102 protein-coding genes and 1 pseudogene (1 of these 103 running past the window's edge) are annotated in these 115,343 nt (G+C 64.8%); 58 read left to right on the top strand and 45 right to left on the bottom strand.

Going from position 1 to position 115,343, the window contains the following annotated elements; genetic code table 11:
- Window positions 1-106, bottom strand: partial view of a hypothetical protein gene (locus tag KVY23_RS09175; protein WP_206511025.1) — the 5' end (the start) only. The gene continues 521 nt to the left of window position 1, outside the view; 106 of the gene's 627 nt are visible here — the first part of the coding sequence; it begins with the start codon at window positions 104-106; its stop codon lies beyond the left edge, outside the window.
- A 138-nt stretch (window positions 107-244) separates the two neighbouring features.
- On the opposite strand from KVY23_RS09175, the gene KVY23_RS09170 reads away from it, so the two are divergent.
- Entirely contained in the window at window positions 245-1,312 is a 1,068-nt protein-coding gene (locus KVY23_RS09170; protein WP_230556273.1) for an ATP-dependent DNA ligase, read from the top strand.
- Window positions 1,312-2,394 (top strand): DNA polymerase domain-containing protein, encoded by a 1,083-nt coding sequence (locus tag KVY23_RS09165; RefSeq protein ID WP_230556160.1) that lies wholly within the window; start codon window positions 1,312-1,314, stop codon window positions 2,392-2,394. Before KVY23_RS09170 ends, KVY23_RS09165 begins: the two co-directional genes overlap by 1 nt.
- A gap of 1 nt (window position 2,395) precedes the next feature.
- On the opposite strand, the pseudogene KVY23_RS09160 reads toward KVY23_RS09165, so the two are convergent.
- A pseudogene (locus KVY23_RS09160) lies at window positions 2,396-2,764 on the bottom strand (DsbA family protein); the annotation flags it as partial.
- A 274-nt stretch (window positions 2,765-3,038) separates the two neighbouring features.
- On the opposite strand from KVY23_RS09160, the gene KVY23_RS09155 reads away from it, so the two are divergent.
- Together KVY23_RS09155 and KVY23_RS09150 are read left to right on the top strand one after the other, a co-directional pair.
- Entirely contained in the window at window positions 3,039-4,064 is a 1,026-nt protein-coding gene (locus KVY23_RS09155) for a putative zinc-binding metallopeptidase (RefSeq protein ID WP_230556159.1), read from the top strand.
- A gap of 221 nt (window positions 4,065-4,285) precedes the next feature.
- A complete protein-coding gene (locus KVY23_RS09150) occupies window positions 4,286-4,951 on the top strand; it encodes a GAF and ANTAR domain-containing protein (protein WP_206511143.1) in 666 nt (221 codons plus the stop codon).
- Here the strand turns inward: KVY23_RS09150 and KVY23_RS09145 are convergent.
- From KVY23_RS09145 to KVY23_RS09125, 5 genes are read right to left on the bottom strand one after another with little or no spacing between them, the layout of a single operon-like run.
- Window positions 4,948-6,243: an EAL domain-containing protein gene (locus KVY23_RS09145; protein WP_230556158.1), complete on the bottom strand. Its 1,296-nt coding sequence runs from the start codon at window positions 6,241-6,243 to the stop codon at window positions 4,948-4,950. The two genes, KVY23_RS09150 and KVY23_RS09145, sit on opposite strands and share 4 nt — an antisense overlap.
- Entirely contained in the window at window positions 6,240-6,857 is a 618-nt protein-coding gene (locus KVY23_RS09140) for an SAM-dependent methyltransferase (protein ID WP_230556157.1), read from the bottom strand. The genes KVY23_RS09145 and KVY23_RS09140 overlap by 4 nt, the downstream gene beginning before the upstream one ends.
- Before the next feature lie 10 nt (window positions 6,858-6,867).
- On the bottom strand, window positions 6,868-7,644 hold the full coding sequence (locus KVY23_RS09135; RefSeq protein ID WP_230556156.1) for a PIG-L deacetylase family protein: 777 nt from the start codon (window positions 7,642-7,644) through the stop codon (window positions 6,868-6,870).
- Window positions 7,638-8,594 carry an acyl-CoA dehydrogenase family protein gene (locus tag KVY23_RS09130; protein WP_230556272.1) on the bottom strand — a complete coding sequence of 319 codons (957 nt, stop codon included), beginning with the start codon at window positions 8,592-8,594 and terminating at the stop codon, window positions 7,638-7,640. The genes KVY23_RS09135 and KVY23_RS09130 overlap by 7 nt, the downstream gene beginning before the upstream one ends.
- Before the next feature lie 29 nt (window positions 8,595-8,623).
- Window positions 8,624-9,322: a glycosyltransferase family 2 protein gene (locus KVY23_RS09125; protein WP_230556155.1), complete on the bottom strand. Its 699-nt coding sequence runs from the start codon at window positions 9,320-9,322 to the stop codon at window positions 8,624-8,626.
- A 252-nt stretch (window positions 9,323-9,574) separates the two neighbouring features.
- On the opposite strand from KVY23_RS09125, the gene KVY23_RS09120 reads away from it, so the two are divergent.
- The 7 genes from KVY23_RS09120 (at window position 9,575) to KVY23_RS09090 (ending at window position 16,213) form a co-directional block, all read left to right on the top strand.
- Window positions 9,575-10,114, top strand: coding sequence for a DUF6764 family protein (locus tag KVY23_RS09120; RefSeq protein WP_083667317.1), 540 nt, complete (start codon window positions 9,575-9,577; stop codon window positions 10,112-10,114).
- Between the two features lie 30 nt (window positions 10,115-10,144).
- Window positions 10,145-10,735 carry an HdeD family acid-resistance protein gene (locus tag KVY23_RS09115; protein WP_075837827.1) on the top strand — a complete coding sequence of 197 codons (591 nt, stop codon included), beginning with the start codon at window positions 10,145-10,147 and terminating at the stop codon, window positions 10,733-10,735.
- 163 nt (window positions 10,736-10,898) lie between these two features.
- Window positions 10,899-11,822: an Ig-like domain-containing protein gene (locus tag KVY23_RS09110; RefSeq protein WP_075837889.1), complete on the top strand. Its 924-nt coding sequence runs from the start codon at window positions 10,899-10,901 to the stop codon at window positions 11,820-11,822.
- A 138-nt stretch (window positions 11,823-11,960) separates the two neighbouring features.
- Entirely contained in the window at window positions 11,961-12,890 is a 930-nt protein-coding gene (locus KVY23_RS09105; RefSeq protein WP_187346688.1) for a carbohydrate ABC transporter permease, read from the top strand.
- Complete coding sequence (locus KVY23_RS09100; RefSeq protein WP_075837825.1) at window positions 12,887-13,780, top strand: carbohydrate ABC transporter permease; 894 nt, start codon at window positions 12,887-12,889, stop codon at window positions 13,778-13,780. The genes KVY23_RS09105 and KVY23_RS09100 overlap by 4 nt, the downstream gene beginning before the upstream one ends.
- A 25-nt stretch (window positions 13,781-13,805) precedes the next feature.
- Window positions 13,806-15,131 carry an ABC transporter substrate-binding protein gene (locus KVY23_RS09095; protein WP_206511018.1) on the top strand — a complete coding sequence of 442 codons (1,326 nt, stop codon included), beginning with the start codon at window positions 13,806-13,808 and terminating at the stop codon, window positions 15,129-15,131.
- Window positions 15,131-16,213, top strand: coding sequence for an ABC transporter ATP-binding protein (locus KVY23_RS09090; protein WP_206511017.1), 1,083 nt, complete (start codon window positions 15,131-15,133; stop codon window positions 16,211-16,213). The genes KVY23_RS09095 and KVY23_RS09090 overlap by 1 nt, the downstream gene beginning before the upstream one ends.
- Here KVY23_RS09090 and KVY23_RS09085 read toward each other — a convergent pair.
- Both KVY23_RS09085 and KVY23_RS09080 read right to left on the bottom strand, forming a co-directional pair.
- A complete protein-coding gene (locus KVY23_RS09085) occupies window positions 16,194-17,504 on the bottom strand; it encodes a cytochrome P450 (RefSeq protein WP_230556154.1) in 1,311 nt (436 codons plus the stop codon). The two genes, KVY23_RS09090 and KVY23_RS09085, sit on opposite strands and share 20 nt — an antisense overlap.
- A 24-nt stretch (window positions 17,505-17,528) precedes the next feature.
- Window positions 17,529-19,499: a M13 family metallopeptidase gene (locus KVY23_RS09080; protein ID WP_371829848.1), complete on the bottom strand. Its 1,971-nt coding sequence runs from the start codon at window positions 19,497-19,499 to the stop codon at window positions 17,529-17,531.
- 65 nt (window positions 19,500-19,564) lie between these two features.
- Here KVY23_RS09080 and KVY23_RS09075 point away from each other — a divergent pair, with 65 nt between their 5' ends.
- From KVY23_RS09075 to KVY23_RS09060, 4 genes are all read left to right on the top strand, one after another.
- A complete protein-coding gene (locus tag KVY23_RS09075) occupies window positions 19,565-20,194 on the top strand; it encodes a TetR/AcrR family transcriptional regulator (RefSeq protein ID WP_206511014.1) in 630 nt (209 codons plus the stop codon).
- A complete protein-coding gene (locus KVY23_RS09070; protein WP_230556152.1) occupies window positions 20,191-21,069 on the top strand; it encodes an ABC transporter ATP-binding protein in 879 nt (292 codons plus the stop codon). Before KVY23_RS09075 ends, KVY23_RS09070 begins: the two co-directional genes overlap by 4 nt.
- Window positions 21,066-22,652, top strand: coding sequence for an ABC transporter permease (locus KVY23_RS09065; protein WP_230556151.1), 1,587 nt, complete (start codon window positions 21,066-21,068; stop codon window positions 22,650-22,652). The genes KVY23_RS09070 and KVY23_RS09065 overlap by 4 nt, the downstream gene beginning before the upstream one ends.
- Before the next feature lie 95 nt (window positions 22,653-22,747).
- Window positions 22,748-23,806 (top strand): GGDEF domain-containing protein, encoded by a 1,059-nt coding sequence (locus KVY23_RS09060; RefSeq protein WP_230556150.1) that lies wholly within the window; start codon window positions 22,748-22,750, stop codon window positions 23,804-23,806.
- A 20-nt stretch (window positions 23,807-23,826) separates the two neighbouring features.
- Here the strand turns inward: KVY23_RS09060 and KVY23_RS25080 are convergent, their stop codons facing one another.
- Complete coding sequence (locus KVY23_RS25080; RefSeq protein WP_230556149.1) at window positions 23,827-24,462, bottom strand: DUF4190 domain-containing protein; 636 nt, start codon at window positions 24,460-24,462, stop codon at window positions 23,827-23,829.
- 56 nt (window positions 24,463-24,518) lie between these two features.
- Entirely contained in the window at window positions 24,519-25,316 is a 798-nt protein-coding gene (locus KVY23_RS09050; RefSeq protein WP_230556148.1) for a pirin-like bicupin family protein, read from the bottom strand.
- A 189-nt stretch (window positions 25,317-25,505) separates the two neighbouring features.
- Between KVY23_RS09050 and KVY23_RS09045 the strand changes: the two genes are divergently transcribed.
- Complete coding sequence (locus KVY23_RS09045; RefSeq protein WP_230556147.1) at window positions 25,506-26,891, top strand: hypothetical protein; 1,386 nt, start codon at window positions 25,506-25,508, stop codon at window positions 26,889-26,891.
- Between the two features lie 9 nt (window positions 26,892-26,900).
- Here the strand turns inward: KVY23_RS09045 and KVY23_RS09040 are convergent, their stop codons facing one another.
- Both KVY23_RS09040 and KVY23_RS09035 read right to left on the bottom strand, forming a co-directional pair.
- Window positions 26,901-27,848: a pirin family protein gene (locus tag KVY23_RS09040; RefSeq protein WP_230556146.1), complete on the bottom strand. Its 948-nt coding sequence runs from the start codon at window positions 27,846-27,848 to the stop codon at window positions 26,901-26,903.
- 131 nt (window positions 27,849-27,979) lie between these two features.
- The gene (locus tag KVY23_RS09035; protein ID WP_206511008.1) at window positions 27,980-28,789 is read right to left on the bottom strand and encodes a mycofactocin-coupled SDR family oxidoreductase; all 810 of its coding nucleotides are present in this window, start codon (window positions 28,787-28,789) and stop codon (window positions 27,980-27,982) included.
- A gap of 110 nt (window positions 28,790-28,899) precedes the next feature.
- On the opposite strand from KVY23_RS09035, the gene KVY23_RS09030 reads away from it, so the two are divergent.
- From KVY23_RS09030 to KVY23_RS09000, 7 genes are all read left to right on the top strand, one after another.
- Complete coding sequence (locus KVY23_RS09030; protein WP_075837818.1) at window positions 28,900-29,082, top strand: hypothetical protein; 183 nt, start codon at window positions 28,900-28,902, stop codon at window positions 29,080-29,082.
- Window positions 29,083-29,161: 79 nt separating this feature from the next.
- The gene (locus KVY23_RS09025) at window positions 29,162-29,614 is read left to right on the top strand and encodes a GtrA family protein (protein ID WP_075837817.1); all 453 of its coding nucleotides are present in this window, start codon (window positions 29,162-29,164) and stop codon (window positions 29,612-29,614) included.
- Between the two features lie 91 nt (window positions 29,615-29,705).
- The gene (locus KVY23_RS09020; RefSeq protein ID WP_230556145.1) at window positions 29,706-31,904 is read left to right on the top strand and encodes a DUF2254 family protein; all 2,199 of its coding nucleotides are present in this window, start codon (window positions 29,706-29,708) and stop codon (window positions 31,902-31,904) included.
- Window positions 31,905-32,084: 180 nt separating this feature from the next.
- Entirely contained in the window at window positions 32,085-33,005 is a 921-nt protein-coding gene (locus KVY23_RS09015) for an alpha/beta fold hydrolase (protein WP_374108705.1), read from the top strand.
- Between the two features lie 119 nt (window positions 33,006-33,124).
- Complete coding sequence (locus KVY23_RS09010; protein ID WP_230556144.1) at window positions 33,125-34,081, top strand: acyl-ACP desaturase; 957 nt, start codon at window positions 33,125-33,127, stop codon at window positions 34,079-34,081.
- A gap of 41 nt (window positions 34,082-34,122) precedes the next feature.
- Complete coding sequence (locus KVY23_RS09005; RefSeq protein ID WP_230556269.1) at window positions 34,123-35,673, top strand: acyl-CoA carboxylase subunit beta; 1,551 nt, start codon at window positions 34,123-34,125, stop codon at window positions 35,671-35,673.
- Between the two features lie 55 nt (window positions 35,674-35,728).
- On the top strand, window positions 35,729-36,460 hold the full coding sequence (locus KVY23_RS09000; protein ID WP_268994914.1) for a M50 family metallopeptidase: 732 nt from the start codon (window positions 35,729-35,731) through the stop codon (window positions 36,458-36,460).
- Here KVY23_RS09000 and KVY23_RS08995 read toward each other — a convergent pair.
- Window positions 36,405-37,847 (bottom strand): NAD(P)/FAD-dependent oxidoreductase, encoded by a 1,443-nt coding sequence (locus tag KVY23_RS08995; RefSeq protein WP_230556142.1) that lies wholly within the window; start codon window positions 37,845-37,847, stop codon window positions 36,405-36,407. The genes KVY23_RS09000 and KVY23_RS08995 overlap by 56 nt on opposite strands.
- Window positions 37,848-38,029: 182 nt before the next feature.
- Between KVY23_RS08995 and KVY23_RS08990 the strand changes: the two genes are divergently transcribed.
- The 3 genes from KVY23_RS08990 (at window position 38,030) to KVY23_RS08980 (ending at window position 40,541) form a co-directional block, all read left to right on the top strand.
- Window positions 38,030-38,626, top strand: a complete 597-nt coding sequence (locus KVY23_RS08990; protein WP_230556141.1) for a TetR/AcrR family transcriptional regulator — start codon at window positions 38,030-38,032, stop codon at window positions 38,624-38,626.
- A complete protein-coding gene (locus tag KVY23_RS08985; RefSeq protein WP_230556140.1) occupies window positions 38,623-39,798 on the top strand; it encodes an SGNH/GDSL hydrolase family protein in 1,176 nt (391 codons plus the stop codon). The genes KVY23_RS08990 and KVY23_RS08985 overlap by 4 nt, the downstream gene beginning before the upstream one ends.
- Window positions 39,799-40,076: 278 nt before the next feature.
- Window positions 40,077-40,541, top strand: a complete 465-nt coding sequence (locus KVY23_RS08980; RefSeq protein WP_230556139.1) for a nuclear transport factor 2 family protein — start codon at window positions 40,077-40,079, stop codon at window positions 40,539-40,541.
- Here the strand turns inward: KVY23_RS08980 and KVY23_RS24875 are convergent.
- The 3 genes from KVY23_RS24875 to KVY23_RS08970 all read right to left on the bottom strand — a co-directional run bounded on the left by KVY23_RS24875 (window position 40,531) and on the right by KVY23_RS08970 (window position 43,249).
- On the bottom strand, window positions 40,531-40,662 hold the full coding sequence (locus KVY23_RS24875; protein ID WP_268994913.1) for a hypothetical protein: 132 nt from the start codon (window positions 40,660-40,662) through the stop codon (window positions 40,531-40,533). The genes KVY23_RS08980 and KVY23_RS24875 overlap by 11 nt on opposite strands.
- A 135-nt stretch (window positions 40,663-40,797) precedes the next feature.
- Window positions 40,798-42,984: a heavy metal translocating P-type ATPase gene (locus tag KVY23_RS08975; protein ID WP_230556138.1), complete on the bottom strand. Its 2,187-nt coding sequence runs from the start codon at window positions 42,982-42,984 to the stop codon at window positions 40,798-40,800.
- 34 nt (window positions 42,985-43,018) lie between these two features.
- Window positions 43,019-43,249, bottom strand: coding sequence for a heavy-metal-associated domain-containing protein (locus KVY23_RS08970; protein WP_230556137.1), 231 nt, complete (start codon window positions 43,247-43,249; stop codon window positions 43,019-43,021).
- Window positions 43,250-43,522: 273 nt separating this feature from the next.
- Here KVY23_RS08970 and KVY23_RS08965 point away from each other — a divergent pair, with 273 nt between their 5' ends.
- Window positions 43,523-44,482: an ATP-binding cassette domain-containing protein gene (locus tag KVY23_RS08965; RefSeq protein ID WP_230556136.1), complete on the top strand. Its 960-nt coding sequence runs from the start codon at window positions 43,523-43,525 to the stop codon at window positions 44,480-44,482.
- A gap of 11 nt (window positions 44,483-44,493) precedes the next feature.
- Window positions 44,494-45,240 (top strand): ABC transporter permease, encoded by a 747-nt coding sequence (locus KVY23_RS08960; protein ID WP_230556135.1) that lies wholly within the window; start codon window positions 44,494-44,496, stop codon window positions 45,238-45,240.
- Between the two features lie 83 nt (window positions 45,241-45,323).
- Here the strand turns inward: KVY23_RS08960 and KVY23_RS08955 are convergent, their stop codons facing one another.
- Window positions 45,324-46,790, bottom strand: coding sequence for a GntP family permease (locus KVY23_RS08955; RefSeq protein WP_230556134.1), 1,467 nt, complete (start codon window positions 46,788-46,790; stop codon window positions 45,324-45,326).
- 154 nt (window positions 46,791-46,944) lie between these two features.
- On the opposite strand from KVY23_RS08955, the gene KVY23_RS08950 reads away from it, so the two are divergent.
- The 3 genes from KVY23_RS08950 to fabG all read left to right on the top strand — a co-directional run bounded on the left by KVY23_RS08950 (window position 46,945) and on the right by fabG (window position 49,471).
- A complete protein-coding gene (locus KVY23_RS08950) occupies window positions 46,945-47,880 on the top strand; it encodes a lysophospholipid acyltransferase family protein (RefSeq protein ID WP_230556268.1) in 936 nt (311 codons plus the stop codon).
- 24 nt (window positions 47,881-47,904) lie between these two features.
- Window positions 47,905-48,642: a 1-acyl-sn-glycerol-3-phosphate acyltransferase gene (locus tag KVY23_RS08945; protein WP_230556133.1), complete on the top strand. Its 738-nt coding sequence runs from the start codon at window positions 47,905-47,907 to the stop codon at window positions 48,640-48,642.
- 70 nt (window positions 48,643-48,712) lie between these two features.
- On the top strand, window positions 48,713-49,471 hold the full coding sequence (gene fabG / locus KVY23_RS08940) for a 3-oxoacyl-ACP reductase FabG (protein ID WP_230556132.1): 759 nt from the start codon (window positions 48,713-48,715) through the stop codon (window positions 49,469-49,471).
- Window positions 49,472-49,560: 89 nt separating this feature from the next.
- Here the strand turns inward: fabG and KVY23_RS08935 are convergent, their stop codons facing one another.
- The 3 genes from KVY23_RS08935 to KVY23_RS08925 all read right to left on the bottom strand — a co-directional run bounded on the left by KVY23_RS08935 (window position 49,561) and on the right by KVY23_RS08925 (window position 52,428).
- Window positions 49,561-50,409: a 3-hydroxybutyryl-CoA dehydrogenase gene (locus tag KVY23_RS08935; RefSeq protein ID WP_269418162.1), complete on the bottom strand. Its 849-nt coding sequence runs from the start codon at window positions 50,407-50,409 to the stop codon at window positions 49,561-49,563.
- Between the two features lie 5 nt (window positions 50,410-50,414).
- Complete coding sequence (locus KVY23_RS08930) at window positions 50,415-51,572, bottom strand: acyl-CoA dehydrogenase (protein ID WP_230556130.1); 1,158 nt, start codon at window positions 51,570-51,572, stop codon at window positions 50,415-50,417.
- A 205-nt stretch (window positions 51,573-51,777) separates the two neighbouring features.
- Window positions 51,778-52,428, bottom strand: coding sequence for a TetR family transcriptional regulator (locus KVY23_RS08925; RefSeq protein WP_230556129.1), 651 nt, complete (start codon window positions 52,426-52,428; stop codon window positions 51,778-51,780).
- Window positions 52,429-52,549: 121 nt separating this feature from the next.
- Here KVY23_RS08925 and xylB point away from each other — a divergent pair, with 121 nt between their 5' ends.
- Window positions 52,550-53,941, top strand: coding sequence for a xylulokinase (gene xylB, locus KVY23_RS08920; RefSeq protein ID WP_206511037.1), 1,392 nt, complete (start codon window positions 52,550-52,552; stop codon window positions 53,939-53,941).
- Here the strand turns inward: xylB and KVY23_RS08915 are convergent.
- From KVY23_RS08915 to KVY23_RS08890, 6 genes are all read right to left on the bottom strand, one after another.
- The gene (locus KVY23_RS08915; RefSeq protein WP_230556128.1) at window positions 53,938-54,753 is read right to left on the bottom strand and encodes an IclR family transcriptional regulator; all 816 of its coding nucleotides are present in this window, start codon (window positions 54,751-54,753) and stop codon (window positions 53,938-53,940) included. The genes xylB and KVY23_RS08915 overlap by 4 nt on opposite strands.
- Window positions 54,754-54,786: 33 nt before the next feature.
- Entirely contained in the window at window positions 54,787-55,947 is a 1,161-nt protein-coding gene (locus tag KVY23_RS08910; protein ID WP_230556127.1) for an enolase C-terminal domain-like protein, read from the bottom strand.
- A 13-nt stretch (window positions 55,948-55,960) separates the two neighbouring features.
- Window positions 55,961-57,283 carry a sugar ABC transporter substrate-binding protein gene (locus KVY23_RS08905; RefSeq protein ID WP_230556126.1) on the bottom strand — a complete coding sequence of 441 codons (1,323 nt, stop codon included), beginning with the start codon at window positions 57,281-57,283 and terminating at the stop codon, window positions 55,961-55,963.
- A 26-nt stretch (window positions 57,284-57,309) separates the two neighbouring features.
- Window positions 57,310-58,191, bottom strand: coding sequence for a carbohydrate ABC transporter permease (locus tag KVY23_RS08900; protein ID WP_230556125.1), 882 nt, complete (start codon window positions 58,189-58,191; stop codon window positions 57,310-57,312).
- A gap of 4 nt (window positions 58,192-58,195) precedes the next feature.
- Entirely contained in the window at window positions 58,196-59,143 is a 948-nt protein-coding gene (locus tag KVY23_RS08895; RefSeq protein ID WP_206511033.1) for a carbohydrate ABC transporter permease, read from the bottom strand.
- A gap of 274 nt (window positions 59,144-59,417) precedes the next feature.
- Window positions 59,418-60,449: a S9 family peptidase gene (locus KVY23_RS08890; protein WP_230556124.1), complete on the bottom strand. Its 1,032-nt coding sequence runs from the start codon at window positions 60,447-60,449 to the stop codon at window positions 59,418-59,420.
- Between the two features lie 46 nt (window positions 60,450-60,495).
- Here KVY23_RS08890 and KVY23_RS08885 point away from each other — a divergent pair, with 46 nt between their 5' ends.
- Complete coding sequence (locus KVY23_RS08885; protein ID WP_230556123.1) at window positions 60,496-61,677, top strand: hypothetical protein; 1,182 nt, start codon at window positions 60,496-60,498, stop codon at window positions 61,675-61,677.
- Between the two features lie 80 nt (window positions 61,678-61,757).
- On the opposite strand, the gene KVY23_RS08880 is transcribed toward KVY23_RS08885, so the two are convergent.
- Window positions 61,758-62,567 (bottom strand): NAD(P)-dependent oxidoreductase, encoded by an 810-nt coding sequence (locus KVY23_RS08880; RefSeq protein ID WP_230556122.1) that lies wholly within the window; start codon window positions 62,565-62,567, stop codon window positions 61,758-61,760.
- Between the two features lie 148 nt (window positions 62,568-62,715).
- Here KVY23_RS08880 and KVY23_RS08875 point away from each other — a divergent pair, with 148 nt between their 5' ends.
- The 3 genes from KVY23_RS08875 to KVY23_RS08865 are packed head-to-tail and all read left to right on the top strand — an operon-like array spanning window position 62,716 to window position 66,327.
- Window positions 62,716-63,801: an ABC transporter ATP-binding protein gene (locus KVY23_RS08875; RefSeq protein ID WP_230556121.1), complete on the top strand. Its 1,086-nt coding sequence runs from the start codon at window positions 62,716-62,718 to the stop codon at window positions 63,799-63,801.
- Window positions 63,802-63,817: 16 nt separating this feature from the next.
- Window positions 63,818-65,416, top strand: a complete 1,599-nt coding sequence (locus KVY23_RS08870; RefSeq protein WP_230556120.1) for an aldehyde dehydrogenase (NADP(+)) — start codon at window positions 63,818-63,820, stop codon at window positions 65,414-65,416.
- 5 nt (window positions 65,417-65,421) lie between these two features.
- The gene (locus KVY23_RS08865) at window positions 65,422-66,327 is read left to right on the top strand and encodes a 5-dehydro-4-deoxyglucarate dehydratase (RefSeq protein WP_230556119.1); all 906 of its coding nucleotides are present in this window, start codon (window positions 65,422-65,424) and stop codon (window positions 66,325-66,327) included.
- A gap of 37 nt (window positions 66,328-66,364) precedes the next feature.
- Here KVY23_RS08865 and KVY23_RS08860 read toward each other — a convergent pair whose 3' ends face one another.
- Complete coding sequence (locus KVY23_RS08860) at window positions 66,365-67,852, bottom strand: mannitol dehydrogenase family protein (protein ID WP_230556118.1); 1,488 nt, start codon at window positions 67,850-67,852, stop codon at window positions 66,365-66,367.
- Entirely contained in the window at window positions 67,849-68,865 is a 1,017-nt protein-coding gene (locus KVY23_RS08855) for an NAD(P)-dependent alcohol dehydrogenase (RefSeq protein WP_230556267.1), read from the bottom strand. Before KVY23_RS08855 ends, KVY23_RS08860 begins: the two co-directional genes overlap by 4 nt.
- 115 nt (window positions 68,866-68,980) lie before the next feature.
- Between KVY23_RS08855 and KVY23_RS08850 the strand changes: the two genes are divergently transcribed.
- The 6 genes from KVY23_RS08850 to KVY23_RS08825 all read left to right on the top strand — a co-directional run bounded on the left by KVY23_RS08850 (window position 68,981) and on the right by KVY23_RS08825 (window position 76,189).
- A complete protein-coding gene (locus KVY23_RS08850) occupies window positions 68,981-70,087 on the top strand; it encodes a sugar-binding transcriptional regulator (RefSeq protein ID WP_230556266.1) in 1,107 nt (368 codons plus the stop codon).
- Window positions 70,084-71,436: a sugar ABC transporter substrate-binding protein gene (locus tag KVY23_RS08845; protein ID WP_075837803.1), complete on the top strand. Its 1,353-nt coding sequence runs from the start codon at window positions 70,084-70,086 to the stop codon at window positions 71,434-71,436. Before KVY23_RS08850 ends, KVY23_RS08845 begins: the two co-directional genes overlap by 4 nt.
- Entirely contained in the window at window positions 71,433-72,383 is a 951-nt protein-coding gene (locus KVY23_RS08840; protein WP_206510482.1) for a carbohydrate ABC transporter permease, read from the top strand. The genes KVY23_RS08845 and KVY23_RS08840 overlap by 4 nt, the downstream gene beginning before the upstream one ends.
- On the top strand, window positions 72,383-73,222 hold the full coding sequence (locus tag KVY23_RS08835; RefSeq protein ID WP_230556117.1) for a carbohydrate ABC transporter permease: 840 nt from the start codon (window positions 72,383-72,385) through the stop codon (window positions 73,220-73,222). The genes KVY23_RS08840 and KVY23_RS08835 overlap by 1 nt, the downstream gene beginning before the upstream one ends.
- Window positions 73,223-73,236: 14 nt before the next feature.
- Window positions 73,237-74,337, top strand: a complete 1,101-nt coding sequence (locus KVY23_RS08830) for an ABC transporter ATP-binding protein (RefSeq protein ID WP_230556116.1) — start codon at window positions 73,237-73,239, stop codon at window positions 74,335-74,337.
- 163 nt (window positions 74,338-74,500) lie between these two features.
- A complete protein-coding gene (locus KVY23_RS08825) occupies window positions 74,501-76,189 on the top strand; it encodes an AMP-binding protein (RefSeq protein WP_230556115.1) in 1,689 nt (562 codons plus the stop codon).
- Between the two features lie 18 nt (window positions 76,190-76,207).
- Here the strand turns inward: KVY23_RS08825 and KVY23_RS08820 are convergent, their stop codons facing one another.
- From KVY23_RS08820 to KVY23_RS08810, 3 genes are read right to left on the bottom strand one after another with little or no spacing between them, the layout of a single operon-like run.
- Window positions 76,208-77,020, bottom strand: a complete 813-nt coding sequence (locus KVY23_RS08820; RefSeq protein WP_230556114.1) for an alpha/beta fold hydrolase — start codon at window positions 77,018-77,020, stop codon at window positions 76,208-76,210.
- A gap of 40 nt (window positions 77,021-77,060) precedes the next feature.
- Complete coding sequence (locus KVY23_RS08815; protein ID WP_230556113.1) at window positions 77,061-78,755, bottom strand: SulP family inorganic anion transporter; 1,695 nt, start codon at window positions 78,753-78,755, stop codon at window positions 77,061-77,063.
- Between the two features lie 36 nt (window positions 78,756-78,791).
- Complete coding sequence (locus tag KVY23_RS08810; protein ID WP_230556112.1) at window positions 78,792-80,339, bottom strand: ABC-F family ATP-binding cassette domain-containing protein; 1,548 nt, start codon at window positions 80,337-80,339, stop codon at window positions 78,792-78,794.
- Window positions 80,340-80,519: 180 nt separating this feature from the next.
- Between KVY23_RS08810 and KVY23_RS08805 the strand changes: the two genes are divergently transcribed.
- The 3 genes from KVY23_RS08805 (at window position 80,520) to KVY23_RS08795 (ending at window position 84,876) form a co-directional block, all read left to right on the top strand.
- Window positions 80,520-82,343: a penicillin-binding transpeptidase domain-containing protein gene (locus KVY23_RS08805; RefSeq protein WP_206510498.1), complete on the top strand. Its 1,824-nt coding sequence runs from the start codon at window positions 80,520-80,522 to the stop codon at window positions 82,341-82,343.
- Window positions 82,344-82,464: 121 nt separating this feature from the next.
- A complete protein-coding gene (locus tag KVY23_RS08800; RefSeq protein ID WP_230556111.1) occupies window positions 82,465-84,102 on the top strand; it encodes an NTF2-like N-terminal transpeptidase domain-containing protein in 1,638 nt (545 codons plus the stop codon).
- A 36-nt stretch (window positions 84,103-84,138) separates the two neighbouring features.
- A complete protein-coding gene (locus KVY23_RS08795; RefSeq protein ID WP_230556110.1) occupies window positions 84,139-84,876 on the top strand; it encodes a sulfite exporter TauE/SafE family protein in 738 nt (245 codons plus the stop codon).
- Window position 84,877: 1 nt separating this feature from the next.
- On the opposite strand, the gene KVY23_RS08790 is transcribed toward KVY23_RS08795, so the two are convergent.
- From KVY23_RS08790 to KVY23_RS08770, 5 genes are all read right to left on the bottom strand, one after another.
- Window positions 84,878-86,326 (bottom strand): peptide MFS transporter, encoded by a 1,449-nt coding sequence (locus KVY23_RS08790; RefSeq protein ID WP_230556109.1) that lies wholly within the window; start codon window positions 86,324-86,326, stop codon window positions 84,878-84,880.
- Between the two features lie 46 nt (window positions 86,327-86,372).
- On the bottom strand, window positions 86,373-86,750 hold the full coding sequence (locus KVY23_RS08785; RefSeq protein WP_075837880.1) for a DUF3054 domain-containing protein: 378 nt from the start codon (window positions 86,748-86,750) through the stop codon (window positions 86,373-86,375).
- Between the two features lie 73 nt (window positions 86,751-86,823).
- Window positions 86,824-87,375, bottom strand: a complete 552-nt coding sequence (locus KVY23_RS08780; protein WP_230556108.1) for a YceI family protein — start codon at window positions 87,373-87,375, stop codon at window positions 86,824-86,826.
- A gap of 220 nt (window positions 87,376-87,595) precedes the next feature.
- Window positions 87,596-88,741, bottom strand: coding sequence for a YbhN family protein (locus tag KVY23_RS08775; RefSeq protein ID WP_206510503.1), 1,146 nt, complete (start codon window positions 88,739-88,741; stop codon window positions 87,596-87,598).
- Between the two features lie 30 nt (window positions 88,742-88,771).
- Window positions 88,772-90,226, bottom strand: coding sequence for an adenylate/guanylate cyclase domain-containing protein (locus KVY23_RS08770; RefSeq protein WP_230556265.1), 1,455 nt, complete (start codon window positions 90,224-90,226; stop codon window positions 88,772-88,774).
- A gap of 73 nt (window positions 90,227-90,299) precedes the next feature.
- Here KVY23_RS08770 and KVY23_RS08765 point away from each other — a divergent pair, with 73 nt between their 5' ends.
- The 7 genes from KVY23_RS08765 to KVY23_RS08735 all read left to right on the top strand — a co-directional run bounded on the left by KVY23_RS08765 (window position 90,300) and on the right by KVY23_RS08735 (window position 97,792).
- On the top strand, window positions 90,300-91,496 hold the full coding sequence (locus KVY23_RS08765) for an AI-2E family transporter (RefSeq protein ID WP_371829805.1): 1,197 nt from the start codon (window positions 90,300-90,302) through the stop codon (window positions 91,494-91,496).
- On the top strand, window positions 91,489-92,616 hold the full coding sequence (macS, locus tag KVY23_RS08760) for a MacS family sensor histidine kinase (protein ID WP_230556107.1): 1,128 nt from the start codon (window positions 91,489-91,491) through the stop codon (window positions 92,614-92,616). The genes KVY23_RS08765 and macS overlap by 8 nt, the downstream gene beginning before the upstream one ends.
- The gene (locus KVY23_RS08755) at window positions 92,613-93,269 is read left to right on the top strand and encodes a response regulator transcription factor (protein ID WP_230556106.1); all 657 of its coding nucleotides are present in this window, start codon (window positions 92,613-92,615) and stop codon (window positions 93,267-93,269) included. The genes macS and KVY23_RS08755 overlap by 4 nt, the downstream gene beginning before the upstream one ends.
- 27 nt (window positions 93,270-93,296) lie before the next feature.
- On the top strand, window positions 93,297-93,551 hold the full coding sequence (locus tag KVY23_RS08750) for an autophagy-related protein 2 (protein ID WP_230556105.1): 255 nt from the start codon (window positions 93,297-93,299) through the stop codon (window positions 93,549-93,551).
- 342 nt (window positions 93,552-93,893) lie between these two features.
- The gene (locus tag KVY23_RS08745; protein WP_230556104.1) at window positions 93,894-95,012 is read left to right on the top strand and encodes a glycosyltransferase; all 1,119 of its coding nucleotides are present in this window, start codon (window positions 93,894-93,896) and stop codon (window positions 95,010-95,012) included.
- Window positions 95,013-95,047: 35 nt separating this feature from the next.
- Window positions 95,048-95,767: a DUF1707 domain-containing protein gene (locus tag KVY23_RS08740; protein ID WP_230556103.1), complete on the top strand. Its 720-nt coding sequence runs from the start codon at window positions 95,048-95,050 to the stop codon at window positions 95,765-95,767.
- A 129-nt stretch (window positions 95,768-95,896) separates the two neighbouring features.
- A complete protein-coding gene (locus KVY23_RS08735; RefSeq protein WP_230556102.1) occupies window positions 95,897-97,792 on the top strand; it encodes a DUF2339 domain-containing protein in 1,896 nt (631 codons plus the stop codon).
- A gap of 32 nt (window positions 97,793-97,824) precedes the next feature.
- Here the strand turns inward: KVY23_RS08735 and KVY23_RS08730 are convergent, their stop codons facing one another.
- The 3 genes from KVY23_RS08730 to trmB are packed head-to-tail and all read right to left on the bottom strand — an operon-like array spanning window position 97,825 to window position 102,518.
- Entirely contained in the window at window positions 97,825-101,019 is a 3,195-nt protein-coding gene (locus tag KVY23_RS08730; RefSeq protein WP_230556101.1) for an MMPL family transporter, read from the bottom strand.
- Window positions 101,020-101,724: an NYN domain-containing protein gene (locus tag KVY23_RS08725; RefSeq protein WP_230556263.1), complete on the bottom strand. Its 705-nt coding sequence runs from the start codon at window positions 101,722-101,724 to the stop codon at window positions 101,020-101,022.
- Window positions 101,721-102,518: a tRNA (guanosine(46)-N7)-methyltransferase TrmB gene (trmB, locus tag KVY23_RS08720; RefSeq protein ID WP_371829804.1), complete on the bottom strand. Its 798-nt coding sequence runs from the start codon at window positions 102,516-102,518 to the stop codon at window positions 101,721-101,723. Before trmB ends, KVY23_RS08725 begins: the two co-directional genes overlap by 4 nt.
- Before the next feature lie 193 nt (window positions 102,519-102,711).
- Here trmB and KVY23_RS08715 point away from each other — a divergent pair, with 193 nt between their 5' ends.
- From KVY23_RS08715 to KVY23_RS08700, 4 genes are all read left to right on the top strand, one after another.
- A complete protein-coding gene (locus KVY23_RS08715; RefSeq protein ID WP_230556099.1) occupies window positions 102,712-103,728 on the top strand; it encodes a hypothetical protein in 1,017 nt (338 codons plus the stop codon).
- Window positions 103,725-105,236: a hypothetical protein gene (locus tag KVY23_RS08710; protein WP_230556098.1), complete on the top strand. Its 1,512-nt coding sequence runs from the start codon at window positions 103,725-103,727 to the stop codon at window positions 105,234-105,236. The genes KVY23_RS08715 and KVY23_RS08710 overlap by 4 nt, the downstream gene beginning before the upstream one ends.
- A 31-nt stretch (window positions 105,237-105,267) precedes the next feature.
- Window positions 105,268-105,609, top strand: coding sequence for a DUF6802 family protein (locus KVY23_RS08705; protein ID WP_230556097.1), 342 nt, complete (start codon window positions 105,268-105,270; stop codon window positions 105,607-105,609).
- Window positions 105,610-105,926: 317 nt separating this feature from the next.
- Window positions 105,927-107,756 carry a phosphoenolpyruvate carboxykinase (GTP) gene (locus tag KVY23_RS08700; RefSeq protein WP_230556096.1) on the top strand — a complete coding sequence of 610 codons (1,830 nt, stop codon included), beginning with the start codon at window positions 105,927-105,929 and terminating at the stop codon, window positions 107,754-107,756.
- Between the two features lie 69 nt (window positions 107,757-107,825).
- On the opposite strand, the gene KVY23_RS08695 is transcribed toward KVY23_RS08700, so the two are convergent.
- Genes KVY23_RS08695 through KVY23_RS08685 form a run of 3 tightly spaced genes read right to left on the bottom strand, consistent with a single transcriptional unit; the run spans window position 107,826 to window position 111,029 of the window.
- The gene (locus KVY23_RS08695) at window positions 107,826-109,271 is read right to left on the bottom strand and encodes an aldehyde dehydrogenase (RefSeq protein ID WP_230556095.1); all 1,446 of its coding nucleotides are present in this window, start codon (window positions 109,269-109,271) and stop codon (window positions 107,826-107,828) included.
- Between the two features lie 39 nt (window positions 109,272-109,310).
- The gene (locus KVY23_RS08690; protein ID WP_230556094.1) at window positions 109,311-110,195 is read right to left on the bottom strand and encodes an ROK family protein; all 885 of its coding nucleotides are present in this window, start codon (window positions 110,193-110,195) and stop codon (window positions 109,311-109,313) included.
- A gap of 21 nt (window positions 110,196-110,216) precedes the next feature.
- Window positions 110,217-111,029: a class I SAM-dependent methyltransferase gene (locus KVY23_RS08685; RefSeq protein WP_374108704.1), complete on the bottom strand. Its 813-nt coding sequence runs from the start codon at window positions 111,027-111,029 to the stop codon at window positions 110,217-110,219.
- Window positions 111,030-111,106: 77 nt separating this feature from the next.
- Between KVY23_RS08685 and KVY23_RS08680 the strand changes: the two genes are divergently transcribed.
- Entirely contained in the window at window positions 111,107-112,330 is a 1,224-nt protein-coding gene (locus tag KVY23_RS08680; RefSeq protein ID WP_230556092.1) for a glycosyltransferase family 4 protein, read from the top strand.
- Here KVY23_RS08680 and KVY23_RS08675 read toward each other — a convergent pair.
- Entirely contained in the window at window positions 112,265-113,983 is a 1,719-nt protein-coding gene (locus KVY23_RS08675) for a hypothetical protein (protein WP_230556091.1), read from the bottom strand. The genes KVY23_RS08680 and KVY23_RS08675 overlap by 66 nt on opposite strands.
- A gap of 26 nt (window positions 113,984-114,009) precedes the next feature.
- Here KVY23_RS08675 and KVY23_RS08670 point away from each other — a divergent pair, with 26 nt between their 5' ends.
- Complete coding sequence (locus tag KVY23_RS08670) at window positions 114,010-115,191, top strand: polysaccharide biosynthesis protein (RefSeq protein WP_230556090.1); 1,182 nt, start codon at window positions 114,010-114,012, stop codon at window positions 115,189-115,191.
- Window positions 115,192-115,343 lie beyond the last annotated feature (152 nt).

The raw sequence follows: 115,343 nt of genomic DNA, 5'->3' as shown, positions 1-115,343 counted from the left end.
GAATCGCGGTCGGGGTGATGTCCGTTCCGCACCCCGCAACGATCATTGCAGCGCAGGCGATGACGGCCAGCGCTGCCGAGCGCGGCCTTGCGAAATTGGGAGCCATCACGGTTGTTCCTTCGATGTCTGGTCTCGGATCGGAAGAGATTCGAAAATACCCGGTGCGATCGACGGGTGCACGAGCAAGACAGTTTTCCATCCGACCAGCGATGAAACACAGAGCAGATGAGGCACTATGGGTGCTGTGGACCTACCCATCGAGTGGCCAGTCGCGCCGATGCTCGCCAAGGCGGCCAAAACCGTGCCCGAGCAGCCGGGCGACGGCCCGCCGGTGTGGTTGTACGAGCCGAAGTGGGACGGTTTCCGTGCCATCGTCTTCCGCGACGGCGACGAGGTGCGGCTGGGGTCGCGTGGCGGGAAGGACCTCGCGCGGTACTTTCCCGAGTTGGTCGAGGCCATACGTCGCGAGTTACCGGAGCGCGTCGTCGTCGACGGCGAGATCGTCGTTCCGCGCGAGATCGACGGACGCACTCGGCTCGACTGGGATGCGCTGTCCGAGCGCATCCATCCCGCCGATTCACGTGTGCAGATGCTGGCGGAGAAGACTCCGTCGATGTTCGTCGGTTTCGATCTGCTCATGCATTCGGGCACCGATTTCATGAACGAGCCGTTCGCTGCTCGCAGAGCGAAGCTGCTCGAGGTGATGGTCGGCGGTGATCGGTGCCAGATCACCAGTACTACCGACGACACCGCCACCGCCCAGGATTGGTTTCAGCGCTTCGAAGGCGCCGGCCTCGACGGCGTCATCGCCAAGAAGCTGGACAGCGTGTACCTATCGAACAAGCGTGAAATGGTCAAGATCAAACACGCCCGCACGGCCGACTGCGCGCTCATCGGCTATCGAGTGCACAAGTCCGGCAACGGAATCGGTTCGCTCCTCCTCGGCTTGTACGACGGAGATCAGCTCCGAATGATCGGTGGCGCCTCGGCGTTCACGGACAAGCGACGCGTAGAGATCCTCGAGGAACTGCAACCCCTTCGTATCGGCGAGGATGTCGTCTCCGACGCCGAGGCCAACCGATGGACCTCGAACAAAGATCGCAGCTGGGTGCCGCTGCGCGTCGAACGCGTCGTCGAGGTCGCGTACGACCAGATGGAAGGGCAACGGCTTCGGCACGCCGCGCGGTTCCTGCGTTGGCGCCCCGATCGCGACCCGAAGAGCTGTACCTACGATCAGCTGGAGGTCCCGGTCGACTACGACGTCGCCGACGTGCTCGCCGGGGGCCCCGACAGCCCCGCCGGGGAGTCCTGATGGCAACGAAGACTCCGCCCGCATTCGTCGAAGCAGGTGGCCGTGAAGTGCGGGTATCGAGCCCGGACCGCGTCATCTACGAGGCCACCGAGCGCACTCCGCCCATCACGAAGCTGCAGGTGTGCGAGTACTTCGCCGCGGTCGGCGAGCCACTCGTGCGTGCCATCGGAGAGCGTCCGACCGCCATGGAGCGCTGGCCGGACGGCTACCGCGAAGGAATGCGGCTTGCCACCGGACCGCAGGATCGTGAGGGCGACGGCTTCTATCAGAAGAGGCTCCCCAAGGGTGCCCCCGACTGGATCGAAACGGTGAAGATCGCGTTCCCGTCCGGCCGCGGAGCCGACGAACTGTGCCCGAGCGAAGCCGCCGCGCTGGTGTGGGCAGCTCAGATGGGCACGTTGACATTCCATCCGTGGCCCGTGCGGCGACCGGATGTCGACCACCCCGACGAGCTTCGACTCGACCTCGATCCGCAACCCGGCACCACGTTCGCCGATACGCAACGGGTGGCGGACGTGACACGTGAACTGCTCGAGGAACTGGGGCTGCGGGGTTACCCCAAGACGAGCGGCAACCGGGGCATTCACATCTATGTCCGCATCCGTCCCGAGTACACCTTCGAGCAGGTACGACACGCGGCCATCGGACTCGGCCGCGAACTCGAACGCCGCGACGAGGGCGTGACCACCAACTGGTGGAAAGAGGAGCGCGGCGAGCGAATCTTCATCGACTACAACCAGAACAACCGAGACCGAACCATCGCCAGTGCCTGGAGCCTGCGCGCGCGGCCGGGCGCACCGGTGAGTACGCCGATGACATGGGCGCAGCTCGCCGAGGTGACCGACCCGCGGGAGTTCAATCTCGTCACCGTCCTCGACCGACTCGCCGACGGTGATCCCTGGGAGGACATGGACGCGCAGGCGTACTCGCTCGACCCACTCCTCGAGCTGTGGGAATCGTTGCCCGGTGGCGAACTCAACTTTCCGCCCGACTATCCCAAGATGCCCGGCGAGCCGCCCCGTGTGCAACCGTCGAAGAAGGTGGCCGAACACTGGGACGCCCAGGGCAACCGAATCGAGTAGTTCAGGCCTGCTCCAACGCCCGAATCAGCGAGGCGGCGTCGTACGGTCCGGTGTGCCGAACCAAGTTGGTGTCGCCGCGGCCGAGGTAGAAGGTAGGGGTTCCCTCGACGTCACTGCTGTTTGCGTCCAACTCTTCGTCCTCCACTCGGTTGACGTAGTCGCCGGTGCGGAGGTCATCGTCGAACTTGTCGATGTCGAGATCCAATTCGACTGCGTACCTGTCGATATTGTCCGGTTCCAGGGCGTCACTGTGCGCGAACAGTATGTCGGCCATCTCCCAGAACTTGCCCTGAGCAGCTGCAGCCTCGCTGGCCTGCGCAGCGTGACGCGCATGCGGGTGGTAGTCGTCGAGCGGAAGATGCCGAGAAACGCTGCATCGGTGACACCACGGGTGTCATCGCCGGCGTCGATGTCGAGGGGGCCATCACGTGGTTCCTGGGAACGATCGAGCTCCTGGGGACAGCTGCGTGCTCATCGGTGTGAAGATCCCCTCGATCGTGGTCGTGGTGTCGATCATTCGTTTCTGTTAGCTATTCGCTGCTATGGGTACAGAGCTACCGTCATATTCGCAACAGGGCATTTGATGCACGGAGGTCAGCCTCCGAGCCGACGTGCCATCGTCGGAAAAAACGAAAGTCGGGATCATGCGTGACTTGATCTGCCGCAAGTGCGGTCAGAAGTTGTCGTTCGAGAATTCGCTGTGCCTCAGTTGTCACAGCGCCTTGGGCTTTCACCTGCCGTCGCGATCGCTGCTGGTATTGCCCGACCGCGCCGATCACGGAGCAGCCGAGGTCGACATCGACGGCACGACATGGAGGACGTGCGCCAACCTGCATATCGCCCGGTGCAATTGGTTGGTGAACACGACCGATGCCGAAGAGCTCTGCTCCTCGTGCAAGCTCACGCGCATCCGGCCCGCCGACGACGACCTCGACGCGATGGCGGCCTACGCCGAAGCCGAAACCAACAAGCGGCGCGTGGTCCTCGAACTGACCGAGCTCGGCCTGCCGATCGTCGGCCGTGACCAGGACCCGCAAACCGGTCTGGCATTCGACCTGCTCTCGAGCGCCGATGAGCAGGTGTTGACAGGGCATGCCGACGGGCTCATCACGCTCGACCTGGCCGAGGGTGACGACGTCCACCGCGAACAGCTTCGCGTGTCGATGTCCGAGCCGTACCGCACTCTCGTCGGGCATTTCCGTCACGAGATCGGCCACTACTACCAGATGGTGCTGGTCGGTGCCGGTGAACATCGCGCACGGTTCGAGGAACTCTTCGGCGACCCGGACACCGACTACCAGGGCGCGCTCGACCGGCACTACAAGGAGGGCGCACCGGAGAACTGGGAAGACGACTACGTCTCCTCGTACGCGACGATGCATCCTGCGGAGGACTGGGCCGAGACCTTCGCGCACTACCTGCACATTCGCGACACACTCGACACCGCTGCCGCGTTCGGCATGGCACAGGCCGGATCGACGCTGGACAGTCCGCTTCCGGGCGACGTCGGGTTCGACCAGATCATCGAATGGTGGTTGCCTCTGTCCTGGGCGCTCAATCAGATCAATCGATCGATGGGCCATCAGGATCTGTACCCGTTCGTGCTTCCTCCGACAGTGATGGACAAGATGCGATTCGTTCATCGATTGATCGCACCCAGCACGCTCTGATCCTCGAGTCGCCGGTCCGTTCTGGCCACGCTCACAATGGAGGTATTGTCGTGGTTCGAGCTGTCCTTTCGGCACAGCGTGCGGAGGTGGTTCCCATCAGTGACCGAACAGTCGACGATCGAACGCGTGATCAGGCACTCGCTGAACGGAGAATCAGGGCCGAGGCTCCGCCGCCCGTAATCTCGCAGGCCAGGCAACCCGATGCCGACCTGAGTCAGCGGATGGCTGCGGTTGCCCGCGAACTGCGCCGCGCACACAGCGATCTCGATGCCACCCTCGCCGCCATCACCGAGTCCGCCGTATTGAACGTGGCCGCAGCCGAGGACGCCAGCATCACCACGGTGCTGCAGGGCAAGTACGTGCACAGCGCGGCCGCAGCCGGTGACCTCGGTGCCAAGTGCGACGCCATCCAGGGGCAGCTCGGTGAGGGTCCGTGCCTGGAATCGGCGATCGAGCAGCGAACCATTCGCATCGACGACATGGACGCTGACCTGCGGTGGCCGCGCTTCGCGACCGAGGCCTCGGGCCTAGGCGTCAAGAGCATGATCTGCTTCCAGCTCTACGTCGAGGGCTTCAACTTCGGCGCCCTCAACCTGCACTCCACCGGTGTTCGTGCGTTCGGCGAGGACGCCGAGTCCATTGGGGCGCTGTTCGCGGCGCACGCAGCCATCGCGTTCTCCTCGGCGCGAGAGGAGCAGCAGATACGTGCCGCGCTCACCACGCGCGATGTCATCGGGCAGGCCAAGGGCATGCTGATGGAGCGCTACAAGCTGGGCGCGCAGGCGGCCTTCGCGATGCTGGCGAAGCTGTCACAGGAGTCGAACATCAAGCTCGCGGACATCGCCCACCAGGTCGTCGCCGACGCCGAACGTGAGGCGAGCCGCTAGAGCCCGGTCCTTTCCACGGGCAACCTGAGCATCAGGCTGCGCGCGCAGTCGACCGTCAACTGGGGGTCGTGACTGAGCACGTACGAGAAGCGTCGCTGCATCTCCGGCCCGGTGTCCCCCAGGTCCTTCGCTGCCAGAACCGCGGAAAAGTGCGGAGACAGCACCACAACCACCCACTCGTCGCGCACCGGGTCGTTCGGCTCCAGGTTCGCTCCCCGCACCCGGGGCGCGGGCTCGGCATCCATGCCCACGGCCAAAGCTCCGACGAGCGCTGCCCGTGTCGCCATGACCTCCCAGCGGTGCGCGGTGAGCGGGGTGAAATGTTTGCTCTGCTCGAACGAACCGAGGATCACTGCAGTCTGCAAGCTCTGCGCGGCCGTCGATTCGAGACCCTTGCTCACCTCGACCAGCAGGCGCTTCGTCGACGGCTTGGAGTCCCGGCCGGCAACCGCCAGCTGATACGGCGACGTGCGCAGCATCGAACCACGATCGGGTGACGTCCGAAAGTTCAGCGGAGACGTACGTTCCGCGGAGTTCACCGGCGTCGGGTTCTGCTCGGTGAAGTACCGTCCCTGGCCGACTCTGGCGCCGAGTGCGAGCGCGACGCTCACACCCTCCTCGGTGTCGATTCCCTCGGCCATGACGATGGCCCCGGTGCGCTCGGTGTAGGCGGCGACGGCGTTGACCACCCGTGCGGTGAACCGGCCGGGTGATCTGGTGATGAGACTACGGTCGAGTTTGACCACGTCCGGTTCCAGCAGCGGGAGCAGTGCGAGCGACTCCGGGCGCACACCGACATGGTCGACGGCGATCGCCCAGCCGAGTCGGCGAACGTCGGCGACGGCGCGCAGCAGCTGAGCGGGGCGGCGGATCAACGCTGTTTCGTCGAGCTGCAGGACGGCTGTGCCGGTTCCGTTGCCGCTGCCCTGAGCGCCTCGATCGGGCAGATGCGGCAGTGTGTCCGGGTCGATGGCGATGAACAGGGGGAGATCCTGCACCGACTCCATCTTGGCTGCACCGTCGACGGCGCCTGCCCAGCGGACGAGATCGAGATCGACCGTCATTTCCATGGCCCGGGCAGCAGATGCCAACGCGGACGGATCACGAAATGCCGAGTTCTCCGGACCACTGACGTTGGCCTCGTAGCCGATGACCTCGTTGGTCAGCAGGTCGACTATCGGTGCAAAATCGGTGTGCAGGCTGTTCGGGCCGAGGATCGATTCCAGTCCGCCGCCGACCGCACCGTCGCCCGCACCGCTGCCCTGAGCGCGCGTCGATGACTCGCCAGTCATACCAACCCCTCGATTCCCGCTACCGAGTCCACTGCCCCAGTCGAAGCCACGAACACTTCGAGTATCACATCATCATCGGAGTACCCGGCAATTCGGACGAGCCCATCGGTTTCGCCGATCACCGCGTGGACTCGGTCGCCCGTCTGCGGGTAGTCCGCCACTGGATGTCGCCAGTGCACAGCGATCAGCGTGCCACCATCCTCGAGATGCTCGACGATCCCGGTCGACGCCGCGCGCAGGTCGGCCTCGTCCAGGTAGTACCCGACCTCGCTGAGGACTATCAGATCGAAATCACCGCCGGCCGACACCGCAGTCCATTCGTCGGTCAGCGACCATTCGAGGAAGCTCACGTGGGGTGACTCGACGCGGGCGCGCGCAGCGGCGAGCGCCGCCGGGGCGATATCGGTCGAGACGAGCGATTGGCAGCGCGCCGCGAGCTTGTCGGTCAGGATGCCGATCGAGCAACCGGGTTCGAGTGCTCGCCGATACGTCTGCTTCGGTAACGAGGCCAGGGTGAGCGCGTACTTTCGCTCCTCGTACCAGTTGTCGTCGAGACGGAACGGGTCGGCACTCTCGCCGTACACGCTCTCGAAATACTCCCTGCCAAGTGTCATCCGAAGACCGTCACGCGAACACCACCTCGTACGGCCGCAGCAGCCGCTCGAGTACGTGTGGGGGCAGAACAGGACGATCGGCCGGATCGGAGGACAGCGCTGTGGTCTGGGTGACGAACTGCGCGGCGGCGCGTCGTTTCGCCTCGGTTACGTCGGAGCCGAGTTCGACGGCGAACGCGCGGTCCCACGGCACCGAAGAATCACCGGGGCGAGCCCAGTGCCACATCCACACCGGGTACTCGACGGCCGTGATGCCGAGCCGCTCCGACGCAGTCAGGCACGCGCGAGCGGTGGCCTCGTGATCGGGGTGACCGTCACCGCGCCACGGCAACAGGCACCACGTCCCAGGTTCGTTGGAGAGGAATTCGGTCAGGGCATGCGTGAGCTCCTCCTCGTGGGCGGAGACCTCGCCGTCGCCGAATCCGAGGCGGATGGGATCGAGATCGAGTCCGAGTTGGCTCAGTGCGCGGCGCGTCTCTCGTGAACGCTCGGCTACGAGTTGGTCCGGTGTGACGGTGGGAGAACCCGGATGCGATGCGCCACCGTCGGTGACAGCGAGGACGGTGACGGTGATGCCGGTCGCTGCCGCCATGGCCATCAGGCCCCCGACACCGAGAACCTCGTCGTCGGGGTGCGGCGCCACCACGATCATCTCGCGGCACCGGCTGAGGTCCAGCGCGGGATAGACATGGTCCCAGCAAGCCCATTCGGACTCCGGCGTTCCCAGCTCTTCGGTGTCGATCTTGCCGGTGTCGATCGTGCCTGTATCTGTGCTGTTTGCTACCACGGGTGGTCCTCCTTCGAGATGTCCTCACCGAGTGCTGCCAGATCACGCTCGGCGTGACTCTGACGCAGGTACACGGTCAAGTCTGCGACACGACGGGCGTGTTCGCCGTTGGCGCAGAGCGGGGCCGCTCCGAGCGCGCGTCCGACACGATCGACGATCTCGGTCGCAGCGTGTTCGACGGTTGCCCGCACGGTACGCGCCCGGATGCGTCCGTATCCGCAAGAATCGGTCGGGTCGGCGTCGATCTCGGCGGCAGCTGTGGACAGTGCGCTCGACGCGGCGCTCAGCGCTGCCGCAACTGCACCCAGATGCGCCATGGCATGGGCGTCGCGACCCGACCTGGCAGCCGTGTGCAACGTATCCGCGACGGCGCAGGCGCTCCCGAACCACACCGCGGCCACGCCTATCGCCCCGTGCCAGAAACCCGGGCGAGCAACGTACGAACCGGCGTCGCCGACGGGCACGGCACGGGCGCCGTCGAAACGAACCGTCCCCGAGTCGCTTCTGGCCATGCCGACGGCGTGCCAGGTGTCGGGGATTGGCGTGCAGGCGTGCTGGGTCAGATCCACCGCGAACATCTGCCACTGATCTCCCACCCGTGCGGTGACCAATGCGGCGGTGCACAGGCTCGCCCCGGAACACCAAGGTTTGACGCCGGTCAGCGCCCAGCCGTCGTCGCCGAACTCGGCTTCGAGAACCGGTGACGGTGGTTCCGCGGCCCACACGCCCCAGATCCTTCCGGCCGTGGGGACGGGGCCGCCCAGTTCGGCGAGGATCGCCACCGCATCGGCGTGCGCCTCGGCGAGTCGGCCGAGCACCGTGTCCTCGCGGCCGAGCGCCGCCAACGACCTCCAGCGCGACTCGGTACGCCCGGCGCCGGGCAAGGGGAGATCTGCCGCGTCATCGTTGATCCAGCTCAGCAGCCGAGCGGTGAGATTCTCGGCCTGAATGCCCGGTCCTGAAGTCCTCGGTGCCTGAGTCACTGGGCAGCCGCGAGGTGGAGGGAACGAAGATGCCCGGCGAAACCGCTCGGCGCGCGACCGAAGAAACGCGTCGACGTGGTCACCGGGGCATCCGCGGCGTACAGCACCGGAATCGTGGCGTCGGCGAAACGCCGGACGAGGTCGACGTCCTCGTCGCTTGCCACGGCACCGAAGCCGCCCACGCACCAGTACGCGTCGGCGCGCATCCCGAGATTGGCGCCGTGTACGTGACCGTGGCCGGCAACGCTGCGATAGTCGGCCTCGTACGCCACTTTCAGCGCCTGGTTGCCGGGATCGAACTCGGCCACGACCGTCCCGGCGACGACGTGTGCGCCGCGGTGCGCGTGCGCGAGCTGCGATACGAGCCAATTGGGACGAACCACACTGTCGGCATCGGTCGTCGCGAACCATGTTCTGGGCGCGTGTGCCGCGGAACGGAACCCCGCAGCCCGCGCGGCGCCGACATTGCGGCGATTCAGTTCGATGATCGAAGCACCGATCTCCTGCGCCCATCGAGAGGCGATATCGGCGGAGGCATCGGTACACGCGTCGAGCGCAATGATCAGTTCGGTGGGCACAGGAGCCTGCGTCATCGCGTTCGCGATTGCCGACAGACAGCTGCTGAGCAGCGGCTCCTCGTTGTGAACAGGTACCACGACGACTGCGCGTTCGATACCCGACTGCGATTCGTTCACTGCACGTCCAACTTCCGCGGGGCCTGATCAGCTGGCTGCAAAACTCCAGACCGTGGTGTGTCGGCGTCAGGAGTGCATCGTTTTCGCAACCGAATCGGCGAATGTTCCGGCCGCCGGTGGCTCGACGGGATATACAGGGGGTGAACAAGTGGTTGATGAACCCGGCATGTGATGCCCCACAATGGCACAATCCAAACATCGCCATCGTCGAGGTGGCCTGCGACTGCACTGCTCGACTCGGGAGGGCACGGCGTGAGCACATTCGGTACGCGCGGCATCAGGCGCAAGACCCCGCTGGCGATGGCCGCGGCTGCGGTCGGTCTGTGTACGGCGGCGATGTCGCCGGGGACGGCGAGTGCGGCAGAGCTGAACTGTGCGGCGCCCGCAGGAGCCGAATCCATCGCGGTGGACGGTTCCGGCGCGTGCGGCGTCCGCGCCGACGAAGCCTCCCGGGCCATCTCTCGCGCGCTGGACGGTGTTGCGTTCTCGCGGGCGGTCCTCGGTGGAACGGCTGTGAGCCTCGCTCAGGCAGGTGGGGTCGCGGCAGCCGAGACTGAATCCGGCGGGGTCGGAGCAGTATCGCTGGGCGCGGACTCGGTGTCGATCATCTCGGCCGATCCGGGCGCGATCGCGGTGGCGATGTCGATGACTCGTGGACAGACGTTCGTCGGCACCGTCGACGAGGGCGTCCGCTGCGATGCCGGTATGGGAATGGCCGTCAATCTCACTACTGGGCAGGTATGTCTGTCCGATGGAATCAACAGCTGGAGCACACGCATAGCCCTGCCCTGATCACACATCGAAGAAAAGTGGGTACAGGCGATGACCTCACAATTCTCCAGCAGCGAGGATGCGCTGCTGCGCATCGGCAAAGACCTCTGGTGGGCGGTGCTGTTGCGCGGCGTCTTCGCCATTGTGTTCGGCATCGTCGCTTTGGCGTGGCCCTCGGTCACCGTCTGGGCGCTCGTCCTCGTCTTCGGTGCCTATGCCGTCGTCGACGGTATCTCTGCGATCGTTCGATCGATCCAGGCGCGCAAGGTCGACTCCGGTTGGGTGTGGTGGCTACTCGGCGGAATCGTCTCTCTCGGCGCTGGCATCGTCGCCTTCGTCTGGCCCGAGATCACCGCTCTTGCGGCCGTCTTCGTCATCGGAATCTGGGCCGTGTTGGGCGGCCTGCTCGAAATCGTCGGTGCGCTGCGCCTGCGCTCCGTCGGCGGCGCCTCGCACTGGGTGATGCTCCTCGTCGCGGGCCTGCTCGAGCTCGTGTTCGGGCTCGTGCTCGTGTTCTTCCCGGTCAGCGGAATTCTGAGCATCGTCTGGCTCATCGGCGTGTTCGCGTTGCTGTTCGGACTGGTGCTCGTCGTGTCCGCGTTCACGGTACGTTCGGAGGCGAAAAAGGCAGGCGTGCTCTGACCGCGACTTCTGATCGATTCGCTATGTTCAGCAGTGGTGTGTGTTAATGACAGCTGGTTTCGGCTGCACTGATCACAGGGTCCTCAACCTCGTCCGAGGTTGAGGACCGTGCAGCAGGACTATGCAGATGAACTATTGCAGAAGAAGGATGGATCCGATGGTCATGGCACCTCGTTCACCGCGTCGACTGGTAGGGCGACTGACCGCAGCGACGATGATCGCCGCTTTCGGCGCCGCTGTCGTCATTGCTCCGGCTCAGGCCGCGCCGCTGTGGCCAGGCGGCCCCGATGTGCCGGGTCTCGGTTCCTCCGCCCCCGCGGTTCCAACGATCCCTGCCCTGCCCGTTCCGGCACCGGAGCCGCAGATGCAGCGCCTGATGCCCGCGCCGTTCGCCGATCCGTCGATCACACCCAACGGGGGCGAGATCGTCGGCGTCGCGCAGCCCATCAAGATTTCCTTCTCCGACACCATCGGTGATCGTGCGGCTGCCGAAGCAGCGATCGAGATCACCACGACGCCGAAGGTGGACGGTCACTTCTACTGGATCAACGACACCCAGGTGCGTTGGCTGCCGAACGAGTTCTACCCGGCGCACACCCAGGTCACCGTCGCCGCAGGCGGTGCGCGCGCCGATTTCTCCACCGGCGACTCCTTGATCACCACCGCCGACGACGCGACCAAGACCATCACCGTCACCCGCAACGGCGAGGTGGTGCGCACCATGCCGACCTCGTTCGGCAAGCCGGGGTACGAAACCCCCAACGGCACGTACATCGTCGGCGAGCGGGTCCGGGAAATGTACATGGATTCGTCCACGTACGGCGTTCCTGTCGATGCGCCCGAGGGCTACCGCACGTACGTCGAGTACGCGACACGGATGTCCTACAGCGGCATCTTCCTGCACGCCGCGCCGTGGTCCGTCGGCTCGCAGGGCTATGCGAACGTCAGCCACGGTTGCCTCAACGTCAGTACCGAGGACGGCAAGTGGTTCTACGAGAACGCACGCAAGGGCGATCCTGTTGTGGTGGTCAATACCGCAGGCGGAACCCTCAGCGGCGCCGACGGATTGGGTGACTGGAACCGTTAGGCGGCTTCGCCGCATGTGCGCGGAAATGCATAGTGGGGCACGTATTTCCGCTCACATAGCAAGGTTTTGGTTTCAATTTTCTTAGGGGTTGGGGTCTAGTTCACCGCACGTTCGCCGCGGGTGAGCACAGTCCCCGCGGTGACGACATCGACGGAACGAGTGCTGCCCACAGCGGGCCGGAGGAGATTCTTCGGCAGGCCGTGGAGTGACTACGCGCTCTTCCTGATCCTCCTCGGGCCGAACCTGGCTCTGCTGGCGGTGTTCACTTACCGGCCTCTCGTGGAGAATGTCCAGTTCTCGTTCTACGACTGGAATCTCTCTTCGCCTACAGCAACTTTCATCGGGTTCGGGAACTATCGCGAATGGCTCTCTCGCGACGACACGTGGGTCGTCGTATCCAACACGGTCATCTTCACCATCGCCGCCGTCGTCGGCAGCCTTGTGTTGGGGCTCATCCTGGCCATGCTTCTCGACCGAAAGCTACGGGGCCGCAACTTCGTCCGGTCTGCGGTGTTTGCACCCTTCGTCATCTCCGGTGCCGCGATCGGTATCGCGTTCCAGTTCGTGTTCGACCCGAACTTCGGGCTGGTCCAGGATCTGCTGCAGCGCGTCGGGCTGACTTCACCGGACTTCTACCAGGATCCCGACTGGGCGCTGCTGATGATCACGGTGACTTACCTGTGGAAGAACCTCGGGTACACCTTCGTCATCTACCTGGCCGCACTGCAGGGTGTGCGCAAGGAGTTGATGGAAGCAGCCGAGATCGACCGCGCAGGAAAGTGGACCACCTTCCGTAAAGTGCTGCTGCCGCAACTGCGTCCGACCACGTTCTTCCTGTCCATCACCGTGCTGCTCAACTCGTTGCAGGTGTTCGACATCATCAACGTGATGACGCGCGGCGGCCCGCTCGGCTACGGCACCACGACGATGGTCTATCAGGTCTACGAGGAGACGTTCCGCAACTTCCGGGCCGGCTACGGGGCGACGGTGGCGACGATTCTCTTCGTGGTCCTGCTGATCGTCACTCTGGTGCAGGTTCGCATGATGGATCGAGACGATGCGCGATGACACTGACCGAAACTCGTAAACAGAACACTGCCGAGCCCTCGCGCACTCGTCCGAAGGATCCCGGGCGTCAGCGCAGCCTGGCCACCGTGTTCGGCTACATCGCGATGGTGTTGGTGCTGATCATGATCGGTCTGCCGCTGTTCTGGATTCTCATTACGTCCTTCAAGGAGCGCGGCGACATCTACGTCCAGCCGGTCACGTGGTGGCCGGGGGTTTTCCATCCTCAGAACTACTCCGAGGCGACGACGGAGGTTCCGTTCTTCACCTACATGCGCAACTCGATCATCATCACGGGCGTGCTGGCTGTCATCAAGTTCGCTCTCGGTGTGTTCAGCGCCTACGGCCTGGTGTTCCTGCGGTTCCCCGGTAAGAACATCGTCTTTCTGGTTATCATCGCGGCGTTGATGGTGCCCAACCAGATCACCGTCATCTCCAACTACTCGCTCATCTCCGACCTGGGCTGGCGAAATTCTTTCCAGGGGATCATTCTTCCGCTCGCCGGCGTCGCGTTCGGGACGTTCCTGATGCGCAACCACTTCCTGTCGATACCTGCGGAGATCATCGAAGCCGCACGTATGGACGGCGCGGGCCCCTTCCGGTTGCTGTTCCGCGTGGTGCTGCCTTTGTCGGGGCCGACGATGGTGGCGTTCGCGATCATCACCATCGTCAACGAGTGGAACGAATACCTCTGGCCGTTCCTGATGTCCGACGACTCCTCCGTCGCACCGCTCCCCGTCGGTTTGACGCTGCTCCAGAACAGCGAGGGCTACACCAACTGGGGCGCCGTCATGGCGGCGACCGTACTGACCATTCTGCCGATTCTCGTCGTATTTCTTGCCCTGCAACGTCACATGATCAAGGGCCTCACCTCCGGTGCGGTCAAAGGCTGACTCGATTTCTTCTAGGAGAACACTCATGGCACACCTCACTCGTCGCGGCTTCCTCACGCTGACCGGCACAGTCGCTGCCGGTGCGGCGCTGGCCGCCTGCAGCGGTCCGGGTTCGAGCTCGTCGGCATCGGGATCCGAGGCATCGGGCGACGCGAGCACGATCAACTTCTGGTCGAACCACCCGGGCAAGTCTCAGGCGTTCGAGGAAGAGCTCATCGCCCGGTTCCAGGCCGAGAACCCTGGTCTCACAGTAAATCTGATCGACGGTGGTAAGAACTACGAGGAGGTCTCGCAGAAGTTCAATGCGGCACTCTCGGGCAACGATGTGCCCGACGTCGTGGTGCTTTCGGACGTCTGGTGGTTCAACTACGCCCTCACCGGTGCCATCGAGCCCCTCGACGGACACTTCGAGGCCGCTGGTGTCGACTCGGGTGACTACGTCGATTCGCTTCTGGCCGACTACAACTGGAACGGCAACCACTGGGCACTGCCGTACGCTCGCTCGACTCCGCTGTTCTACTACAACAAAGAGGTGTGGGCGCAGGCGGGACTGCCCGATCGCGGACCGGCGACCTGGCAGGAATTCGACGAGTGGGGCCCGCGCATCCAGGCCGTCGTCGGCAACGGAAAGCTGGCGCACGGCTGGGGCAATGCCGTCGACTATCTCGGGTGGACGTTCGAGGGCCCGATCTGGACATTCGGCGGCGCCTACTCCGACGAGTTCACGCTGAAGTTCGACGACCCCAACACGATCGCCGCGGGCGAGTTTCTCAAGAACATGATTCACACCAAGAAGTACGCAGGCGTCTCCCAGGACATCGCCAACGATTTCGGTGCGGGAATTCTGGCCTCGACCATCGCCTCCACCGGCGACCTGTCGACCATCACGCAGAACGCGTCGTTCGAGTTCGGCACCGCGTTCCTGCCTGCAACCGAAGGAAAGCCCGGATGCCCGACGGGCGGCGCCGGTCTCGCCATCCCCGCGAAGATCTCCGAGGAGCGAAAAGTCAACGCACTCAAGTTCATCGACTTCATCACCAACGGCAGCAATACCGCGTACTTCTCGCAGAACACCGGCTACATGCCGGTCCGCAAGTCGGCACAGGAGGATCCGAGCGAGATCGCCTTCCTCGAGGCCAACCCGAACGCGAAGACCGCCGTCGATCAGCTGGCGGTGACACGCTCGCAGGACTACGCCCGTGTGTTCGTTCCCGGTGGGGACAAGATCATCGGCACCGGCCTCGAGCAGATCGCGCTGCAGAACGCAGACGTGGCAACCACATTCGCCGGAGTTGCAGATCAGCTCCAGCAGATCATCGACCGCCAGATCACCCCGAACCTCCCCTCGTAATGGCGGCCGTTCACTATTCGGGTGTCTCGCACCGCTACCCGGGGTCCGATGCGCTCGCCGTCGACACGCTCGATCTCGACATCGCCGACGGCGAGTTCATCGTGCTGGTCGGGCCGTCGGGGTGCGGGAAGTCGACGTCGCTGCGAATGCTCGCGGGCCTCGAAGCCGTGGAGAGCGGACGCATCGATATCGGCGGCGTCGATGTCACCGAACTCGCGCCGCGAGAACGTGACGTGGCAATGGTGTTCCAGAGCTATGCGCTGTACCCCAACATGACCGTCGGGGACAACATGGGTTTTGCATTGCGGAACGCCGGAATGAGCAAGTCCGACACTGCAGCTCGGGTGTTGGATGCAGCGAAGATGCTCGAGCTCGAACCGCTGCTCGATCGCAAGCCGGGCAAGCTGTCCGGTGGACAGCGGCAGCGTGTTGCGATGGGGCGGGCGATCGTGCGCCAACCCAAGGTGTTCTGCATGGACGAGCCGCTGTCCAATCTCGACGCGAAGCTCCGCGTCTCGACGAGAGCGCAGATCGCCGGACTGCAGAAGCGGCTCGGCACGACGACGGTGTATGTAACCCACGACCAGGTCGAGGCCATGACCATGGGAGATCGTGTCGCCGTACTCGAGTCCGGCAAGCTGCAGCAGATCGCGTCGCCGCGCGAGTTGTACGACAACCCGGTCAACACGTTCGTGGCAGGGTTCATCGGGTCGCCGGGGATGAACTTGATCGACGCCCCGGTCATCGACGGTGCAGCTGTCATCGGCGACGTTCGCATCCCGGCCCCCACGTCGGATGCGCGGGTCACCGTCGGTATACGGCCCGAGTCGTGGACCTTGCGGGAACCGGCCGACGATTCAGTCGGCTCGGTTGCCGTCACGGTGGAGCTGATCGAGGAACTCGGTGCCGAGTCCTTCGTTTACGGCACACCCGCCCCGGGCGCCGATTGGACGACCGGATCGGGTCGCCTTGCGGTCCGGGTGGACCGCAAACGTGCACTCGGTCTCGCCCAGACCCTTCGACTGGTCCCCACCCTCGACGAGGTGTTCTTCTTTTCGAGTACTACCGGGGCGCGCCTGTAGCCGCCGGTTGCCCGAGGTCGACGGGCAGCGACGCCCAGCCGTGCAGGACTCGGGTGTCGCGGCGGATTCCCTCACCTGCGGATTGCAGGTGGGGGAATCGGTCGAACAAAGTCTTCAGTCCCACTTCGGTTTCGGCTTTCGCCAGTGCCGCGCCGAGGCAGTAGTGGCGTCCGCCGGAGAACGAAAGGTGCTTGTTTGCGTTCTGGCGGGTGACGTCGAATCGGTACGGGTCCTCGAACACCTCTGGGTCCCGGTTGGCGCCGGCGAGGACGAGGAGTACGAGCTCGCCTTCCTTCAGCGGCACACCCTCGACCGTCATGGCATGTTTGGCCACCCGCGCCGTCAGCTGAACCGGCGACTCCAGGCGGAGCATCTCCTCGACGGCAGTCGGCCAGTGTTCGGGCTCGTTGCGCAGAACCTCCAGCTGATCGGGATGGTCGAGTAGCAGGCGGATACCGCTACCGAGGAGGTTGACGGTGGTCTCGAACCCCGCAGCCAGGACGAGGCCGGCGGTGGCGCGCAGTTCCTCGTCGTTCAGCCCGACACCATCCTCCTTCGCCCGGATGAGTTGGCTCATCAGGTCGTCGCCGGGATTGCGTCGAAGCTCGGCGAGGTGACCGGCGAGCCAGGCGTCGAACTGTTCGAGGCCCTTTTCGACGAGATTGAACTGTTCCCAGGTCAGTCCGATGTCCAGGCTCGGCGCGGCCATCTCGCCGAATTCCAGCACCCGTTGGCGCTCGCTGTCCGGGACCCCGAGGATGGTGCTGATGACGGCGACGGGCAGTTGGGCGCAGTACCTGTCGACGATATCCACCTCACGGCCCCCCACGGTGAGCTCGTCGAGCAGGCTGTCGGCCTTCTCCTGGACCATCTCGCGCATCCGGGCCACCGCCCGGGGGGTGAAGACGGAGGACACGAGCTTGCGGTAGCGAGTGTGTTCGGGTGGTTCCACCGACAGCAGCGACGGCGGCTTGAGCGGGTGCAGCGCCTTGGATCTGGTCTTGCTCTCGATGTAGCGCAGCGGGGCGGGGAGGGCACCACCGAATTGGGTGACGCGGAAGTCGTCGGATCGCAGTAGATCGTGCACCAGCTGGTGGTCGACGGTGATGTTGGAGATGCGTGTCTTCACCAGCGGCCCGGTTGCCCGTATCCGTTCGTAGACCTGGCGCGGGTTGGCGCGCGTCTCCGGGTCCGCGATCAACATTGCCTGCGGGTCACCGGCCTGGGCGGCCTTCTTCGCTCCGTACCGCACCACCGCATGTGCTGCGATCCACCTGATCCGTGCCTTCATTTCCCCACCCCTTGTTTTGTCGAGCTACCAGATCTTGACGCGCTGGTCCGGTTCCAAGTACAACCCATCTCCGGGTCGGACATCGAACGCTTCGTGAAAACTGTCCAGATTGCGCACTACCCCGTTGCAGCGGAATTCTGGCGGCGAGTGCGGGTCCACTGCGAGGCGGCGGATTGCCTCCTCGTCGCGAGCCTTGGTGCGCCATACCTGCGACCAGCCGAAGAACACCCGCTGCAGCCCGGTGAGGCCGTCCAGCACCGGGGCAGGCTCTCCGCCGAGTGCGATCTCGTACGCGGTGACGGCGATGGACAGTCCGCCGAGGTCGCCGATGTTCTCTCCGATGGTGAACTCACCGTTGACGTGATGTCCGGGCAGAGCCATCGGTTCGAACTTGTTGTACTGATCGATCAGCGCGGCGGTGCGCGTGCCGAACTCGGCGCGGTCGGAGTCGGTCCACCAATCCACCATGTTGCCGTCGCCGTCGTACTTGGCGCCCTGATCGTCGAACCCGTGGCCGATCTCGTGGCCGATGACGGCACCGATACCGCCGTAGTTCGCGGCGTCGTCGGCCTCGGCGTCGAAGAACGGTGGCTGCAGAATGGCTGCGGGGAAGACGATTTCGTTCATGCCTGGGTTGTAGTAGGCGTTGACCGTCTGCGGCGTCATGAACCATTCGTCGCGGTCGACGGGACCGCCGAGCTTGTCGAGATCGCGCTGATAGTCGGCGGCGTATCCGCGTCGATAGTTGCCGACGAGGTCGCCTGCGTCGATCTCGACGGCGGAGTAGTCACGCCAGCGGTCCGGGTAGCCGATCTTGGGGGTGAACTTGTCGAGCTTGTCCAGCGCCTTCTGGCGTGTTTGCGGGCTCATCCATTCGAGGGAGGAGATGTTGCGCCGGTATGCCTCTTGCAGATTGGCGACGAGGACCTGCATCCGTGCTTTGGAGTCGGCGGGGAAGTGGCGCTCGACGTAGAGCTTGCCGACCACCTCACCCAACACGTCCTGCACCAGGGTGACCCCGCGCTTCCACCGCTCGCGGTTCTCCTCGGTACCGGTGAGCTTGGCGCCGTAGAACGCGAAGTTCTCGTCCACGAAAGCCGCCGACAGATAGGGGGCGCGGCTGTGCAGCACGCGCCAGGTGAGCCAGGCCTTCCAGTCTGCGATGTCCTCCGAGATCCACAGGTCCGTGAAAGTACTGATGAACGGAGGTTGACGAACCACGATCTCCGCGAATTGCTCGGTGGTGCCGGCCAACCCGGAAATCCATGGTTGCCAATCGAAACCGGATGCGAGCGTGTCGAACTCGGTGAGGTTGTAGCTCTTCTCGGCGTCCCGTCGAGCGACCACGTCCCAATGGCCGGCGGCGAGCTTGCGCTCGAGGTCGAACACGCGCTGCGCGTCGTACGGTAGTTCGGCGAGCGAGAACATCGCGGCGATGTGGGCGATGTAGGCCTCGCGTATCTCCGCGTATCCCTCCTCGCGGTAGTAGGACTCGTCCGGCAGACCGATGCCGGACTGGGAGAAATGCACCAGATAGCGGGAGGAATCCTTGGCGTCGGTGTCTACGTAGTGCGCGATGGCGCCACTGACGCCGGTGCGCTGCAGCGAGCCGAGGACCTCGGCGAGGGTGGCCAGGTCGGCCGCGTCGGCGACGGCAGCCAACTCGCCGGCGATGGGCGTCAAGGCGGCTTCCTCGACGGCGTCGGTGTCGAGGAAGCTCGAGTAGAGGTCACCGATCTTCTGCGCATCGGTGCCGACCGGCGGTTTCGACGCCGCCGCCTCCTGGATTATCTCCCGGACATCTTCCTCGGCCTTGTCGTACAACGTGCGGAAAGCGCCGTCCACGGCGCGGTCGGCGGGGATGGCGTACTCGTCCAACCACTTGCCGTTGACGTGGACGAACAGGTCGTCCTGTGCGCGCGTGCCCTCGTCGCGGTGGCTGAGGTCGATGCCTGATTTCGCCCGTTCCGAGTCCAATGCTGTCATGCATTCCATCTTTACACCCCGGTGCGACATCGGGGTTCTTGTCAGGCATTGAACAACTGTTTAGTATCTTGTTCATGCGTTCGATCAGGGTGGACGATCAAACAACGCGGGCTCGTATACGCGACGCCGCGATCGAAGTGTTCGGCCGGGACGGATTCGCCACCGGAGTGCGCGCCATCGCCACCGCAGCAGGTGTATCGCCAGGGCTGGTCAACCATCACTTCGGTTCCAAGAACGGCCTACGGCAGGTGTGCGACGGATACGTCCTCGACGTGGTGCGCGAGAGCAAATCAGGCGCCATGTCCGCCTCTCCCGCCGGGACCATCGCGCAACTGGCCGAGATCGACGAGTACGCGCCGTACGTCGCCTATATCGCTCAAAGCTTCACCACAGGAGGCACGTTCGCGAAACAGATGTTCGAGAACATGGTCGACGACACCGCCGCCTACCTGGAAGAAGGCGTCGCCAACGGACGCCTGAAGCCCAGCCGTGACCCTCGGGCGCGCGCAAAATTCCTGACGCAGCAGAACGTCGGCGGAATGCTTCTGCACATGCGCATGGCTCCGGGGGGCACCGACTTCAAGAGCGCGCTGCGTGATCTGGCCGAGAGCATCACCCTCCCCGCCCTCGAGCTCTACACCGAAGGACTGTTCACCGACGACGCCACCCTCACCGCCTACCTTCACCACCGGGAGACGACATGAGCGCCATAGAGATCCGGGGACTGACGAAAAAGTTCGGCCAGCTCACCGCCCTCGACAGACTGGACCTGACCGTCGAAGCAGGTGAGATACACGGCTTCCTCGGTCCGAATGGCGCAGGAAAGTCGACGACGCTTCGCATTCTGCTCGGGCTCATCAAAGCCACGTCCGGCCGGATCGAAATGCTCGGTGCAGACCCGTGGAACGATGCCGTCGCACTGCATCGGCGGCTGGCCTACGTACCAGGCGATGTCACCCTGTGGCCGTCGTTGACCGGTGGCGAGGTCATCGATCTCCTCGGACGCATGCGCGGGGGGATCGACACCGGCAGACGCGACGAGTTGATCGAGCGGTTCTCGCTCGACCCGCGCAAGAAGGCCCGCACCTACTCGAAGGGCAATCGTCAGAAAGTCGCGTTGATCTCCGCGCTGTCGTCCAACGCCGAACTGCTTCTGCTCGACGAGCCGACCTCGGGACTCGACCCTCTGAAGGAGCACGTCTTCTCGGCCTGCGTCACCGACGCCGCGGCGCGCGGAACGACCGTGTTGCTGTCCTCGCACATCCTGTCGGAGGTCGATAGGCTCTGCGAGCGGGTCACGGTGGTGCGTGAGGGCCGGGCCGTCGAGTCCGGCGCGATCTCGCAGATGCGACATCTGACGTACACCACAGTCACCGCCGAGGTCGAGCGTGTTTCGGTGGATGTGTCCACGCTGCCTGGGGAGACCACCGTCGTCGGAAACACCATCACCTGCCGCGTCGAGCGGGCCGAGCTGCCGCGACTGATGAACATGCTCGCCGCCGCCGGCATCAACAGTCTCGTCAGCGCGCCGCCGACGCTCGAGGATCTGTTCCTGAAGTATTACGCGAGCCCGACATGACCGGCACACTCGGACTGGTACGCCTTTACCTCCGCAAGGATCGCGTAGTCCTTCCCCTGTGGGTTGTGGTGATCGGCCTGCTTCCGCTGCTGTACGCAGTGAGTTTCGACGGTCTCTACGCCACCGACCAGCAACGTGAGAGCTTCTACGCGGCGACGAGCCAGATCCCGGCCCAACTGGCCATGGTCGGGCCCATCTTCGGCAGCGACCTCGGCGCACTCGTCACCTGGCGTTCGGGCGTCTTGCTGACGATCGTTCCCCTCGCCGTGATCCTGACCGTCATCCGTCACACGCGAGTCGAGGAAGACGCTGGGCGGACCGAGTTGGTGGGCTCGACCGCAGTCGGGCGCAGCGCCGGCCTCGCTGCCGCGCTCGTCGTCGCCGTCGGCGGGACGGTGATCACCTCGGTCCTCGGTGCGGTCACTCTCATGGCCTTCGGGCTGGCGGCGGCGGGGAGCATCGCATTCGGGCTGTCGATCCTTGCCGCTGGGACGGTGTTCGCCGGTATCGCCGCCGTCACTGCCCAGCTGGGGTCGGGAGCACGCAGCGCGCGCGGATACGCGTTGGCTGTTTTGGCGGGTGCCTTCGTGCTCAGGGCAATCGGCGACGCCGTGTCCTCCACCGGGTACTCGATGCTGTCCTGGTTCTCGCCCATCGGGTGGTCGGCGCAGCTGAGGCCGTTCGCCGACGAGCGATGGTGGGTTCTCGTGCTCTCGGCCGCCGCGTCGGCGATGTTCATCTCACTGGCGTTCGCTCTCGCCGCACGACGCGACCTCGGGTCCGGACTCGTCGCGGAACGCCTCGGACCCGCGTACGCCTCGGTGTCGCTCGGTGGAGTGTTCGGTCTCGCCTGGCGTACCCACCGCGGTTCGTTCCTGGCCTGGACCATCGGCCTCGGGGTGACTGCGCTGGTACTCGGGGCGGCGGCCGACAGCGTCGGCGGGCAACTCGGGGGTAGTGAAGCCGTGTCGGACATATTGAGCACATTCGGTGGAACGACGCTGGTCGAGTCCTACCTGGCGAGCTCGATCAGCCTGCTCGGCATCGGGGCTGCCGCGTACTCGATCTCGGCCATCCTGCGAGCTCACGCCGAGGAGGAGGCATCGCTCGCCGAGCCCGTGTTGGCCACGGGCGTGAGCCGCTCCCGGTGGCTGGGGAGCCATCTGCTCTGGGCCACCGCCGGCCCGGCGTCGGCGATGCTGGTGGTGGGTCTTGCGGCCGGTATCCCGTACGGCTTGGCCGTCGGAGACATCGGCTCGGTTCTGCCGGGTGTACTCGGTGGCGCGCTGGTTCAGATTCCTGCAGTGTGGGTGTTCACCGCGACGGGAGTTCTCTTGTTCGGGCTGCTCCCGCAGTATGCGCCGATGGTGTGGGGCGTGCTCGCCGCGTGTGTGATGCTGGGTCAGGTCGGCGCGGTCATGGGTCTGCCTCAGATCTGGCTCGACCTGTCGCCGTTCACGCACCTACCGCACTTGCCGGGCGGATCGCTTGCGCCGACGCCGTTGCTGGTTCTGATGGCCATCGCGGCGCTGGGGTGCGTGGTGGGCGCAGCCGGGTTTCGACGGCGAGACCTTCGAAGCTGACCGCTGTCGGTTAGCATGGCCACGACAACCCGACCGTGAGGTTTGGTCGCGCTTCGGGTTGCCGTGGCAATTCACGCGTAGGAAAGGCGCAGTCGGTGACATTTCTGCGCAGCTGGTGGAATCAGTCGTTCAGCTACGACTGGATGGTTCAGTATCTCCGTACCCACGGTGTGCTGTCTGCGCTTCGCGTCTGTATCGGCGTCTGCTGCATCTGCTTCGGAATGGCCGCCGTCACCACCTACATCACCGCAGTTCCGCCCACGTCGATACTCGCCGATGTTTTCATCGCAGCGGGCACGGTGTCGGCCTTCGTCGTCGGTGCCCGGTGGCTCCGCGGCCCGTGGCCGAGTGAACGGACGTCTCTGCTGTTCATCGTGTACGCAGAGGTCGGCACCACCATGTCCCTGCTGGCCTACGGATCGACGCAGATGTCGTTTCCCGGGTGCGCACTCCTTGCGGTGGTCGGGGTGTACGTCCAGATCCTCCACGGCCCCAGGGTGCTCCTGGCGCACCTCGCGTGGTCGGCGGGCACGGTTGCTCTGATGTTCGGATTGATCATCTTCTCCGCAGAGTCCGACCGCGGACTCGCGGTCTCGCAGCTCGCGGTGCTGCTCCCGGTGATGTTCTCCTTCCCGGTGCTGCTGCAGTCGTTGCTGCTCAGCCTGCGTGTCGATGCCGATGGCGCAAAAATCGACCCGCTGACGGGCCTGCGTAATCGCCGGGGTCTCGACGAGGAGCTTTCGCGCTTTCTGAGGGGCGCCACCGACGTGTCGGTGATGGTCCTCGACGTGGACCGGTTCAAGTCCATCAACGACCGCTTCGGCCATCAGTGCGGCGACGTCGCCCTGCAGCTGATGGCGCGACGCCTGATCGTCGACGATCTCCTCGTGGCCAGGACAGGCGGGGAGGAATTCGCCGTGGTGGCGAAGGTGGGGGTCGAGCGGGCAGAGTCCGTCGCCGAGTGGCTGCGGACGCGGTTGTTCTCAGCGCAGGACATGTGTCCGCTGACTGTCAGCATCGGCCTGGCCCACACCCACGACGTCGACAATGACACCGGCACGGCGCTGACCGGGCTGCTCCGTCGAGCGGACGTGGCGATGTACGAGGCGAAGCGGCGCGGGGGCAACCAGGTGGTGATCGCAGCCGACTGGTGACCGACCTGGTTGCCCCTGCGTCAGTAGCCGCCTGGGGTGACGCCGAATTGGTCGTCGACGTTGCGTTCGAACTGGTCGGCGCACTGCTGCTGCAGTGTTTGGTTGTTGCCGGCGTTGTTCATGCAGTCGATGAAGTCGCTGCCACCGACCTGGTTGAACACGCCGACGCCGATAACGATGACGACGGCGGATATTACGACGGCGATCGCACCCAGAACGATCGACACGATCGCCATCGTGCCGTTCGTGGCCGTGCCCTTCTTGTACTTCGATCGCGCGAGGATTCCGAGGATGATCGCGGCCAGGCCGAGGACGATGCCACCGACCACCGTCCAACTCGACAGGATGCCCGCAATTCCCAGTACGAGCGCGACAATGCCCATCGTGTTGTTCGGGCTCGCCGGCGGATACTGCCCACCCTGCGGGTAGCCGCCCTGTTGGTAACCGCCCGGCTGCCCCTGCGGATACTGTCCGCCCTGGGGATAACCGCCCGGCTGGCTACCTTGTTGGTAGCCGCCCTGTTGGTAACCGCCCGGTGGGGGATAGTTACCCGGAGGTGGGTAGTCGCCACCGGGAGGCGGATTGCCGCCGCCGGGTGGTGGGTAGTCGCCGGACGGATTCTGCGGTGGATTCTGCGGCGGATTCTGATCGGACACTGCTGTTACCCCCGTATTCTGCGTGAACGAAGTGCGTGCGAGTTTAGCGTTGCGGTCTACGGTCCGAGCTTGGTATGCATTTCCCACACCAGGATCTCGGCGGGACTGTCCGAGTGAATGCGTTGCCCGCCCGACGAAGTCAACCGAACTGCATCGCCCTCGTACAGTTCGCCCGCTCCCTCCATCTGCACCGTGCCCTGGGCGACGAACACGTGCACGAACGGTGCTTCCGGAAGGGTGACCGCGACGCCGGGTTGTAGGCGGGCAACGTGCAGGGCCGCGGATTTCTGGGAGATGCGAATAGCGGACTGGCCGTGATGTTTCTTCATGCCCGAGGCGACGGGAACGAGTCCCCCGCGGATCAACTCGTCGTCGATCTCGAGTTGCTCGTAACCGGGGTCCAGCCCGGGCGAGTCGGGCACGACCCACATCTGGACGAATCTGACCGGCTCCTGGTGGCTTTGCCCGTTCAGTCGCCAGGAATCGTTCTTCTCCGAATGCATGATGCCCTTACCGGCGCTCATGCGCTGCGCGAGTCCCGGATAGATCACACCCGAGTTTCCGATCGAATCCTGGTGGACCAGTGACCCCTTCGTCACCCACGTGACGATCTCCATGTCCCTGTGCCCGTGCGTGTCGAAACCTTGACCGGGCGAGACGATGTCGTCGTTGTTGACGAGGAGGACGCCGTGGTGGGTGTTGTCCGGATCGTAATGCTGGCCGAAAGAGAACGAATGCTTCGAGTCCAACCATGCCACACGGGTTTTGAGGCGATCGCCAGCGCGGTGGATGTCGATGTGGGGCATCGGCGTGTACCCCGACGGGTCGTGTGGGAGGGGAGTTGGAGCGGGCATGTGTCCACTGTACGAGTCGGCGGTCGGGGCTGGTGCCCGGTCGGATAACTTTCGCGCGACGAAAGAAAATGTGTGTGGGGGTCGTTGCTCGGGTAACCGCCACACGGTTCGGCTTCGCCGGCGCGGGACCAGGCGCCGGATCGATAGTGTGAGCAGACCGAGCAACAAGCGGAGGCGAGATACTTTCTTATGACCGATTCCACGCGCGTGAGAACGACCGATCTGGAAGCGGCCCTGCTGGCGTGGGTTCCGCAGCAACGATGGTTTGCAGCAAAGGGCTCGCGGGTTGTTTCTCTGGCAGTAGTTGCCCGAGTGCCCCTGGGCTCGCGGCCCGGGGTGTCGGCGGAACATCTGCTGGTAGACATCGGATTGGACTCGCCCGGCGGCAACGGAGTTCGGATGCAGCGATACCAGGTGCCGCTGGGCTTTCGCACGAACGCCGTCGACGATCTCGTGCGCTGGCAACTTCCGCTGGCGTCGGTCGACTCGGTAGTCTCGGTTGTTTTCGATGGCCTGCGGGACCCGGAGATCATCGCTCTGTACGGCGAGGCGCTCGCCGCTGCCGAGTCCGTCGAATCGATCGACTTTCGGAACGTCGTCGCAAACTCCATCGATCACGGGATGCTCGGACGGGTCCTCGGCGCGGAACAGTCGAACACCTCGGTGATTCTGGGCGAAGTGCTGCTGCTCAAGCTCTTTCGCCAGGTCTCACCGGGGGTCAATCCTGATATCGAGCTGCATCGAGCGCTGGCCGAGACAGGCTGCGAGAACGTCGCTCCGCTGCGCGGGTGGCTGGAGACGGAGCAGGACGGTGAGCTGACGATGCTGGGTATGGCGCAGGACTTCGTCGCCGACTCGGCGGAAGGCTGGACCACCGCATTGGCCTCGGTGCGTGACCTGCTTGCCGGCGATCGCGAACCGCAGGACGCGGCGGCGGATTTCGCGAGCGAGGCACACGCGCTCGGCGCTGCGGTTGCGCAGGTCCACGCCGACCTCGCGCGGCAGCTCGGCACGTCCGAACGACCGTCGGCGAAGTCCGTGGACGAGATCCTCGCTCGCGTGGAGGCAGCCGTCGACGTGGTGCCCGCCCTTGCCGATCACCTTCCCGCCGCCCGTGAGCTGATCGCCCGTGCCGAGGCTGCGGGCATCACCACAGTGCAGCGCATCCACGGAGACCTGCATCTGGGCCAGGTGCTCCGCACACCGTCGAAGTGGTTGCTCATCGATTTCGAAGGCGAACCGGCAAAGACTCTGGAGGAACGCAGGCAGCCGGACAGCGCTCTGCGGGACGTCGCCGGGATGCTTCGGTCCTTCGACTACGCCGCCCATCACCTGCTCCTCGGCAGCGCCGACGCCTCGACGCAGACGTACGAGCGCGCTGCACGCTGGGTACAGCGCAACTCGGACGCGTTCTGCGACGGCTACGCCTCGGTGGCGGGAGGGGACCCGCGTTCTGCGGCGGACCTGCTCGCTGCCTACGAGCTGGACAAGGCTGTGTACGAGGCCGTCTACGAGGCCCGAAACCGTCCGACCTGGCTGGAGATCCCGATGCGCGCCATCAGGAGGCTGGCCTAGCCGCACATCTCAGGCGTATTCGGGGGGAATGGATCCGAGTCGGCCGGCCTGGAAGTCCTCGAAAGCCTGCATCACCTCGGACCTGGTGTTCATCACGAACGGTCCGGCCATGGCGATGGGCTCGCGGATCGGCTGGCCGCCGAGCACGAACACCTCCAGTGGTTCGGTCCGCCGTTCCGACGCTGCGAGCTCGATTGTGTCGCCGCGACCGAGCACAACGGTCTGGCCCTTCTCGACGGGTCGACGTTCGGGGCCGACGGTGCCGGAACCAGCGAGGACGTACACGATGGCATTGAAGCTCGGGTTCCACGGCAGCGACAGCGCAGCCCCCGGCGCGACCGTCGTATGGGACAGCGCGATCGGGGTGTACGTCGCGCCCGGTCCCTGGTGTCCCGCGACCTCACCTGCGATGACGCGCACCAGCGCGCCACCGTCGTTGCTCGAGAGCAGCGCGACCTTGCTGCCGGTGATGTCCTGGTAGCGCGGATGCGCCAGCTTGTTCTCACGCGGCAGGTTCACCCACAGTTGCACACCGTGGAACAGCCCACCCGACTGGACGAGGTGCTCCGGCGGAGCCTCGATGTGCAAGATCCCGGCGCCCGCGGTCATCCACTGCGTGTCTCCGCCGCTGATGGTGCCACCGCCGCCGCCCGAATCCTTGTGCTCCATGATCCCGTCGATCATGTAGGTCACCGTCTCGAATCCGCGGTGCGGATGCCACGACGTTCCCTTCGGCTCACCGGGTGCGTATTCGACCTCGCCCATTTGATCCATATGAATGAACGGGTCGAGCAAGGTGAGGTCTATACCGGCGAATGCTCGCCGAACCGGGAAACCCTCACCCTCGAACCCTGCGGGGGCCGTGGTGACCGACCGGACCGGCCGGGCCACCGCGGTGGCGTCGGGAAGGGGTAGGCGGGGAAGGGCAAGGATGTTTTCGACCGTTACAGCGGGCATATCGATCTCCTCGAAGTCTCAAGTTGATTGACTGATCAACTACCTTCGATACAACAGCGTGCCCGATCAGGTATTCCCAGCGACAGCCCTGCTCGCATCGCAGCCCGGCCCAGCGCTATCGGCTCTCGGTGCTACCGGGTCAGCGTCCCGAGGTCCACCGGCAACTGAATCCCCGTGACGTGCCGGGCCTCGTCGGATGCGAGCCATGCCACCGCGGCTGCGATGTCCTCCGGCTGGCTCATCGGGTCGGGCAACGTACCCATGAAGATCGGCCCCAGCGTCGCGCCGTATTCGCCGAGGAGCGCCATCATGTCGTTCGGCTGCATCCCTGTCTCGACGCCGTGCGGATGAATCGAATTGACGCGTATGCCGAACTGGCCGAGCTCGTTCGCCATCGACCTGCACAGTCCGACGATCCCGTGCTTGCTGGCTGCGTAGTGCGCGAGGAACGGCAGTCCACGCAAACCGGCCACCGAGCTGGTCATCACAATTGAGCCACCGGTGCCCTGTTCGAGCAGAATCGGAACTGCGGCCTTGACCGTGAAGAATGTTCCCGTCAGATTGACATCGAGCGTCTCCCGCCACTGCTCGGGCGTGATCTTCCAGGACATCGCCGCCGAGCAGATGCCGGCGTTGGCGATCACCACATCCAACCGGCCCAACTCGGCCACCCCAGCTTCGAGCGCGGACGACAGAGCGTCGAAATCGCGGATGTCGGTCTTCGAGGCGACTATGCGACGGTCGAGTCCCTCGACGGCCGCGACGGTCTCGGCCAGGTCGGCTGCCGTCGCACCGGCGTAGGACGTGGATTCGAACTCCTCGCACACGTCGACGGCGATGATGTCGGCTCCCTCCGAAGCCAGCCTGACCGCCTCGGCGCGGCCCTGGCCGCGAGCTGCACCTGTGATGAACGCGACTTTGCCCTCGAAACGTGACGTCATAGGATGGACGCTACCGTCGCGACACCGTCGTCAACGTCCGTTCCGGGGTGGATTCGACCGGATCTTCGGCAGCCCAGTACGGTAAGGGACGACACGGGAGGTTTGCAGTTATGGAAAGTATCGGCGCGTTCATCGGAATCGTCGTGGTGGTTCTGACCATTGTCGTGGTTGTCATCGGGTGCACGATGCTGTTCCTGGCGTCGATCAAGCCCGACTTGATGAACTTCGACCTCACTCGTCGCTCTCGCAAGAAGGTCGAGAACGACTCGTCGACTCAGAGCGACAGGATTTAGTTCGGGACGATCAGTCCCGATTCCGCAGTAACACGGACCTCGCGGACGACTTCGTCGGCGACGGGCAACTGGAGACATCGTGAGCGGTTCGGTTGATACGCGGCCTCCCCGCTGCGCGGGCCGTGAACCACTCAAGGCACGCCTGCGAGGTGAATCGCTCCCCGCACAGTTCATCCGCTTCGTACTTGTAGGTGGATCGAGCAACGTCCTCTACGGCGGCCTCTTCCTCACCCTCGCCGGTCTCGGCTCCTTCGTCGCCAACATCGTCGGTATCGCTGCCAGCACCGTCCTGGCCAACGAACTGCACCGGCGCGTCACATTTCACGCCGTCGAGCGTGTCGGCTTCCTCCAGACGCAGTGGGAAGCCGGCGGCCTCGCACTCGCGGCCCTCGTGCTCGGTACCACCGCCCTCGCGGTGGTCAACATCGCCCTGCCAGAAGCGTCGTCGCTGATGCAGATATTCGCTGTCGTCGCGGTCAGCGCAGTCACCGGTGCGATGAGATTCCTCGCCCTACGCGGTTGGGTGTTCTGACCCCCACCCGTCTTCGCCCCGCGCATCTCCGCCCGCCCGTGCCGATGCGGCGATAGGCTGGCCTCGCTCGTGAGCAGCGAGGAGGCCTGTGATGGGTAGGTGGTTCACCGAGACCGTCGTCGACAACGGACGTCTGCCACTGTTCTTTCTGCTCGTGTCCTTCCTGCTTGCGTTCTTGTTCATCAGGTTCAGCGTCCGCATGATTCGAGCCGAAGTGTCGTGGTGGCCGGGCAATGTCACGCCCGGCGGCATGCACATTCACCACGTCATGTTCGGCTTGGTGATGGTGCTCATCTCGGGTCTGGCGCTCGTGGCGATCGCCGACTACGACACACCGGTGGCCAATTGCATTCTGGCGAGCATCTTCGGCATCGGAAGTGCACTGATGCTCGACGAGTTCGCTCTGATCCTGCATCTGCGCGACGTCTACTGGGCCGAGGAAGGGCGAGCGTCGATCGACGCGGTCTTCGCCGCGATCGCGATCACCGGGCTGTACCTGCTCGGCGTGCACCCCATCGGCTTCACCGGTGATTTCGACGCCTACCAGCAGGACGGTTCACTGGGAACATTGGCGCTGGTACTCGGCGGTCTGGCGGTCCAACTCGCGCTCGCGGCGATCACCCTGCTCAAAGGAAAACTGTGGACCGGGCTGGTGGGGTTGTTCGTCGTCCCCCTGCTGATCGTCGGGGCAATCAGGCTGGGACGCCCCAACTCCCCGTGGGCACGGTGGAGGTACGCCGACAAGCCTGCGAAGCAGGCCAAAGCCTGGGGACGCGAAGTGCGGCTCCGTGAACCGGTCGTTCGCGCCAAGATCGTCTTGCAGGAGGCGCTGTCCGGACGGTTCGGAGTTCCCGTCGAGATACCCGCGGCAGTCGAACCCGTGGCGCACACAGCGGCGTCGTCGCCGAAACTGCCCAACCGGTTGCTCTCCCGGCTGCGGTGGAACCGCACGCGGCGGCGGTTGCGGCGAACCCCGTTGTGGCGGTTGCCGATGCTCCTGGTCTCGTTGTCGATCGTATCGGCGATCACCGTGGTGATCCTCGACGCCGAGTTCGCAGAGGGAGACGGATCGGTCACGCTCGAGTCCGACCTCGATATCGGTGCGACCGCGACGCTGCTCGCAGTGATTGCCGGCGGCATGATCACCTTGACCGGTTTGGTGTTCACTGCTATCACCCTCGCCATGCAATTCGGTGCCTCGCAGATTTCCGTGCGTGTGGTGCCGATGCTGCAGCAGGATGCGATCATGCGGTGGTCGATCGGAATGTTCCTGTCCACCTTCGTCTTCGCGGTGATAGTCACCTCGGATCTCGCACTGTCCGGTGAATGGACGGCGCCGGTGCTGTCCACCTCGATAGCAATTCTGCTCTCGTTCGTCAGCGCGTTCCTGTTCGTGGGGCTCGTGGCGCGTGTGGGGATGGTGCTCGACTCCTCACGTCTGCTCCGGTGGATCGCCGCCCAGGGCCGATCCTCGATCATCCGCATGTATCCGCAGGTGGTGCGGAGAATCGAGGGCAGCTCCGAACCGGCGGCTGATCCGCGCGAGCCCGGTCCACTGGAGACATCGTCGACGGTGCGGCTGACACGCCTGTCTCCGGACGGGCGGATATTGCTGGCCGTGGATCTGGATCGCATCCAACGTCTGGCCACCAAGTGGGGTGTGACGGTGGAAATGAAACCGACCATCGGAGAGTTCGTCGCACAGGATGCCGTCCTGTTCGAGGTGCATGGCCCGCACCTTCGCGTGCGACCGCATCAGTTGATGACATGCCTGATCTTCGGCGACACGCACAGCCCGACGGTGAGCCCAGCGGCTGCCCTGCAGGCACTGGTCGATATCGCACTCAAGGCGCTCTCGCCGTCCATCAACGACCCGGGACGCGCGGTGCAGGCCATCGATCACATCGAAGACCTACTGATGATTATCGCCCCTCGGATTCAGCACGAGTCGGACCGATCGGCAACGACTCGTATCAGGGGCACCCGCCGGACCTGGGCCGACTATGTCACCGTGGCCACCGACGAGATTCGGCACTACAGCTCGGGTTCCACCCAGGTCCAACGACGATTGCGATCGTTGCTGCTCACGTTGCTCAACGCGTGCCCGCCCGATCAGCACCCTCCGCTGACAACCCGACTCGACGCGCTCGACGCCCAGGTCCAGCGGGAATGGGAGGGCGAACTCGACATTGCGCTCGCCCGCGCCGCCGATCCGCAGGGGCTCGGTTCGGAGCAGGGTTCCTCCGGCCGAACCCACCCCCTTGTGCTGGGAGTGGAGCCTGCGGAATGACCGTATTCAGGCTGGGAGTGGAGCCTGCGGAATGACCGTATTCAGGCTGGGAGTGGAGCCTGCGGAATGACCGTATTCAGGCTGGGAGTGGAGCCTGCGGAATGACCGTATTGAGGCTGGGAGTGGAGCCTGCGGAATGACGTGCTTCGGTTGTGTGGTGGCTGTGTGAGACTGATCGGTGTGACTTCGGATTCTGTCTCGGCGGCTGCGCCCCAGTGGTTCTGCGACGCGGTTGGTTCGAGACCGGTCGAGTCGGACATCGACGTTCTCGGTGCGTCGGTGCGGGTGCGTATCTGGGATCGCGCGGCGCCGGGAGCCGAGGATGCGCCTGGCGTCGTGTTGGTGCACGGCGGTGCTGCGCATTCGGGGTGGTGGGATCACATCGCGCCGTTTCTTGCGCGGCACTATCGCGTCGCGGCGCTCGATCTGACGGGTCACGGTGACTCAGGGCGACGCGAGGAGTACGGCTTCGAGGTGTGGTCGGCCGAGGTGCTCGCGACGGTGGAACACGCGAACTTCGCCCGTCCGCCGGTGTTGATCGGTCACAGCATGGGCGGGTGGGTCGCGATGGCGTCGGCGACGGACGCCGCGCGCGTCGCCGGTGTGGCGGCCATCGACACGCCGCTGCGATCGTTGTCGCCGGAGCAGATTGCCGCACGCGACAAACGCGCGTTCGGCCCGCTGAAGGTCTATGCCACGCAGGACGAGGCCGTGTCGCATTTTCGGACCGTTCCTGATCAATCCGGTTCCTTGCCGTACGTGATGGACCATGTGGCGCGCGGGTCGCTGCGCGAGGTCGACGGCGGCTGGTCGTGGAAGTTCGACCCGAGGATCTTCGGTAGTGCCCGTCCGACGCCGGATCTGCTGCGCTCCGTGCGTTGCCGGGCTGCGGTATTCCGCGCCGAGCGGGGCTTGGTGACCACGGATGTGGCTTCGGACATGTACGAGTTGTTCGGCAGATCAGCTCCGGTGATCGAACTACCGCTCGCGGGCCATCATGTGATGCTGGATCAGCCTTTGCCGCTCGTATCCGGGCTGCTCACGCTGCTCGCGGACTGGGCTCACTCCGTTGCGCAGGTTGGCGACACCGCGGTCATGTGAACGCCCCCAATAGCTCCCGCGGCGGTCTTGCTACATCTAACAGAGATCGACAGATCTCGCTGTGAGCCGGTCGAGCGGACCTACCCTGACGTAGGTATTCGATTCGAGGAGGCATGTCCATGGTCAGGGATCTGACACAGCTGGAGCTGCTAGCGGAGCTCGTTCCGGTTGCGGAGGACAACGTGAACCGGCACATCGCCGCCGCGAAGGAGTGGCACCCCCACGACTACGTGCCGTGGGACGAGGGCCGCAACTTCGCCGCGCTGGGTGGGGTGGACTACGACCCGGAGCAGAGCAAGCTCTCCGATGTCGCCAAGGCCGCGATGATCACCAACCTGCTCACCGAGGACAATCTGCCCTCCTACCACCGTGAGATCGCGGAGAACTTCTCGCGGGACGGTGCGTGGGGCACCTGGGTGGGACGGTGGACGGCGGAGGAGAACCGCCACGGCATCGTGATGCGCGACTACCTCGTCGTCACCCGCGGTGTCGACCCCGTCGCGCTCGAGCAGGCCCGCATGATCCATATGACCAACGGCTTCGCCTCGCCCATCGGTTCGCACAGTGGGTTGCTGCATTCGGTGTCGTACGTGACGTTCCAGGAATTGGCGACGCGCGTCTCGCACCGCAACACCGGCAAGGTGTGCGACGACCCGATCGCGGACCGGATGCTCCAGCGCATCGCTGCCGACGAGAACCTGCACATGATGTTCTACCGCAATATCTGCGGCGCGGCGCTCGATATCGCACCGGACCAGACGCTCGAGGCGGTCAGTCACATCGTGACGAACTTCCAGATGCCCGGTGCCGGCATGCCGAACTTCCGTCGCAACGGTGTACTCATGGCCAAGCACGGCATCTACGATCTGCGTCAGCACCTCGAGGACGTCGTCTGGCCGGTCCTGCGCAAGTGGCGCATCTTCGAGCGTGAGGACTTCACCGCTCGCGGTGAGAACACTCGCGAGGAACTCGCTGTCTTCCTCGAAGACCTCGAGCGCCAAGCAACCAAGTTCGAGGAGATGCGCGACCGCTCCCTCGCCCGCGAAGCCAAGAAGCTGGAACGCCAGGCGTCCTAGAGCAGTTGCTCGGGTGCCTCGTCTGAAAACTGGAGTTCGAACTGACTACCACGGCCACCAAGCTCGCCGAACTGACCGACAAATTGGAGGCAGCCCGCAGTCCGGGCAGTGATCGCGCGATAGCCAAGCGCGCTGCTGCCGGGTTGCCGGGCCCACGAGACCGGATCGACGCACTTCTCGATCCGGGTAGCTTCATCGAGTACGGCGCATTGATGAAAGCGCCTGGTAGCCCGGATAATCCGCTCGGTGACGGTATCGTGACGGGCAGAGGGACAGTCGGTGGGCGGCCGGTAATCGTCTACTCGCACGACAACACCGTCTTCGGTGGGTCGCTCGGTGAGATGTTCGGGCGCAAAGTGGTCTCGATGATGGAACTTGCGGCCAGGACTGCGTGCCCGCTCATCGGGATCAATGACTCCGGTGGTGCCCGTATTCAGGACGCCGTGACCTCGCTGGCGTTCTACTCCGAGATCGGCCGACGGCAGCGGTTGCTCTCCGGTCTCGTTCCCCAGATCTCCATCATGCTGGGTAAATGCGCTGGAGGAGCGGCATATTCACCTGCGTGCACCGATTTCGTCGTCGCCGTCCAGGATCAGTCCTTCATGTTCGTCACCGGGCCGGACGTACTCAAAGCGGTTACCGGAGAGTCAATTTCGGCAGAGGATCTCGGTGGAGCAACGAAGCAAGCAAGCTACGGAACCGTGCATCACGTCTCGAAGTCCGAGTCCGACGCGTTCGAGTGGGTGAAAACGTTGCTCGGATACTTGCCGAGCAACTGCCATGAGCAAGCTCCGCTCGTCAACCCCGGGCTCGAGCCGTCGATCACCGAGTCCGATCTCGGTCTCGACACGTTCCTGCCGGACTCGGACAACACCGCATACGACATGCACGACATCATCATGAGGGTGTTCGACGACGGAGACTTCCACGAGATAGGTGAGCTGTACGCGCCCAACGTCATCACGGCGTTCACGCGTGTGGACGGCCGGACGGTGGGCGTTGTCGCAAACCAGCCCACGTATCTGAGTGGGGCGTTGGACATCGCAAGCTCGGAGAAGGCAGCTCGCTTCATCTACATCTGTGACGCCTTCGCCATCCCGGTCGTGTTTCTCGTCGACATCCCCGGATACCTTCCAGGTCTCGAGCAGGAACGCGCCGGCGTCATCTACCGCGGCGCGAAACTGTTGGCGGCCGTGATCGAATCGACCGTACCCAAGGTGACTGTTGTTATTCGGAAGGCGTACGGGGGCGGCTACGCGGTGATGGGTTCGAAGAATCTCGGTGCCGACCTGAACTTCGCGTGGCCTACCGCGAGAATTGCGGTCATGGGAGCGGAGGGGGCCGTCGGATTGCTGCGGCGTCGCGAGATCGAGGCGGCGGGGGCCGATGGTCCGCGCGTGCGGCAGCAGTTCATCGATTTCTACAACGAGCATGTCGCGACGCCGTACACCGCTGCTGAGCGGGGTTACATCGACGCGGTGATCGAGCCTTCGCAGACGCGGCTGGAGATCCGTCGTGCGCTCAAGCTGCTGGCAGACAAGACCCCGGAACCGCTGCCGCCACGCCGGCGCTCGCTGCTACGACCGGTGTAGGCGCCTCCGCCGCATGTGAGTGGAAATACATAGCCCTCTATGTAGTTTCACTCACATGCGGCGAAGCCGCCATACTTCGGGTGTGAGCGAATTCTGGGACCGCATATCCGCGGTGAGTCCTGATCCACCGGTGTGGATCGTCCAAGTAGCAGCGCTGGCCGCGCTGGCGATAGTGCTGATCCCGCAGACGTGGCGTATCGCGCGCAACGTGGTGACCATCGCGCACGAGGGTGCGCACCTGTTCGTCGCGCTGATCACGGGTAGGCAGCTGATGGGACTGCGCCTGCACTCGGACACCTCGGGTGTGGCGATTTCCAAGGGCAAGCAGACGGGCCTCGGCGTCATCGTCATGACCTTTGCGGGCTACGTCGGCCCGTCGCTCCTGGGACTCGGGGCGGCCTTCGTGCTCGGCACGCAACATGCGTCGGCGGTGCTGTGGATAGGTATCGTCTCGATTGCGCTGATGCTGTTGATGATTCGCAACCTCTACGGATTGTTGTCGCTGGTGGTGGTCGGCGCCGTGCTGTTCGTCGTGTCGTGGTGGGGCACCGGTGAGCAACAAGTTGCTGCGGCGTACTTCATCACCCTTTTTCTGCTGATTGCGGGCCCGCGTCCCGTCCTCGAACTGCAACGCTCGCGCAGCGCGGGACGGGCACGCGACTCCGACGCCGATCAGCTGGCCAGGTTGACGTTTCTGCCGGGAATCGTCTGGGTGGGCCTGTTCCTGCTGGTCACGCTCGGATGTCTTGCACTGGGCGCGTGGCGGATTCTGGCTCCGGTGCAGTGACATCGACACTGGCCTCGGGGGCAGTGAAGTAGAACATGGCTCTCCGGGCGTCGACCTGTTGCTCGGTGATGGCCAGCTGACCGCGACCACGGCTGAAGAATGCCGTGAGCCAGGAGATCACCGTGGTCAGGCGGCTACGGAAGCCGACGATGTAGACCAGGTGGACGAGCAGCCACATGATCCAGGCGATGAAACCGGTGATCTTGATCGGCCCGATCTGCGCAACCGCGCTGAACCGCGAGACAGTCGCCATGGATCCCTTGTCGAAGTACCGGAAGGGTTTACGTTCGGGTGCGGGTCTACCGGACCGCACGGCTTCGACACCGTCTTCGATGACACGGGCTGCGTAGCGTCCACCCTGGATGGCGACCTGCGCGATGCCGGGAAGATTGTCCAGTGCCATCATGTCGCCGACGACGAATACCTCGGGATGGCCGGGGAGCGAGAGGTCCGGTTCAACGAGGACGCGACCAGCGCGGTCGATCTCGGCACCGGACTGCTCGGCGAGCGTTCTTCCGAGAGGGCTGGCGGCGACGCCCGCGGACCACACCTTGGTCCGGGCACCGATGCGTCGGATGGTGCCGTCGGCATCCTTGACCGACAGGCCACCGAAGTCGACGTCGGTGACCATCGCGCCGAGTTGGATGTCGACGCCCATCTTTCTCAAGCGTCGGGCGGCCGCCTCGCCGAGTGAGTCGGCGAACGGCGGAAGCACCTTCGGTGCCGCATCGAGCAGTACGACGCGTGCGCTGCGACTATCGATATGGCGGTAGGCACCGTCGAGTGTCTTATTCGCGAGTTCGGCGATCTGGCCGGCCATTTCGACGCCCGTGGGTCCGGCGCCAACGACGACGAAGGTGAGCAGCCGAGCGATCTCGTCGTCATCTGTGGCGAGTTCCGCCTGGTCGAAGGCGCCGATGATGCGGCCGCGTAGCTCGAGGGCGTCATCGATGGTCTTCATGCCGGGCGCGAACTCGGCGAAGTGGTCGTTGCCGAAGTAGGACTGACCCGCGCCTGCGGCGACGATGAGGCTGTCGTAAGGGGTTTCGGTGACGCGTTCGAGGAACTGAGAGGTGACGGTTTTCGACTCGAGGTCGATGGCACCCACCTCGCCGAGAATGACGGAGGCGTTGTGCTGATCTTTGAGGATCAAGCGGGTGGACGGCGCGATCTCGCCCTCGGACAGGATGCCCGTCGCCACCTGGTAGAGCAGGGGTTGGAACAGGTGGTGGGTGGTCTTGGCTATCAAAGTGACGTCGACATTGGCCTTGCGAAGTTGCTTGGCTGCGAACAGTCCGCCGAACCCGGAGCCGATAATGACGACGCGGTGCCGGTGAACTCGTTGTGCGAGCGCCGGTGTGAGTTCGGGTGAGTTGGACGCGGACATGGGTGTGTCCTTCCATGTTCGGGACGTCCGTGTGCGGGCCGTCGTGTGTGCTGTGTCACTATGTACTTGAAGGCTACAGCACTGCATGTCTGAATGTTAAGACAATTACGGTCGAGTCCGGATCGCGCAGCGGCCTCGCCTAATGCACGTAGGTTGCTACCTAATGATGATAGGCTCTTGTCATGGACAGGCTGCCCCTCAATCGATCCGTGGTGACGGAGCGCGGTGCGCGACTCGCTGACGCGACCGGGTTCGATTCGTTGAGCCTCGCCGCGGTTGCCCGATCGTTCGGCGTGCAAACACCCAGCCTCTACTCGCACGTCAAGGACCTCGCTGACCTCCGGGATGGCATTACCGCCCTGGCCCTCGGTGAACTCGCAGCGAACATCGGCGAAGCCATAGCCGGTCGATCGAAGAAGGATGCGCTGGTGGGTTTCGCGATCACCCACCGTCAGTATTCGACCGAACATCCGGGCCGGTGGGCGTCCTTGCAGCGGCGTGCAGGGCAGGCCGCCGTCGACACAGACGCCGCCCGCCGCATCGTGCAGGTGACCGACGCCGTCCTGATCGGCTACGACATCGCCGGCCCCGATCGGACTCACGCCACGCGCATCATCGGTAGCGCATTGAGCGGGTTTCTGAACCTCGAACGAAGCGGAAGCTTCGCGCACAGCCTGCCACCGGCCGAGCAGTCGTGGCCGGAACTGATCGACGCCCTCGACTTCCTCCTGACTCATTGGCACAACCGCGGCACCGCCCGCCAGAAGGCAACTCCATGATCACCACACGCCTCACTCACGAATTTGTCCGCGGTGCAGTCGAACTCGAATCGACCGACCGCGGCGTGCGTCCCCACAGACTCCCCCGGTTGATTCGAGAACGGTTCGCCGATCCGCAGCTCGCCCTCATGGAAGCGCAGCCGTCCGGGGTACGGGTCGCCGTGCGTACAACGGCCGTCGACATCTCCTTGGAGGTGCACGCCACCCGCATCACGTACCGCGGCGCGACGCGTGCCCGCGGCGCCATCGACGTGGTGGTCGACGACGTCTTCCGCCATTCTCACGTCCTCACCGGCGGGGACGCCATCGAGATGGACGTGCAGACCGGTACCCGAACCTTCGAGCCGGGGGCACCCGAGCTCGTCACCGTCACCGACCTTCCGGCCGGGCAGAAAACGGTCGAGATCTGGCTCCCTCACAACGAACAGGTAGATCTGATCGCACTGCGTTCGGATGCTCCATTGCAGCCTGCACCGACGAGCGGGCCGGTGTGGTTGCACCACGGCAGCTCGGTCAGCCACGGTTCCAACGCCACGAGCCCCACTCGCATCTGGCCCGTGGTCGCGGCGCGACACGCCGGCGTTCAGGTACGCAACCTGGGGTTCGGCGGCAGCGCGCTCGTGGATCCGTTCATGGCTCGCCTCATGCGTGACACTCCAGCGGACATGATCACCGCCAAACTCGGACTCAATGTGGTGAACCGCGACTCCATGAGGCTCCGCAGCTTCGTTCCCGCCGTTCACGGGTTCCTGGACACTATCCGTGACGGCCACCCCACCGCGCCGCTGCTGCTGATTTCGCCCATCCAGTGCGCGATCCACGAGGACACACCGGGCCCCGGCGCGATCGATCCGAACACGCTGGGCACCGACTCGGTGCAGTTCGTTGCGACTGGATCGAAAGGTGATACCGCCCTGGGGCGCTTGACACTTCGGGTCATTCGGGACGCCTTGACGGAGATTGTCGACAGCAGGTCCGACGATCCGAACCTGCACTACCTCGACGGTCGCGCACTTTACGGCGAGAGCGACGCACAGCGCTATCCGCTCCCCGATGGCCTGCACCCGGACACAGACACTCACGCCCTCATGGGAAAGCGCTTCGCGGACAGAGTATTTGGGCCGGGAGGTGCGTTCGGGAAAGCTCGTCCCCGAGCGGCTGCCACCGGCTAGTGGTTCGTGTTTGAAGTCGTTTTACGGGTTGCCTTCTCGGGGACTGTCTCCGGGCGTTTTCGTCCAGACGAACGGTGTTGCGCGGGCGTACGTTGGAGGCGATACCGAGGAACAGATCACGCAGGATCAACGGCGTCCATCCCTCCACCACGACGCCCACTGTGCGGCCGATCGAGCACGCGATTTCGGTGAGGTTTCGTTGGCCACAACGCCGAGGATGGCCCATTGCGTTTTGCAAGCTACCTGGTTACGCTCTGGAATCACCTGAAGGATTCGCCATGGAGGAAGGCGTAAGTCCCATGTCCGATGCTCTCGCCGACCCAGTGTCCACCGATGCGGTCGCCCGGTTCCGGCATGCGACCACCGACAATGATATCCCCGCCCTGCTCCACACCTTGACCGACGATGCCGAGCTCGTCTCACCGCTGTCGGGGCGGCTCGTATTCCGCGGTCGTGCTGATCTGACCCCACTGCTCACCCTCGTCTATCGAGCGGTCAGCAACCTGCGATGGACCGACACCCTCGGCACCGGTGACACCCGAGTCCTGTTGGGCGAAGCCAGGTTCGGGCCCTTTCGGATGACCGAAGCGATGGTGCTCGACCTCGCTCCCGACGGCCGAATCCAGCGGATGCGTCCACACCTGCGACCCTGGCTCGCGCTCACCGCGGTCGCGATGTGGTTGGGTCCGAATCTGCTCCGGCACCCCGGAGCGGTTCGCCGAGCCGTAGGCTCTAGACAGTAGGCACGGGACCACCGAGCTCGTCGACCAGCCAGCCGGGTATGAGTTCGAGTGTGCGAGTCACGCCGATGTCGGTGCGGAAGCGGTCGTCGTGGCTGGAGTGCCGCGGCTGCGATGTCGGCATCGCCGAAGGTCTCCGCGCCCCGCAACTGGGGAATCGCTTCAAGTTTATCCCTGTCACCGTCGATCAACCCGAGAGGTGCATTGCGCATCCCATTTTCCCACCTAGGAACTGTCAAATGAATTGAAACACGCGACACTAGCTCCGGTTGCCAGCCTTGGTTCGCCGAATCCTCGCTCCGGACGAAGGATGGTCGGCGGCGCCGGCACGCTCAGCGAAGGACCCTGGGGTCAAGTCGAGCCGTCGCAGCAACTGCGCGTTGGCCGCGACGATGACCGTCGACAGCGACATCAGGATCGCTCCGATCGACATCGGCAGCACGAATCCGACCGGTGCCAGCACTCCTGCCGCTAGCGGAACGGAGATGAGGTTGTATCCCGCAGCCCACCAAAGGTTCTGCTTCATTTTCCGGTAGGAGGCTTGAGAGAGTTCTATCACCGACAGCACTGATCGTGGGTCGTCGCTGGCTAGGATCACTCCCGCCGACGCGATCGCAACATCAGTACCCGCGCCGATCGCGATGCCGACGTCGGCTTGCGCGAGCGCGGGCGCATCGTTGACTCCGTCGCCGACCATTGCCACGGTCCGGCCTTCTCGTTGAAGATCAGCGACTTTCTGGGATTTGTCTTCCGGTTTGACTCCCGCGAAGTAGCGATCAGCACCGAGTTGGCTGGCGACGGATTTCGCTACTGCATCGGCATCGCCGGTGATCATGACCACCTCGATCCCGCGCGCGTGGAGCGCGTCGATCGCCGCGGGTGATTCCGGCCGGATCTCATCGGCCAACGCGAGCGCGCCGATCACGGCGCCGTCTGCGAGAACGTGGAGGATGATCGCCCCGTCGCCGCGCCACCGATCAGCGACCGCAAGTTCGGCCGCATGCTCCTGCTCGAGAACCGCCGGCCCGCCGACCTGGATCCGGGTTCCGTCGACGTCAGCGGATACCCCGACAGCTGGCGACGACTGGAAGTCGGAGGCGTCCGGGACGGTCAAGTGCCGTTGCCGTGCGGCGTCGACGATGGCGCGTGCCAGAGGATGCTCGGAATCGGCCTCAGCGGCCGCGGCCCACGCGAGGACCTGATCGGCGGTGCGGCCGTCGGTCACTTCGATCGCGGTGACGGTGGGTTCGCCTTTGGTCAGTGTTCCTGTCTTGTCGAACAGCACGGTGTCCACTGTCCGCATGGTCTCGAGGGCCAGCCGGTCTTTCACCAAAATGCCGCCTCGGGCGGCTCTTTCGGTGGCGATGGAGACCACCAGGGGAATGGCCAGGCCGAGGGCGTGCGGGCAGGCGATGACCAACACGGTGATCGTCCGGATGATGGCATAGTCGGGCATTCCGAACAGCGTCCACACGGTGGCGGTAACGACTGCTGCGCCGAGTGCGAACCAGAACAACCACCCCGCTGCGGTGTCCGCGATGCGTTGGGCGCGTGAGGTCGAGTTCTGGGCGTCGGCGACCAAGCGGCCGATCCCGGCGAGGGCGGTGTCCTCTCCTACTGCGGTGACCTGGACACGAAGTCCGGAATCGGTGGCCACCGTCCCAGCAACGACCGCCTCGCCCTCGCCGCGGCGGACGGGGCGCGATTCACCGGTGATCATGGATTCGTCCATGCTCGCCGTTCCGGAAACGATGGTGCCATCGGCGGGCACTCGTCCGCCGGGGCGGACGATCATGACATCGCCGAGCTGCAGCTGGTCTGGAGATACCGACACCACGTTTTCGCCCTCGACTCGTTCGGCGGTGTCGGGTAGCAGCGCTGCCAGTGAGTCCAGGGCAGAGGTGGTCTGAGCGAGCGACCGCATTTCGATCCAATGCCCGAGTAGCATGATGACGATCAGCAGGGCCAATTCCCACCAGAAGTCGAGCTGATGGTCCAGTACGCCGAGGCTTGCTCCCATCGACGCGACGAATGCGACCGTGATCGCCAATCCGACAAGAAGCATCATTCCTGGTGTACGCGAGCGTATCTCGCTGACTGCGCCAGTGAGGAACGGCGATCCGCCCCAGGCGAACATCACTGTGCCCAGGACTGGGGAAATCCAGTTGATCCACGACGCGTCGGGCAGCGAGTAGCCGACCAGCATCGCGAACATGTTGGAGGCGAGGACCACCGGGACGGCGAGGACGAGCATGAACCAGAAGAGCCGTCGGAACATGCCGACGTGATCACCGTGCCCATCATGACCGCTGTGGCCGGTGTGCTCGCCATGTTCGGAGTGGGCTGCGCTATGTGTTTCGTGACTTGCCTCATGCCCGCTGTGTTGCAGCGTATTCGGCTGGTCTGCCTGTCCGGAATCGACGTCCGGATTTGTGTGGTGGTTCATCGTACGAGTCCTAACCGTCCAACTAGTTCGATGGCTATGGGATGCGCGGATCTGCGGGGGCCGGTTCGGCGGAGTATCCGGCTTCACGAACGGCGGCGATGACCTCCGCCTGATCCAGATCGGCGACACCTATCACCGTCAGCGTTCCCGCCGACGCCGATACGGTCGCTGACTCCACTCCAATCACTGCACTGACTTCTTCGCGGACCGATGCCTCGCAGTGACCGCAGGTCATGCCGCTGACTCGGTAGTTCGTGTTCGTCATGCTTGCTCCTTCATCGGTATCATACCCCCTAGGGGTATCAACGTCGCATGTCGGACCATACCCCCTCCCGGTATATTTGGGAAGGGGAACTTTCTGAGGGCCTTGGAGGAGAAATCGTCGAGCGCACGCGACGGATTCTCAGGAGAGCGAGGAGGCCGATTCGTCGCCGTCGGCGCTGGAATCGAGTCGACAATTGCGGACCCAACCTGACCTCGATTGTCCATAGCGTCACCGTCGTACCGGAGAACACGACGCACGAGGGGCGAGGGCACGATGATCCACACGACAGGGTTGACCAAGACATTCAGCAGAGGAAAAGCGACGGTGGAGGCTGTTCGCGGTATCGATCTGCACGTGAAGGAGGGCGAATTGGTTGCCCTGCTGGGGCCGAACGGCGCGGGGAAGTCGACGACGCTTCGCATGCTCACGACACTGCTGGCACCGACGTCGGGGTCGGCGACGGTCGCAGGCCACGACATCACCACCGAGCGCGACGCCGTGCGGCGCAATCTGGGATACGTCGGACAAGGCAACGGTGGTGGGCACAATCAGCGAGTCCGTGACGAGTTGATCACGCAGGGTCTGTGCTACGGGCTCTCGAAGCAACAGTCCGGCACGCGAGCGGACGAATTGTTGGCTGCGCTGGAATTGTCCGACCTGGGCAGAAGGACAGTATCGACGTTGTCGGGAGGGCAGCGTCGTCGGCTGGACATCGCTATCGGACTGGTGCACCGACCGCCCCTGTTGTTCCTCGACGAGCCGTCGACCGGCATGGACCCGCAAAGCCGAGCAAACCTGTGGGAGCACATCCTTCGACTTCGCCGGGAGATGGGCACCACCATCGTGCTGACGACGCACTACCTGGACGAGGCCGACTCGATGGCCGAGCGGGTCATCGTCATCGACAAGGGATCGGTCATCGCCGACGACACCGCCGATGCCCTCAAAGCCGAGCTCGCTGGAGATCTCGTCACACTCACCGCCGAGAGCAGAGACGCCGCGGAGTCCCTCGCGTCGATCGTGGGACGTCTCGACCTCGTGCGGGATGTGACGGTGTCGGGGAGTCGGCTCAATATTCGCGTGGTTCGCGCCGAGAAGGCATTGCCGGCATTGATCCGGCTGAGCGAACGCCACGGGATCGGTATCGAGGCCGCCGACATGTCGCGGCCGACCCTCGACGATGTCTTCCTCGGCCTCACCGGCCGCAGTCTCCGCGAAACCGCAGCAGCGTAGGGGTGAAGAACATGAACGTATTGAGTGGAAGTGCCATCGTGATGACCCGGGAACTGCGCCCCACAGTGCGCGATCCCTTCACCGTCGTATTCAGTCTGACCCAACCATTGATACTGCTGGCCCTCTTCGGGCCGCTGCTTACCGACGTGCCCGGCCTCGGTGACGGAAACGTCTGGGACTGGTTCGTCCCTGGGGTGCTGGCGATGATCGCAATCTTCGGCACCTCGATGACGGGTTCGAATCTACTGACGGAGCTGCACGACGGATCGCACGAGAGAATGCTCGTCACGCCGCTGCCGAGGTCGTCACTGCTGATCGGCCGGGCCGTCAAGGAGCTGGTTCCTCTTGCTGCACAGGCGGTTCTGATCATTCTCGTCGCGCTGCCGCTCGGTCTGTCGGTCAACCCGATCGGCGCGGCGATCGGCATCCTGATACTGGGCGTGTTCGGCATCGGGCTCGGCGCGCTGTCCTACGCTCTTGCACTCGCGGTGCAGGCGCAGGACTGGGTTTTCTGGGCAATACAGCAGACCCTGATGTTTCCGCTGCTGATCCTGTCCGGCACCATGCTGCCCCTCGACAACGCCCCCGGATGGATGCAGTTTCTCGTCGACATCAACCCGCTGGGCTACGTCGTCGACGCCGAACGGGCGCTGTTCGCAGGCGACTTCGCGAGTTCGACGGTACTTCATGGCGGCGTCGCGGCGGTGACGGTTGCCGCGGTGGGCCTGGGCGTCGGGGTTCGTGCGATGAGGCGCTGATTGATTCGCTACGTTCACAACGCCACCATGTGTTTACATCCGACGGTGGCGTTGTGAACGAATGCTGGGTGTGTGAACAGTCGCTAGAACACCACCCACAGCAACGACGCCAGAGCGAACACCGCCAGTCCGAGCGTCGTCTCCATGACCGTCCACGTTTTGAGCGTCGTCTTCTCGTCCATGCCGAAGAACCGGCTGACGAGCCAGAAGCCGGAATCGTTGACGTGGGAGAGCACGGTGGCGCCGGCGGCGAGGGCGAATACCAGCAAGGCGATCTTGAAGTTGCTGAGATCCTGCTCGCCCACCTGGACAGCGATGAGACCCGCGGTCGTGGTCAATGCGACGGTCGCCGAACCCTGGGCCACGCGCAGCGCGGTAGCGATCAAGAAGGCCTGCAGCATGATCGGCAGTCCCAGATCCGAGAGCGAGGACGTGAGCGACTGGCCGATACCGCTGGCTCGCAGTACGCCACCGAACATGCCGCCGGCACCGGTGATGAGAATGATCGCGCAGACCGGTCCGAGGGCCTGATCCATGTACTTCGCGGCATCGGCCACGGGGAAGCGGCCCGGTGCCAGCAGGAACAGAGCAAGCAGGACGGTGATGAGCAGGGCGATCGGAGTCTGACCGATGAGTGTGAGCGCGGCCGCCCATGTCGAATCGCCGTCCACCACGCCGGCCGCTGCCAGGGTGTTGACGCCGGTATTCAACGAGATGAGTACAAGCGGCGTCAGGAGAATGAGCAGGACGGTACCGAATTTCGGCGACGGCTCGAATCGCACCGGTGCGTTCGGGTCCTTGCTTCCGTCACTGTCAGTGTCGCCGTCAGTGTCGCCGTCACTGTCGCGGTCACTGTCGCTGTTGCCGCTACCACCTGTCATGGGGCCGGCGAACAGATCGACCGTAGTGACCTGGACGCGTCGTCCCAACGCGGTGCCGACGAGGTAGGAGCCGACGAACCACGCCACCACCGCGACCGGAACACCGACGACGAGCGCAGTGCCGATGTCGCCGCCGAGCAGTTCCGTCGCTGCAACGGGACCGGGATGCGGCGGAACGATGGCATGCATGGCAGCGAAGGCGCCTGCTGTCGGCAGCGCGTACAGCAGCACCGAACCGCCGAAGCGTCGGGCGACGGTGTAGATGATCGGTAGAAAGACCACGAGTCCGGCGTCGAAGAAGATCGGGAAGCCGAAGATGAGGGCTGCGACACCGAGTGCCAGTGGCGCTCGTTTCGCGCCGAAGCGGTTGATCAGCGTGTCCGCCAAAACTTGTGCGCCACCAGTTATTTCGAGTAGTCGCCCTATCATGACGCCGAGGGCGACCAGTAGCGCGACCGAACCGAGGGTGGAGCTGAAGCCTGACATCAAGGCGTCCGGAACGTCGGCGAGGGGAATCCCGGCCACGACAGCGGTGACTGCGCTGACCAGGACGAGGGAGACGAAGGCGTGCAGCTTGACCTTCATGATCAGGAAAAGTAGGACCGCCACAGCGGCGGCAGCTATCAACAGCAAAGTGGTCGTACCGTATGCCGGTTCGATCGGATCCATGACTACCTCGTTCGTTCGGCTCGAAATTCGACCCTATCGAACATTCACAGTGTCGCGGGGGGTTTGAAATCCAAATGTGGAACTATGCGCCAGACCAGAAAAGCCGGTACATCCGTACGGGTTTATCGAGGCCAGGGAGGGGTACGTGCCTGTCATGAGTGATGCAGGTCACCGGGCAGGCGGTGTGCGTGAACAGGCCCAACGACATGCCGCGGCGGCCAGGATGAAGATGAAACACCGGCGCGAGCAGCAACGTGGGGGACTGGGGGGATACGTCGCCGAGCACGCAGGCGACTGGAGTCTCGAGGATCAGAACACCGAGGCGATGGACCGTCAGGTGAGGTTCTGGCGGTTCATTACCGACAAGTGGTTCCGGATGGAGATCGACGGGTGGGAGAACATCCCCGAGCCGCCTGTCCTGGTCGTCGGAGTGCACTCGGGTGCGCCGTTCGTATGGGACGCATGGACTGTCGGTGCGCAATGGTGGCGCCGATTCGGTGAGAAACGGACCCTGCACGGAACGGCGCACGACGCTTTGATGGCGTTTCCGGTGATCGGACGGGTGTTCCGATCCATGGGTGTGCTGCCTGCAGCGCCTGACTCGATGGCGACAGCCCTGGCCGAGGGACGCGATGTCATCGTCTGGCCGGGCGGAGAGGTGGACTCGCTGCGGCCGTGGAGCGAACGCGACGTCGCTACTCTCGGTGGGCGCACCGGATTCATCCGTCTCGCCATCCGCATGGGGGTGCCGATCGTGCCCGTCGCGACCGTCGGTGGGGCCGACGCCATGCCCGTTCTCATTCGGGGCGACAAGCTCGCGCGCACGCTGAAGCTGGACCGATTCGCCCGCTTGAAGGTCTTCCCGATCGCACTGTCGCTGCCCTGGATCATCGCGCCGGCTGCACTGCCGCAAATCCCGCTACCCGCCAAGATCCGTACCCGCTTCATGTCGCCGGTCAGCGTCGAGCACGACACCGAACTGTGCGAAAACGAGGAGTACGTCGAGGCGAAATACAACGAGGTGCGTGAGCGGATCCAGGACGGCATGGATGCTCTCGCAGCCAAGCGCAAGTTCCCGCTCTTCGGGTAGTAGCGGTAGCGCTAAGCTCACCTCATGGATCGACCTGCGGTAGTACTGGAGAACGAGGAAGCCGTCTACGACTTCTACCTGCGCCATCAGCAGAACCGTCAGGTGGCGCGGGTCGCCTACGCAGCACTTGCCCAGCGCTTCAAACCGCGGGTGAGTTATCCCGACGGTGCACGAGAAGATCTGCGCCGGCTCATCTACGACGACACCAGGATCATCATCGCGGTCAATCACCTGAGCGAGACCGATCCGTACACGGTTGCAGCGACAGCGTGGGCGAGTCCGCTGCGCGCTGTAATCGGCAGGACCCGGGTGTTGGCGAAGGATGAACTCTTCCAAGAACCCAAGCAGCGCAGGCGAATCGACATGATGGGCGGCATCCCGGTCTTCCGCGGAAAGAACCATGGAATGCGCGCAGTGAACGCTGCAGGCAAGGCGATGATGGATGTCAGTGCCCAACGCCTCCAGCGGGGCGACGATCTCGCTGTCTTCCCGGAGGGCACGTGCAACCTCGAGGACCCGACCAAGGTTCAGCACGTCGGCAGCGGACTCGGCCACATCGTGGCACGCGCTCGAGAACGCGGCGTCGAACCGGTGCTGGTGTGCGTGGGTCTGAGCTACGGACCCGGCAGTGAAAGGCTCAAGTCGGCCAGCGTTTACATCGACAACCCGATCACCGAGCTTCCGGCCAAGCCGATCGCCATCACCCGCGTCGTCACCGACGGAATGCAGAAGGCGCTGGACGGCGCGGTGGCCGCCTACTGAACCGTGCCGCAGGTATTGGTAGAAACAATTCTCGGACGTTCTCATCGATCGCAACTACCAGGAGCAGCCCATGAGTGATGCAATCAGAACCGCCGTAGTGACCGGAAGCGCACGTGGCATCGGCGCCGCAGTCGCCCGACGTCTCGCGCAGGACGGTTTCGGCGTCGCCGTCGTCGATCTGGACGAAGCGGCCTGCGCAGACACGGTCCAGGCCATCAAGTCCGCAGGCGGTCAGGCCATCGCCATCGGCGCCGACGTCGCCGACGAGGATTCGGTCAAGACCGCGGTGGACCGCATCGCTTCCGAGTTCGGCGCCCCGACCGTTCTCGTCAACAACGCGGGAATCACTCGTGACAACCTGCTGTTCAAGATGACCGTCGGCGACTGGGACTCCGTGTTGGGTGTTCACCTGCGCGGATCGTTCCTCATGACCCGCGCGATCCAGAAGCACATGATCGACGCGAAGTGGGGACGCATCGTCAACCTGTCGAGTACCTCGGCACTCGGCAATCGCGGCCAGGCCAACTACTCCGCCGCCAAGGCCGGTATGCAGGGCTTCACCAAGACCCTGGCGATCGAGCTCGGCAAATTCGGCGTCACCGCCAACGCCATTGCACCCGGATTCATCGAGACCGAGATGACCGCGGCCACGGCCGAACGCGTGGGAGTTCCATTCGAGGACTTCAAAGCCGCTGCCGCCGCACAGATTCCGGTCAACCGTGTCGGACATCCTGACGATATCGCGCACCTCGCATCGTTCTTCGTCAGCGAGGGCGCGGGCTTCATCTCCGGCCAGGTCGTCTACGCCGCAGGTGGCCCGAAGGACTGATCGCACGCTACCCCCCCACGACGCATGAATGGGCCATTGCAACTGTCTAGGCGTTGCAATGGCCCATTCATGCCGAACAGGGGGAGGGTTTACGAGTACGAGTAGAACCCCTTGCCGGACTTGCGCCCGAGCATCCCGGCGTCGACCATGCGCTGGAGCAGAGGGGGCGGCGCGTAGTGCGGCTCCCGGAACTCGGCGTACAGGGATTCGGCGACGGCCAGGGTGACGTCGAGTCCGACCGTATCGGTCAGACGCAACGGGCCCATCGGGTGTGCGCACCCGTTGACCATGCCGTCGTCGATGTCCTCCGCACTGGCGAAGCCGGATTCGAGCATCCGGATTGCCGACACCATGTACGGGATCAGCAGTGCGTTGACGATGAAACCGGCGCGATCTCCGGACCGAATCGTCTTCTTGCCCAGTGTGTTCGACGCGTAGTCGGTGACTGAGGCGACGGTTTCCTCGCTGGTCACGAGGCTGACGACGATTTCCACCAGCGGAAGCACCGGAACCGGGTTGAAGAAGTGAACCCCGACTACCTTGTCGGGACGCTTCGTGGCGTTGGCCATCTTGATGACCGGAATCGACGACGTGTTGGTCGCCAGAATTCCCTCGGGCTTGACGATGGAATCGAGCTTGCCGAACAGGTCGAGCTTGAGCGACTCGATCTCGGGAGCTGCTTCGACGACGAGATCGCGATCGGCGAAATCGTTCATGTCGAGCGTCAATGTGATTGCTGCGCGTGCCTTTTCGGCAGCATCCGCCTCGATTCGACCGGACTTGACGGCTCGAGCGAAGGACTTGTCCAGCCGTGCCTCGGCAGCGTCGGCCGTGGCCTGGCTGGTTTCGAGAATCAGCACGGAACTACCGGAGCGAGCGCACATCTCGGCGATCCCGGCTCCCATGGTGCCGCCACCGATGACGCCTACGAGGTTGATGTCGCTCATTTGAGCAGCGCCCGGGACATGACGACACGCTGAATCTGGTTGGTGCCCTCGTAGATCTGCGTGATCTTGGCGTCGCGCATCATTCGCTCCACCGGGAAATCGGTGGTGTAGCCGGCGCCGCCGAAGAGCTGCACGGCGTCGGTGGTGACCTCCATGGCGACATCGGATGCGAAGCACTTCGATGCTGCGGAGATGAAGCCGAGGTTCTTCTCGCCGCGCTCGGCGCGTGCTGCGGAGTGGTAGACCATCAGGCGCGCTGCCTCGACCTTCATGGCCATATCGGCGAGCATGAACTGTACTCCCTGGAAGCTGCTGATCGACTGACCGAACTGCTTGCGGTCCTTGGTGTATTCGATCGCGGCGTCGAGTGCACCCTGGGCCAAGCCCACTGCCTGGGCGCCGATGGTGGGACGAGTGTGATCGAGGGTCTGTAGAGCCGTCTTGAAGCCCGTGCCGGGCGCGCCGATGATGCGGTCACCGGGGATCTTGCAGTTCTCGAAGTACAGCTCGGCCGTCGGGGAGCCCTTGATGCCGAGCTTCTTCTCCTTCGGGCCGACGATGAATCCCTCGTCGTCCTTGTGCACGATGAACGAGGAGATTCCGTTGGCGCCCTTGTCCGGATCGGTGACTGCCATGACGGTGTACCAATCGGACTTGCCGCCGTTGGTGATCCAGCACTTCGAGCCGTTGAGAACCCAGTCGTCACCGTCGGCCGCGGCGCGGGTGCGCATGCTCGCGGCGTCGGATCCGGCCTCACGTTCGGAAAGTGCGTACGACGCCATGGCGCCACCGGCGAGGGAGGGAAGGACCTGCTTCTTGAGCTCGTCGGACCCCGCGAGGATCAGGCCCATCGTGCCGAGCTTGTTGACGGCGGGGATCAGCGAGGACGAGCCGCACACGCGGGCAACCTCTTCGATGACGATGCACGTGGCGACCGAGTCTGCGCCCTGACCGTCGTACTCCTCGGGCACGTGGATGGCGTTGAAGCCGGAGTTGTTCAGAGCCGTCAGCGCCTCCTCCGGGAAGCGCGAGTTCTCGTCCACGTCCTTGGCGTACGGCGCGATCTCTTTCTCCGAGAGCGCGCGGATGGCCGAACGCAGCTCGTTGTGCTCGTCGGGTAGCTGAAAGAGGTCGAAGTCAGGATTTCCGGCCATGATGCCACTCTCCTAGGGGCTCGGTGTCGGCGCGCGGCACTCGGTGCCACGCCTGGGTCGATGATACTCGGGTGGTAGTGCGATGACAAGGGTCCGGTGGCACTGAGTGCCACCGGGTGGCCGTCGCCTTCGGCATGAATGGACCACCGCAACGGTTAGACGTTTGCAATGTGCCATTCATGCGGGAAGGGGCGGCCGGGAACCGTCAGTCCAGGTGCTCGGACAGCGCGTCGGCGACGGTCGCAAGCGAGGTTCCGCGGGGGAAGACGGCGACGACGACCTGGTCGGTGCCGATGTGGAAGTCGGCGCGCAGTTTCTGCAGGGCGCTCTGGAGGTCTTCGCGGCTGGTGGGGACCCCGTCGCGGATCATGCGCCGCAGAATGTAGTTGTGCGTCGCCGTCACCGACGCGGTGAACTGCAGAATGTGCAGGTGTGAGTGCGTCGGCATCGCTCGGCGAAGATAGTTGACGAACAGGCGGTCGTACCGGAACACCGTGACGATTTCGCGGTCGCGTAGCGCCGGATTCTCGTGCACCACCTTGTATCGGAGCTCGGCGTGCTCGCGCCAGCCCGAGAAGCGATCGAACACCAGTTGAGCTGCATCGCAGACTGCCACCCACGGGTCGGGGTGGGTCTGTTCGAGGAACTCCGCGGCGCGCGCGAGCAGAATTTCGTGGTCGGCGAAGATGACATCGTCCTTGCCGCGAAACTGGCGAAAGAACGTTCGGCGGGAGATCCCGGAGGCCTCGGCGATGTCGTCCACGGAGGTGGCCTCGTATCCGTTGGCGGCGAAGAGGTCGAGAGCAGCCTTCGCCACGGACAAGCGAAACGCATCGGAATCCTCGGAGTCGCGCATAGTGCACGAACGTAGTCCAGTTTGCGGTTGGTCGGTTGCTACCGCTGAGTACGCCCGGCTCGAGGGCCTAGAAACGGTAGGGTCGAGCGGACAACTTATCCACCGGAAGGGATGCAAGTCTTTGGCTCTCGTCGCAGGAATCGACTCCTCCACGCAATCGTGCAAAGTGTTTGTCCGAGATGCCGATTCGGGTGCACTGGTCCGCAGTGGCCGAGCCTCGCACCCCGACGGGACCGAGGTGGATCCGGCCGCGTGGAGATCTGCGCTCGACACCGCTATCGCCGACGCCGGCGGTCTCGATGACGTGGACGCGGTAGCCGTCGGGGCGCAACAGCACGGGATGGTGTGCCTGGACGAATCGGGGGACGTGGTTCGGCCGGCGTTGCTGTGGAACGACACCCGGTCGGCGAAGTCCGCGGAAGATCTCGTCGCCGAACAGGGCGGTGGGCAGGCCTGGGCGGACGCCGTCGGCGTCGTCCCGTTGGCCGCCATCACCGTGAGCAAGTTGAGGTGGCTCGCCGACAACGAACCCGGCAACGCGGACCGCACCGCAGCGGTCTGTCTCCCACACGACTGGTTGAGTTGGCACCTCGGCGGTGCCGCGAACCTGGACACACTGGCAACGGACCGTGGTGACGCCAGCGGCACCGGCTATTTCTCCGCGGCGACGAACAGTTATCGCGAGGATCTGCTCGAGCTGGCTCTGCGTGGGCGTCGGCCGCGCTTGCCCAGAGTGGCCGGACCGTCCGAGCGAATCGGCCAGACGGCGTCGGGAGCAATCATCGGACCGGGTACGGGCGACAACGCGGCCGCGGCGCTCGGGCTTGCCGCGCAGGTAGGTGATGTCGTCGTATCCGTGGGTACCTCGGGTGTGGTCTCCGCGGTCACCGACGTCGCGGCGACGGACGCGTCGGGGATCATCGCCGGTTTCGCCGACGCGACGGGGCGGCAACTACCGCTGGTCTGCACCCTCAACGCCGCCCGGGTGCTCGACGCGACGGCGTCGATGTTGGGCGTCGACCACGACGAGTTGTCGCGGTTGGCGCTGTCGACGACGAGCGACGGATTGGTGCTGGTTCCGTATCTCGAGGGCGAGCGTACGCCCAATCGGCCCGATGCCTCCGGTGCGATTCATGGTCTACGGCTTGGCAATTCGACGCCCGGCCATCTGGCGCGTGCAGCCGTGGAGGGTTTGCTGTGCGGTCTGGCCGACGGCATCGACGCGCTTCGGCGGCAGGGGATCGAGACGCGTCGGGTGTTGCTGATCGGCGGCGGCGCGAAGTCGGCGGCGCTGCGCGAGCTCGCACCGGCGATACTCGGCACACCCGTCGTCGTTCCCGAACCCGGCGAGTACGTCGCCGACGGCGCTGCCCGTCAGGCTGCGTGGGCACTGGCTCAGTCGGCGGAACCACCGCAGTGGGCGTCGGCGCCCGCTCGCACCTACGAGGCCGACCCCACCCCGGCCATCCGCGAGCGCTACGCCGAGGTGCGGGATCTGACGGAGGGCCTCTAACGCACTCCCTCGGCGCGGAGCTCGCGCGCCCAGGATTCGGCGTGCCGAGTAAGCACCCCGGCGATGCGCTCGATTTCGCCGGGGTACGAGGTCACCTCGGCCGGCATGGACACGCTCAGCGCGTCGGTGGCGGGAATTCGGTAGGGCACCACCGTGGCGATGCACACGACACCGACGGTGCCCTGCTCCTGTTCGAGCGACCACCCGCGTTTGCGTACCTCGGCCAGCTCGGCGATCAGGGCATCGCGGTCGACGATGCTGTTGGGTGTGTACCGCTCGAGCTGGGCGGGGAGAAGCTGCACCACCTCGTCGGTGGTCAGTTCCGCGAGCAACGCCTGTCCCAGCGCGGTGACGTGGCTCGGCAGTTTGCGGCCGACTCGGTGTGTCCGCCGAGTTGCCAGGGTGGAGCCGCGGCTCGCGAGGTAGATGACGCTGCTTTCGTCGCGTCGCGCGAAGTGGACGGTGTGCCGAACATCGGACCGAAGTGATTCCAGGACTTCGTCCGCGCGTTCGACGACGGAGTCCTTGTCGAGGTACGAGGTGCCCGCCAGCAGGGCGTGCGTGCCGATGCCGTACTTCGAACCGGACTCGTCCGCCTCGATCCACCTCAGATCCTTGAGGGTGCGCAGAAGCGCGTGCAAGCTCGATCGCGGGTACTTGCACGCCTCCTGCAGCTCGCCGAGGCTCATTCGTGTCGGCGAGGCTGCGAGAGTCTCGAGGATGTGAATGGTGCGCTCGGCCGACTTCACCGGTTGGGATTCCGGTACGGCGCCGGGAATGACATCGTTCACCATGACGACATTGTCCCTCATGTCGAACTTCCTACCACCCACTGCCTTCACGCGTCAGTACTTCTCGACGAGATTGGCTTCGATGTACTCATGCGAGATCGCTTCCCCCAGGCCCGGACGTTCGGGCATGACGACCATGCCGTTGCTGTCGATCGGATCGACGATGGCCTCGAGGTGCGGGGGCACCCAGTCGTAATCGGTGTGTGGGTGCAACAGTCCACGCTCGTACCATTGGATGTTCGGCGCACCGCCGACCAGCGCCAGGTTGGGGGCGCCGTTGCCGTGTATCTCGCATTCGAGACCGAATCCGTCGGCCATGTGCACCGTCTTGAGCGCCGGGGTGATCCCCCCGCCGTTCATCGCCCCGACGCGCAGGATGTCGCAGGCCTCGTTCACGATCCACTCGGACCTCGACCGGTGACGGCCGGGCGTGGTTTCCGGTCCGATCACCGGCGTATCGATCTGATCGGCGAGCCATTTGTAGGACCGCAGCGAGAACTCGTCCATCGGCTCCTCGAACCAGTCGAACCGCAGCCGGTCGAGTTCGCGCCCCAACGTCAGCGCCTCGGTCCGCGAGTACCAGTGGTAGCCGTCGAGCATCAGCGAGAAACCCGGCCCGACGGCATCGCGGACCGCCGCGCAGGCGTCGATATCGCGTCGAAGATTCGGCGCTCCGGGTAGTGGCGGCATCCAGGTGTGCAGCTTGATGCCCTGGTAGCCCTTGGCTTTGAGCGCGACGGCGAACGCGGCGTAGTCCTCCGGTGAGGACAGACCGCCCTCGATGTTGTCACCGCACATCGTGCTGGCATACGCCTTGACCTGCGATCGCGCCCCGCCGAGCAGCTTCCACACGGGTGTGTCGAACTTGTTGCCCGCCAGATCCCACAACGCTTGGTCGACGTAGCTCAGCGTGTGCTCCGGCAGTTCGACGGCCCTCGTCCGTTGCCGGATCGCGAACTCCCTGTCGATGGCCTCTCGGGCCAGAGGGTCCCGTCCGATCAATGTCGTCCGGAAGTAGTTCTCGACCTGGTCCTGGCGCAGGTAGTTGGGCTTTCCGAGTGCGTAGCCGCGCACCCCGTCGGAGTCGGTGATCTCCAGTAGAGCCTGGGTCGACTGCGCGGAAGGCCCGGGGTGACGGTGCCCGTACGAGTCGACTGCGGTGCGCGCCTCCGTCTTGAACACCTGTACGGATACGTTCTCGATCACGCTGGACATAGTCGGCGATCCCCTATTTGCCCTGACGGGCATCGTATTTGGCCTTGGAACGGTTGAGCTTCTCGGCGAAGTCGTCGGCGAAATCCTGGGCGCTGAGCTGGCCGATCAGTACCTTCTGCCACTGGCCGAGCATCTGCACCTGAACGATCTTGCCGAAATCCGGCAGATAGTCCGGGGGAGTGACCAACACGGACGACGGGTCGTCGAGAACATCCTGTGCCGCCTGGACGGAGGGCATCGCGGCGAAGGACGGCGCCGACCGCGCGGATACGCTGACCGGGATCTGTCCGACGTTCTCGTTCCAGTAGGTCTGCGACTCCGCCGAGGTCATGAACTCGAGAAACTTCCATGCGGCAGCCTGATGCTGGCTGCTCTTGAACACCGTGTACGACGGAAACGGGTCTGTCATCACCGTGCGTACGCCGTTGTCGGCAACAGGAAGTGCGACGGCGCCGACGGCATCGCCGAGGGCTTTGCGGTGGTTGCTCAGCGAACCGAGGTTGTGCTGCATCATCGCAACGGAACCGCCGCCGAAGCTTGCGACCATCTGCGGGAACCCGTTGTTGACGTCTGCGGTGGGAGTTTCGACGTCGTACAGTGCCGCGAAACGTTCGATCGCGGCGACCATCTCGGGTCGGTTCAGGGTGGATTCGCTGCCGTCGAAGAACTCGTCGATGCCGGTGGTCGCGAACATGTGCTGCAGCAGTGGGTAGATCGAACCACCGCCGCCGCGGATGGTGAACCCGTATCGGCCCTCGGATCGGTCGGTGAGTTCTGCTGCGTTGTCGTAGAACTCGTCCCAGGTTTCGGGTGGTTCGATTCCCGCCTCGTCGAACCAGTCGGCGCGATACCAAAGTGTCGCGTTGTTGCTCGTGTAGGGCAGGCCGTACAGGTGGTCACCCCCACCGGATTCGATGGCGGACTCGAGGATCTTGGGGTCGTAATCATCGCGCTGCGGCGACGCTGCCACGAAGTCCTCGAGCGGTATCACGGCATCCTGCGCGACGAGCGGGGCCAGGTACGCGGTGGACACGATCCCGAGGTCGGGTGCCGACCCGCCGGCGAGTGCAGTTTGATACTTCTGCTGAGCGCTGTCCGAGGGCAATCCGACGTATTGGACGTCGATACCGGGATTGGCAGTCTCGAAGCGCGAGATCAACTCCTCGTACAGCGGGGTCCGGTCCGGTCCGGCGTTGTTGTCCCAGAAGGTGAGAGTGCCACTGTTCGGGTCCCCGAGGGCGCCGTCGGGCAATGCTGTTTCGGAACCGCACGAGGTCAACACGAGGGTTGTCACTGCTCCGATGAGAGTTGTGCGCAACAGCATTCTTCGATTCATGCGTGTGCTCTTTCCATGGTTCATGATCAGCCCTTCACCGCTCCGGCGCTGAGGCCTTGAACAAGGTACTTCTGGATGATCGCGAAGACTGCGACGACCGGGACGGCGGCGATGAGCCCGCCGGCGGCGAGGACACCGAAGTCGACGTTGTAGGAGCCGATGGTGTAGCTCAATCCGACTGGGAGAGTGAACTTGTCCTGGCTGCTGATGAACATGAGTCCGAACAGGAAGTTGTTCCAGCTGCCGATGAAGGCAAACGAGCCGACTGCGATCAGCCCGGGACGCAGCAGGGGCAACATGATGATGCGGAAGGCCCGCATACGGGAGCATCCGTCGACCCTCGCGGCTTCTTCGAGCTCGACGGGGATCTGCGAGATGAATCCGGCCATCAGCATGGCAGCAAGTGGTAGTTGGAAGACGGTATCGGCGACGATGAGACCGAACAGGTTGTCTACCAGTCCGATTTCTCGAAAGACCTGAAAAAGCGGGATGAGCAGCATTGCACCGGGAACGAACTGGCTGCACAGCAGCGCCATCACGAGTGGGATCTTTGCTCGAAACTTGAAGCGTGCCAATGCGTATCCGGTGGCAAGTGCGACGAATGTGGTCAACACCAGCGACAGTGCGGCGACGATCAGGCTGTTCTTGAAGAAGAAGCTGAAACCGAGCGTGTTCCAGACGGTGTCGAAGTGATCGAATGTGATGGGCCACGGAAGCATCGAAGTCGAGTCGGCGGGCCGGAAGGCGAAGACGATCATCCAGTAGAAGGGCACGAGGGTGAACAGAAGATAGAGCGCGAGTGGAAGACCCACGCTGAAGACACGGGGTCTCTTCCGGTGGAAACGAGGTTCGCCCGAGGCCTTCGGGGCCGCAATGGGCGTCGGCGGACGTTCTGTCGTAGTAGTCATGTTCTCAGGCCTTGTCGCTGTTGAACTTGCTCAGGCGCAAGTAGAGGATGGAGCAGAACAGCAGGATCACGAATGCCACGGTGGTCAGTGCCGAGCCGTATCCGAAGTCCTGGGCGGTGGTGGCGAGTTGTGAGACATACAGCGGCAGTGTCGTTGTGACGTCGGCGGGGCCACCGGCAGTGAGGGTGTAGAGCAGGTCGACGTTGTTGAACTCCCACACACCTCGCAGCAGGGTCGAGAGGATGATCACGGCCTTGAGATGCGGCAGGGTGACGAACCGGAATCGCTGCCAGCGGTTGGCGCCGTCGACGTTCGCGGCCTCGTACAGGTCCTTGGGGGCGCTCTGGAGTTCGGCAAGGATGAGGATGGCGAAGAAGGGGACACCGCGCCAGAGTTCGGCAACGCTGGTGGCCCAGAAGGCGGTGTCGGGATCGGCGATGGGGGCGGCAGTTCCGTCGCCGATGCCGATCTCGCCGAGAAGTTTGAACAATCCGGTTGACGGGTTGTAGATGAGTAGCCAGATTCCGGTGGTGAGCACGCCCGAGACGGCCCAGGGGGAGAACACCAGGGCGCGGGCCAGGCCGCGTCCGCGGAACACTTCGTTGACCAGCAATGCGAGGCCGAGGCCGAGGATTAGCTGGAAGACGACCTGGACGCCGACCCACTTGGCAGTGACGACCAGGCTGTTCCAGAACATGTCGTCGGCGAACATGAGTCGGAAGTTGTCCAGGCCGGCGAAGCCGTTGTCCCACGGCGTCGTGGGGTTGTAGTACTGCAGGCTGTAGTAGAAGACGCTGCCGACCGGGTAGAAGATGAAGACGGCCAGCAGGATGACGACCGGCGCGATCAAAATGTAGGGCGCGGATCTGCGGCGCCTGCGACGGGTGCGACCGGAGGCCGCAGCGTCGGGCGCCTGCTTGCCTCCCGATCTGGGCGGAGTTGTGGTGACCATGGGGGACGCTCCGAGGCTTCGGGCCGGGTGTGGCCGGCGGGTCTGGGTCTTAGCGGTTCGAGCGGGTGAAAGCTCTGCGGTGGAGGAAGATTCAGCGTGGCGGAAAGGTCGGTTGCTCTTGCGTCACGAACCAGGCTGCGTGCGCTGGGTTCGTGTCGTGGTCGCCTGCTTTCGCGGTCCGCGTAAGCGGGTTCACGTATATGAACGCATGCCTACTATGTGAATTTCTGGCTTTACTATGACCGCAGTCACACGCGGTGTCAAGCGTGTGCTGTCAAACATTGTCGACGAGCCAGCGAGCCGCCGCTGACTGCATTGCCGCCGAAAACCTGTGGCGATCGGCGTACCACTCGGTGTTCAACGAATCCGAACCCGTGTACGCGCGCTCGAGGGCGCGCTCGGCCTCGCGCATACCGTCGATACCGAAATGCAAGTCGTACTCGGCGAATTGAACGAGCATCGGCATCGGAGCTGCAGTAGCGGCGATGTCCGGCCAGTCGCCCACGGCCGGTAGTCCTGGGGTGATCATCGCCCAGGTGGTGTCGTCGGCGTGACCGTCCGCGATGTCTTCGAACGTACTCATCATCGCGGTGATCACTGCGGCCTGGACATCGGCACAGGTGAGTAGATGCACCACGCGCGCGCCTCCGCCCGAGAAACCCGAGATGGCGATGCGGTTCGGGTCGATGCCGGCGGTGGCGCGCAGCACGGCGAGGGCGTGAAGATCCTCGCGCAGAATCGTCCCTGCCAGCGGCATGTTTCGAAGAATCGCAGTCTTGGCCAGGCCGTGCTCGTGCTCGCGGGCGGCGGCTTCGTAGCGCTCGCTCTCGTTCTCGAAGGCAAGGCCTGCTCGCTGGGCCCGGGCAGGGAAATCCTGCCAGTCGACTCGGCGACTACCCCACGGAAACACGTCGTGGACCAGGACGGCAAAGCCTGCCTCGACCAGCCCCTCGGCGACGGATCGGCCGTCGTAGCCACGTCTGCGCAACGCGGCTGTCCCTGATGCGATGCCGTCCGGGCCGTCGGCCACCTTCTCCTTGCCGTAGAACTTCACCCCGTCGTGCCCGTGGAGCAGGAGGACGGCGGGCAGATCGGGTCCGGTGTGCCCGGCGGGGCGGAGCAGCCAGGCCTGCGTTCTTGGAGTCCCCCAGGAGAGCTCGACGCCGTCCACTGCGCCGCGGTTCCACGTACGTCCGTGCGTGACACTGGGGGGTTGGATGCCGATCTCGGGGCGCACGCCGAGGAGCCGGCTCGCACGGTCGCGAAGGGTCGACCGTGGACAGTTCGACAGCTCATGTGTTCCCATGTGTGAACTCCATTCTGCCGGTTGAATCTACTCCGAGAGGGCGCCCATGTCCGAGAATCCCGTTCAGCGCATCGTCGCGCACGCCTATCCGTGGGACGTGCTCGGTGATCCGCAGTTCGTCGAGCGAGCGCGTGAGCTGGGGGTTCGCGAAATCGCGCTCGCCGCCAGCTACCACTCCACCCGAGCTGCAACGCCGCTGCACCCACGGCACAAGGTTGTCGATGCTCACCACGCGGCGCTGTATCGGCCCCTCCGCGACGAGGCGTGGACCGGACTCCCGATCACTGCCCGAACCGCGACCTGGGCTGGGTCCGAGGACGCCTTCGGGGACGCAGCTCGTGTGCTCGTGGCGGCGGGAATCGATGTTCATGCGTGGATCGTTCTCTCGCACAGCACGATCCTCGGACACGCGCATCCAGGTGCCACCGTCGTCAACTGTTTCGGAGATCGCTACCCGTATGCGTTGGCGCCCGGCCATCCCGACATCATCGCCTACGCCCGCACGCTCGCAGCCGAGGCCGTCCGCGGCGTCGAGGTGCGCGGTGTGTCCATCGAAGCCTGCGGTCAACTCGGGATCGCCCATGTCGGCCCGCACGAAAAGACCGACGGCGCCTACCCGGGCATCGGCGACACTCTGATGTCGATCGACTGTGCGCCCAGGCAGCTTGATGCCTGGTCCGAACGTGGGGTCGACGCGGAGAATGTCGTATCCAAGCTGCGCGACGGTGTCGACGCGTTGGCCGGGGGCAGTGTGGACCCAGGGTCGACGATCGAGGACGTGCTCAGTTCCGAGGAGGCCGACGCGGTGCTCGCCACGCGCCACCGCGATGCCGACCACCTGCGTCGGGAGGTCCTGACGGCAGTGCGGCTCGAGGCGCCCTCGGCCCGCGTCACCCTGCACGGACACCCGGACCCGTGGAAGACAGGCCCGTCCCCGGCGCTCACAGACAGTGCTGTGGACCAGGTCGACGCAGTTCTCGTCTCGGCGTGGCCCAGTACCGCAGAAACCGTGTCCGTCATCGAGCGCACACGTGCGAAAGTCGGCGGCAGGGTCGCGGTGGGTGCCTACGTTTCGGTACTGCCGCCCAAGAAGCTCGACGAGATCGGCGATCACGTCGCCGCCGCCGTCGGAGCGGGCGCCGACGAGCTGCACCTCTATCACCTCGGGCTCGTGAACACCCCGCAACTCGATGCGTTGGGGTCGATCATCGCCGGGTATTCCCGCTGACCCCTGACCCCCTGACCCTCTGACCTCTTGCGCTCCTGACGCCCCGTGCGTGCCCTGCATGCACGGGGCGAAGGTGCATCTCACATGCGTTTGCCCAGCGGATGATCGCAGAACGCCCCGCCTACCCGCTGCAGGATCGGGTCGTCGAACGTCCATTCGTGCTCGGCCAGAAATTCTTCCGCGAACTGTTCGGCATCTTCCATGGGGCGGTAGCCGATCGCCGCGCCCTCGGCGCCGGACCACCAGGCTCTGGTGTTCTTCGAGATGCCCCAGACCGTGTGAAACCCCTTGGCGTTGTCGGACAGCGACGCTTCGACGAGGCGTGCAGTGTCGGCCGGCGACATCCAGCTTGCGAGCCCTCGGTAGTTGGGCGGCTTCTCGAAGCTCGACCCGATGCGCAGATTGACCACGTCGATGCCGAAACGGTCGTGGTACATCCTGCCCAGCGCTTCGACCGCAGCCTTCGACCAGCCGTAGAAGCCGTCGGGACGTGGCGATACGTCGCCCGGGAGCGGCTGGCCGGCGGCTTCGTCGTGAGTCCAGAATCCGACGGCATGGTTGCTCGATGCGGTGACGACGCGGGTGACACCGTGGGCCACCGCAGCGTCGAAGATCGCCTGTGTGCCGTCGACATTGATCGAGAGGATGTTCGCCCACGAGTCCTCGGTACTGAGTCCACCCAGGTGAAGGATCGCGTCGACGCCATCGACTGCGGCCGCGACCGCTGCCCGATCGGTGACCGATCCCTGCACGAATTCCTCGGTGGCGGAGTCGATATCAGCGATCTCGGCGATATCGAACAGTCGCAGTGTGCGGTCCGGTCGACGCAGCAGCGGGCGCAACATCGCGCCCATGTTTCCGGCGGCGCCGGTGATCAGCAGTCGTGTCATCGTCTCTCGTTTCTCTCGGAAGCTTGTGCTCTGCATCACGGTAGTACATACTTCGAAACGAAGTCACCATCTTGACTCACATTCACATATGTGAACTCCACTCGGATCGTCCGGCACGTTCCTGCCGGTGAAGGAGCACCCACCCATCATGGCAACAGTTGCTTTCGAGAACGTCACGAAACTCTTCCCAGGCGGCGACAAGGCAGCCGTCGACCAACTCGACCTCTCCATCGAGGACGGCGAGTTCCTCGTACTCGTCGGTCCCTCCGGATGCGGAAAATCCACATCGCTGCGCATGCTCGCCGGGCTCGAAGACGTCGACCGCGGCTCCATCACGATCGGCGGCAAGGACGTCACCGAGTTCGAACCGAAGGACCGCGACATCGCGATGGTCTTCCAGAACTACGCCCTCTACCCCCACATGACCGTCGGGGAGAACATGGGCTTCGGACTTCGAATCGCCGGCGAGGACAAGTCCGAGATCAAACGACGTGTGCAGGACGCGGCGAAGATCCTCGACCTCACCGACTACCTCGACCGCAAACCCAAGGCGCTCTCGGGTGGGCAGCGGCAGCGCGTCGCAATGGGCCGCGCGATAGTACGCAAACCCCAGGTCTTCCTCATGGACGAACCGTTGTCCAACCTGGACGCCAAACTGCGAGTGCAGACCCGCGCGCAGATCTCCGCACTGCAACGCCGGCTGGGGACGACCACCGTCTACGTCACCCACGATCAGGTCGAAGCGATGACGATGGGTGACCGCGTCGCGGTGCTGAAAGACGGTGTGTTGCAGCAGTGTGACACACCCCGCCGCATGTACGAGCATCCCGACAACGTGTTCGTCGCCGGCTTCATCGGATCGCCTGCGATGAACCTGCTCGAACTACCACTCGTCGACGGTGGCGTCAGCTTCGGCGGCGATATCGTGCCCGTGCCGCGCGCATCGGTCGCCGGCATCGGCGAGAGCACAGTGACACTCGGGGTACGTCCCGAGGACCTCGAGATCACCACCGGCAGTCACAGAGGTCTCGAGGTGACCATCGACGTCATCGAGGAACTCGGTGCCGACGCCTACGTCTACGGCCAGGCCGATGTCAACGGCAAGAAGCAGCCCATCGTCGTACGTGCGGACGGGCGCATCCCTCCTCGTCGCGGCGAGGTGATCACCCTGTCCTACGCGGCCGAGCGCACCCACCTGTTCTCGACCGTCACCGGTGAACGGCTCGTCGACTAGCACTGAAAGGCAACTCATGACCACCGCAACACATACCTCGCTCACCGGAGACTTCCTGGTCGGCGGCATTCCCCGCACCGGCGCAGGCGCACCGATCGTCGCGATCGACCCAAACACCGGATCCACCCTCGCGCCGACGTTTCACCACGCGAGAACGCAGGACGTTCGAGACGCAACCAGAATCGCAAACGACGCATTCGACACCTACCGGCAGACCACCTCGCAGGGGCGCGCGCAGTTCCTCGACTCGATCGCCGAGAACATCATCGGCCTCGGTGACGAACTGATCGACCGTGCAGCGGCCGAAAGCGGTCTGCCCCGTGCACGATTGCTCGGTGAGCGCGGACGCACCGTGGGACAGCTGCGCCTGTTTGCCGCCGTCCTGCGTGAAGGGAGCTGGAACGGCGCACGGATCGATCCGGCGGTACCCGATCGCGAGCCATTGCCCCGCAGTGATATTCGCCTGCGCATGGTGCCGCTCGGACCGGTCGTCGTCTTCGCTGCCAGCAACTTCCCTCTTGCCTTCTCTGTTGCGGGAGGCGACACCGCGTCCGCACTGGCAGCCGGATGCCCCGTCATCGTCAAAGCGCACGACGCCCATCCCGGTACATCGGAACTCGTCGCACGAGCGATCTCGACAGCCGTGGCAGAGCACGGACTCCCCGAGGGCACGTTCTCCATGCTCTTCGGCAAAGGTCAGACGATCGGCGTCGAGCTCGTCACCGACCCGGCCGTCGCGGCCGTCGGATTCACCGGATCACGCGGCGGCGGCCTGGCTTTGACGCGCGCCGCTGCCGAGCGAGAGGTGCCTATCCCGGTGTATGCCGAGATGAGCAGCATCAACCCGGTGGTACTGCTTCCGGGTGCGCTCAGGGAGTCCGCCGCCACGCTGGGAACGAGCTTCGTTCAATCGTTGACGATGGGTGCCGGCCAGTTCTGCACCAACCCCGGTCTGGTGTTCGCCGTCGTCGGCGCCGAACTCGGGGAATTCTTGAACTCGGCTGCGGCTGCGGTGGGCGCCGCCACCGGCGCCGCGATGCTCACCCCCGGTATCGCCGAGGCCTACGCCTCGGGTCAACGCGCGCTGCGCGAACACGCCGATGTCGACTCCGTCGCCGCCGGTCGGCCCGGATCCTCGGCGTATCAGGGATTACCGGAACTTCTCGTCACCGACGCCGAGAACTTCCTGGCCGAACCCGCACTCCATGCGGAGGTGTTCGGCGCGACATCGTTGGTGGTGCGGTGCGCCGACCTCGACCAACTCCACCTCGCCGTGAACAGTCTCGAGGGACAGCTCACTGCCACGGTGCACGCCGCCCCGGTCGATCATGCGGATGCGAGGAAGCTCGTTACGACACTCGAGCGCAAAGTCGGCCGCATTCTGTTCAATGGCTGGCCAACCGGGGTGGAGGTCGGCCACGCCATGGTTCACGGCGGCCCGTTCCCCGCGACCAGTGATTCTCGAACCACGTCGGTGGGCAGCCTCGCCATCGACCGCTTCCTCCGACCCGTCAGCTACCAGGACGTACCGGCCGACCTACTCCCGTCTGCGATCGCCGACGGCAACCCCGACAACATCTGGCGCCGCGTCGACGGCAGCCTGACACAGGAGTAAAGATCATGCTCGATGGAGTTCTCTTCTTCCCCGTCACCCCCTTCGACGCAGACGGCAACGTCGACGTGCAAGCGCTCGCCGACCACATCGAGGTAGGCGTCGCAGCCGGCCCCGGTGGAGTCTTCGCCGCGTGCGGAACCGGTGAGTTCCATGCACTCTCACCCGAGGAGTTCCGCATCGTGGTGGAGACCACGGTGAACGTCGCGGCCGGACGCGTCCCCGTATATGCGGGAGCCGGCGGTGCGCTACCCATCGCCCGCCAGCTCGTGGCCACCGCTGCCGAGGTCGGCGCGGAGGGGATCCTGCTGCTTCCGCCCTATCTCGTCGGAGCACCCCCCGAGGGCCTCGTCGAATACGTCCGCCAGGTCTCCGATGCCAGCGAACTTCCCGTTATCGTCTACCACCGAGCGAACGGACAGTTCACCGAGCGCAGTGCACTCGCCGTCGCCAAGCTACCCAAGGTCGTCGGCTTCAAGGACGGCGTCGGTGATCTGGATCTGACCTCTCGCATCGTTCGCAGATTGCGCGATGCGCTCGGCGACAAAGAGTTCCAGTTCTTCAACGGGTTGCCGACGGCAGAGGTGTCCCAGCAGGCGTTCCGAAGTATCGGTGTCACCCTGTACTCCTCGGCGGCTTTCGCCTTTGCGCCGGACATTTCACTTGCCTACTACTCGGCACTCGAGGAAGGGCAGATCGAACTCGTCGACGCTCTCAACCGTGAGTTCTTCCACCCGCTCGTGCGGTTGCGCGACACCACTCCCGGCTATGCCGTCGCGCTGGTCAAGGCCGGTGTGACCTTCGGCGGCATCGATGCCGGCTCGGTCCGAGCGCCGCTCGTCGATGTCTCGGATGCGCACAGGTTCGAGCTGGAACAGATCATCGCAGCGGGTCGAAAAGTGCTGGCACAGTAGGCGGCTCCGCCACATGTGAGTGGAAATACATAGCCTGCTATGTATTTCCACTCACATGCGCGAGCAGCGCCTCCAGCGTCGACCGGGCACCGTTGTCGTGCAGAGACTTCAGCTGCTTGGTGTACTCGGCGACGAATCTGTCGTTGTCGACGAGGTCGCCGAAGACCGATCGGTTGGCGATGAACGCCGTCGGGTCCTCGTGCTGCTTCCGCGCCAGCGGAACGAGGGTGTCTTTCAACTGGTCGACGATCTCGATCGGCTCGCCCTGCTCGTCGACGCCCTCGGCGTAGCGTGCCCAACTGGCGACGACGGCGGTGGAAAGTGCTATTTCCCCGCCGGTTTCGAGATTGGTGCGGATGACGGGAAGCAGCCACTTCGGGATTCGATCGGAGGATTCCGAGCAGAGCCGCGCGACCGTATCGCGAATCTCGGGATTGGAGAAGCGTTCGATCAGCGTCCTCTTGTACTCGTCCAGGTCGATTCCCGGCACGGCCTGCAGCGTCGGGGTCGCCTCGTTGTCCATGTACGCCAACAAGAACTGCGCGAACGAGCGATCCTGCGCCACCTCGTGCACCAGGCGGTAACCGCTGAGGTAGCCGAAGTAGCATAGAGCCTGATGGCTGGCGTTGAGCAGTCGAAGCTTCATCAGCTCGTACGGCGTGACGTCCTCGACCACCTGCACGCCGACGTGTTCCAACGGGGGGCGACCCAGAGTGAAAGCGTCCTCGAGCACCCACTGTGTGAACGGCTCCCCTGCCACGGGCCAGTGGTCATCGATTGCATAACGGTCCTTCAGCTCCAGCATCACCTCGGGTGTGGTGACCGGGGTGATGCGGTCGACCATCGAGTTGGGGAATGCGCCCTCAGCAGAAATCCACTCGGCCAGCGACGTATCCTTCAGCTGTGCAAAGGCAGTGAACGTCGACTGCGCGATGTGGCCGTTGCCCTCGATGTTGTCGCACGACATTATGGTGAACGGCTTCAGACCACGTTCACGACGCCGCGCCAACGCAGCGATCACCAGTCCGAACGTCGTTGTCGGAACCGCCCCGTCTTCCAAATCGGCGACGACCGCCGGATTGGACGCGTCGAACTCGCCTGTCGTAGCCGAGAAGTTGTATCCGCCCTCGGTGATGGTGAGCGAGACGATCCTCGTGGTCTCGGCGGCCATCTTCTCGATGACAGCCTCGGCGTCGTCCGGCGCGAACAGATACTCGACGATCGAGCCGATCACCCGGGTGTCCCAGGTGCCGTCGGAGTGCTTGAGGGCCAGGGTGAAGAGGCAGTCCTGGGCGTCCATGACGTCCTTCATCTTTCGATCCCCGGGCAGAACCCCGACACCGCAGATGCCCCAGTCCATCGCCTCACCCTGTTGCAGTAGACGATCCACGTACATCGCCTGGTGGGCACGGTGGAACCCGCCGACACCGAAGTGCACGATGCCCACCTTCACCTCGGAGCGATCGTAGGTGGGGACCGCCACGTCCTCGATGAAATCGTCGAGGGTGTGCGAGTTCAACTTCATGCGTTGGTCTCCTTCGGCAGTGTGACAACAGCTTTGATGCTGCCCGGCGTTCTGTCGGCGTTCAACGCGTCCTCGACGTGGGCCAGATCGAACCGTGCGGTGACCATGGCGTCGAGGTCGACGAGACCGGCCAGCACCAGTTCGCGCGCGATCGGCCACGTGTTGGCATATCGGAACACGCCCGTCACGATCAGTTCGCGGTTCTGGATCACCGAGATCGGCAGCGGATAGTCGGAGGCGCCCATGCCGACGAGGACCACGGTACCGGCGGGGCGGACGGCGTGGATGCCGTCGACGACGGCCCGCGGCGCCCCGGACGCGTCGATGAAGGCATCGACGTCGAGAGCCCGGGTGTCCTCGACGGCCGGATCGACGACGCGCGTCGCGCCGAACGTCGAGGCGTTGGCGCGTCGGGACTCGTCGATGTCACTGACTATCACCTCCGTCGCACCGAATGCGCGCGCGACCTGAGCGGTGACCAGGCCGACTGGGCCTGCCCCAGCGATGAGCACACTCGACCCGGGGCTGATCCGAGCCTTCTGAACGGAGGCGATCCCCACCGAGAGCGGCTCGAACAACGCGGCCGCCTCGTCGGAGATCTCGTCGGGAACCGAGTGCGCGAAGACGGATTGGATGACGACGTACTCGGCGAGCGCACCGTCGATCGGGGGTGTCGCGAAGAACTCCATTGCCGGGCACAGGTTGTATCGGCCGGCCCGGGACTGTGCGCTGGTGGGGTCCGGGCGCTGAGGCTCGATCGAGACGCGTTGACCGACGCGACCGGGGTCGACGTCGGCGCCCACCGCGACGACGATTCCCGCAGCCTCGTGTCCGAGGACGAGCGGACCGGTGACGACGTGGTCACCGATGCGTCCTTCGCGGTAATAGTGAGCATCAGATCCGCATACACCGACAGCTGTTACCCGAATCAGGACCTCGTCAGAGGCCGGTGTGGGTACCCGGCGTTCTTCGAGGCGGATTTCCTTAGGTCCGCTGAGGACGCTGGCCGCCATCGTCAGTGGCACCGGTAACTCCGAGGGGATGTGTGTTGTGTAGATCACACCTGAATGCTAGCTTATTGAGCAGAAGAACACAGCATGAGCATCTGCTCACAACTGAGGAGTGGCATTGTTTGCAGCGGTTCCAGAGCTTCAGGGCCCGCAGCGATCGTCGAAAACAACCGACGACCTGCGGCTCGCGCTCAGGGCGGCCTCGATGTACCACCTCGAGGGCGCAACGCAGGCCCACATCGCTGCCAAGCTCGGAGTCTCGCGTCCGACGGCGGGACGCCTGATTGCCAAGGCGCGTGCACTGGGGCTGGTCTCCATCGAGATCAACGTCCCCGACGAGGTCCAGGGCACCGTGCACGCCGACATCGAGCAGGAACTCGAGATGCTGTACGGCCTCACCGAGGTGTTCGTCGTCCCGGACGTCGTCGACGGAACCGACACCGGATATGGCTCGCTCGGTCGTGCCGCAGCCGCGATGCTGACCCGCAGGCTCGACGCCACCGACACCCTCGGTTTCACCTGGGGTCCCGAAACGGTGGCCGTCGCCCATTCGCTGAAAACACGCGGGGCGAAATGCGCGCAGGTTGTTCAGCTCGACGGCTCGATGAGCTCGGCCAACTACCAGACCGGCGTCGAATACACACTCGGGAGGTGCGCTGAATACCTGCAGGCGAGGCCGGTCCGACTCAACGCGCCCCTGTACGCCGATCCAGCAACGGTGACTGCCCTGCATCAGGATTCGGTGGTTTCACGCGCCCTCAAAGCCGGGACCGAGGCCGATGTCATGATCTACGGCCTCGGTCCCGTTTCCACCTCCACCACCTTGTTCGAAGGCAGTTTCATCGACACCGATGTCCTCGAGGAGTTGCATCGTCTCGGTGCCGTGGGTGAGATCGGCGGCAGGTTCTTCTCGATCGACGGCACGCCCACCGCCGGCTCCCTTCCGTCTCGGACGGTGTCGGTCGAACTCGATGCCATTCGCGCCTGCGCGGGAGCCATCCTGATCTCCGGTGGCCGCAAGAAACATCAGGCCATGCTCGGTGCGCTGCGCGGTGGGTTCGCCTCCGTTCTGGTCACCGATATCGAAAGCGCGCGTTGGTTGACGGCGCAGAAGGGACCGGGAGTGGAGCCCGCAGGAACGACCCAGAAGGGGCCGGGAACGACCCAGAAGGGGCTGGGAGTGGAGCCCGCAGGAACGACCCAGAATGGAGAGCAATTCAAGTGAGCAAATTACCGAAAGTAGCTGTCGCGGCCTCGCTCGCGACGACTTTGGTGCTGTCCGGTTGCGCGGGAGCGGGATCGTTCGGAGGCGGTGGTGACGGCACCACGATCACCGTGGCCATCGTGTCGAACTCGCAGATGGCCGATGCCATTTCGCTTGCGCCGTCGTTCGAGGCCGACAACCCTGGCATCAATCTGAAGTTCGTCTCGCTCTCGGAGAACGAGGCCCGCGCGAAGATCACCGCCTCGGTTGCGACCGGTGGCGGCGAGTTCGACGTCGTCATGATCAGCAACTTCGAGACACCGCAGTGGGCCGAGAACGGTTGGCTCACCAACCTGTCCGAGTACGCCGACGCCACACCCGGTTACGACGAGGACGACTTCATTCCGACGCTCAAGGATTCGCTGTCATACGAGGGCAGCATGTATGCGGTGCCGTTCTACGGTGAGTCCTCGTTCCTGATGTACCGCAAGGACCTCATGGAGGCGGCAGGCATCGAGATGCCCGAGGAGCCGACTTGGGAGGAGGTCGCTGATGCCGCGGCGACACTCGACAGCCCCGATGTTTCGGGCATTTGTCTTCGCGGAAAGCCAGGTTGGGGTGAAGTTCTCGCGCCATTGAACACCGTCATCAACGCTTTCGGCGGCCGGTGGTACGACGAGGACTGGAACGCCCAGCTCGACAGCCCCCAGGTGCAGGAGGCCGTGCAGTTCTACGTCGACACCGTGCGCGAACACGGCCAGCCGGGAGCCGCGACCAGTGGCTTCAGCGAATGCGCGACGCAGCTCTCGCAGGGCAACACTGCGATGTGGTACGACGCCACCTCGGCGGTCTCGGTCCTCGAGGATCCCAGCGCCAGCAACGTCGTCGGCCAGATCGGTTATGCGAAGGCGCCGAGCGCGGTCAAGGGTGACAACGGGTGGCTGTATTCGTGGGCACTCGGGATCCCGAAAACGACCGAGAATCCAGACGAGGCCTGGAAGTTCGTGTCCTGGATGACCAGCAAGGAATACCTCGAGAAGGTCGGCAACGAGCTCGGCTGGGAGCGTGTGCCACCGGGTAGCCGCGTGTCCACTTACGAGATACCGGAATACGCCGAGGCAGCAACCGCATTCGGCCCGCTCACTCTCGAATCCATCGAGGGCGCAGATCCCAACAATCCGACCGTGGACCCGGTGCCCTACACCGGCGTGCAGTTCTTGACGATCCCCGAGTTCCAGGACCTGGGTACGCGGGTGAGTCAGCAGATCAGTGCAGCAGTGGCAGGACGAATCAGCGTCCAGGACGCGCTCGCGCAAGCGCAGCAATACGCCGAAGTGGTCGGCAAGACGTACCAGGAGGGCCAGGGATGACCACCACAGAAGTCCGGTCGACGGACGCCGGATCCGACGAGTTCGTACCGCGATCTCGGACGATCTCCAAAGCCGAAGGGTGGCGTCGGCGAGGCCCACTGCTTCCGGCGTTGATCTTTCTCATTCTCGTCACACAGATTCCGTTTCTCTTCACGCTCTACTACTCGACACAGTCCTGGAACCTCGTACGCCCGGGATCGCAAGAGTTCAACTGGCTCAACAACTACGTGGACGTCTTCCGGGACAGTCAGTTCCGTGAGGTGGCACTGAACACGGTCATCATGATCGTGGGCACCGTCATCATCTCGGTGATACTGGGCCTGATGCTGGCGCTGCTACTCGACCGTAAGTTCATCGGACGCAGCCTCATCCGGACACTGCTGATCACACCGTTCCTCGTCACTCCGGTGGCGGGTGCGCTGATCTGGAAGACGGCGATGTTCGATCCGGTCTTCGGCCTGATCAATTTCGTGCTCAGCCCGTTCGGTGTCGAGCAGATCGACTGGGTCTCACGCTTTCCGCTCGCTGCCGTCATGACCAACCTCATCTGGCAGTGGACGCCGTTCATGATGCTGTTGATCCTCGCCGGGCTGCAATCGATGCCCAAGGACATCGCCGAAGCGGCTCGCGTCGACGGTGCCAGTGCCTTCTCGCTTTTCCGTGAACTGACGCTCCCGCACCTGCGTCGATTCATCGAACTCGGGGCCGTGCTCGGTGCGATCTACCTCGTCAACACCTTCGATGCCGTCTACATGATGACCTCCGGCGGACCGGGCGTGGCGAGCGCCAACCTTCCCTTCTACATCTACCAGCGCGCGTTCCTCGGCTTCGATATCGGTCAGGCCGCCGCGATGGGTGTGGTGACCGTGATCGCAACGATCCTCGTCAGCACGCTCGCGCTCCGATTGATCTTCAAGAGCTTCAGCGGGAACGAGGAGGCAGCCTGATGAGTACCCCGGTTATGCACAAGAAGAAAAAGTTCGGCACAGGCACCATCTGGACGGTGCTGGCCTGGATCCTCGGGCTCGGGTTCTTCTTCCCGGTGCTGTGGATGGTCCTCACCGGATTCAAGCAAGAGGCCGACGCCTACTCCGACCCACCGAAGCTGTTTTTCACCCCGACGCTCGATCAGTACCGCGCGGTCCTCTCCAGCGGTATCGGTACGGCGTTGATGAACTCGGCGTTCGCGACGATCGTCTCGACCATCCTCGTTCTGCTGCTGGGAATTCCGGCTGCGTTCGCGCTCTCGCTTCGCCCGGTGAAGAAGACGAAGGACGTGCTGTTCTTCTTCATCTCCACCAAGATGCTCCCGGTGGTCGCCGTGATCGTCCCGCTGTACGTCATCGTCGGCGACATCGGCCTGCTCGACAACATCTGGGCCCTCATCGTGCTGTACACGGCGATGAACCTGCCCATCGCAGTGTGGATGATGCGATCGTTCTTCCTCGAAGTCCCCAGCGAGCTACTCGAAGCTGCCAGCATGGACGGTGCATCGCTGTGGACTTCGGTGCGCGAGGTGATACTTCCGCTGGTCTCGCCAGGTATCGCAGCGACCGCGCTGATTTGCACCATCTTCTCGTGGAACGAGTTCTTCTTCGCGGTCAACCTCACCGCCGTTCAAGCACAAACGATTCCGGTGGCACTCGTCGGATTCATCACCGGTGAAGGCCTGTACTGGGCCCGTCTGTCCGCCGCTGCGACGCTCGCAGCACTCCCCGTCGTCCTGGCCGGCTGGATCGCGCAGAACAAGCTTGTGCGCGGACTGTCCTTCGGTGCCATCAAGTAATCAGGAGAATCGCAATGGCTGCAATCACTTACAAGAAGGCATCGTGCGTCTACGAGGGCGCCGACAAGCTGGCCGTCGACTCGCTCGACCTCGACATCCAGGACGGTGAATTCGTAGTTCTCGTCGGGCCCTCGGGCTCCGGCAAGTCCACCGCGCTACGCATGCTCGCCGGCCTCGAGGACATCGACGGCGGTGCCATCGAGATCGGTGGCAAGAACATGGTCGGAGTCCCGTCGAAAGACCGAGACATCGCGATGGTGTTTCAGAACTACGCGCTCTACCCCAACAAGACCGTCGGGGAGAACATGGGATTCGCCCTCAAGATGCGCGGGGTCTCCACCGAGGAGCGGAAGAAGAAGGTCGCGCAGGCAGCGGAGATTCTCGACTTGACCGAGTTTCTCGACCGCAAGCCCGGCAAGCTTTCCGGTGGTCAGCGGCAGCGCGTCGCGATGGGCCGTGCGATCGTGCGCGAGCCGCAGGTGTTCTGCATGGATGAGCCCCTGTCGAATCTCGACGCAAAGCTGCGCGTGCAGACCCGCACGCAGATAGCGGCACTACAGCGTCGGCTCGGCACCACCACCGTGTACGTCACGCACGATCAGGTCGAGGCTATGACCATGGGTGACCGCGTTGCAGTGCTGCGCGGCGGCAAGTTGCAGCAGTTCGCCAGCCCGACCGAGCTCTACGACAACCCCGTCAACGCATTCGTCGCGGGCTTCATCGGTTCACCCGCGATGAACCTGATGACGGTACCGATCGGGTCGGGTGGGGTGCAGATCGGCGACGCGACACTCCCGCTCGAACGTGAGGTGATGACCAAGCTGGCGAGCGCGGGGCTCGACACCGTCACCATCGGACTGCGCCCCGAGCAGTTGGGTATCGAGCACGGTGCGGGCTTCGCAGCGCAGGTCGACCTCATCGAGGAACTCGGCAGTGAGTCCTACGTGTACGCCCACCTCGACGACCCGAAGGTCAAGGGGCTCGACGGTGGACCGGTCGCTCTTGTCGCCCGTTCGGCCGTCCGCGCTCCCGCGAAAATCGGGGAGAGCATCAGCCTCACCAAGCTCGACGGGCCGGTGCACCTGTTCCACCCGGAGTCCGGGGATCGGATCTAAAGGCGGCTCCGCCGCATGTGAGTGGAAATCCATAGCCCGACACGTATTTTCACTCACATGCGGCCGAAGGCGCGGACCCCCCCTTTCGGGGGTAGCGGCCACTGGAGAACCTCCCTAGCGTCGACGGTGACACGCATCACGAGAAGCTCGCGCAGGAGGAATCATGGCCGGATCGGCTTTCACGGCATTCAAGGGCGCTCGCGACGCGCTGCTCGATGCCAACGGAGACTACGACACGGCCGTGTCCACCTTCGAATGGCCCGAACTCGGCGACCGCTTCAACTGGGCCATCGACTGGTTCGACGCCATTGCCCGCGGCAACGACGCCACCGCGCTCTGGATCGTCGAGGAGGACGGGTCGGAGGGCAAGTACAGCTTCGATGCCGTCGCGCATCGGTCCGATCAGGTAGCGCGCTGGTTGGAATCCCTGGGCATCGGTCGCGGTGACTCGGTGATGTTGATGCTCGGAAACCAGGTGGAACTGTGGGAGTCGATGCTCGCAGTGATGAAGCTCGGCGCCGTGCTGATGCCGACGACCACCGCAATCGGCTCCGCGGATCTCACCGATCGCGTGCAACGCGGCCAGGCGAAGGCCGTCATCGTCAATCCCGCCGATGCGCCCAAGTTCGACGACGTCCCCGGCGACTATCTGAGGATCTCGGTCGGCGAATCCGAGGGCTGGATGGACTACCGGGCGGCCTACGAGATGCTGGACGCGCAGCCCTTCGAGACAGTGACCGCGCCCGACGATCGCCTGCTCCTGTACTTCACCTCGGGAACGACCAGCAAGCCCAAACTCGTCGAGCACACGCATGTGTCGTACCCCGTCGGGCACCTCACCACTATGTACTTCCTCGGCGTCGAACCGGGCGACGTGCACCTCAACATCAGCTCACCCGGCTGGGCCAAGCACGCATGGAGTTGCTTCTTCGCGCCGTGGATCGCCGAGGCCACGATCTTCGTCTACAACTACACGCGTTTCGACGCCGCAGCCCTTCTCGAGCAGATCCGTCGGGCCGAGGTGACAACGTTCTGTGCGCCGCCGACGGTGTGGCGCATGCTCATCCAGGCTGACATCTCCGGTGGCAAGGGCGCGTTGCGCGAGGCGATCGGTGCGGGTGAGCCACTCAACCCGGAGGTCATCTCCCATGTTCAGAAGCTGTGGGGCCTCAATATCCGTGACGGTTTCGGGCAGACGGAAACCACTGCTCTGGTAGCGAATACGCCGGGTAGTGAGTTGAAGTTCGGTTCGATGGGACGGCCGCTGCCGGGCGTACCGGTCGTCATCGTCGATCCGGTGACGGGTGAGCTGGCCGATGAGGGCGAGATCTGTCTCGACCTGACGGTGAAGCCGTTCAACTTGATGACCGGGTACCTCGACGACGCCGAACGCAACAAGCAGGTGATGGCGGGCGGTTACTACCACACCGGCGACGTTGCCTCGCGAGACGAGAACGGTTACATCACCTACGTGGGTCGCACCGACGACGTGTTCAAGGCCTCGGATTACAAGGTGTCGCCGTTCGAGCTCGAGAGTGTGTTGATCGAGCATCCGGCCGTGGCGGAGGCAGCCGTCGTACCTGCTCCCGACGAGACACGCCTGGCTGTGCCCAAGGCTTATGTTGCGCTCGCCGCCGGGTGGGAACCGAACGAGGACACGGCATTCGAGATCCTCAAGTATGCGCGTGAGCATCTGGCGCCGTATCTGCGTGTGCGCCGCCTCGAGTTCTTCGAGCTGCCCAAGACCATCTCCGGCAAAATTCGACGCGTGGAACTTCGCGCGCGTGAGGACTCCGGTCAGGTGTTGTCCGAAGAGTTTCGCGACGACCAGTTCGAGCGTCTCCGTATGTGAGTGGAAGTACGTGTCCTGCTATGTATTTCCGCTCACATAGGGGGAGTGGCGGCCCAGGAACGGCGTCACGACGCCCAACACCTCCTCGCTTGCGGCGGGCGTGGTCGAGTGGTCGAATCCTTCGATGAGGTGGAACTGCGCACCGGGTACGAGGTCCGCGGCGGCACGCCCGGCGGCGAGCCGTTCTCGGTCCTCCGACCCGACGTAGAACAGGCACGGCAGATCGAAGCCGCGTAGGGCGTCGTCGGGGAGGCCGGGCTCGGCGTCGGATGCGCGGAAGTAGGCGGCCATGGCGTCGGTGTCGTTCGCAGCGAACGCAGCCCGGGTCGCGTCGTCGACCGGGAACATCCGATGCTCGTTCCATTCGGTGATGAACCCGTCCATTCCCCGCTCCGCCAGCACGTCCGCGCAACCGGGGAAGAACAGTCGATCGAACGCACCGGCCTGCGAACCGTGCGAACCTCCGCCGGCAATCAGGCTGTTCACGCGTTCGGGTGCGTGCGCGGTCAGCGTCAGCCCGGCCCTCGCGCCGAAGGAGTAGCCCCAGTAGTCGACCTTCTCGACGCCGACCGCATCGAGGACGGCGGTGAGATCACCGACCATGGAGCTCATCGAATATGCGTCGACCTCGTGGGGTTTGTCGCTTCGACCGTGCCCGCGCATGTCGACCAAGATCAGCGTCCTGTTCGGTCGTAGCACTTTGGCGTAGCCGAAGGTTCGCCAGATCACATGGGTCAACAGACTCCCGTGTACCAGCATCAGTGGAGGGCCGGATCCGACTACCTGATAGCCGATTCGGACGCCGTCGGACGGGTTGGTTGCGTAGTCCATGCCATCCAGTGTGGACGATCCCAGTCGCCGTACGCGATCATCACTGATGAGCCCGTTGCTGAAACGCGTCGACGGCAGTTTCGACGGTGGGGTAGAAACGCGAGGTATCGAAGCTGCCGGCCGCGCCGAAACGGATCAGTCGGTCTTTGATCGGGCCCTTCATTTCTGCGAATACAAGTCGAATCCCCTGATCCTTCAGATACCGGTCGAGCTCGACGAGCTGGTCGACCGCGGTGGTGTCGAGGCCGGTGATGGGTTCCGCGGCGATGACCACCCACTCCGCTGGGGTTGGTTGGTGATGCACCACGGAGCGGATGTACCGGTCGAAGATGGTTCCGTTCGCGAAGAACAACGGGGCGTCGAACCGCACCACTGCCAGGCCAGGAATACGCTGCCCGTCCGGGTGGCGCTCGATATCGTGGTACCCGGGGCGGTCGGCCGTGCGGACGAGCTCTGTGCGGTACGGCTGCCACGCCCGCGCGATCACAGCGGCGAAGGACAACCCGATCGCGACGACGATGCCCTGAAGCACCCCGACAAGGGTGACCCCGAGGAATGCTGCTGCGGCGAGCCCGAATTCGATGCGGCTCATGTGCCACATGCGGACCAGTCCGCGGAGGTCTATCAGTGCCGTCGCGGCTACGATGACCACCGCTCCGAGCGTCGCGTCGGGCAGGTAGGTGGTGACGCCTGGAGCGGCGAGGACGAAGACCAGCACAGCGAGCGCGCCCACCACGCTCGCCAACTGCGTTTGGGCGCCGTTCTGTTCGGCCACAGGGGTTCGTGAACCGCTGGCAGAGATGGGGAATCCGCCGAACAGTCCGCTCGCCAGGTTGGACACGCCGATGGCTTTCATCTCGGTGCTGCCGTCGACGACGTGATTGTGCCGGGCCGCGAACGTACGGGACAGCACGCCCGTATCGGCGAAGGCGATCAACGCGATAGCGGCCGCCGGGGCGATGAGATGTCCGACGTCGCCCCAGTCGACACCGGAGAAGGACGGTAGCGGCAGTCCGCTGGGAATTGCCCCGACCATGGAGATGTCGTCGGTGAGATCGAAGACTGCCGAGACGATCATGGCGCCCACTACGGCCACCAGAATTCCTGGGATGCTGCGAAACAGTCTGCGAAACAGCACGATCACGGCAAGTGATCCGAAACCGACGGCCGCGGCGATCGGATCGAACTCGCGCGCCCACAGCGATTGCGCGACGTCGGCGATCTGTCCGAGAACACCGGACGCGTCCACGGTGAATCCGAGCAACTTGGGTATCTGACCGACGACGACGATGAGGGCGATCGCGTTGAGATAGCCGAGCCGGATGGGCTTGGAGAGCAGTTCGGTCACGAATCCGAGCCGGAGATAGCCGCCGGCGAGCAGGATGATGCCGACGAGGACACCGAGGACACCGGCCAGCGCCATCGCAGTTTGGGGATCATCGGTCACGGCCAGCGGTGCTATTGCTGCGGCGATGAGCGGAGCGAGCGACGAATCCGGGCCGAGGACCAGGATTCTGGACGGTCCGACTACGGCATAGACGAGTAGCGGCACGATAGTGGCGTACAGCCCCGCATAGGCGGGCAAACCTGCCGCCTGCGCGTAACCCATGCCTGCCGGGATGAGCAGGGCGGTGAGCACGAGACCCGCCGTGATGTCGTTTCGCAACCACTCACGGCGGTAGGTACGGGCCACCACAATTCCCGGCAGCCGGCCGACGCTTCCCGTCCAGGACACCTCCGGAAGCCTACAGCCGAATGCCGCAGCCGAGCTCTATTGGAGCTCTATCCACCTGGTCGGCTGCAGGGCGCGAAGGAACGGTAGGTCATGGCTGGCAACGACGAGTGCGCCCTCGTAGCTCGCCAACGCTTCGGTGAGGTGTTCCTTGCCGGGCACATCGAGGTTGTTGGTCGGCTCGTCGAGCAGGAGCAGTTTCGGCGCCGGATCCGCAAGCAGAATGCAGGCCAGCGCCGCCCGCAGTCGTTCGCCGCCCGACAATGTCGATACGACCGCGTCTGCGTCGCTGCCGCGAAAGAGGAAGCGCGCCAGTTGGGCACGTATTCGTTCGTTGGATGCCGTTGGGGCGACATCCGCAACGTTCTCGGCGACGGTGCGTGTTTCATCGAACACGTCGAGCCGCTGCGGCAGGTACTGCCATGCCGTCGCAGGTTCCGAGGCGTGGATATTTCCGAGCAGTGTCGTCTTCCCGCTGCCGTTCGGTCCGATCAACGCGATGCGCTCCGGGCCTACGATCTGCAGTGCTTCCGGTCCGGCGACCTCCTGCCCGGCATGCACTTTCGTGGCCGGTAAGTCGATACGAATCTGGCGATCCTCTCGCAACCGACCCTCGGCAGTCTCGAGCGCCGCTTGCGCGTCGTCGACCTTCTCGAGGTGGGTGTTGCGGAGCTTGCCCGCCGACACCTGCGCCGACCTCTTACGCAAGCCCATGACGATCTTCGGTTCCCGTTTCTGCTCGGCCATCTTCTTCCCGTATCGGAGCCGACGGTCCAATTTCGTTCGAGTGTCGATCAATTCGCGTTCCTGCTTGCGAACGTCGTTCTTGGCGTCGTGCAGTGCCGCCCGCGCGGCGTCTTGTTCGGCGTCGATGACGCTCCGGTAGTGCTCGTAGTTGCCGCCGAACATCCGCAGCTCGCTCGGCCCGCCTCGTTCTGCTCTCAGTTCGGCGATGGTGTCCACCCCGTCCAACAGCTCGAGATCGTGACTGCACACGATTGCTACGCCCGGAAAAGCCTGTAGGGCCTGGTGCAGGCGGGCACGTGCGTGCAGATCGAGGTTGTTCGTCGGTTCGTCGAGCAACAGCACCTCGGGCTCGGCGAGCAACTCGGCCGTGAGGGCGAGCAACATCGATTCGCCGCCGGACAGGGTGCCGACGACGCGATCGAGATCGTCGCGGTCGGCGACGATGTGCCCGAGCCCGAGTTTGTCCATCAAGGCCACGGCGCGATCCTCGGCGTCCCAATCGGTGCCGACCTCGGTGAAGTCGTGCTCGGTTCCTTCGCCGGATTCGATGCGGTGCAACGCGTTCCGAAGCTCGCGTAGGCGCAGTATCTCATCGACGCGTCTGCCCGGTCGCAGTGCAATGTCCTGCGGTAGGTAGCCCAAGCGCCCCGGAATGGTGATGGAACCACGCTGCGGTGCCAGTTCGCCGGTGATCGATCTCAGCAGAGTGGATTTGCCCGCGCCGTTCGAACCGACGAGACCCGTTGTTCCGGAATGAAAAACGGCATTCAGGCCGTCGAAAACCTGGTCACCGTCGGGCCAGGTGAAGTCGAGGTCGGATATGCGCAGAGAAGTAGACATAGTTGCTCCCAGAGGTGTGCGTGCGCGCAGTCGATCTACGCAAGTGCAGGCGTCAGAACCTCTGAATGAGCAATGGCCTCTCCGAATCTCCTCGACAACAAGACAGAATCCAGGTTAACCCCCTGTCAATCGCGGACGCAACCGCTTTCACCTACGTGCGCCGCAGGTGACTCTTCGGGCATGATCGTGTTCGTGCACACGTCGAAGAAGTCGGTATCGGCCATCGCCGCTGTAGTGGCGCTCGTCCTCGCAGGCTGTGGTGATCAGGGCCCGGCCCAGCCGCAGACCACCGCCGAGCAGTTCGTCGACGCCATCAACAGCGGCGCAGCCGATGCCGCGGCCGCCCTCACCACCGACCCCGCAGCGGCCTCCGCAGCGTTGACGGGGCTTTACGACGGGCTCAGCGCCGGTGGCACCGTCACCGCAACTCCCGACTTCGCCGTCGACTCCACATCGGAGGAAACGGGGACGGTGAATCTCGACGGGACGTGGCGGTTCTCGACCACGACCGACGGAACGGAAGAGCCCGACGGCGAGCCCAAGCAGTGGCAGTACGACACCACCGGCACGGCCATCGAGACCGACCAGGGTTGGCGCATCGAGTGGAACCCGTCCATTCTGGCGCCGGGACTGGCCGCCGACTCCTCGATTCGGTACACAGCAACGGACGCGCTCGTGACCCCCAAGGTGTTCGACCGAGCGGGTGTCGAACTGATGTCGCAGCAGGTCGTCACACTGGTCAACGTCGATTCCACCGCTGATGCCGCAACGGTGGCGGCGTACATCACCCCGATCGTCCCCGGCATCACGGCCGAATCGATCGCATCGAACCAAGCCGCAGCGCAGGGCAACACCACGACAGTGGTCACCCTCCGCCAATCGGACATCGATCCGATCGCCGCACAGCTGACCCAAGTCCCCGGCGTCACCCTGGCCCCGCAGACGCGGCTGCTGACCGCCGACTCCGAGCTCAGCTCGCCTGCGCTGAACGGCGTCGCCGACGTGTGGCAGCAGCGAATCGACGAGAACAAGGGCTGGGCGATCCAGTCGGTGGCAGCAGACGGAAGCGCCGATCGACTGGCCGGAGTCGACGCGAGCCCAGCGCCCGACATCGCCACCACGCTCGACGCCGAACTCCAACGCAAGGCCGACGAGGCGTTGGCGCCACTGGGGCAGCAGGCCGCGATCGTGGCGCTGCAGCCGTCGACCGGTGAGGTGCTGGCCGTTGCCCAGAACAACGCAGCCGACGCGCAGGGCGACATCGCCCTGACCGGCCTCTACCCGCCGGGCTCGACCTTCAAGACCGTGACGACATCGGCCGCGCTCGAAGCGGGCATCGCCACCCCGGACACTGTTCTACCGTGCCCGAGCACCGAGAACATCGAAGGCCGACAGATTCCCAACGACGACAACTTCGACCTCGGCGAGGTCCCGCTCCGAACAGCCTTCGCGGCATCGTGCAACACGACGATGGGACGGCTCGGCGCAGGACTCCCCGCCGACGCCCTCGCCCAGTCCGCACTGCGGTACGGACTCGGCGTCGACTACGTGACGCCCGGCCTCACCACCGTCACCGGCAACGTCCCATCCGCCGAGACCCCGGCGCAGCGCGTCGAATGGGCAATAGGTCAGGGGCAGGTGACGGCATCCCCGTTCGGAATGGCCCTCGTCGCGTCGTCCATCGCCGCAGGCGCCCTCAACGCGCCGACGCTCATCGACGGCCAACCCGGCACCGGCGACACCACCCCGGAACCCGTCGACCCTCAGGTGGCCGAGCAGATCCGCATGATGATGCGTGAAACCGTCACCTCCGGAACTGCGACCCAACTGCAGGACATCCCCGATCTGCTCGGCAAGACAGGCACCGCGGAGTTCGGCCTGAACAACGAGGGAGCCCACGGCTGGTTCATCGGGATTCAAGGCGATCTCGCGTTCGCAGTGTTCGTCGCGGGCGGACAGAGCTCGGCCCCCGCCCTCGAAGCGGCCGGACGCTTCCTGCGCTAACCGGGTCATTCCGCAGGCTCCACTCCTGCGCTAGTCGGCCGGGCCCGGCGTAGCGCAATCGTGACCGTAGCGTAGGGCTCCCGTGCTTGTTACTGGTGTGACAACAGTGAACATTGTGATCATGAGTCGTGTGAGGCATTCGGTCGGCGGTCGAATTCGCGGTCGATACGTGGTTGCAGTGGGCGCCAGTTTGGCCCTGACCAGCACCATGGCGCTGTGGACGATGGAGGAACCGCAGAGCGAGGCCGAGAACATGGCCGCTGCCTTCGTCGACGCTCTCAACAAGCGCGACATCGCAGCTGCTGCCGCGATGACGACGTATCCCAATGCCGCGGCCGCGAGCCTGACGCAGATGTTCGACGGCTTGGCCGCCGATGGGGCGTCGACGAGTGAATTCGAGCTCGGGCAGTTCGTCGACCTCAGCGACGAGTCCGGATTCTTCACGTTGGACTCGGATTGGAATTTCGGCGAGGGCAAGGACTGGCAGTACTCGACGCGGGGCAGCGCGAAGAAGCTCAGCGTTGGGTGGCGAATCTCGTGGGAACCCGATGTTCTCGCTCCCGATCTGCTCCCCGACAATTCGGTGAGCTACGTCCGCACCGACGCCGCGCCGCCGCTCGTGTTCGATGCCGCGCAGAACGTTCTCATGAACGAACGCACCATCAACGCCATTCTGCTCGACCCCGCCCAGACGCCGGATCCAGCTGCCTCGGCAGCGCAGCTCGCGGACGTGATCGACGTCGTTGCCCCACTGATCACCGCCGACTCGATGCTGTCCGAGCTGGCCGCATCCGCCGGGAACTCGATCCTCGCCGTCAACCTCCGAGACGACGATTTCGCAGTGCTCGAGGACGATCTGCGGGCGATTCCCGGTGTCGTCGTCACACAGACACCGAAGCTGATCGCGGGCGATCGCCGCATCACCTCACCTCTGCTCGACTCCCTCCGCTCGGCGTGGCAGCAGAATCGCGACGCCACCGCAGGTTGGGCCGTCGATGTGGTGAACGGCGACGGGTCGCTGACGCGTCAGGCGGGCTTCCAGGGCCCGGGAGGGCCGGACCTGCACGCCACCCTCGATCCACGTATCCAACTCGCGGCGGAGGAAGCCGTGGTGAGCGTCGGGACGGCCGCCTCGATCGTCGCCATCGCCCCGTCCACCGGCGCCATCGTCGCCGTCGCGCAGAACAGTTACGCAAACGAGCAGGGACAGATCGCGTTCTCGGCGATGTACCCGGCGGGTTCGCTGTCGGATCTGCTGGCGGCCGGCGGCGTCGACGCGTCCGGCGTCGGATTGGGTGTGAACTATGCGATGCCGGGCCTCGACGCGCACACCGGATCGGTCCCGTCGGGCAACAGTGCCGTCGAGCGGATCCGAACCGTCGGCAACGAAACGTCCGAATTGTCGGTAACACCATTCGGACTCGCCCAGTTGGGCGCCACGATCGCCCGGGGAGCCGCACCGGTTCCGTCCATCGTCGTCGGCCAGCCGGCCGCGCCGGACACCGATCCCGGCACTGTGGCGCCGGCTGCGCTGGCGAATCTGCGGACACTGCTGCAGAACTCGTCGCACGATCGTGGACTGGGCGGCTACGCCGGTCTCGCTGGGTTCGCCGGCGCCAGCGTCGACGACAGGTGGTTCATCGGCAGCCGTGACGACCTCGCGTTCGCCGTGTACATCGAGGACGCGGGTGACGACGACCAGGCGGTGCGGATGAGCACCAAGCTGCTCGACGAGATCGCCTCGGGCAGTACCGAGTAGGCGACCGCCAACGCACGCGGGGTAGCTTTAGCCCTCGTGACCCTGCTCGCATTCGGACTCCTCGTCGTCGCCGGATTCTTCGCCGGCCTCGTCGGATTCGTGACGGGTTTGGCCTCACTGGTGTCCTATCCCGCGCTGCTCGCTGCGGGTCTGAGTCCCGTCGCCGCGAACGTCACCAATACGGTCGCTCTGGTCGCGGCGGGTGTCGGGGCGACGACCAATGCGTCGAGCGAGATCGCCAAGGACGGCAGGCAGCTGATTCGCGTGGGGATCGTATCGGCGGTCGGTGGTCTGGTCGGCGCGATCGTGCTGCTCACCGCGCCTGCCGGGTCGTTCGAAGCGGTGGTCCCGTTTCTTGTGGCATTCGCTGCCATCGCGCTACTGCTGCAGCCCAGATTGCGAAACTTCGCCGGGACCAGGAAGTTTCCGACGCTCTATCCTGTCGCCCTGTTCTTCGTGGCGGTGTACGGCGGCTACTTCGGCGCCGGGGCAGGAGTGATCTTCCTGGCGCTGGCGTTGATCTGCACGTCCGACTCCATTTGGCGTGCAAGCATCCTCAAGAGCTTCCTGTTGGGGATCGCCAATCTCGTCGCGGCGATCTTCTTTGCCTTCTCCGGTGACGTGAACTGGTTGGCGGCCCTTGCTCTGGCGATCGGCGCATTCGTCGGCGGGTACTCCGGACCCCCGGTGGTGAAGGTCATTCCGCCGAATTTTCTGCGCCTTGCCGTCGTATTTCTCGGTCTCGGACTCGCTGCCTGGCTGCAGTTCGCGTGAACTAGCGCACGCCGCTCATCATCTTCTTGATCCACGGCGTGAGCGCAAGGAGGACAACGGCAACGGCGAGAGACGCGCCACCGACGCTGTAGAAGAACGGATTCGGGTTGTCCTGGTCGTAGTAACCGGCCAGTGTGCCGGCCATCGCCGAACCCAATGCGACGGAGAGGAAGAACAGCGCGACCATTTGGGTGTGGAAGTTCTTCGGGGCGAGCTTGGTCGAGAGCGACAGTCCCACGGGGGACAAGAACAGCTCGGCGAAGGTGAACATCAGCAGGATGCCGACGAGGGCGAGCAACGGCATGCTGTTGCCGGCCAGCGAGGGTACGAATGCGAGGAAAGCCAGGCCCATGATCCCGACGCCCGCCGCGAACTTCAGCGGTGTCGACGGCTGGCGATCACCCAGTTTCGTCCAGACGGCCGCGAACACACCCGCGAAGATGATGATGAAGATCGGATTGATGGACTGCACCCAGTTCGGGGGAAACTCCCACCCGAACAGGTTGCGATCGAGCACGGTATCGGCAAGGAGCGGGACCGTCGTGAACTGCTGCTGAAACAGCGACCAGAACGCGGCGCTGGCGATGAACATCGGGATGAACGACACGACGCGGCGACGCTCGATGGTGGTGATGTGCTTGCTCGAGAGAATGACGGCGAAATACCCGATGGCGGCGATCACCGTCACTCCGACAACGATATCGGACATATTGGACGCCGTGATCGCGCCGAACACCGACAGCAGCGCGACGACCACGATGGCGGCGACGCCGATGGCTCCCCACTTGATGCGCTGATCTGCGGGCAGCGGATTCGAGGGGGACGCGCCGATACCGTGCAGGTGCTTGCGCCCGAGTGTGTACTGGATCAAACCGGCCGCCATACCGATTGCTGCGAGACCGAAACCCGCATGGAATCCGAACGTATCCCAAGCGAGCCCGGTGAGCAGGGGTCCGACGAACGCGCCGATGTTGATGCCCATGTAGAACAGTGAGAACCCGGCGTCGCGACGATTGTCGTGCTCGCCGTACAGATCGCCGACGAGCGATGTCGCGTTGGCTTTGAGTCCGCCGCTACCGAACGCGACGAGGACCAAACCCACTCCAACACCCAGCAATCCGGGCAAGACGGCCAAAGCGATGTGACCGAACATGATCATCACGGCGCTGTAGAACAGTGTGCGCTCGGACCCCAGCAACCGGTCGGCTACCCATCCGCCCAGAATCGTCGACAGATAGACGGTGCCGCCGTAGGCGCCGACGATGGACGTCGCAGAGCTCTCCGCGAGTCCGAGGCCACCATCGGACACCGAGTAGTACAGGTAGTAGATGAGGATGCCTTGCATCCCGTAGAACGAGAAGCGCTCCCACATCTCGACACCGAAGAGATTCGCCAGAGCGAACGGCTGCCCGAAGAACGCGGTGTCCTGCTTGTTGTGCACGTCGGCCATCTGTGAACTGTTCCATGCCGGTGGGTGTTCCGGCAGGCCGATGGGGCTACTTTTTCGTTACAAGTAACAGTCTGGCAAGCGCGCGCCATCCGAACAGGAAGATCGCGAGGACCGTCGACGCCACGAGGACGAAGCTGAACGCAGTTCCCTGCCCGCTGACCACACGCAGGATCATGCCGACGGCGACCGTCGAAACCCAGACGACGATGCCCGTCGGGACGATCAGGTAAGCGTCGAATTTGTCGCGGTAGAGCGCCCAGGTGGCAACCCAACCGACGACGGCTCCGGTGACGAAAGGCCATGCGGTGGTGGCGAGGCCCGCCACGGCATTCGCTTCGTCGTGACTTCTTCGTCCGATGGCGCAGAAGACGACGACGAGGACGAGATCGACGACGGCGGCGATGATGGGGCTTCGCTTGCTCACCGGTCCCACAATAGAGAACGGGCCCGCGGACGTATCGGTCCGCGGGCCCGTTCGGCCGTGCCAAGAGTGGTGACTAGGAGGCCTGGCCGGCTTCGATCTCCAGGGTGAGGGTGATCTTGTCGCCGACGACAGCGCCGCCGCCCTCGAGGGGCATGTCGATGCTGATGCCGAAGTCGCGACGGTTGATGGTGGTGGTTGCCTCGAACCCGGCGACCGGTCCCGCGCCCATGCCCGGGTTGACCCCGTTGAACTCGAGCTTCATCTCGATGGACTTGGTGACGCCGTGCAACGTGAAATCACCCGTCAGGACGAAGTTCTCGCCACTGGGCTTGACCGAGGTGGAGGTGAACGTCGCGGTCGGGAACTTCTCGACCTCGAAGAAGTCGGCGGTCTTGAGGTGGCCGTCGCGCTGCTCGTTGTCGGTGGTGATGGATGCGACGTCGATCTCGGCGTTGACGGACGGTGTCCCGTCGGCGGAAACGGTGATCGTGCCGCTGAAGTTCTGGAAGCGTCCCCGGACCTTGCTGACCATGAGGTGGCGAACCGAGAAGCCGACCGTCGAGTGTGTGGCGTCGATGTTCCAGGTGCCGGCCGAGAGTTCGGGCAAAGCGATGGCGGTGGTCATGTGAGCTCCTTGGGTTGAAGGTTCAAGCGGTATATGAATATTAAACGGACCGGGGTCCGGATGTATTCCGCCAGCGCGGAATGTGACGGAGAACACATGCATTTGGTGACCGAATGTCACATTGGCTCACCCACGAGTGAGCGAATGGCCCCCTCGCACACTCAGAGTGACCGACTGTGACATTCGCTCCGAAAAAGCCGGGCAACCGAAACTGCAACCTTCAAGCAGTTTCGGGGTCGGCCCTGTCTGCGCGCTGCTCGGCGTCGCTGCGGGAGGCGTGCAGTTCGCTGGTTTCGCGCCGTTGGAGTTCGAAGTCGTAGTCCAGATCCTCGTGCTGGTGCTTGCGGAAGAGCACCAGAAACACGATCCACCCGACGATGGCGACGAGGATGAAACTGATAGCGCGGTAAACGAAGGCGGCTGCCACAGCCTGGGACGCGCTGATCGAGGCAGCGCTGGTGAGCAGTGCTATGAGGGTGGCGTCGACGACGACGAGTCCACCGGGGGCGAGCGGGACCGATCCGACTGCCTTGGCCGCCGCGAACGCGAACAGTAGCCCGGACAATCTGGGATCGGCGCCGACGGCGTAGCAGGCGAAGCCCAGGCAGGCCACATCCGCGAGACGGTGGACAACCGACCACGTCAAGGTCAGGCCCGCATCGCGCGGGCCGAGCCGGACGAATCGAACCTGCTCGATGATTGCGTCGACGCGTTCGCGGCCGATGTCGGGTGCTTGGTTTCGGAAGTTGTTGATCTTGCCGAGCACCCACCCGGCTGCGCTACGGATCGACGATGGATGCGCGGAGACGTACCGCACGGCGAACACGATCGCGAGCACGCCCGCGATCGGTACGACGAGGGTGAAGGTGTTGACCGATCCGCCGACGAGCAATGCGCCGGCGACACCGAGCAGAGCGAGTCCCGACGCGGCGATGACCCCGGAGATCGCGAGCTGCCAGGACGCGACGACGGGGCTTGCTCCCCATCGGCGGGTCTGGCGGTAGGTGAAGGCGGTGGAGAACACCTGGCCGGCGGGGAGCGTCAGCGACATCGCTGTGCTTCCGTAGATGACGGCCACCGATTTCGCCTGCCGCACGCGCACCCCGGCTGCGGACATCAGCTGCTTCTGGACTCGGCCGAAAGCGCTCAGTGACAGCGCCTGCGTGACGATGCAGCCAGCGACCCACCCCCAGTGGATTTCGGTCAACGCCTGCCAGGATTCGTGCAGCCGCGGCCACAGATAGATTCCTTCAGCAACGAGCAGGGCGAGCAATGCGATCCCAGCGGCCCACTTGAGCCAGCGAAGACGATTGTGTTTGCGTTTGCGGGGTGCATCGGCCACACGCTCGGGTCTGGGTTCGGCCACCTTCACAGGGTAACCACTACCGGGCCCGGCTCAAGGACGCTCCACCGGCCAAGCCAGGTGGGTGAGCCGACGCCGGCCTCGCAATTGAACCTGATCGCCGAGCTCCCAGTGTTCCTGCTCCTCGTCGCTGGCGAAGTAGACCGCCGAGGTCGACGCGAGCACTCGGCCCGGGCGTAGTTTTGCCAATTCGGTCAAACGGGACGCCTCGTTGACCGGATCGCCGATGACGGTGTATTCGAAGCGTTCCTTGGCACCGATGTTCCCGGCGACGGCGAGCCCCGCGGAAACGCCGATGCCGATGTCGAGACCGGTGATGTCGTTGAGTGCAAATCGGAGGTCACGGGCTGCTGCGAGCGCCGCCGTCGGAGCATCGGGGCGATCCAGCGGTGCGCCGAAGATCGCGAGCGCGGCGTCACCCATGAATTTGTTGACGAATCCGTGGTGCTTGTCGATCACATCGACGACGACACGAAAGAACTCGTTGAGCAACACCACGACATCGCCCGGCGGACGTTCCGACGCCGTCGCCGTCGAGCCGACCATGTCGACGAACAGGACCGCGACGAAGCGCGTCTCGCCGCCCAGTTCGGTACCGAATTGCAATGCGCGTCGCGCTACGTCCTCGCCGACGTGCTGGCCGAAGAGCTCGCGGAGAACGCGTCTTTCGGCGGACTCCTCCATCATGCGGTTGAAGCCGACCTGCAACCGGCCGATCTCGCTGCCGTCGAACACCTCGACCTCGACGTCGTTGTCGCCTCGTTGAACGCGTTCTATGGCGCGACGCAACTGGCGGATGGGATCGGAAATCTGGCTCGCGGTGAGCATCGACAGGATGAACGCCTGACCGATGGCCAGCCCGCTCAGCAGAATGATGGCGATCGCCAACGCGTTGGTGGAGAACACGAGGTCGGTGGTCAACTGCGTCACGCACAGCAAAATGATGCCGATGACGGGCATCAACGTCCCGAGGCCCCAGGTCATCGCCATGCGAGTGCCGACGCCGGGGGTCAAGGTGCGATCGAAACGCCCCTCGCTCAGCGCCATTGCGGCGACAGGTCGCAGGATGCGTTCGCCGAGCATGTAGGTGAAACCGAAAGTCACGGTCGCAGCCATCACGACGGTGACGATGACCGCGACGGCCAGAGATGGCATCTCGCTCACGGTGAGGATCACGAAGATGAAGCCGCCGATCACCCACAGGATGGAGTGGACGATCGCCTGCCTCAGTGGTGCGTGCAGTGTCGTCATCTGCTCTCGGCGCGTCGGCGGGCCGCCGCGCAACTGCCAGCGGACCACCGTCCGCAGCATCACTGCCGCGTAGTAGAGACTGATCGCCCCCGCGAGCACGAGGTAGGCGCCGAAAATGTAGACGTTGCGCACCCGGTCGGCGACGATGGGCTGCGACTCCTCGAGCGGCAATCCGTAGCGAACGAACGCGAACACCAGCACCGCGCCGAAGAGATTCGACAGCAGCATCGAGAGCATATAGAGCGGCCAGCGACTCCTCAGAGTGAGCGAGACCGCTCGGTAGGATGCCAGCACGGGTTAAATTTACCGGGTGACCGAACGCGAGCCGCAGGCAGAAGCGTCGAAGGTACTTTCGGGCTCCCCTGGAACACGTCCTTCGCCTGCTGAGGCGGTACATCCGTACGTTCGAGTCGCCGCCGCGTGGACGTGGCGCCTGCTTGTCCTGTTCGCCGGATTCCTCACGTTCTGCTACCTCGTCGTCCAACTCGACATCGTGTTCGTGCCGCTCGCCATCGCCCTGTTGGCCTCGGCGATGCTGCTGCCTCTCGTCGACTGGATGCACCGCCGTCGCGTTCCGCGCGCCGCCGCCGTCGTCATCGCGATCATCGCGAGCATCGGTGTCGTCGCGGGCATCATGACGTTCGTCGTCGAACAGTTCATCGAGGGCCTGCCCCAACTCGGAGATCAGATCACCGCCTCGGTCACCGATCTCGAGGGGTGGCTTGCCCAAGGCCCACTGCACATCAGCGAGGACCAGATTCGGCAGGCGAGCGACAACGTCGTCAAAGCCATCCAGGACAACCAGGCCGCAGTTACCAGCGGGGCGTTGTCCACCGCAACGGTCGTCGGCGAAATCCTGACCGGGACACTGCTGACGCTGTTCATCCTCATCTTCTTCTTGTACGACGGCAGCAAGATCTGGGAGTTCGTCACCCGCCTCGCCCCGAGGTCAGCGAGACGCCGGGTCCGGATTGCGGGTAGTCAAGGCTTCAGGTCGCTCGTCGGATACGTGCGTGCGACGGTGGCGGTTGCTGCCGCCGACGCCGTCGGCATCGGGGTCGGCCTGGCGATACTCGGTGTTCCGTTGGCGCTGCCGCTGGCATCTCTGGTGTTCATCGGTGCATTCGTTCCGATTGTCGGGGCGCTTCTCGCCGGGTTCCTTGCCGTGTTCGTCGCCCTGGTGACCAAGGGTTTTCTGACCGCACTGCTGACGCTGGTAATCGTCGTGGCGGTGATGCAGCTCGAAGCTCACGTGCTGCAACCGCTGCTGCTGGGGCGAGCGGTGCGTATCCATCCGCTCGCGGTGGTGCTGGCGATCACGGTCGGTATCGTCACGGCCGGCATCGTCGGGGGCCTGTTGGCGGTACCGATCGTCGCCCTCCTCAATACCGCGATCCGTTCTCTGCTCGTCGAGGACCCCGACGAGCTCGAGATACTCCCAGACGAGCTCGAGATGCTCCCAGCCGAGCTCGAGGTGCCGGACGGGGCCGAACCCGAAAATGATTGACCCCGTCACCCCGCTGTGGCGGGCCTCGCAGGCTTTTCGGCTGATCACCCTGGCCTACGCCGTCAGCTTCCAGATCGCATCTGTCGGCAACTACACCGATGCGCGGCTCAGCTGGGTCCTCGTCGCCATTATGGCGGTATGGACCGGTGTGTCGGCTGCGCTGTTGTCGCAGGCGACGGTAGCGCGGTGGAAGGTGGTGCTCGGCGATCAGATCGTGGTGATCGCGTTGATGGCGTCGACCAGGTTGGTGGCCGAGCACGACTGGTACAGCTCGCATCAGACGTTGCCTACCACGCTGTGGGCCACCAATGCGGTGATCTCCGCGGCGCTCCTCTTCGGTCCCAAGGGCGGCATCGCCTCGGGTGTGATGCTGTCGCTGGTCAGTGCGATCGTGCGGGATCAGGTCGACGTCGACCTGTGGACCGACGCCACGGCTCCGGTGCTGATCTCGGTGGGGCTTGCGCTCGGCTTGGCGAGCAACACTGCTCGGCGGGCCCATGCGGAGCTCGAACGCGCGAGCAGATTGGCCGCCATCACCGAGGAACGAGAACGGCTCGCCCGCCAGGTACACGACGGGGTTCTGCAGGTACTCGCACTCGTGCGTCGCCGCGGTTTCGAAATCGGCGGAGCGGCAGAAGAACTCGCTCAACTCGCCGGTGAGCAGGAAGTCGCGCTCCGGATGCTCATCTCGGAGCAGGGGGAGCCGTCGCGATTCGATGCCACCAGAACCGAGGTCGACCTTTCCGGCCTGCTGCGGCCGCAGGCCAGCACCACGGTGTCCGTGTCCACACCGCCCGATCCCGTGCTCCTCGACGGACGTATCGCCGACGAGGTGTCCGCGGTGGTCTCCACCGCCCTGTCCAACGTCGCGCTGCATGCCGGACCCGGTGCGCGCGCTTACGTTCTGCTCGAGGACATGGGCGAGGAGATCATCGTCAGCATTCGCGACGACGGCCCCGGTATCGCTCCGGGGAGACTGGCCGAAGCGGTGGCCGAAGGTCGCATGGGAGTATCGAAATCACTGCTCGGTCGGGTGGAGATGCTCGGCGGGGTGGCCGCGCTGGATACGGACGAATCGGGAACGGAATGGGAAATTCGACTGCCGAAGGAGCCGACATGAGCGGCGAGCACATTTCGGTCATGGTCGTCGATGATCACCCGATGTGGCGCGATGGCGTCGCCCGAGATCTCGAGGCAGCGGGGTTCGAGGTCGTGGCAACCGCTGACGGCGTCGATGCCGCGCGAAGGCGTGCCGGCGCCACCACGCCCGACGTCGTGCTCATGGACATGCATCTGCCCGACGGCAACGGGGCCGAGGCGACCGCCGCGGTGCTCGCGGTCTCCGCGAACAGTCGAGTTCTGGTGTTGTCGGCTTCGGCGGAGCGCGAGGACGTGCTCGACGCCATCAAGGCCGGCGCCACCGGCTACCTGGTCAAGAGTGCGTCCGCGCAGGATCTGTACGAGGCGGTACGCGTCACGGCTGCTGGCCAAGCCGTGTTCACTCCCGGCCTTGCGGGCCTGGTGCTGGGTGAGTATCGACGGATCTCGACGGCGCCCGACCAGAGCGACCATGTCGACACCCGCCCCACGCTGTCCGACCGCGAAACCGAGGTGTTGAGGCTGGTGGCAAAGGGGCTGAGCGCCAAGCAGATTGCCACCCGGTTGTCGCTCAGTCACCGCACCGTGGAGAACCATGTGCAGGCCACACTGCGCAAGCTGCACTTGGCCAACAGGGTCGAGTTGACGCGCTACGCGATCGAGAAGGGTTTGTGACTTCCCTCTTCAGGCAACCCTGACGCCATGACCGACACCGACAAGCCCGCCGCTTCCCGATCCGCTGATTCAGAACCAGTCGACACCACGGTCGACCCCACGCAGAAGACACGTGGCATGGACGCGGATACCGAGCAGAACGCCGACGAGCGTGGTGAAGCGATTCGCCAGTTCGACGATCACATGGACAGTGCCGGCGACGAGCAGAAGCTGCCCACACCGGACGCCGAGGATGTGACGGCCGACAGGACCGACCCGAAGACGACGCAGCGCAGCGAGTAGATCAGGCTTTGACCAGCTGCATCAGGGCGATCTTCGCCACCGGCGCGTAGGGCAGCACCAGCAGCGGCGAGCCCTCGGCCGGTGGTGTCGGCGGTGAGGCGGTCGTGCTCGTAGTCGACACCCATGATTTGGGGCGCCCACTCCGGCCAGCGGTCCGGATTCATGTATCGCTCCCATCCGAGGGTGGCTGACGCCGATCCGGTGGCGTCGATGGTGGTCTGCATCGATAGCCGATACCCCGTACACGCCCGCGTGAACCGGCCCCGGATCGTCACCACCGGAGCAGGGAGAATTTGTCTGCTCGTGGCTGCGCGGTCATGCCGAGCCGTCATACTCGCGCCAATGCGCATCGTGCAGCTGGCGAACTTCTACGGTCCTCGATCAGGTGGCCTTCGGACAGCGGTCGATCAGCTGGGCGCGGGCTACACAGCGCGCGGACACGAGGTGATCCTGGTGGTCCCGGGGGCCGAGGCGTCGGAAGAACTCCTCCCGACGGGCGTCCTGCGGATCACCGTGCCCGCGGTAGGTATCCCGTTCACCGGCGGATATCGGGCCGCGGACCCCCGCCGGGTCGCGGACGTGACGGCCGGGCTCTCGCCGGACGTGCTCGAGGTCTCCGACCGTCTGACACTTCGTGGGATGGGTGCGTGGGCGTCGCGACGCGGAGTCGGCAGCGTCATGATCTCGCACGAGCGGTTGGACAGGTTGCTGGGCCAGATACTCCCTGAACCGGCCGCGCGTGCCATGGCTGATGTCGCGAATGCTCGCACGGCCCGGTCCTACGACGAGGTGGTGTGCACGACTCGTTTCGCGCGCCGCGAGTTCGAGCGAATCGGCGCCGCCAACGTCAGCGAGGTACCGCTCGGGGTCGACCTCGATTTGTTCAATCCATCCCGCCGAGATCCACTGATCGCCTCCGCCTGGCGCGGCGACGCCGATTCGCTCCTCGTTCACTGCGGTCGACTCTCGGTGGAGAAACATGTCGAGAGAAGTATCGATTCCGTTGCTGCGCTGCACTATTCGGGCACAAATGTCCGGCTCGTCGTGGCCGGCGACGGACCCCGTCGACCCGGTCTGGAGCGTCGCGCACGCGGCCTCCCAGTCGAGTTCGTGGGCTTCGTCGACGGTAGAGAAGAGCTCGCCTCGCTACTGGCCTCGGCCGATGTCGCGTTGGCACCCGGCCCGCATGAAACGTTCGGGCTCGCGGCGCTCGAATCGCTGGCCACCGGAACACCTGTAGTGGTGTCGCGATCCTCGGCGCTGGCAGACATCGTCACACCGGCGTGTGGTGGCCACTTCGACGACACCGCAGACGGATTCGCATGCGAACTGTCGCGCGTCCTCGACATACCGACCGCGTCCCGACGGCGCGCGGCGCGAAGCCGTGCCGAGCAGTTCGGTTGGCCCGCCTCGGTCGACGGCATGCTCGCGGTTCTCGGATGTGGCCGCGTCGCCGATTGACCCCCGTCATGGGCTTTTCGCCTATTGTGGGCTTCATGGAGGCGAGGAATTTACGGGTGTCCGACGCGGAGAAGGAACATGTCGGTCAGCTGCTGCAACGCGCTGTCGGGCAAGGGATGCTCTCGCTCGGCGAGTTCACCGAGCGGATGGACACCGCGCTCGCGGCCAAAACTCGTGGAGAGCTGAACTCGGTGCTGATCGACCTTCCGGGTATGCAAGTCGCCGAAGAGCAGGGCCCAGTGAGCCCGAACCGACACCCTGCGCAGGCGAAGTACCCGGCGCAGACCCCGCACCCGGCGCAGACCCAGTACCCGCCGCAGCCTCAGTACCCGCCGCATCAGGCTCGCACCTACGCACCGAATCACGTCGGTGGGTGGCACGACAGTCGCGCCGAGGCGATCCGGGGAACCATGTCGACCGTCACCCGCAAAGGACCGTGGAACGTCCCACGCGCCCTGTCAATCGAAAGCAAGCTGTCGACGGTGACCCTCGATTTCACCCAGGCCGTCATGTCCTCGCAGGTCGTCGAGGTCAGTATCGACGATTACTGCAGCACCGTCACGCTCGTCGTGCCCTCGGAGGCGACGGTCGACCTCAACGCCGTCGAAACGGTCGGCGGCAGTGCAAACAACAAGGTGCGCACGGGACCTCCGATCGGCCCGCTGCACATCGTCGTTCGCGGCAAAGTGAGATTCGGATCGATCACCGCCAAACACCCGTTCGGAACCTCGTTTCGCAAAATGCTCGGTCAGTGACACTCCTCGGTCAGTGACACTCCTCGGTCAGTGACACTCCTCGGTGAGTGACATTCTGCGGAGAACCCCTACCTCGAACGAGTAGAACTACTCAGGCGCATCGGTGTGGTTCAGCGAATGATTCTCGGCATGTCCACTTACCGCGGTACCCAACTCGACCCGCACCTGGTGGCCGGATTGTCCGGTCAATTCGCCTCCCTCGGTGATCAGCTGCGGCGACTCTCCGGCGACCTCGGCGCCCTGCACGCGCAACTGGTGGCCCAGCCGGTCCAAGCACCCCCGCCGGTCCAAGCACCCCCGCCGGTCCAAGCACCCCAGCCGGTCCAAGCACCCCGGCAGCCTCTGCCTCAGCCGGGGCGCCCGCGGTGGGACACCGGCCCCCAACCGATGCCGCCACACTCCCGCCCCCGGGCTGAACCGGTGGTTACCCCTCCAGCGCGCCGCGTTGAGGTGCGCGCGCCACGAGTAGAAAAGACGCCGTGGTGGCAACGCGACGGCGTGATCAGCCGCGTTCTGGCCGTCGCCGGTGCGGGTGTGACTCTCGTCGGTGTCGTGATGCTGCTGATTCTGGCGGCGCAGGCCGGCTGGTTCGGTCCGGAACTGCGCGTCGGCGTCGGCGCAGTGTTCTCGATCGCCCTCGTCTACATCGGATCTCGCGTCTTCGGTAAGCCTGGTGGTCGTGTCGGCGGGATCGCGGTCGCAGCCACGGGCATTGCCGGTCTCTACCTCGACGTGGTTGCGATGACGGTGATCTACGAGTGGCTGGAAACATCGATCGGTCTCGTTGCCGCGTTCGGTATCGCCGCCGCCGGTGTCGCGCTGGCGGTCTCGTGGCGATCGCAGGCCATGGCGGTACTCATTCTGACCGGAGTAGCACTCTGCGCGCCGGTGTTGACCGGAGGAATCACTCCGGCGCTGGTCTGCTTCTTCGCCGCGACGTTCGTGGCAAGTTTTGCCGCCCAGCTGGGACGAGACTGGCCCATTCTGGGCGCCGTTCGCACGGTACCGATCGTGGTGGTCTCGCTGATCGCCATCGCGCAGGCCGGGTTGGGCGATATCTCCGATATCGATGCGCTGATCCTTCTCATCGTCTCCGCCGTGGTAGCGGCGTTCGGGCTCGGCAGCTCCGCCGCTCTGCTCCGTCGCAACAACGCCGACACCATGGCGACTGCCACGATAGGCTTTGCGGCTCTACCGATTCTGGCTGCTGGCACCATGTTCGGAACGTGGACGGCGTCCATCATCGAGTCGACTGTGGCACTCGTTGCCGTCATCACGCTCGTCGCGCTGCGGTGGCTGCCGCGGAACGCCAGAGTGGTGCTCACGACCATCGGATCCCTGGCGCTGCTACAAGCGGTCCTCCTGCCGACGGCGGTCGACTATCGGCCCCTTGCACTGTTGGTCGTCGCTGCAGTGCTGGTCGTCGCCGCGCAGCGGTCGCGGTCACGGTTGGCCTATTTCACTTCAGCTGCCTTCGCGGCACTCGGGACGGTGGGATTTCTGCTGGTCAGTCCACCTGCCTCGGTGGTGGACTCCGCCCATGCTGCAGGTGGATACGGGGTGGTGCTTGCGGGATTCCTGCTGGTTGCGCTCGCGGTCGGAATGGTTCGAGTGGCAGCGGAATTGGAGATCGCCGACGCCAATCTCGGGGCCTGCTGGATCATCGCGGGACTCGTCGCGATCTATGCGAGCACCGCGGCAACCGTTGCGCTCGGTATCGCAGCCCTCGGCGGCGAGACCGGGTTCGTCGCCGGCCATTGCGCGGCGACAATCGCATGGATGGCGGCGGCGATGGCGTTGCTTGCGCTCGGTCTGCGCAGCGAAAAGTACGCGCATATCGCGCTCATGGCGGGTCTGTCATTGACAGCGGCATCGGTGGCGAAACTGTTTCTGTTCGACCTCGGTGCACTCGACGGAATGTTCCGAGTGGGAGCCTTCATCGTCGTCGGGTTGCTCCTACTGCTTGCGGGCACCCGGTATGCGCGCCGGTTCGCGCACGTGACCGAGGCCTCCAGCCCCGTGTAGCGGTCCGCTCCCCAGGTTCGCGAGCGCCGGAGTTACCTCCGGCGCTCGCGCGCGAGCAGTTCACTGACGCTCAGAGCCTGACTTCCACCACGGTGCCGGCCGCTGTCGGCGTCGGAGTTCCGGGTCGACGAGTCCTCGGGCGCTCGTCTCGAGGCGCGTCGGGTGGAGTTTTCCGAATCCGAAGAGCCGGCGGGGTTCTCGACATCGTCCGGCTCCGGGCGAGGTGCGTTGCGGGTGGAGATGTCGTACCGGGCGCGAGGGGCGGTCGCCGCACGCGGCGAACGTGCCGATCCGTTGGGCGTTCCCTGGGACTGCGAGTAGCCGCGAACCCCTCCGGTGGGTTGCTCACCGCGAACCTCACGGGGCGCTGCGGTCTCACTACCGAGCGCGTTCGGCTCGACCGTGACGGTGCCGTTGCGCTCGGTGCCGTTGGTCTCGCCGCGGTGGCCGTTTCGATCGGGTACTGGCGAGGATTCCGGCTCACTCGCCGACGACGACCGGGTGGATGGCCATGCGGTGCCGTTGCTCGAGTCCGCCCGCCGCCGACCTCGCTTCGGCTCGCTGGCATCCTTCTGTTCGCCGGTACCGGCACGGTCGCCCTCGTCGAGGGGTTGCTGCTCGGTGCGCGGGGCGTTGGACGGCGCCCTCAGATCCGCCAGCCAGCTTTCGATGGACCGAGGATCCGGCGTCGACTCGGCGTTGACGATCGGCCTGGCCTGACGCGCCGGCTCGCGCGGTACCTGCGGCTGGCGAGGCGAGGTGTCCTGGTTTGGCGGCGGGGTAGCCGATTCGGCGCTGCTGACGGGCACCGGGCCAGGGGTGTGGGGTGCAGGGCTGTAGGGTGCGGGGCTGTCGGCTGGGGGGACCGCCGGGGCGTGCGCGGGCCTACCGGTGACCGATCGTCGCTCGTCCTCGCGGGCGGCATGAGTCGCTCTGATCGGGCCGGACCCGGTCGGGGAGACGACGGGGATCGGCTCGGTCAACGGCTCGTTGCGAGGCGCGGCCGAATCGCCTTTCGATGCAGCCGCCGGCGCTGCCCCCGCCATCACGAGTTCGGGGATATCGCCGGACACGACTTCGTCGTCGAGGACCGTTTCGCCCAGTCCCAGCTTCTGCTGAATGCGCTTCATCCACTGCGGTGCCCACCAGCAATCGTCGCCGAGCAGCTTCATCGTTCCAGGCACGAGGAACATACGAATGACGGTGGCGTCGATGATGAGCGCGGCGATCATGCCGTACGCGATGTACTTCATCATGACCAGCTCGGAGAACGCGAACGCGCCGGTCACCACGATGAGAATGAGCGCGGCGGCAGTGATGATGCGGCCGGTGTGCGAGGTTCCGATGCGGATGGCCTCGCTGGTGCTCGCGCCCTTGTCGCGCGCTTCGACCATGCGTGAAACAAGGAACACTTCGTAGTCGGTCGAAAGCCCGAACACGATGGCAATGATCAGCACCAGAACTGGTGCCATGATCGGACCGGGCGTGAAGTTCATCAATCCCGCACCGTTGCCTTCGACGAAGATCCAGGTCAAGATACCCATCGTCGCGCCAAGTCCGAGCGTCGTCATGAGGACGGCCTTGATCGGCAACACCAACGATCCGAACGTCAAGAACATGAGCAGGGTGACGACGAGAACGACGAGGATCGCCATCAACGGAAGATTGTCGATGAGGGCCGTGATCGAGTCCTGCTCGATGGCGGGCGTGCCGGTCACCATCACCGTCGCACCCTCGGGCACGTCGATACTTCGGAGGTAATCGATCGTGGCCGTGGCGTCGTTGCGGTCGACGAGCCCGGCCTTGAAGACGATTATCCCGTCCTTGCTGGCGCCGGTGGGAGAGAACTTCTCGACCAGCCCAGGTGCCTGGTTGGCCTGCCCGGTGATTGCCGCGAGATTCGGGCCCTGCGCATCTTCGATGACGAGCTTGATCGGCTCGGTTCGCTGGCCGGGGAACAGCTCGTCGAACTCGGCCTGCGCTTCCCGGGTGACGTTGTTCGGTGGGAGGTAGGTCTCGTTGATACCACCGAACTTGATGTTGCCCACGGGCAAGGTGAGCAGGACGAGGCCGAGAACGATGGGGACGGTGACCTTGACCGGGTTGCGCATGACCCAGCGGGTCAGCGTGCCCCACATGCCGTTCTCGATTTCCTCGGACGACTTGGTCTTGCGCATGAACTTGAAGCCGAGGGCGTCGACCCGGGGCCCCAATACGGCCAGCATGGCGGGAAGAATCGTGATCGCGGTGAGGGCGGCGAGCGCAACGGTCGCGATGGATCCGTACGCGACCGATTTGAGGAAGCCCTGGGGGAAAAGCAGGAGACCACCGAGACTGGCGACGATCATGGTCGCCGAGAACACGACGGTGCGGCCCGCTGTCATGACCGATCGTCGAACAGCCTGCTGCGTGGTGCGGCCGTCGCCGAGTTCCTCGCGGAATCTCGACACGATGAAGAGCCCGTAGTCGATCGCGAGACCGAGCCCCACCAGTGAGACAACAGGGGCCACGAAACTGTTGACTTCGGTGAAGTTGGTGAAGAGCTTGACGATGCCGTTGGCGCTGACGACCGTCAGGCCGCCGACGATCAGGGGAAGCGCAGCGGCGACGACGCCGCCGAAGATGAAGAACAGCAGTATCGCGACGGCCGGGATGGCCAGCAGCTCCATCCGCTTGATGTCGTTCGCCATTGTCGACTGAAGTGCGCCGGCAACAGCCTGCAGACCGGTGACCTGCACGTCGACGCCGTCGATGTAGAAGACATCCTTGACAGCCTGGAAATTGTTGGTCAGTTCGGTGTCGTTGTCGCCGACTATCGCGATGCTGGCGATGGCGTGTGTTCGGTCGGCCGTCGCCAAAGCAGGCGCACTGGCCACCCCGTCGACCCGGAAGTAGGTGCCGTTGATGCGGTCGATCTGCTCGGGATTGTCCGCGACGAGGGAGTTGAGACTGTCGGTGACCTTGGCGTTGAACTCCGGATCGTCGACGGTCGAACCCTCTGGAGCGGTGTAGAGAACGATGACGTCTGCCTGCTTGTCGCGCCCGAAGGTCTCATCGGCCAGTCGAGCTGCCTGGACCGACTCCGAGCCCGGATCGTCCCAGCCGCTCTGGCTCAGATGGTCGTTGAGATCGAGACCGTAGGCTGCGAAGCCCAGCAACGCGGCCACCATGACTCCGATGACCGTGAACCGCAAGCGGTGGACGAGGTCTCCCCATCTGGCGAACACTTAAGAAACTCCTTGGCGCCCGACGAGCAGGGCGGACAGTGGGCGGAACGGCTGCAACCAGGCACCCTCGTCCGGCAGCGAGTCCAGGCTCACCCGTGGCAATGGCTCCCGGAAGACACCAGGAATGTCCTCGAGGTCGAGAAACTCCAGGGTCTCGGACGTGACCGCCCAGCTTGCGTGCTCACGGAAGCCGAGCACATGGACGGGTACACCCGTTGCAGCGATGCTCTCCAACGGCTCACGAAACGCCTGCCCGTCCGCGGACGCGACCATGACTCCGGCAAGCCCACCGTCACGATTACGCAGATCGATGTGGTCGAGCATGTCGGCGTCGACGTCGCTGTCCTCGTCGATCTTCGGCTTGGCGAACACCGCGAAGCCCACGTTACGCAACGCCTCGACCCATGGGCGAACTACATCAGCGCTGCCCGGAGCGATGTTCGTGAACACTGTGGCTTCGGGTTCGAGTGTGGATTGCCCGTCCACGGACAGTTCTGCGGTGCGCTGAAGGAGCCATCGGCCCAGCGCATCGAATCGTGGGCGGTAGGCGGCCGTCGGGCGGCCACCGAGGATGGCGCCGAGACCCATGTCGAGGTTCGGTGCGTCCCACACCAACAGAACCCGCTTGGTGTGGCGAGAATCACCCGTGTCGAGCGCGGGCGCGAGGGGAGGTGTGGGGTCCGGAACATCACCGTTGTAGCTCATCGTGGGCTCTTCCCCCATATCAACTCCGTCACCGAGCTGCCTACAAGTTGGGCTTTGCCCTCGAACTTGGTGATCGGCCGCTCGTGTGTCATCGGAGACTCCCAGTCGAGAACGGTCAAGCCGGGCTCAGCGTTCCCCGCCTCGGCAATCCATTCTGCATACTCGGCATGGTCGGTGGCTACGTGCAGAACGCCACCGGGTTCGAGGCGGTCCGCGATCATCGCGAACGTCGGCCCCTGCAGCAGTCTGCGTTTGTGGTGGCGCGCTTTCGGCCACGGGTCGGGAAAGAAGACGCGCACACCGGTGAGTGACTCCGACGTCAGCATGTTCTCGAGGACATCCATGGCGTCACCGCGCAGCAGGCGAACGTTGTCGATACCGTCCCGTTCGATCTGCTGCAGGGTCTGTGCCAAGCCGGGGCGGTAGACCTCGACCGCCATGAGATTGATGTGTGGTTCGGCGGTGGCCATGGCCGTCGTCGCGGTTCCGGTGCCCGAGCCGATCTCGAGGATCGTCGGCGCATGACGTCCGAACCAGGCGTCGACGTCAATGTGCTCGTTCGCGACATCACGTCCGATTCGCGGCCACAAGGCATCCCACGTCTGCTGTTGCGCGTCGGTCAGCGCGCCTCGCCGCGAACGGAAGCTGGTCACGCGCGGGTACAGGCGATTGCCGCGGTCGAGACTCTGCGCCTCCGCAGGCTGCGCGGCCGGCTCGGCGTCGGAAGACCGCACGCTTGACGTGTTGTCGGACCCTGATCCGAGGTCGTGGGCGGTACTCCGTGCGTCGTTCACGCGTCCATTGTCGCGCATCGAGCGCGCGTGTGACAGGTGGGTCTCGAGTTGTGGTTGAGACTTATGGTGTCGATGCAGGCCAGAGCCCTTGCATTGGCAGCGGCGTGTCGGTGTCCTGTGCGAGAATTGGCGACCGCGACGGGTGGGGACCGGTCGTTCACTGTGAGCTGAACCGGGGGGAAACGTGAACGGCGTGTCATCGGATCGTGTTCGAGCACTCGCGCAGGTGGTGGGTGATCCACGGATCCAACAGGAAATCCGGATCGCTGCCGACGCGTGTTTCGCGCCGATACGAGTACTGGTATCCGGGCGAACCGGAGTGGGGAAGTCATCGGTGCGTGCCGCGCTCCACACCCGTCACGATGTCGGGCTGGGCGAGGTAGTGGTGGAGGCAGCGTCGATCGACGTTCCCCGCGCGCCTGACCCCGAACTCGACGGGGATGTGATCGTCCATGTACTTGCCGGCGGCGTACACCGAGCCGATGTCGACGCAGTGGCCCAAGCGATCGAACGTGCGGCGGCTGAGTTGGTGGTCGTGCTCGCCAAGGCGGACACCGTCGACGATCCCGAACTTCTCGTCGAGCAGATGTCTGCGGCGATGGGCGTGACGGTGTTTCCGCTGATGAGCACCATCGCCGTCAGCCTCGCGCAAGGTAAACCGGAGAGCTTCGACGCGCTTCGTGCCATCGCCCGGGCCGTGACTGCAGAGATGTTGCTGACGCCGGACCGCTTCGTCGCGGCCGACCTTCCGGTGTCGCGGCACGAAAGACTCGAACTTCTGGGGCACCTCGAGACATTCGGTATCGGGGTGGTGACTGCGGCCCTGCTGGAGAACTCGGCCACCGAGGACGCGATTCTGCGCGTGTTGCTCGCACGGAGGAGCGGCATCGACGATGTGGCCCAGGCCGTGAAGGAAGCCGTCGACGGCGTCCAGGTGCAGCGCGACGGCCGGTTGCTGCACCGGTTGACCGAACTGGCGGTGCAGAACCCCGCGAGCTGCCCCGAGATCGAGCAGTACCTGGCCTCGGACGAAGCGGTTGTTGCAGTCATGCGAGCCGCTCTGCACGCACTGGGCGAGCCGGAAACGAATCTGCCCACGTACGAGACGGTGCAGCTGTGGCATGAACGCTTCCGGTCCGCGGGCTCGCCCGCGCAGGCACGGGCCGCCCTCGCCGTTGCGCGCGGCTACATGCGGTTGGCAACGCGATGATCGACATCCCCTCCGATATGGACAGCGTCGTCAAGCGGTGGTATCCGGCAGGTGTCGATCTGGTGGCCGCCGCAAGACGAGCCGAACCCGCAGGGGTCTTCGTCACGGGAATGCCCGGTTCCGGTGTCACCACCGTGGCGACCGAGCTCGATGCAATGGCCGAGACGAACCTCGGGGCGCCCCTCGAACGCGCACGCGAGGTGGACTCGGCCGCCGCCGTGCTCTTCGTGGTCGACGCGTCGGCGCCGCTCGGTCGCCGCGCGCTCACCGATCTCGCTCCGGCACTGCACTCCACCACGGTCGCGATTGCCGTCAACAAGACGGACGTCCACCGGGACTGGCGTGCAGTGCATGAGGTGATTGCGCAGTCTGTCGCCGAACACGTCCCCAGGGCTGTCGACGTGACGCTCTGGCCCATCTCGGCCAAGCTTGCGGAGAGAGCGCGCATCGCGATCGACCCGAGGATGCGTTCGGCGCTGCTCGAGGAGTCCGGGTTCGAGGATGTTCTCGCGCACCTCGTCCGGGCGCTGTCGCAGTCGCAATCGTTGCTTCGCGACCGCAAGTACAACGCCGCCGTTCATGCCGCCGCCGCAGGAGCACGCCACGAGATCGTCGACAAGGCGCGTGCAGTGACGAGCGGGGCGACGACGGTGGCACTGCGCAGTGAACGCGCGCGGCTGGCGGATATGCGCGATCGCGCTCGGACGGATAGGGCAACGGCACTGCGCAGCAGGCTGCAGTTGACTCGGTCGGAGTTGGTGCACGACCTGGGGCAGTCCATTCGGCAGTTCTCCACCGCAGCGCGGGAGTCGATCGATGCGGCGAACAGGGCGGAGCTGACGCATCTTCAGCAACACCTGGGCGAACAACTGCAGCAAGCCGCGTCCAAGGTCGAGGACCGTCTCGGCGACCGGCTTCGTGCCATCGACGCCGACCTCGAGCTGGCCGCCGAGCTACCAGCCCCGCCGGAAGCAGCCAGCGAACAGCCCGGACCCAGTCCTCGGCGACGAGGCGTCGAAGACAAGATGATGATTCTTCTCGGCGCCTCGGCCGGTGTTGGCCTGGGGCGGATCGCGATGTCGCCGATCGAGATGGTGCCGGCCCTCGATATCGCCGTCGTACCTGTCTCACTCGTGCTCGGCGCACTGTGTGCGTGGTGGTTGGTGAGATCGCGAAGGTTGGTGGCCGATCGAGCGCATCTGCGAGCCTGGGTGGCCGAGGCTGCGGTGTCGACCAAGTCGGCGGTCGAACAGAGCGCGCTCGGTCGCATCCTCGCGGCCGAGTCGGTGTTTTTCGCGGCCTCGCACCAATCCGCTCGGGCGAGCGCAGCCGCCGCAGAGTCGGAGCTGGAACGAGTCGAAGCCGAACTCCGGGCCGCCGCTGAGCAGCGCGCCGCTGTCCTCGCCGCATGCGACCGTGACCTGATGGCTCTCGAACGTGGCCTGGAGAAGTTCGATCTTCCCGCGCGGACGGAACCGACGGGGCCCCGTGCGCGTCTGAGCAGTTAGAAGAGAACGTCGTCACGATTGGAGTTCGAGCATGGACATCGATGAGGCGTTGCTTCTGGGAGCCGACCTGACCGACCCAGTCGGTGCCGAACCGGACGCGAGCTCGGCTGCGGTTGCCGGTGTCGGTGGGGTGTCGAGTTTCGGAGCGAACGGTGTCGAGCTTTTCGACGTGGACGGGGACTCGTATTTCGAGAGCCGAGTGAGCTACACGGATGCGGGAATGACGGTCGCACGGGACCGTGACCTCGACGGTGTGATCGATACGTTCACCACCATCGGACGTGGCGGGCATTACCAATCCTGGGAGATCCTGCGAGCCGCCGACGGGTCCGCGCGCTGGGAGCAGACAAGCGAAGGAGAGGTCTTCGACTAGGGCAGGCATATGTATTGACATGGCTCTGCGCCAGTTCGGGGACTGTTCGGCCCCGCTTGCACGCGAGCTGAATCGTTTCTGTGACCAATCGGACAACACCCTGGTGCCGGAAGAGTGACATCCACCGTTAACCTAGGTTCAGGACACCCGGCGCCCGTGTCCTCGATTGACGTTGCCGGTACTATGCGGTATACGCGGATCGAGTGATCGGGCAGCTCCCCACCGAGAGGGGAAGGTCAGATCTGCAAACGCCTCGCTGTAATGCCCGCCAGCGAACGAGTGTTGAATCTGGTTCCGGCTCACCCCAGGAGAGTTAGATGACCTCAGCGACCATTCCCGGTTTGAGCGGCACTGACGCCGCCCCGCCCACCCAGCACCGCGAGCTTCTCGCTTGGGTACAGCAGGTGGCAGAACTCACCGAGCCGGATCGTGTGGTCTTCGCTGACGGCTCCGACGAGGAGTGGGAACGGCTCACCACAGCGTTGGTCGAGGCCGGCACGTTCACTCGTCTCAACGACGAGAAGAAGCCCAACTCGTTCCTGGGCAATTCCGATCCGTCCGACGTCGCCCGTGTCGAGTCGCGCACCTACATCTGTTCCGAGCGCGAGATCGACGCCGGGCCCACCAACAACTGGATGGATCCGGCCGAGATGCGCGGCCTCATGACGGACCTGTACCGCGGCTGCATGCGCGGACGCACGTTGTACGTCGTTCCTTTCTGCATGGGGCCGCTCGGCGCCGATGATCCCAAGCTGGGCGTCGAGATCACCGACTCCGAGTACGTCGTCGTATCGATGCGTGTGATGACGCGCATGGGATCCGCTGTTCTGGACAAGCTCGGTACCGACGGATTCTTCGTCAAGGCGCTGCACTCGCTCGGCGCACCCCTCGCCGAGGGCGAGGACGACGTGCCCTGGCCGTGCAACGAAACCAAGTACATCACCCACTTCCCGGAGTCGCGCGAGATCTGGAGCTACGGCTCCGGTTACGGCGGCAACGCGCTGCTCGGCAAGAAGTGCTACTCGCTGCGTATCGCCTCGGCGATGGCCCGCGACGAGGGCTGGCTCGCCGAGCACATGCTGATCCTCAAGCTGATCTCTCCCGAGGACAAGGCCTACTACGTTGCTGCGGCGTTCCCGTCGGCGTGTGGCAAGACCAACCTCGCGATGATCCAGCCGACCATTCCGGGCTGGCGAGCCGAAACCATCGGCGACGACATCGCGTGGATGCGCTTCGGCGAGGACGGGCGCCTGTACGCCGTCAACCCGGAATTCGGCTTCTTCGGTGTCGCACCCGGTACCAACTGGGATTCGAACCCCAACGCGATGAAGACCATCGACCAGGGCAACTCCGTGTTCACCAACGTCGGTCTCACCGACGACGGCGACGTCTGGTGGGAGGGGCTCGAAGGCACCCCGCAGCACCTGATCGACTGGAAGGGCAACGACTGGACGCCCGAGTCCGGCGAGAACGCCGCACACCCCAACTCGCGCTACTGCGTCCCCATGGCCCAGTGCCCGTCGATGGCAGCGGAATGGGACGACCCGCAGGGTGTGCCGATCTCGGCAATCCTGTTCGGTGGACGACGCAAGACGACCGTCCCCCTGGTCACCGAGGCCCGCGACTGGCAGCACGGCGTATTCATGGGCGCCACCGTCGGCTCCGAGCAGACCGCTGCCGCCGAGGGCACCGTCGGTACCATTCGACGCGATCCGATGGCGATGCTGCCGTTCCTCGGATACAACGTCGGTGACTACTTCCAGCACTGGATCGACCTCGGCAAGAACGCTGACGACTCCAAACTGCCGAAGGTGTTCTACGTCAACTGGTTCCGCCGCGGAGACGACAAGCGCTTCCTCTGGCCAGGATTCGGTGAGAACTCCCGCGTCCTCAAGTGGATCGTCGAGCGGATCGAGCACAAGGCTGCGGGTGTGGAGACGCCGATCGGTGTGGTTCCCACCGCCGACGCTCTCGACATCGACGGCCTGGACGTGTCCACGGCCGACGTAGCAGAGGCGCTCGCAGTGAACGTCGACGAGTGGAAGGCGGAGATCCCCCTGATCCAGGAGTGGTTCGACTTCGTCGGCGAGAAGCTGCCCACCGGCATCCAGGACGAGTTCGACGCCCTCAAGCAGCGTTTGGGCTAGAGCAGCATGTAAACACCTCCGCCGCCCGTACATACGGGCGGCGGAGGTGTTTTCACATGTATCGGTGCTTCACATGTATCCCGGCGGCATGAGGACCGACTTGAGTTCGCAGTAGGCGTCGAGACCCTCGGGCCCGCTTTCGCGTCCGATACCGGAGTTCTTGTACCCGCCGAAAGGTGATCCGGGGTCGAAGGCGTACCAGTTGATTGCGTATGTGCCGGTCCGAATCTGGGCAGCAACTTCCAGGCCTCGGTCGATATCGGTCGTCCACACCGAGCCTGCGAGGCCGTAGTCGGAATCGTTCGCGATCTTGATCGCCTCGTCCACCGAGTCGTAGGGGATGACAGCGAGCACCGGGCCGAAGATTTCCTCCCGTGCGATGGTCATCGAGTTGTCGACGTCGGCGAAAATCGTGGGCTCGACGTACCAGCCGGTGCTGAGGCCCTCGGGGCGTCCGCCGCCGCACACGATCCGAGCGCCCTCCTCTTTTCCTTTCGCGATGTATCCCTCGACGCGATCGCGCTGCTTCTTCGAGATCAGTGGACCCATCTGTGTCGCAGGGTCTTTGGGATCGCCGACGGTCATCCATCCGAGTCCGGCGACCATGGCGTCGAGAATTTCGTCGTACCGTGAGCGCGGCGCGAGGATGCGGGTCTGCGCCACGCATGCTTGCCCACTGTTCATCAGACCCGACATCAGCAGCATCGGCATCGTCGACGCAATGTCCATGTCGTCGAGCAGGATTGCTGCGGACTTGCCGCCGAGTTCGAGTGAACACCGCTTCAGTTGCTGGGCGGCGATGGTCCCGATGGATCGCCCGACGGCTGTGCTGCCGGTGAACGTCACCTTGTCGACGTCGGGATGCGATACCAGATATTCGCCGGTTTCCGCTCCGCCGGGGAGCACCGACAGGACTCCTTCCGGAACGCCGGCCTCGGTGATGATGTCGGCCAGCAGGTTCGCGCCGAGTGGGGTCTCGGGTGCAGGTTTGAGCAGTACCGAGCAGCCTGCGAGCAGAGCGGGCGCGAGTTTGTTGACGGCGAGGAACAGGGGCACGTTCCATGCGATGACGGCCGCGACGACGCCGACTGGTTCGCGTGTGACGCGGGTCTGTCCGAAGGCGCCGTGCCGGGTCTCCTGCCAGGGGAAGGTCTCGGCCAACTGGCTGCAGTAGGCGAGCACCGCCAACGCCGGCGTCTGCTGAAGCATGCCGACCATCGCGTGCGGTGCACCCATCTCGTCCGAGATCACCTCGGTGAGTTCCGCGGAGCGCTCCTCGATGAGTGCGGCGACCCTGGAGAGAACCTGTGCTCGTTCGGTGGGGGCTGAGCGGGCCCAGGGCCCGGATTCGAACGCCGTCCGCGCTGCGGCGACGGCGGCGTCGATGTCGGCGGGAGCTGCGACGGGAGTGCTTCCGACGCGGGCTTCCGTAGCGGGGGAGAAGACCTCGAGTGTCTCCTCGGTCGACGGCGTGGTCCAGTGTCCGCCGATGAACAGTGTGTCGAAGTCGGTCATGCACCGACACTAGAACACGTTATAGAAATTGGGAAGGAGCTATGCCGAAGCCGCGAGGACTGCCGCGCCTGTCAACGTCCCCAGCGCCCCGAGCTTGGCGGGTACGATCTCGAGTCCTCCGAGAAACTTCAGACGCGCATGGAGCGCCGCCGACTCCTGGATCGGATCCCACAGCGGCGGACCTGCCTGCGCGAAACCGCCGCCGATGACGACGAGATTCACGTCGACGAGCGCGACGGCCGAGGCGATGGCTTGCCCGAGGGCAACTCCGGCCCGCTGGAGGGCCGTGATGGGCACGACCTCGCCATCGGCTGCGGCCCCCGCCAGCTCGGCCCCGGTGGTGCCGGTCCACCCTTGTTCCTGGGCCCAGCGCACGGCCGACGGCCCACTCGACACTGTCTCGACGCAACCCAAACCGCCGCACGCGCACGGTGTCGTCGATCCCGGCACCACGATGTGGCCCACGTGGCCGGCGTTGCCGCTGCGTCCCGCCACGATGGAGCCCCCCAGCACGAGCCCGCCGCCGATGCCGGTGGAGACCACGATGCTGAGAACGTCGTCGACGCCCTGGGCTGCGCCGAACTTGTGTTCACCGAGCGCTGCGCAACCTCCGTCCGTGGCCAGCGAAGTCGAGGCCTGTGGGAACTGCTCCTGCACGGCATTCGCGATCGCGAAGCCGTCCTTCCACTCCTCGATGTTGATCGGCGCGACGATACCTTCGGTCGTATCGACCGGTCCGGCGCACGCAATTCCGATTCTGCCGATATCGGCGCCGACAGCAACTGCGTCGAGTAGGTCCGTGCACGCCTTCCACACCTCGGCCTTCGGCGTCGGAACCGTCAACGCCTCGCCTGGCCTGCCGTCGTCTCCGACGATGGCCGCGGTCATCTTGGTTCCTCCGATATCCAATGCCAGCGCAGTCATCTTTCCAACGTACTCACAGCATCAGTGCGCCCGGAAGACGAGCACGAGGTTGCTGGCGAGTAGCTCGCGCAGTCCGGGTATGCGGATGAGCCACCAAGCCCAGCGCGGGTGGTAGCGCGGGAATGCGGCGACGAGGGTTCCGTTCGGGGTTGCTCGCGCCCATCGAAGTCCGTCGGCGGCGCCGATGTCGAACAGGGATTCGCCGAATCGGTTCTTCGGTTCTTGCCCGTGGGTACGGGCGTAGCGGCGGGCGGCGTACTCCCCGCCGAGGTAGTGCCACGGCCTGGTTTCGTGGCCTCCGAACGGGCTCAACCACAGGGTGTAGGACAGCACTGTCATCCCGCCGGGTTTGGTGACGCGCAGCATCTCCTCGGCCATGAGCCACGGGTCGCGGACGTGTTCGGCGACGTTGGAGGAGAAGCAGATGTCGACGCTGCTGGTTCGGAAGGGCAGCGCCATTCCAGATCCGCGGACGCTGCCGTGCACGGTGAGGCCGGCGGCGTGCATTTCGGAGGCGTCGTGTTCGACCGGGAAGTACTGGGCTCCGTGGGCGTGGAAGACCTCGGCGAAGTATCCGGGTCCGCCGCCGACGTCGAGGACGACACGCTCGTGCAGCGTCTCGCCGGTCAGACCTCGGTAGAGATCACCGACCAGTTCGACGGAGTCCCTGGCCAGCGCCCCGTAGAAGACGTCGGGTGCAGTTTGTTCGTGGCCGAAGTCGCGCAGCAGCCCGACCGATCGCTGCAGGGTGGCTCGCTGTGCGAACAGCTGCGTGACCGCCGATCGGCCCCGGATACCTGTGCGCACGAGCAAGAAGACTAGGCGAGGTGTCATGTCGGTCGGTCGTAGGGCCGGTCGAACCGTTAGTGTGTCGTGAAGTTCATGTTCAGCCGCGATGGGAGACGACAAGCGTGCGCGAGGTGCTGTTGCTCTGCTGGCGCGATACCGGTCATCCCCAGGGCGGTGGGAGCGAGCGATATCTCGAGCAGGTGGGCGCCGGTTTGGCTGCCCAGGGAGTGCGAGTGACGCTGCGGACGGCGTCGTATCCGGGTGCTCCCGCCGACGAGGTGGTCGACGGTATTCGCATCAGTCGCGCGGGTGGCCGGTTGTCGGTGTATCCGCGTGCGCTCGGAGCGATCGTTGCCGGGCGTCTCGGCTTCGGCCCGTTGCGGGGGATTCGGCCGGACGCTGTCATCGACACGCAGAACGGCATTCCTTTCTTTTCGCGAATGGTCACCGGCGCGCCGGTGACGTTGCTCGTCCATCACTGTCATCGGGAGCAGTGGCCGGTGGCCGGCCCTGTGATGGCCAAGATCGGATGGTGGCTCGAAAGTAGGGTCTCGCCGCTCGTCCACCGTCGGAACCAGTATTTGACGGTGTCGTTGCCGTCGGCGGACGAGTTGGTGGCGCTCGGGGTTGCCCGTGAGCGCGTTGCCGTCGTCCGCAACGGTGCCGATTCGGTGCCTGATCGCGCCCCGGTGGGCGGTGACCACACTCGGACGCCGTATCCGTCGCTGTCCGTGCTGTCCCGATTGGTGCCGCACAAACAGATCGAGGATGCCCTCGCAGCTGTTGCGGCGCTGCGGTTCCGGATACCGGGTCTGCAGCTCGACATCATCGGCGGCGGCTGGTGGGAGGAGAATCTGCGCGAGCGTGTCGACGAGCTCGGGATCGCGAGCGCGGTGACCTTCCACGGCCATGTCGACGAGGATCGCAAACACGAACTGCTCGGGCGGTCCTGGGTGCATGTGATGCCATCGCGCAAAGAGGGCTGGGGTCTGGCGGTCGTCGAGGCAGCTCAGCACGGCGTACCCACTGTCGGATACCGCAACTCCAAGGGTCTGACCGACTCGATCATCGACGGTGTGACGGGAGTGCTGGTCGGTGGCGCCGGCAGCGAACGCGATGTTCAGGCGCTGACGGATGCGCTCGGTGAACTGCTCGTCGACGCCGACTCCCGTTCGGACCTGGGCGAGAAGGCCCGGGTTCGAGCACGCGAGTTCTCGTGGGAGCAGACCGCGGACGGCGTGCGCAGTGTCCTCGTGGCATCGATGACCGGTACCCACATGTCAGGTCTGGTGGCGTCGAGCCCGGATCGGGCGGGTTACCGCCCACAGCAACCCGCTCACCAGTAGCGCCGCCCAGGCGAGGTGGGCGGCGACGACGAGGTTGGTGGCCGCGTCGCCCGTGTCTACTACAACAGTGCCGGGCACCTTGTACAGCGCGAGCTCGTTGTCTCGGTAGGCAAGATCGAGCTGGTCGAGTGTGCGGGCCGAGTTGCCGAGCTCACCGGGCGTCGTCAGCTCCACCAGCACCCAACCGACGCCCAGTTCACTCAACCGAGTGGCGGGCTCGCCGCCGATCAGGGCGTCCTGGACATCGCGCGCGCGTACTCCCTCACCGCGCACTGTTCCGCCTGCCACCACCAATTCACCGGTCTGCAATACGTCGAGCGGGAGCATGCGCGGAGCGGGGTCGAGAACGGGCGCGTCGCCGCTGTAGGGGAAGAGCCGGAACATCCCGGCCGGGAGAACGGCAACATCGCCGTCGCCGCCCTCGAGCTCGGCGGCAATAGCCGACCACGACGACGGATAGTGCACGGGCATCAGTCGGCCGCTTACTCCCCACACCAGGTCGGGTAGCGCGATGAGGATGGCAAGCACTGCAATCACGGCCGGAAGCCACGCAGAGCGGAGCCTGGCTCCGACCCAGGCCGTACCCGCGGCCGCCGCCAGCACGTAGAACGGCATTGCCAGCGCCACCCACTTCTGCCCGTCGCGCAGCAGTCCGGCCCCGGGCAAATCGGTCGCCGCCCATTCGCCGACACCGATTCCCGGTCCGGTGGCGGCGAGCGCCGGTAGGAGGACCGCGACGGCGGCGAGAAAGGCGAGGACGACGATGATGGGGTGTCCGCGTCGGCGCCAGAGAGGCCTCAGTCCGAGCGCAACGATCGCCAGCAGCAGAGCAGTACCCACCAGGGCGAACAAGGTAGTTCGGCTCGTCGGAACTGCATCGGAGTTCCAGATTCCGCCGAGGCCGGCGAGGCTGCCGAGCGTGCCCAGACCTGGTTCGGCGCGGGCCGCGAACGCTGCGACGCCAGCCGGGTCTGTCCCGACGGTTCCACTGCCGGTCACTGCGGTCGCTGCCAGCCACGGCAGCGAGGCACACCCCGCGAGGGCAGCGGTCAGGCCGATCCTGCGCGCAGAACGACCCGTGGCGACGACGACGAGGGCGGTGACCGCAGCCAGGATCGCACCGGTGGGCGTCAACCCGGCCGCTGCGAGTGACACCGCCAACCAGGCCCATCGCCCGTCCCGCCGACACGCGAGCGCGGCGAGAACGGTCCACGGGAGGGCGGCGTAGCCCACCAGCAGACTCCAATGGCCCTGCAGCAGCCGCTCGGCGACGTATGGATTCCAGATGGCGACGGTCGACGAAACCAGCAGCGCGGGGGTGCCTACGGTCGGGAGCAGGGTGCGCACCATCTGTGCGGCACCCCAGCCGGCCAGCCACAGCGCAAGCAGGACAATCGCTTTGACGACGATACCGCCGTCGGCGACGGTGGACAGTGACGCGACCAGGGCATCCTGGGGAACCGCCCGCGCAGCGGCGTCGGTCGTTCCCAGCGCCGAATCGGTGAGGTAGGACCGCGGGGTGCTGACGGCGTCGCGCAGCAGGAGGTAGCCCGGGCCGAGCATCGGACCGAGGATCAGAACTGACAGCACCAGGCTGTACAGCGCGGGCACCCAGCCGAACCTCGATCCGAACCTCGACCCGTACCAACGCATGACCCAGCACCCTATACCGTGTCCGCATGTCCTCCCGCGCCGTGAGCACGTCGGCGGTCGCCGGAATGACGTACGTGACGATGGGGTCGATGGCCGCCAATGCGGCCTCGTATCTGCTGCACCTGCCGGCCAGCCGACTTCTCGGTGTCGGCGGATATGCGGAGTTCGCGAGCCTCCTCGCGGCGCAGCTCGTGCTCGCAGTGCCGGCGCTGGCATTGCAGTCCGTCGTCGCCCGGGAAGTGGTGCACGGTCGCGGCAGCACCGAACTGCGCACGCTCGGCTATCGCTCGGCTGCGTTGGTGGCGGTGATCGCGGTTCTCCTTGCGCCCGCCGTCGCATGGGCCCTGGACACGGGTGTCCTCGCTACTGCCTCGGCCCTCGTCGTCGCGCCCGTGCTGGTGTTGCTCGCGACGGAGCAGGGCCTGCTGCAAGGCTCTGGCAGATTCGGTCGGCTCAGCCTCGTCCTGGCTGCCGCTGGCCTGGGGAAAGTGGCGCCGGCGGTGGGCGTGCTCGTCCTCGGCGGCGGGCCCGGGCTCGTGCTGGCGGCCAGCGCCCTCGGCACCGCAGTGGTGGCCCTCGGTGCCCGGCTGGCGACGAGTGCGACCGAAGGTAGCCGAAGCGGGTCGACGGGTGTCGTTGTGGTGCTGCGGGCCTCGCAGGTGCAGCTGGCGCTCATCGCGATGTCGGCAGTGGATCTCTTCTTGGCCAAAGCGCTGCTCGATTTGGAACAGGCTGGCCTGTACGCACTCGGTGCGATCGCGACGAAAGCTGCGTTCTGGCTACCGCAGGCCGTCGGCGTGGTGCTGTATCCGCGGATGGCCAACCCCACGGAGTCGGCGGCCGCACTGCGGTCCGCGCTGGCGGTCGTCGCCGGCTTGGGAGCGGTGCTCGTGCTGGGTGCGGCGGTAGCTGCGCCGTTGGTGCCTCTGATCGCCGGCGAGGACTACGCGCCCGTGCAGGAGTATCTGTGGATCTTTGCGCTGCAGGGTGCGTGCCTCGCGCTGCTGCAGAGCGGGCTGCTGTGGGCTATCGCGGGAAACCGGATGTCGCTGGCGTTGGTCGCGTGGGCCGGTCTGGCTGTGGAGGTGGTGTTGCTGCTCACCGTCGCGTCGACACTGGTGCAGTTCGTCGTGATCGCGGCCTCCGTTGCGGCAGTGTGCGCGTTCGTCGTCGGCGCGGTTGCCCTCGTAGGCGCTTCGCGCATGTGAGTGGAAATACATAGTGGGACACGTATTTCCACTCAGTGATACTGGAGTTGTTCGTTGAGGCGGGAGTTTGGCTCGTTTTCGCTCTGACGCCGTTGGCTGTCCTTCATGTGATGTGTCGGCTCTCGCTTCGACGGACAACGTTCACACGCGAC

The organism is Rhodococcus sp. I2R (assembly GCF_020889545.1).
In the GTDB taxonomy this organism is placed as follows: Bacteria; Actinomycetota; Actinomycetes; order Mycobacteriales; family Mycobacteriaceae; genus Rhodococcoides.
Note: the sequence above shows the minus strand (reverse complement) of the source record. Positions and strands in the feature narration are given on the sequence as shown.

Bases quoted from the DNA above. Each gene is read 5' to 3' on its own strand.
- KVY23_RS09020 (WP_230556145.1), top strand. From the start codon at position 29,706: ATGGGTAGGTGGTTCACCGAGACCGTCGTCGACAACGGACGTCTGCCA.
- KVY23_RS09155 (WP_230556159.1), top strand. From the start codon at position 3,039: ATGCGTGACTTGATCTGCCGCAAGTGCGGTCAGAAGTTGTCGTTCGAG.
- KVY23_RS08705 (WP_230556097.1), top strand. From the start codon at position 105,268: ATGGACATCGATGAGGCGTTGCTTCTGGGAGCCGACCTGACCGACCCA.
- KVY23_RS09000 (WP_268994914.1), top strand. From the start codon at position 35,729: ATGCGGCGAAGCCGCCATACTTCGGGTGTGAGCGAATTCTGGGACCGC.
- KVY23_RS08970 (WP_230556137.1), bottom strand. From the start codon at position 43,249: ATGACGAACACGAACTACCGAGTCAGCGGCATGACCTGCGGTCACTGC.
- KVY23_RS08855 (WP_230556267.1), bottom strand. From the start codon at position 68,865: ATGGCGGCCAGCGTCCTCAGCGGACCTAAGGAAATCCGCCTCGAAGAA.
- KVY23_RS09080 (WP_371829848.1), bottom strand. From the start codon at position 19,499: ATGGAATGCATGACAGCATTGGACTCGGAACGGGCGAAATCAGGCATC.
- KVY23_RS08800 (WP_230556111.1), top strand. From the start codon at position 82,465: ATGAGTCGTGTGAGGCATTCGGTCGGCGGTCGAATTCGCGGTCGATAC.
- KVY23_RS08985 (WP_230556140.1), top strand. From the start codon at position 38,623: ATGATCACCACACGCCTCACTCACGAATTTGTCCGCGGTGCAGTCGAA.
- KVY23_RS08860 (WP_230556118.1), bottom strand. From the start codon at position 67,852: ATGAAGTTGAACTCGCACACCCTCGACGATTTCATCGAGGACGTGGCG.
- KVY23_RS09065 (WP_230556151.1), top strand. From the start codon at position 21,066: ATGACCGGCACACTCGGACTGGTACGCCTTTACCTCCGCAAGGATCGC.
- KVY23_RS08965 (WP_230556136.1), top strand. From the start codon at position 43,523: ATGATCCACACGACAGGGTTGACCAAGACATTCAGCAGAGGAAAAGCG.
- KVY23_RS09095 (WP_206511018.1), top strand. From the start codon at position 13,806: ATGGCACACCTCACTCGTCGCGGCTTCCTCACGCTGACCGGCACAGTC.
- KVY23_RS09075 (WP_206511014.1), top strand. From the start codon at position 19,565: ATGCGTTCGATCAGGGTGGACGATCAAACAACGCGGGCTCGTATACGC.
- KVY23_RS09165 (WP_230556160.1), top strand. From the start codon at position 1,312: ATGGCAACGAAGACTCCGCCCGCATTCGTCGAAGCAGGTGGCCGTGAA.
- KVY23_RS08690 (WP_230556094.1), bottom strand. From the start codon at position 110,195: ATGACTGCGCTGGCATTGGATATCGGAGGAACCAAGATGACCGCGGCC.
- KVY23_RS08880 (WP_230556122.1), bottom strand. From the start codon at position 62,567: ATGACACGACTGCTGATCACCGGCGCCGCCGGAAACATGGGCGCGATG.
- KVY23_RS08745 (WP_230556104.1), top strand. From the start codon at position 93,894: ATGCGCATCGTGCAGCTGGCGAACTTCTACGGTCCTCGATCAGGTGGC.
- KVY23_RS24875 (WP_268994913.1), bottom strand. From the start codon at position 40,662: ATGCCGACATCGCAGCCGCGGCACTCCAGCCACGACGACCGCTTCCGC.
- KVY23_RS08995 (WP_230556142.1), bottom strand. From the start codon at position 37,847: ATGTCCGCGTCCAACTCACCCGAACTCACACCGGCGCTCGCACAACGA.
- KVY23_RS09035 (WP_206511008.1), bottom strand. From the start codon at position 28,789: ATGACGTCACGTTTCGAGGGCAAAGTCGCGTTCATCACAGGTGCAGCT.
- macS (WP_230556107.1), top strand. From the start codon at position 91,489: ATGATTGACCCCGTCACCCCGCTGTGGCGGGCCTCGCAGGCTTTTCGG.
- KVY23_RS08840 (WP_206510482.1), top strand. From the start codon at position 71,433: ATGACCACCACAGAAGTCCGGTCGACGGACGCCGGATCCGACGAGTTC.
- KVY23_RS08810 (WP_230556112.1), bottom strand. From the start codon at position 80,339: ATGTCTACTTCTCTGCGCATATCCGACCTCGACTTCACCTGGCCCGAC.
- KVY23_RS08875 (WP_230556121.1), top strand. From the start codon at position 62,716: ATGGCAACAGTTGCTTTCGAGAACGTCACGAAACTCTTCCCAGGCGGC.
- KVY23_RS08670 (WP_230556090.1), top strand. From the start codon at position 114,010: ATGTCCTCCCGCGCCGTGAGCACGTCGGCGGTCGCCGGAATGACGTAC.
- KVY23_RS08675 (WP_230556091.1), bottom strand. From the start codon at position 113,983: ATGCGTTGGTACGGGTCGAGGTTCGGATCGAGGTTCGGCTGGGTGCCC.
- KVY23_RS08905 (WP_230556126.1), bottom strand. From the start codon at position 57,283: ATGAATCGAAGAATGCTGTTGCGCACAACTCTCATCGGAGCAGTGACA.
- KVY23_RS08830 (WP_230556116.1), top strand. From the start codon at position 73,237: ATGGCTGCAATCACTTACAAGAAGGCATCGTGCGTCTACGAGGGCGCC.
- KVY23_RS09110 (WP_075837889.1), top strand. From the start codon at position 10,899: ATGGCACCTCGTTCACCGCGTCGACTGGTAGGGCGACTGACCGCAGCG.
- KVY23_RS09145 (WP_230556158.1), bottom strand. From the start codon at position 6,243: ATGACTGGCGAGTCATCGACGCGCGCTCAGGGCAGCGGTGCGGGCGAC.
- KVY23_RS08695 (WP_230556095.1), bottom strand. From the start codon at position 109,271: ATGACCGACTTCGACACACTGTTCATCGGCGGACACTGGACCACGCCG.
- KVY23_RS08980 (WP_230556139.1), top strand. From the start codon at position 40,077: ATGGAGGAAGGCGTAAGTCCCATGTCCGATGCTCTCGCCGACCCAGTG.
- KVY23_RS09070 (WP_230556152.1), top strand. From the start codon at position 20,191: ATGAGCGCCATAGAGATCCGGGGACTGACGAAAAAGTTCGGCCAGCTC.
- KVY23_RS08735 (WP_230556102.1), top strand. From the start codon at position 95,897: ATGTCCACTTACCGCGGTACCCAACTCGACCCGCACCTGGTGGCCGGA.
- KVY23_RS09050 (WP_230556148.1), bottom strand. From the start codon at position 25,316: ATGCCCGCTCCAACTCCCCTCCCACACGACCCGTCGGGGTACACGCCG.
- KVY23_RS08790 (WP_230556109.1), bottom strand. From the start codon at position 86,326: ATGGCCGACGTGCACAACAAGCAGGACACCGCGTTCTTCGGGCAGCCG.
- KVY23_RS08975 (WP_230556138.1), bottom strand. From the start codon at position 42,984: ATGAACCACCACACAAATCCGGACGTCGATTCCGGACAGGCAGACCAG.
- KVY23_RS09115 (WP_075837827.1), top strand. From the start codon at position 10,145: ATGACCTCACAATTCTCCAGCAGCGAGGATGCGCTGCTGCGCATCGGC.
- KVY23_RS08865 (WP_230556119.1), top strand. From the start codon at position 65,422: ATGCTCGATGGAGTTCTCTTCTTCCCCGTCACCCCCTTCGACGCAGAC.
- KVY23_RS08900 (WP_230556125.1), bottom strand. From the start codon at position 58,191: ATGACTACTACGACAGAACGTCCGCCGACGCCCATTGCGGCCCCGAAG.
- KVY23_RS09100 (WP_075837825.1), top strand. From the start codon at position 12,887: ATGACACTGACCGAAACTCGTAAACAGAACACTGCCGAGCCCTCGCGC.
- KVY23_RS08725 (WP_230556263.1), bottom strand. From the start codon at position 101,724: ATGAGCTACAACGGTGATGTTCCGGACCCCACACCTCCCCTCGCGCCC.
- KVY23_RS08700 (WP_230556096.1), top strand. From the start codon at position 105,927: ATGACCTCAGCGACCATTCCCGGTTTGAGCGGCACTGACGCCGCCCCG.
- KVY23_RS08835 (WP_230556117.1), top strand. From the start codon at position 72,383: ATGAGTACCCCGGTTATGCACAAGAAGAAAAAGTTCGGCACAGGCACC.
- KVY23_RS08685 (WP_374108704.1), bottom strand. From the start codon at position 111,029: ATGACACCTCGCCTAGTCTTCTTGCTCGTGCGCACAGGTATCCGGGGC.
- fabG (WP_230556132.1), top strand. From the start codon at position 48,713: ATGAGTGATGCAATCAGAACCGCCGTAGTGACCGGAAGCGCACGTGGC.
- KVY23_RS08915 (WP_230556128.1), bottom strand. From the start codon at position 54,753: ATGAGGGACAATGTCGTCATGGTGAACGATGTCATTCCCGGCGCCGTA.
- KVY23_RS08895 (WP_206511033.1), bottom strand. From the start codon at position 59,143: ATGGTCACCACAACTCCGCCCAGATCGGGAGGCAAGCAGGCGCCCGAC.
- KVY23_RS08945 (WP_230556133.1), top strand. From the start codon at position 47,905: ATGGATCGACCTGCGGTAGTACTGGAGAACGAGGAAGCCGTCTACGAC.
- KVY23_RS09040 (WP_230556146.1), bottom strand. From the start codon at position 27,848: ATGCCCGCTGTAACGGTCGAAAACATCCTTGCCCTTCCCCGCCTACCC.
- KVY23_RS08755 (WP_230556106.1), top strand. From the start codon at position 92,613: ATGAGCGGCGAGCACATTTCGGTCATGGTCGTCGATGATCACCCGATG.
- KVY23_RS09150 (WP_206511143.1), top strand. From the start codon at position 4,286: ATGGCTGCGGTTGCCCGCGAACTGCGCCGCGCACACAGCGATCTCGAT.
- KVY23_RS08885 (WP_230556123.1), top strand. From the start codon at position 60,496: ATGTCCGAGAATCCCGTTCAGCGCATCGTCGCGCACGCCTATCCGTGG.
- KVY23_RS08740 (WP_230556103.1), top strand. From the start codon at position 95,048: ATGGAGGCGAGGAATTTACGGGTGTCCGACGCGGAGAAGGAACATGTC.
- KVY23_RS09045 (WP_230556147.1), top strand. From the start codon at position 25,506: ATGACCGATTCCACGCGCGTGAGAACGACCGATCTGGAAGCGGCCCTG.
- KVY23_RS08955 (WP_230556134.1), bottom strand. From the start codon at position 46,790: ATGGATCCGATCGAACCGGCATACGGTACGACCACTTTGCTGTTGATA.
- KVY23_RS08780 (WP_230556108.1), bottom strand. From the start codon at position 87,375: ATGACCACCGCCATCGCTTTGCCCGAACTCTCGGCCGGCACCTGGAAC.
- KVY23_RS08925 (WP_230556129.1), bottom strand. From the start codon at position 52,428: ATGCGCGACTCCGAGGATTCCGATGCGTTTCGCTTGTCCGTGGCGAAG.
- KVY23_RS08930 (WP_230556130.1), bottom strand. From the start codon at position 51,572: ATGGCCGGAAATCCTGACTTCGACCTCTTTCAGCTACCCGACGAGCAC.
- KVY23_RS09085 (WP_230556154.1), bottom strand. From the start codon at position 17,504: ATGAAGGCACGGATCAGGTGGATCGCAGCACATGCGGTGGTGCGGTAC.
- KVY23_RS09090 (WP_206511017.1), top strand. From the start codon at position 15,131: ATGGCGGCCGTTCACTATTCGGGTGTCTCGCACCGCTACCCGGGGTCC.
- KVY23_RS08710 (WP_230556098.1), top strand. From the start codon at position 103,725: ATGATCGACATCCCCTCCGATATGGACAGCGTCGTCAAGCGGTGGTAT.
- KVY23_RS09010 (WP_230556144.1), top strand. From the start codon at position 33,125: ATGGTCAGGGATCTGACACAGCTGGAGCTGCTAGCGGAGCTCGTTCCG.
- KVY23_RS08910 (WP_230556127.1), bottom strand. From the start codon at position 55,947: ATGTCCAGCGTGATCGAGAACGTATCCGTACAGGTGTTCAAGACGGAG.
- KVY23_RS08825 (WP_230556115.1), top strand. From the start codon at position 74,501: ATGGCCGGATCGGCTTTCACGGCATTCAAGGGCGCTCGCGACGCGCTG.
- KVY23_RS08960 (WP_230556135.1), top strand. From the start codon at position 44,494: ATGAACGTATTGAGTGGAAGTGCCATCGTGATGACCCGGGAACTGCGC.
- KVY23_RS09030 (WP_075837818.1), top strand. From the start codon at position 28,900: ATGGAAAGTATCGGCGCGTTCATCGGAATCGTCGTGGTGGTTCTGACC.
- KVY23_RS08750 (WP_230556105.1), top strand. From the start codon at position 93,297: ATGACCGACACCGACAAGCCCGCCGCTTCCCGATCCGCTGATTCAGAA.
- KVY23_RS08770 (WP_230556265.1), bottom strand. From the start codon at position 90,226: ATGCTCTCGATGCTGCTGTCGAATCTCTTCGGCGCGGTGCTGGTGTTC.
- KVY23_RS08890 (WP_230556124.1), bottom strand. From the start codon at position 60,449: ATGGGAACACATGAGCTGTCGAACTGTCCACGGTCGACCCTTCGCGAC.
- KVY23_RS08950 (WP_230556268.1), top strand. From the start codon at position 46,945: ATGAGTGATGCAGGTCACCGGGCAGGCGGTGTGCGTGAACAGGCCCAA.
- KVY23_RS08870 (WP_230556120.1), top strand. From the start codon at position 63,818: ATGACCACCGCAACACATACCTCGCTCACCGGAGACTTCCTGGTCGGC.
- KVY23_RS08805 (WP_206510498.1), top strand. From the start codon at position 80,520: ATGATCGTGTTCGTGCACACGTCGAAGAAGTCGGTATCGGCCATCGCC.
- KVY23_RS08990 (WP_230556141.1), top strand. From the start codon at position 38,030: ATGGACAGGCTGCCCCTCAATCGATCCGTGGTGACGGAGCGCGGTGCG.
- KVY23_RS08820 (WP_230556114.1), bottom strand. From the start codon at position 77,020: ATGGACTACGCAACCAACCCGTCCGACGGCGTCCGAATCGGCTATCAG.
- KVY23_RS09140 (WP_230556157.1), bottom strand. From the start codon at position 6,857: ATGACACTTGGCAGGGAGTATTTCGAGAGCGTGTACGGCGAGAGTGCC.